This window comes from Solibacillus palustris, assembly GCF_022549215.1.
GTDB lineage: Bacteria > Bacillota > Bacilli > Bacillales_A > Planococcaceae > Solibacillus > Solibacillus daqui.
In genome coordinates, this window is record NZ_JAKZFC010000001.1 from 1,095,756 (window position 1) to 1,211,098 (window position 115,343).

The following is a 115,343-nucleotide window of genomic DNA, read 5'->3' on the forward strand; positions in this document are numbered from 1 at the left end:
GTTTGGACAGAGCAACAACAAATAACGGTTCCACAACTGTTTTTTAAACATTATAGTGAAATGAACATTCAAGATGATGAAGCGTTAATCGCCTTACATTTAATGAGCTTTGCACAAGAGGGTGTCGATTTTCCAACACCCAATGATTTACTAGCGCGTACAAGCTTTCAAATGATGACCATCAGTCAACTATTGCAGCGCCTAATGCAAAAAGGTTTTGTTGAAATTTCACAAAGCACCGACGAATCAGGCCGTATCGTTGAGAAATATTCGTTGCATCCACTTTGGGAGCGACTGCTTGATTTATTGCAATCAAAAGAAATGCAAAGCCAAGTGAAAACACAAAAGGTTGACGAGGCAAAGATTTTCCAATTGTTTGAGCAGGAATTAGGGCGCTTACTATCGCCAATTGAAATTGAAACAATTAGTATGTGGATGGATATTGACCATCATACGCCTGAAGTTATTAAAGCAGCGCTCAAAGAAGCAGTGCTTGCAAGTAAGGTAAGTCTACGCTATATTGACCGAATTTTAATTGAATGGAAAAAGAAAAATATTAAAACTCCATCGCAAATCGAGCAGCATAGCGAACAGTACCGAAAATTTACGATGCAGCCACCTACTCAAAAGCCATACAATCAACAACAGGCACCACAAACAAAAAAAGCGCCGTTCTATAACTGGTTAGAAGAACGCGAATAGAAGGGAGAAGCGCGCATGTTAACAAAAGCGAAATGGCTAGAATTTTTAGATACGATGGACGATATGTATCCAGACGCACACTGTGAACTTGTGCACGACAATCCGTTTGAATTAACGATTGCGACACTTCTTTCAGCGCAGTGTACAGATGTACTAGTCAATAAAGTAACAAAGGATTTGTTCCAAAAATATAAAACACCGCAAGACTATTTAAATGTGTCACTAGAAGAACTGCAAAATGACATTCGTTCGATAGGGCTTTATCGCAATAAGGCGAAAAACATTCAGCTGTTATGTGAACGAATATTGGCTGAATATGATGGTGAAATTCCTGCTTCGCGCGAGGAGCTTGTGACATTACCAGGTGTTGGACGAAAAACGGCTAACGTTGTATTGTCGGTAGCGTTTGATGTACCTGCAATGGCAGTGGACACGCATGTAGAGCGTGTGACAAAGCGCTTGGGCCTATGTCGATGGAAAGATAATGTGCTTGAAGTAGAAGAAACGATAATGAAGAAAACACCAATTGAACGTTGGAGTCGCGCACATCATCAAATCATTTTCTTTGGCCGATATCATTGTAAGGCACAAAATCCAGGCTGTGAAAAATGCCCGTTACTTGCTGATTGCCGAGAAGGTCAAAAACGCTTGAAAAAAGGTTTGGTGAAGGTATGATTGCCGTAAAAAAAGACATGATTTCTAAAGAGCGCGTTGATGCTTGGTTTAACGAATGGGAAGCGCTACGTGACGACATCCATGCCGCACATGACCGCCGTGATGGCTCGGCTCTAGAGGCAATGCTAAAGGGGATTGCGCATTACGAGCAGCTATTAATTAATAGCGCGGAATCCGATGCTGGCTTTTCGGTGCAGGTGGAGTATGAGTTGATGCCAATTAACGGTATGGAGCGTTTCCAATTCATCAAAATGCGACCAGCACAATATGCTTGCTATCGTCAGTTGGATGAGCTGTATAAGGAAACAAAAAAGCGCTGTGCAAGATTGCGAATGATATAAAGAAAAGGCTAAGCAAAGAATATTATGTTCTTCGCTTAGCCTTTTCTATTTTAATTGTTATTCTCCATCATCCGTAGTACCATCGTCTGTACCTGGTGTGGTAGGATCAGTTGGTTGTGTTGGTGGTGGAGTAGTTTCATCTGGAACTTCCGTGTTACCGTTGCCATTACCATTGTTACCGTTACCGTTACCGTTACCATTGCCATTGCCATTGCCATTGCCATTGCCATTGCCATTGTTACCGTTACCGTTACCGTTACCATTATTACCGTTATCGGTAGAATCATTTGGATTTTCTGGTTGGCTTGGTTTTTCGTTATTGTCGTCTGGTTCTTCGGGCTTTGTAGGTTCTTCCACGACTGGTTCACCTTCAACAAATAATGTTACAGATGCTGGATCACTGCGTAAATCACCTGAAATTGCAGTTACTGTAAAGTTATATGTTTTTCCTTTTTCAATACCTGGAATTTGAGCAGTAGTAGCACTTGATGTTGCTACGACACTAGAAGCCCCACCTTCAACGCTCATTTTCACTTCATATGTGACTGGATCTAAATTTTCACCGTTTTCATCCGTACCTTCTGTAAGTGAAGGGTGTGTCCATGATAAGTCTGCAAGCTGTGCCACTTCATTGAATGTTGCAGTTAGACCTGTTGGAGCATCCAACGTTTGTGGAACATATTCTTCTGAATATTCAGTTGGTTGTGTACCTTTAACAAAAAGTTCTTTGCTACGCATATTTGATGGTGTGTAGCTGGTTGCTAATTGTAAAGGTTTTGACCCAATCACAACATCTGCAGACACAACCGAGCTTGGCTGTTTAAATGAAGATGATGGATTGTTGCGATCTAAATCAGTCATAATTGATTTGAATAAATATTGAGGCATCCAGCGTTCGTCCCAAGTCGTGATGGCATCTTTTCGCTTTGAATACCCGCCCCAAATGGCAATCGAGTAGTTCGTTGAGTAGCCAGCAAACCATGAATCTGGTACAGAACCACGTTTTAAATTAAATTTACTAAATTCATCTGAAGAATAGTTAGTAGTTCCTGTTTTCCCAGCGATATCAACGCCAGAAACTGCAGCACGTGGTGCAGAGGCATTACGCTTGTTACTGACAACATCACGTAAAATATCTGTCACCATATAAGCTGTATAATCACTCATTGCAATTTTTGGTTCTGGTTTATAAGATTTTGATGTTTTACCATCACGGAATACGATTTTTGAAATCGAATGTGCGTCGTTATACGTGCCGTTATTACCAAATGCTGCATAAGATGCAGCCATTTGAATTGGTGACATTGTTACATGACCGCCACCGATTGCATCTGACTCTACTAGGCTATCCGTTTTAATCCCTAAGTTTGCAATAAATTGCTGTGCACGATCTGCGCCAACTTCTTTAAATGCCTTAACTGCTGGGATATTTCGAGATGCATACAATGCTTCACGTGCTGTCATCGGACCTAAGTACTTGCTATCCCAGTTTGTGATAACTTGTTTTGATCCTGTGTAATTCATAGGTTCATCGACCAATGTTTGACCTGTAGACCATTTTAAATGCTCGATTGCTGGACCGTAATCAATTAAAGGTTTAATTGTCGAACCTGGAGAGCGGGATGAGTTGTCATAGGCAAAGTTATAGTTAAAGCCTTTATAGTTACGACCACCACCAATGGCACGAAGTTCACCTGTTTGTGTATCGACAACTGCAACACCCGCTTCAATGTTTTCAGTAGGGAAGTTGCTGTCGTTATTCATGACATTTTCTACGATTGTTTGTGCTTGTGGATCAAGCGTTGTGTATACTTTAATCCCTTCAGCAATTAATTCACCATCGCCCTTTTCCTCTAGCTCTGATAATACAACGTCTAAAAACGCAGGGTATTTCGTTTCGAGATTGGCCACACGTTGTTCTTCAGGAATTAAGCCAGCTGTAATATCTACGGCTTTTGCTTCATCCGCTTGAGCTTGTGTAATTTTGTTGTGTTGTACCATTAAAGAAAGGACAATATTACGACGTTTTTCAGCATTTTCTGGTTTTTTGTATGGGTTAAAGTTATTTGGGCTTTGTGGCATACCCGCTAATTGAGCAGATTCTGCTAATGTTAATTCGCTTAATTCTTTGCCATAAAATTCTTTAGCCGCTGTTCCGAATCCATAAATTCGACCAGACATTAATATTTTATTGAAGTACATTTCAAAAATTTCTTCTTTTGAATATTGGCGTTCTAGCTGCACAGCAAGCCATGCCTCTTGTGCTTTACGCTCTAATTTTTTCTCATTTGTAAAGAATGAATTTTTGACAACTTGCTGTGTAATTGTACTCGCACCTTGCGCACCAAAGCCGTCTCGGAGGTTGGCAAATACCGCACCACCTAAACGCCATAAATCGACACCGAAATGTTCAAAGAAACGAGAATCTTCTGTTGCAATGATGGCATCGATCATTTGTTGTGGAATATCTTCATATTTGACATATTCACGATTTTCTGCCCCTATTTTTGCAAATAGCTCTCCATTCACATCGTAAAACTCAGAAGATATAGGGTCTTTTAATAATTCCTCGTCTAATTCTGGTGCTTTGCTTACGTAGTAGCCAAATAATGCGGCTCCACTCGCTAAACCTAACCCTCCGATTAAGACAATGGTTAACACGATGCGTTTAATCCATTTTCCAGCGGATGTTTTATTTTTAGTTTTTTTTGCTTTTTGTTGTGATTGACGTTCACGCTTAATATCTTCACGTGTTCTTCTTTTTTCCGTCACGTTATTTCTCCTCACTTTCACAAACTGCTTTGTCTGCGATTAATACATCCACTGCTTTTAAATAATCTAGCCGAGGTAAATAGCCTTCGTGAATTTCAATTGCCTCGGTTTCAAAAAAAGTGAATGGAATCGATTTTCTACCACCATTTTTCATATTCTCGTAGAATCGTTCCACAATTTCATATAATACGACAAAGTTGCGTTGAAGCGTACTAAAACGCACGATAAAAAACGAAATACCACGTTGATGTAGAACCGATTTCATATGTTCCATTTGGTGTGGATGGATATTTTTCAATGGAAAGGATGTTTTACTATCCGTTTCCTTTGCTTCAAAATCGATATAGTAGCCATTGTACACACCATTATAATCCGTCGTTGAAGGCGTGCGGAAATAAGCCTCACGAATAACTGCAGCACTTCTTGCCGGATAATCTACTTTGACGATTTGGATTGGAACAGGTTTCTTGTGTATAATTGCCAATTTTTGCTGTAAATAAAACACATTTGTTTCATTTAAATCATCTTCTAAGCTTTTTCCACGGTTACTATACGAAACTTCTTTTTTTTTTGTTCCTTTTGATGCCCTCACTTTTAACTGTTTTGGCTCGTCTTCTTTCGTACCGATGTAAAGTTTACCATTTGGGTAACGTATGACCATGGAATCACCATCCTTCTTGTTACGAAAACGTACGTCAACATTTTACCATAAAGATACTAATACAAAATAATTTTAATTGTCTTTAATCTTGTTGTAATTAATAAAAATATTGCAAAAAAGCACTACTTTTAGCGAATCAGCACCAGTTTTGTCTTAGACAAAGGAATAAATAAGACTTTAGCGAATCTATTCAAAAAAAAGGGGGGAACCGATTGAGTAAAATTGCATCTATCATTCGGCAAATCGACTTAGCACAAAATTTGCTTACACTACAATTTGAACAGCAACGCCTGCATCTTTCACAACACTATTTATTGCGTACCCTTGCCGTTTATCAAAAGGTTAGCTTAGCAGAAAATAGAGAGCAAGTAAAGAATACACGTTCGTATATGAGTAGTACAAATGATTAGAATTTGATACACTAAACGAAAAATGAGCTTTTAACGTTGAGGTGTATACAATGCAATTAATGGATCAAACTAAAATTTTAATACAAGAATGCGAGGCGTGTTTAACACGTTTTCAAAAAATGCGTGATGAGGATCGAGAGCCAGATTTTTTTAATGAAGTAAAGCCGCATGCAGATTCGATTCATGCCCAATTAAAAATCTGGCAACAGCTCGCGCAAATTTGGATTTCAAAAACAGCGCCCAAAAATTTATATGTACAACAAATTGACCATGCAGCTGATGCGATGGAGCAATTTGTTGTGCAGTCTTTTTATAAAGGCACAAGTAAAAAACGCTTCATCCAATCGATTCAATCTACGATGTATACGCTCCATTTAGTCGTACGAAAAATTGAGGAAGGTGATGCACATGTTGAGTAAAAAACGTACGGTAAGTGAGCTATTAGCAGAATGGCAATTCGATGAGGAAATGAAACACAATATCACGAGCATGCATACCATCGAAGCCACACCAGCTCATTATGCGGATTTCCCTGCTGAAATGCATCATTCTATTAAAAAGGCACTTCATGCACGAGATATCAAACAGCTATATACACATCAGCGTCAAGCGTTTGACTATGCACAGCAAGATAAGCACTTTACGGCAATTACACCAACAGCATCAGGGAAATCGTATTGCTATCATTTACCGGTGTTACAAAAAATTTTAGAAGATAAATCAAGTCGTGCAATTTATTTATTTCCAACAAAAGCGTTAGCTCAAGACCAAAAATCGGATTTAAATGAACTAATTGAGCTAATGGACGAGGATATTTTAAGCTATACATATGATGGTGACACAGCGCCTGGTATTCGCCAAAAAATTCGTAAGGCAGGTCATATCGTGATGACAAACCCGGATATGCTACATTCGGGCATTTTGCCGCACCATACGAAATGGGTATCGTTGTTTGAAAACTTAAAGTACATTGTGATCGATGAGTTACATTCGTATAAAGGGGTATTTGGTTCACATGTGGCACATGTCATTCGCCGATTACAGCGCATTTGTGAATTTTACGGAAGTAATCCTATTTTCATTTGTACAAGTGCGACCATTAAAAATCCAAAAGAGCTTGCCGAAAGTTTAACGAACGCGCAACATGAACTTATTTCAAAGTCAGGTGCGCCAGTAGGGAAGAAAACTTTTGTCTTTTACAATCCACCGATTATACATCCCACATTTGGTGTACGTCGGAGTGCGGTACTAGAAGTGCGTGATATTTCGAGACGTCTTTTTGAAACGGGCATTCAAACAATTATTTTTGCGAAATCCCGTGTACGTGTGGAAATGCTTGTGACGTACTTAAAATCATTAACAACGAAAAAAATTGCTGATGAATCCATTCAAGGTTACCGAGGTGGCTATTTACCGAGTGAGCGTCGAGAAATCGAAAAAGGTTTGCGCGATGGCAAAATTCAAATGGTCATAAGTACAAATGCGCTTGAACTAGGGGTTGATATTGGTCAATTACAAGCATGCATTATGACAGGCTACCCGGGGAATATAGCGAGTGCATGGCAACAAGCAGGGCGCGCGGGAAGACGTCAGGACGAGGCATTAATTGTTTATGTAGCTCAATCTACCGCGCTTGATCAATATGTTGTGCAGCATCCGAGCTTTATGTTAGGTAGCTCGCCTGAGGAAGCCCGTATTAATCCTGAAAACATGTTAATTTTAATGGAGCATTTAAAGTGTGCCGCTTTTGAATTGCCTTTTTCAAAGGCCGATTCATACGGTGAATATGAGGTACAGGAGTTGCTTGCTTATTTGGAGGAAGAGGGAGTACTTGTCAAAACATCGACCAAATGGCACTGGATGAGTGAACGTTTTCCAGCGCATGAAATTTCATTGCGTTCTGCTGCTCAGGAAAATGTCGTAATTATAGATATTTCAACGCCTAGCAATACAAAAGTAATCGGTGAAATGGATACTTACAGTGCAATGACGCTTTTACATGAAGAGGCCATTTATATTCATCAAGGGACACAATTCCAGGTGGAAAAGCTCGATTGGGATGAAAAGAAGGCATTTGTACGAGAGGTTGATGTTGATTATTTTACGGATGCCAATTTAGCGGTAGAATTAAAAGTATTAAGTGAAGACAAATCAGCAAGCTTCAGTGGTGCGACGGTTAGCTACGGAGATGTCAGTCTGCTTGCTATTCCAACGATTTTCAAAAAAATAAAACTGCATGAAAAAAACGAGAATATTGGCTCGGGCCCAATTAACTTACCACCGATGGAAATGCACACAAATGCAACATGGTTAAGCTTTGAAGTAGTCGAAGGTTGGAATGATGAAAGGTTGGCAGAAGCGCTTGAAGGTGCTGCACAAGCTCTAGGAAGTTTTATTCCATTATTCATTCATTGTGATCGTACCGATGTTTCAGTAGTCCCACAGGTTAAAGCTACGCACAATGAGAAGCCGACGCTGTTTATCTATGACAGCTATCCAGGTGGTATCGGGTTAAGTGAGAAGGTTTATGATATTATTTTAAGCCTTGTAGAAAGAACGTTAAAACATGTTCAATTATGTCCTTGCCCAAGTGGTTGCCCTTCATGTGTAGGACCACAAAACAGTTTAACTGACAGTCCAAAAAAAGATGCGATTAAACTATTGCAAAACTTAGCAAGTGAATTAAATAAATAAATGTAAAAGAGGTTGGACGCTATTGATGCATTCAACCTTTTAAATTTCCTTCTTTTATTAGATTGTAAATTAAAGGATTTCTAGACTTTTTTTGATTAAATTTTATTTGGAACGAACGGTAATCGTAAAAAAAGTGAAATTATTTCAAAAAAATATTTTGTATAAATATGGATTATTCCCCTCGATTCGCTTATAATCAACCGCGGGTATAAATTAGTTTCATTAAACAAGTGTATCTAGATAAGGAGCGAGAGAATAGCGGTTACGATGATAATAGCCCCACTGTAAGATAAGAAAGAAAAAGCGAGTATGCATAAGTTTTTAGAAAGCTAAAACCTGTTTATCGTAATATATTGAGTATTTTATTTTTTGATTCTTTAATGTTTATTGTTGAAAAGCTATTAAATTAAATAAATAGCCTATCATCGTAACAAGGGGTTGACGAATGGTGAAGGAAGTACTCAAGGCTCAAAGAGACAGTTGTTTTACTTATATTTTCACTTGGTAATCGTACTTCGAATGTGGCTAGAACGATTATCAATATGCAACTACTACATTTGGTGATGAACCAAATAAAATGAAATTATTAGGAAAGTGGTAAGGATATGAATAGCTTAAAAACAAAAATGGTAGCGGTGTTTTCTGTGTTAATTATACTAATGGGGGGTTCTATTGGTTTTCTGGTTATTCAATCCTCTTCTAAATTAGTCATTCAATCCATAAGTAAGCAAGCGACTAAAATAGGTGAATATACTCTTAGTCAAATGGATGCAGAAAAATATAGTGTGATTATAAAAGACAGAAAAGAAAACGATTATTTTAATCAATTACAAGACAAGTTTGAGGAAATAAGCGTAGCAAATGATTTGAATTATCTTTATACAATGAGCAGAGAGAAAACAGACAATGGATATGAATATTTTTATGTTATTACAGGGGATGCGGTTGCATTAGGTGATATTGAAGAAAACGGTGCAGAGTATGACAAGATGGTGCAAACTTTTGAGACAGGACAAACAAGTGAACCTGAAATATCCTCTGACGATTTCGGGAATTTACTTTCAATATACATACCAATTAAGGATAAATCCGGGGAAGTTATTAGTGTATTAGGCGTGGATTACAATGCAACAGATATTATCAATTTAGAGAAACAGAATGCTTTGGAAATGGTTCTACTTACAGGTGTTTTTCTGATTATTAGTATAATTATTATTTTTATATTTTCTAAAATAGTCACTAAACCTTTAGAAAGTTTAACGAAGCAAGCAAAGAAAATTTCTGAAGGAGACTTAAATTTCCAGGTTAAAACGGAAGGCAAGGATGAAATAAGTGCATTGTCACGTTCATTTGAAAAAATGGTTGTCGACCTAAGAGAAATTATTGCAGATATTAATTCAACAACAGTTACAATGAATGATACGACACAAGAGCTCAGCCAATTTGTGAAAACAACTGAAGAAGCTTCGGGTAATATTACACAATCAATGGAAGAAACAGCTATAGGAATTGAAAAGCAATCCGAAGAAGTGAATAATATTTTAGAAATGATGTCAAATATGATGACTTTTCTACATGAAGGAGTTGCCCAAGTAAAGAGAACTGTTGAAAATGCCAAAATTTCAACGGATACAGCACAAAAGGGTAAGGAATCAATGCGTGAGGCCACAGTTCAACTTCATGAGTTAATTAAAACTGTAGAATCTGCAACTGGAACGGTTCAAAGTTTAGCCAAGCGTTCCGATGAGGTCGGAGAAATTATTAATGTAATTTCTGACATTGCAAATCAAACGAATTTACTTGCTTTAAATGCAGCAATTGAGGCGGCAAGAGCAGGGGAAAATGGAAAAGGTTTTGCCGTTGTGGCAGATGAAGTTCGAAAACTGGCTGAGCAATCTCAATCAGCTGCCAATAAAATAATTGATTTAATTGAATCTATCCAAAAAGAGACGAATGAAACAGTGGTTAAGATGGAACAAAACTTGAAGGCTGTTCAGAAGCAAGAGCAATTGATTGACCAAGGAGACGAAGCCTTAAATGTGATTGTTAACATGGTAGGGCAAACGGAAAAAGATACGAGTCAGATTGAAGTTGTCTTTAATGATCTTCAAAAAGATTCTCAAAAAGTTTTGGAAGCCTTAGAAACTATCTCAGCTGTCATTGAAGAAAATACAGCGGTTACGGAGGAAGTAGCTTCAGCTTCAAAAGATCAATCAACCGTAATTAGCCGCATTGTCGAAAATGTGCATAAAGTTGAAGGAATATCTAAAGTTCTTAAAAATAAAGTAGATAAGTTTAAAATATAACGGACATACACCTTGTCCTTTTCTATGATTTCAATGGTTGGGGAATGCAAGTGGAAAACAATCAAATAAATCTAACTTTTCGTCGTAGTAGGTTTCAGACTTTAGTAAGAAATGAAAAGTTTTGATTTGGGAATGATAAGTTGGCGTGCAAGTAAATTTTAATATTTTACCTATAGATACATTCTTGGGTAGTATAGGGAGAGTACTGTTCAATTTGAGCAGTGCTTTTTTCCTTTTAGGTAAATAGATTGCAATGTTGTGTTTACCTCTAAAAACCATATTAGACATGTATTTATAGTAAACTGTAAACAATTTAAACGATAATAAAGTGTGAAGTGAAAATTTGTAAATTAGATAGGCATATATTGGATATGTAACCAAAATACGCCTATACACTTATAAATTATGGAACTCTTGTTCTTTGTGTTTACTTTGTTTACTGTTCAATTTATTGTTATTATAAAGGTGAGAATATCTAGTATTAAGATGAATAGAGATGTCCCTATATTTTGTGTTGAAACATGAATTGCAATAAAATTCGCTTCATCACGCATGATAATATTGGCTCCGGTCCCATTTCGATTCCAACAATGGAGCATACGAATGCCACTTGGATGAGCTTTGATTTACCTGAAAACTGGACAGAAGAACAACTGACGGATGCCTTAACAGGAGCTGCCTATGCAATCAGTAGCTTTGTGCCTCTATTTATTCATTGCGACCGTTCGGATATTTCGGTTGTGCCGCAAGTAAAGGCCATTCATAACGAAAAGCCGACGCTACTTATCTATGATAGTTATCCTGGTGAAATTGGCTTAAGTGAGCGAGTGTATGATGTACTGTTGCCATTATTAGAAAAAACAAAGCAGCATGTCTTTTATGTCCTTGTGAGCATGGCTGCCCGGCATGTATTGGTGCACAGGATACGTTAGGTGAAAGCAAAAAACAAGTCATCAAAGTATTAACAACATTAATCAACGAAATGATGTGAAGGCATGTCATATGAAAATAAAATCTTACAAATGAAAAAAATGCTTGGTAAAAAAACAGAAACGAAACAGGAAAAGGTATACTTTTTAAAGCCCGAAGCACCAAGTTATACCGAATCTTGGCGACAAGCTGGACTTGAGCTAGTAGAAAATGATTTTGGTGTACTCTTCAAGCGAGAGGTACATTACCCTTTCATGTACCAACACGGCAATTATCGTCTTGGGGAACTATTTACGGCGTTAAAACGTTGGAAATCACAGGGGGAGGATCATCCGTTTGCCATTTCGGAGGACGAGGCGATTGTTTTCTTTGATACTGAAACAACAGGTCTAAAAGGTGCGGGTACGCATATCTTTTTATTAGGTTTTTTAGAGTCAGATGATGAAGGCTTTACAATGACGCAATATGTATTAGCAGATCCATCGAATGAGGCTGCATTGCTTTTCGAATCGAAAATGTGGCAGCGTAATGTGACGATTGTTTCGTACAATGGCAAAAGTTTTGACTGGCCACAGCTACATGTGCGCTGGACATTGAATCAGCAACATATTCCTAAATTAAAAGAACAGCGCCAAGTCGATTTACTGCATAGCTCGAAGCGTTTATGGAAAGACGACTTGTCGCGCATGAAGCTAACGCAAGTAGAGCAGGATAAGCTCGGTTTTTATCGGAAAGGGGATATTCCTGGCCATTTAGCGCCGATTATTTATTTCGATGCAGTGAAAACTGGAAATGCAGAAACGTTAATGAAGGTGCTCGTTCATAATGAATGGGACTTATTATCGCTAATTACATTATATATTCATTCGACGAATTTATTGCTTGATACGATTACAACAGAATCGGCGACAACCTATACGAATATTGGGAAATGGTTCGGTGATTTAAAGCAACGTCAAACGAGCGCGGACATTTTAAAAGCTGTTACAGCACATTTTGACTCTACTGAAACAGGATTTGCGCATTTTTATTTAGCGTTTGAATTAAAGCGTGAAGGCGAGTATGAGCTTGCAATTGAAGCGTTTCAATCAGCATTGCCAACAATCCCTGACAAAAAACAATTGCAAGCTTATGAACAACTTGCGATGCTTTTTGAGCACAAAATGAAGGATTATGCCCAAGCCTTTATCTATTCAAAAAAGGGGCGTGAACTAATTGAACATATTGCTTTTGAGAAACAGACCCAATATAAAAAACAACAACAAAGCTGGCAAAAAAGATTACAACGTATAGCTACAAAAAATCAAAACAAATAACATCACCAAGACAACGAGTAGAAAAACAAATATTGCGTTACAATAATGTAAGTGGATGTCTTTTCTTGTATGGATTTCATTGCCATTTTATAATACCCAATCCAACAAAAAATTCGCAATGGCGACATATGTAATAGGTACGAATGGGTTGACCTATGATATAATACAATCAAGAAAGTTGCGTGATGGAAGGACGAGGTACAATGGATATTAAATTAACAGCTGACTATATATTAGAAAAAGATTTTAAAAAAAGTATGAAGGGCTATAATATAGATGAGGTCGACCAATTTTTAGATGCTATTCGCGAAGATTATGACGCCTTTACAGCGAAAATTGCGGCACTTGAAGAAGAAAATGCACGCTTAAAGCAGGAAGTGGCAACTTCAAGTCGTAAAACGGTGGCAACACCATCGCCAATTAGCACGAACAATACAAATTTTGACATTTTAAAACGACTGTCGAATTTAGAAAAACATGTATTTGGTAGTAAACTATACGAATAGTTAAACTATTTTTAAGTATGTTGTTTTTTTATAACATGTGCAGTATACTTTAGTCATACATCAATTATCGAGTAATCGCTGCACTCTTGAAGTGTAGAGGAAAGTCCATGCTCACACGCGGCTGCGATGCCCGTAGTGTTCGTGCTTACTGAAAAAATAAGGTAAGGCAAAGAGATTCTCTTTGACGGCGGAAGGAAGTCCTAAGTCTTTTGATATGGATGACACTTCCTGAAAGTGCCACAGTGACGGAGCTTATTAGGAAACTAATAAGGTGGAACGAGGTAAACCCCATGAGTGAGAAACCCAAATTATGGTAGGGGCACTCTCCAGAAGGAAATGAACGGATGGAGGGACGTAAGAATTTCTTACGTAGATAGATGATTACTACCTAGTCGTACGAGGCGAAAGCCGTTTGAGTACTTAGGAACAAAACATGGCTTATTGATTATTGATGCTTTTTTTTAATATTAAAAGGGCTCTCCATTATTTTTTGTGGAGAGCCTTTCTTAATAGAAAAAACAATCAATTAGATACATTAATACATAAAAGTAGTTTGTGAATAGAATATAAGGGGATATTTACGTGAACGGAATCATGTCAGATTTACCAGCTGTACAAGAGCTAACATTATCACAGTATCCGAAAAATCTTATTGAACAAGTATTTGCTAATATTGCGGATGGTATCATGATTACAGATCGCCATAAAAAAATCGTAACAGTAAATGCAGCATTTGAATTTGTAACGGGTTATACAAGTGAAGAGGTTCGAGGCAAAAAACCTTCAGTCATACAATCGGGCATACATGATCGAACGTTTTATGTGAACATGTGGAGCCGAATTGCCGAAGAGGGCATGTGGCAAGGTGAAATTTGGAACCGACGTAAAACTGGAGAGCTTTACCCGGAATGGTTGAAGATTTTAGCCATCAAGTCTGAAGAAGGCGAAATTACAAACTACTGTGCGATTTTTACGGATTTGTCGGAGCGTAAAGTCGTAGAGGATGAATTAGCAAAACGGTCGTTATATGATTCATTAACAGATGTTTGTAATCGCTTTGCTTTTATCGATCGTATGAAAACGCTATTAGAAGTTTCCGATAACAAAGTACAACGGATTCAGCATGCCGTATTTTTTTTAGATTTAGATCGATTCAAGCAAGTAAATGATACACTTGGTCATTCAATTGGTGATTTATTGCTAGTAGAAGTGTCAAAGCGTATAAAATGTTTATTAAAAAATAAAGATATTTTAGCTCGTTTTGGCGGCGATGAATTTGTTATTACGCTATCGAATATTAAGCATCCCCGTGAAGCAGCGCAGTTTGCCGAACGTTTAATTCGTGCATTTGAACAACCGATACGCATTCATGATCAAGATATTTATGTGTCTACGAGCATCGGGATTAGTATTTATCCTGAGGATGGCACATCAACGGAAATGTTAATTAATCGTGCTGTCAAGGCAATGACTTTCTCAAAAGAAAATGGGCGTAATTGTTTCTCGTTTTATTTTGAAGAATTAAAAACGGATTCAAATCGTGTGCTAGCGTTAGATGGTGAGCTTCGTAAGGCAATTGAAAATCGTGAATTTACATTAGCATTTCAGCCGAAAATTTGTGTAGAAACTCAAAATATTATTGGTTTAGAGGCGCTAGTACGATGGAAGAGTGAAAAATTGGGCTTTGTGTCACCGGCAGAATTTATTGAGTATGCGGAAGAATCAGGTTTAATCATTCCGCTTAGCGAAATTATTTTTGAATTGGCATGTGAAGGGTATCATAAGCTTGTAGCGGCAGGATATCCGAAAGTACCAATTGCAATTAATGTTTCGAGCATACATTTCCAGCAACAAAGTTTTTTAGAGTCGGTGCAAACCATACTAGAGCGTAATAATACATCGGCACAAAATTTCGAAATAGAAGTGACAGAGCGCACAGTGATGAATACTGCACAAGAAACGATTAGTAAACTCGTGAAGCTAAAGCAACTTGGGTTTAAATTATCAATTGATGACTTTGGGACAGGCTATTCTTCACTAAGTTATTTAGTACGATTCCCGCTAGATGTGTTGAAAATTGACCGCAGTTTTATTCAACATATTTGCTCGTTGGATGATAAGCAGGCAATTGTTGATGCTATTATTCAAATGGCGCATCGTTTACAAATAAAAGTTGTAGCAGAGGGCGTTGAAAATGTTCAACAAGTAGAGCTGCTAAGATCGATGGGCTGTGATTTTATTCAAGGTTACTATTATAGCAAACCGCTACCGATGGACGAATTAATCGACTTCATACATTTTTGGGAAGTTGAGCATCAAGGAAGGATTTAATTTATGACAAAATTTCAATTAGTTGCGACTGCAGCAATGGGGTTAGAGGCAATCGTTGCAGAAGAAGTGCGTGAATTAGGCTACGAAACACGTGTCGATAACGGCAAAGTTTATTTTGAAGGAGACGAGTTAGCAATTGCTCGTACGAATTTATGGTTACGTGTAGCAGACCGCGTGAAAATTGTAGTGGCAAAATTCCCAGCAAAAACATTTGATCAATTATTCGAAGGTGTCAAAGCCATTCAGTGGGAAAAATATTTACCGGTAGATGCGAATTTCCCGGTATCAGGCAAATCGGTAAAATCGAAATTATACAGTGTGCCAGACTGCCAAGCTATCACTAAAAAAGCGATTGTTGAGCGCATGAAGCTGGCGTATAAACGTTTAGGCTTTTTAGATGAATCCGGTCCATTATTTAAAATTGAAATTTCAATTTTAAAGGACGAGGCAACATTAACAATAGATACATCTGGGGCTGGACTCCATAAGCGTGGCTACCGTACAAGCCAAGGTGAAGCGCCATTAAAAGAAACATTAGCAGCGGCACTTATAAAAGTATCAAAATGGTCACCAAGTCGTCCATTCGTTGACCCGTTCTGTGGCTCAGGTACAATTGCACTTGAAGCAGCAATGATTGGTCAAAACATCGCACCAGGCTACAACCGTGAGTTCGTGTCAGAAGCTTGGCCATGGATGAAGCAAGCAATTTGGGATCAAGCGCGTGATGAAGCAGATGAAAAGGCAGATTATGATCAAGAACTATCAATTATTGGCACAGATATCGATCATCGCATGGTTTCTATTGCACAGGAAAACGCGATCGAAGCAGGCTTTGGTGATATGATTACATTTAAGCAAATGCAAGCAATCGATTTTACTACGAAATTAACAGACGGTGTTATTGTAACGAATCCACCATATGGGGAACGTATCGGTGAACTTGAAGAAATCGAAAAAATGCTACGCCAATTCGGAGATGTAATGAAAAACTATCCAACATGGTCAGTTTATATGCTGTCTTCAATGGAAGATTTAGAAGTACATTACGGCAAAAAGGCTACAAAAAAACGTAAGCTATTCAATGGTTTCATCCGCACAGATTACTATCAATTCTGGGGACAAAAATCAAAACGCGAGCAATAAAAGTAACCAAACTAACATTTATTTTAGAACTCCAGTTGCTATTTATGAGGCAATTGGAGTTTTTTTGTTTTATTTTAGGATGTTATGAGTAGGAATTTCTTTTGAAACATAGTATAATAATCAGTACTGAATTTTTTTGTATATGTAAAAATGACTTAATGCGGAAGGGATGAGTGAGCGTTCCTTCCGCTTCATATTGAGGGGGAACTTTGATTTGAGAAAATCATTACCGTTTGAATTATCACGGGAAAAAACGTTTTTCGATTCTCTTGGCGATTGGCTAGGAGACGTTCTGTATGATGAATTACCAGAGCGCGGCTTTGAATGTCGTGATGAGCAAATTTTCATGGCTTACCAAATCGAGCAAGCATTAAAAGAAAAGAATGTATTATTCGCAGAAGCAGGTGTAGGTACAGGGAAAACAATTGCTTATTTATTACCGGCTGTATCCTATGCGCGCTATACAGGAAAACCAGCGTTAATCGCATGTGCAGATGAAACATTAATCGACCAGCTTGTTAAAGAAGGTGGCGATATTCATAAATTACGTGACGTTCTTGGATTAGATATCGACGTACGTTTAGCAAAATCGCGTGACCAATATTTATGTTTAAAGCGCTTTGAAGAAGCCGAGAAAACAGAAACAGAAGAGTGGATTGATGATATCGCCTTTTCTATTCCTGATGGTGTGTATGCTCAGGGAAGTATGATTGCCGTGCAGCCATATGGTGATCGTTCAGATTACCCAGGCGTGAGCGATGAAGATTGGCAAAAAGTCAATTACAACTCAATTATGCAATGTGCAGTATGTGATTTACGTAACCGATGTGGGCAAACTTTGCACCGCGCACACTACCGTAAATCATCAGACTTAATCATCTGTTCTCAGGACTTTTTGATGGAGCACTTAGCGACAAAGGAATCACGTGAACGTGAAGGCCAATTGCCATTACTTCCGGATGTGTCAATGGTTGTACTTGATGAAGGTCACTTGTTAGAATATGCGGCGCAAAAAGCACTAACCTATAAAGTACAAGCATATACGATTGTTGAGCTACTTGAACGCTTAATGGTAGATGGTGTTCGTGAGCGTACGCTTTATGCGATGGAGCACTTACAAGATCACCATGAGCTATTTTTCGATCAATTACGTGATGATGTAGTGCCATCAGAGGAAGATCGCAAGCGCATTAGTAAATCAGAGCGCCTTATTCAATTAGGCCAACGTGTTATTGCAGATGTTGAACAACTATTAGAGGAATTTGTATTTGAGTCTGAATTATATATGATTCCAGAATATGAATTAAATATGGCCGAGGAGTTTTTAGAACATTACGCAGCTGCGATTCGCATTTTTGTAGCGCAAGGCGATGCAGTTGATTGGTTAGAGGATACAGACGGTGAGGAAACATTAGTCATTATGCCTCGACTGATTACGGATGTTCTATCAGAAACATTATTCTCGAAAAAAATGCCGATTGTTTTCTCATCAGCGACATTATCTGTTAATAAAGACTTCAGCTATATCGCGACAAGCCTAGGCATTGAAAAATTCCAAAGCTTCAGCGTACCGTCACCGTTTGACTATGAGGAAGTTATGAAAATTTACTTGCACGAACTATCACAAGTTGAAAAAGTAGCGCAAGTAGAAGCGTTATTGAAAGATAATAAAAAAACGCTAATATTATTTAAATCCAAACAAGCGATGAATGAGTTTAAATCAAAACTTAGTTTAATGACACGCTTGAATGTTGCGTTTGAAGGGGAACGTGAACTTTCTGCGATTGTACGCGACTTCCAAAATGGCGACATCCAGACATTATGTTCCTATCATTTATGGGAAGGGCTAGATTTACCAGAGGAAGCATTAACACGCGTGGTCATTTTTGATTTACCATTCCCACCGCAAGACCCATTATTTGATGCGAAGCGTTCATTTGCGACGAATCCGTTCGAAGAAGTGGAACTACCATTTATGCTATTACGTTTACAGCAAGGGATGGGCCGTTTAATTCGTACTTCGAATGACCATGGCGATATTCATATTCTATTAAATGAACATGAAGCACAGTCAAAAGACAAATTTTTCAATATTTTAGCGGTAGAGCCGCAATAATGATAAGCCCGTTCGAGTTCTTCGAGCGGGTTTTTGTTTGTGGATAGGAATGTACCAATAATTATAAAAAAGACATCATTTCGTGCTATTTGTCGCAAATTGAGTTTTTTGAATGGTAAAATTTATGTGGTATGAGATGAGTAAAATAAGTTGTTCAAACGTCTATATAAGTAAGGGGGTGGAAAAGCTGTGCCGATTGCTCGAATGTATGAGGAGTATAGTGAAGTGGTGTACCAATTTATCTATTTATTAGTTGGTGAAAAGGAGCTTGCTAAGGACTTAACTCAAGAAACGTTTAAACTTGCTTCAGCGGGGTTCAAACCCCGCTGAAGCAAGTAAATGCCCCCGGCGGATGTCACAGATTTTTTAGAGGAGTTTTTCGAGCGGGCTCGAAAAAATCTGGACGCAATTACGCCGGCGCGTAATTGATAGGCGATGAATAATTTCTCTAGTTTTCGTGGTGATGCAAGTGAAAAAACTTGGCTTATGAAAATAGCGCGGAATATCGTTTATGACCATTTCAGGCGTAAGAAAGTTTTGAAGTTTATCCCGTTTTTACAAGAACATGAGCAAATTGATTATACATATGCACCAGAGAAATGGTTGGAATCAAAGGATAGTCAACATCAGCTATATAAGGCACTCGGACAATTACCACATCAATACCGAGAAGCGATTGTACTACGAAAAATTGAAGGCTTTTCTATCAAAGAGAGTGCAGAAATTTTAGGCTGGAATGAAGCGAAAGTAAGAAATGCTACGGAGAGAGGAATAAAAAAATTGCAGCAGCTGTTAGGAGGAGATGAAGATGCTTGAAAAAAAATTGCAAAATATCACACGTCCAACACTGGATGCCTTGACGAAAGAAAAGCATTTAGAAAAGCTAATTAATAGACAGCAGCATGTTCGAAAAAAACAAACATGGCGTTATGTAACAACACTCATTGCATTTGTAGTGCTCTCCTTATTTTTTATTCAATCCCTGCAATTTACAGCGCCGAATGAACAGCAACAGGCACAAGAACTTAAGGTTGGCCCGATACAAAAGGCGAGCTATTTATATTCTACAAATGCTATACGTTCTTATAATTTCCCTTCAATCTTTATTACAGGTGAGGAAATTACAACGGACGTAAGTTATTTACAAAGCATTGAGCAATTATTAAACGGGCTTGAAAAAATACCATTTGAAGGGAGTTTGTCTGCAGGTCAAGGAGCCGCTCATTATATGTTGGAGCAAAAAAATGGTGATAATATCTACTTAAAAAAAGTGTATTTTGAGAATAGTACTATATTAATTGATATGAAAACAAACCAAGCAATACACCTTTCCGAGGAAACAGCCTCAGAACTCGAAAAAATTTGGATGAATGTCTATTTAGAAGATAATGACTTTCCGTTATGGAAAATTATTGTACTAACAGTTTTGGTTTGCTTTGTAGTATTTGTTTGGAAAAGAGAAAGAGTAGCGTTCAAGAAAAGAAAAACTGCTTCAATGGTAGTGAATATAGTATTGTTCGTCTTACTATTTTCAAGCTATAACTTGTTTTTTAAATGGTATGGTGTAGCAAATTTAGCGATATTTTCACTTTTTATGGCCTTTTATATGACGGTGGATTACATTGTGGATAGGAAATTTAATCAATCTAAGTTGTCATGGAACCAATACTTAATAGGATTAGTACTTACTTTAGGAATAGTATTTGTCTTATTCGTATAAAAAATCGCTCGCATGCTTCTATGCGAACGATTTTTTTGTTTTTAGTTTTCATCATCAATTGTGTATAAAATGCAAATGTCACCAATGCCTTCGATTGTAGCAGGTAACTTAAATGCTTGTTGGAAGCCAAATAGTTTCGTGTGGCCGACCATCACTGTTGGAGGGGTAATATCTAGCTCTAAATCATTCTGGCCGGTAAATGTACATAAATTACCTGCAATCATATTACCAAGCTCCCCCGTAAATGATTCAAGCATTGGACCCTCAAGTGGCATACCGAACATGCCTGAACCAACTGCACCGAAAATTTCAGGTGATCCATCGATAATAATACGTCCCTTTAAATCGCCAACTAAGCCGATTAAAACACCCATTTCCTTTTGCTCATATGGCTCATTAGCAATACTGGGTGATTTCACGTCTATATTCATAGGTAAAATAGTTTTTAATGAATGTATGGTCCCATTTAAAATCGTTTGAATATGTTTCGAAGCGTTCAAAAATTAACACGTCCTCCCATGAACCTTTACAATATTTTACCACTATTTTCGACAAAATGTATAGATAAAATGTCGAATAATTGAACTTGATTTAACCGAGGTGGAATTGATTATTGACGTATGATAATATAATCATTATAATGATATTGATAATTATTATCGATTGATAAAGGGCGGTGTAACAAATGCTTTATACATTGATTGGAGCAACGGTGCTAGCGTATTTAGCGATTGGCAATTATGTATTAAAAAATACAGTGAAATAATACCGCAATCTATAACTTTAAAAAATAAATCATTCCATCGCATTGTCACAATTGATAATGCGCTTTTTTTATAGCTATTTCTATAAAAACCTAATCGATAATAAGTAATAAATGAAGCTTGTTGATATGATTCAATTTACAGTTAGAAATCGTACAAAGCATTTAGAAAGATTTAACAGGAAATGATCATTTTCGATTTTGAAAATGGCCTTTTTTCTTAACTGTCAATTATCGGAAAATAGCAATTTAGATACATAAAGTTAAGTGAATTCAAGGAATTTATGGAAAAAAATGATTCTGACAATAATTTTTGCGAAAACGTGCCGATTTTCTCTAAAAATCATGGTACTATAGATTTGTGACAAAACTAAGGCAAAACCGTATAAAGGGGAAACAAGTATGACATTGTTTGATGATAAAATTCAAGGATTGTTACAACAATCTGCATTACAATACATAATTTATAAAGAAAACGAAGATACAGAGCGCATTGAAAAATTAAACCTTTTCGCGCGCAAATTATTACAAAAAGAATTCGTAATTGGTTTTGCGGGGCACTTCTCTGCTGGTAAATCAAGTATGATCAATGCATTATCTGGAGAGAACATTTTAGCAACAAGTCCAATTCCGACAAGTGCTAACATCGTAAAGGTGCATAAATCAGATGAGGACTTTGCAATTCTTTATTTACACAACGAAAAGCCAGTTAAATTTGAGGCTGGTTATGATATTAAGCAAGTAAAAGAACTAAGTAAAAATGGTGAGCTCGTTTCACAAATTGAAATTGGCCATAGTACATCAAGTTTGCCAGAAGGTGTAACCGTAATGGATACACCAGGGGTTGACTCAACAGATGATGCACACGCGATGAGTACAGAGTCTGCACTACATATTGCAGATATGGTGTTCTATACAATGGACTACAATCACGTCCAATCCGAGTTAAACTTTCAATTTACGAAGCAATTGATGAAATATAATCCAAACGTCTATTTAATTGTTAACCAAATTGATAAGCACCGTGATACAGAGCTATCTTTCGAAGATTTCAAACAATCAGTGCACAATTCATTCGCAGCGTGGGGCGTTTATCCGAAAGATATTTTCTTCACGTCTTTACGTGAAAAAGAATTACCAAATAACGATTTCGATAAAGTGAAAAAAATCGTTATGGATTCAATGAACGATTGGCAGGATCAATTAATTTTAACAGCGGAAAACACGCTAACAAAATTACAGCATGAGCATGAAACATACTTGGAAGAAGAGAAGCAAGATCGTTTCACAACGTATGCAGAAGTGGTGTCAGAAGATGATTGGCAGCACCGTGATGATATTTTAGAGCAATACGATAAATTAACGCGTCAAACGGAACTTTTCTCATTTGACGTATTTGATAAGCAATTTGATGAAAACCGTAAAGAACTTCTTGCAAACGCTGCCATTATGCCAGCTGATGTACGTGAAAAATTACGTGAGTATTTGGAAAGTCAGCAAGATGATTTTAAAGTGGGCGGTCTATTCACAGCCAAAAAGAAAACTGCAGAAGCGAAAGTACAGCGTCAAGAAGATGCGTATGTGGCATTTAACCACGTTGTACAATCACAAATTACGGGTCATATGAAGGCATTAATGAAAACAGCATTAAAGGATGTAGGTGCACTAAACGATGAGCGTGCAGCAGCCATTGATGCGAAGGAATTTAACTTCCCATTTTCAATTATAGAAGACCAAGTACAAAAAAGTGCGGTCATTACAGGGGATGCGGTACTGAACTTTGCTAACCGTGTGTCTGAAGCGGTAAAACGTTACTTCATTCAAATGACAGACGCTTGGAAGCTAGAGCAAAAAGCAACATTAGAACAAGTAGCAGCCGAAGCAGCAGCGCCAGTCAAATTAAAAATTAATGCGATGACAGAAAAAGTACAAGCATTAAAACACATCATTCAAGTTGAACAATTCCAAGCATTTAGCAATACGCTAATGAAGCAAGTATCAAACGAAATTCGCGCGGAATCAAAAATTCATTTAGAAAAATGGACGCGTGAGCATGAGCAGGCGTTAAAGGATATTCGTCCGTTTGATGAATCGATGTTACTAACGAATACAGCAGCAGAGGAAATCGTTGAAGACCAACAGCTTGAAAAAATCGGCTCAGGTTTAAATATTGAAAAAGTTACAGAGCGTGCATTAAAAACAGCTCATATTTTATCAGATGTGCAGGGCTTTAAAGAGGTTTCGAACTTCTTGACGAAAAAGGTCGAACGTTTGCAAAAACGTGATTTTACAATCGCTTTATTCGGTGCGTTCTCTGCAGGTAAATCAAGCTTCTCGAATGCATTAATGGGTGATAGAGTATTACCAGTTTCACCAAACCCAACAACTGCAGCGATTAACAAAATTCGCCCAGTAACACCAGACCATCCACATGAAACAGCGGATGTGCACTTAAAAACAGAAGGGCAATTATTAGAAGATATTAAAAGTTCATACGCGGCAATTGGCTTAACGGTTAATTCGTTACAAGAAGCGTTTGACCGTGCAGCGGAAGGTTTAGCGGTGCAATTGTCTGATGAGCGCTTAAATGTCCATAAATCATTTATTCGTGCCTATTCTGAAGGATACGAAACATTCTTGCCGAAATTAGGTACGACATTACGTGTAAACCGACATGATTTCGAAAAGTATGTAGCGCAAGAAAATCGTTCATGTTTCGTTGATAATATTGATTTCTATTTTGATTCTCCACTTACTCGTATGGGTGTTACATTAGTCGATACACCAGGTGCAGACTCAATTAACGCACGTCATACAGGGGTTGCGTTTGATTATATTCGTAATGCGGATGCGATTTTATTCATTACGTATTACAACCATGCCTTCGCAAAAGCTGATCGTGAATTCTTAATTCAATTAGGTCGTGTAAAGGATGCCTTCGAGTTAGATAAAATGTTCTTCATTGTCAATGCGATTGATTTAGCGTCAACAATGGAAGAAGAGGAAGAAGTAAAAGGCTATGTACGCACAGAGTTACAACGCTTCGGAATCCGTTTCCCAAGACTTTACGGCGTATCAAGCTTACTTGCATTAAAAGAAAAGCAAGAACAAAAAGAACATGAATCAGGTATGGCACCGTTTGAAGATGCATTCCATCACTTCTTAAACGACGAGTTAATGGGCATTGCGGTACAAGCCTTACAAGAAGAAATAGAGAAAACAGAGGACCGTCTGCATGATTTAATTACGCAAACCGAAGACAACTTAAAGCGTAAAGATGAGCGTTTAGGAGAACTTGCACACTTAGAGCAGCACGTGCGCGGAAAATACCAAACAACGCAAACATCGATGGTAGAAAGTGACTCAAAGCAAGAGCTAGATGAACTACTTTATTACGTATTACAGCGTGTGTACTACCGTTACCCTGATTTCTTCCGCGAAAGCTACAACCCGTCGACATTTGCACAAATGCCGGTACAGCAAGCGTTAGAAACAGCGCTAAAAGAAGTGTTACAAGCATTAAGCTTTGACTTTGCACAGGAATTACGTGTAACGAACTTCCGTTTAGCACAATTTGTTGAAAAGAAAATGAATGAACGCTACAAAGATGAAGCACGTGATTTAAAAGAGTTAAACCCAAGCTTTGCATTTATGGCTTATGAAACGGGCGAGCCAGAAATTTTGGATTACACAGGACCATTTAACGACCCAGCCCCATATGTAGGCGTGAAATCAAACTTCAAAAATGTTAAAGCCTTCTTCGAGAAAAACGAAAAAGAACTATTACGTGACGCGTTAGAGCAATTAACAAAGCCAGATGCACAAAAATATTTGGATACAGAAAAGGTCAAATTAATCGAATGGGCGAATCGTTTCATTGCAATTGAAGCAGAAGGGTTACGTCAACATATGCTAGAACAAGCCGTCGAGCAAATTGAGACAGAGCGCTTGTTATTACAAGAAGAAAGCCGTTTAGCAGTTTGGAAAGATATCTACGCACAATTAAAAGCGTAAAGGGGAATCGATATGCAATCAACGATTTTTGTATCAGCCAATAAAATGGAACGTAACGGACGAATCATTGACGTCCGTTACGATTTAACAAATGAACAATTTGGCAAACAATTATATAAGGAAGGGCATATTGAAGGCGCAATTTATTGGGATTTAAACGATGACCTTTCCGATATGACACGTGATGAAGGACGTCATCCACTTCCAAGTAAAGAGCAACTACAACAGCTTTTCGAGCAAAATGGATTATATGTTAATGATGCCATTTACATTTATGACCAAGGTGCATCACCATTCGCAACTCGTGCCTGGTGGATTCTACACTATGCTGGCTTTAATCATGCTTACGTTGTAAACGGTGGCTTTGAAGCAATGAAGGGGGCAGGATTTTCTATATCGAAGGAAGTTCCTATATTTGCTCCTACAATGTTGAATTTACAATGGAATGACGAGATATTATTGAAACGTTCGGACATGGTACGATTAATTAATGGCGAATCTAAGACAACCATACTGGATGCTCGTGCAAATGCGCGTTACCGTGGGGAGATAGAGCCACTAGATGCCATTGCAGGCCACATCCCAACAGCAAAAAACTACGATTGGGAACAGCTACGCGAAGGTAAAGACTTAGTTATAACGTCATCCTTATTAGCAAAAGTAAAAAAAGACGAGGATATTGTTGTGTACTGTGGTTCAGGTGTAACTGCTACTCCAGTTTATTCGATTTTAAAACAGGCGGGCTATGAAAAAGTAAAAATTTACATGGCTGGCTATAGTGACTGGGTAAAGCACGAAACAGTTGAACAAAGCGAGAATTTGTAAGCACAACGGAATTAGCTCAAAGAAAAAGATTTAGCGCAATTTTTCATAACTTGAAAAATTGCGCTTTTCATTTGTAAAATTTATGCAAAAATGAGTCGCTATTCATAAAATGTGATAAAGTATATATAAATGAGATTGCAGAATAAAGGAGTGAAAAGTTATGTTTTTTAAGAAAAAATCTGAACAGCATACACAATCTGGTGTAAATATGGTCAATGGATTTGTATCATTTCAGGCAATTAAGCTTAATGTACATTGCTTTGAAATTGACGGTGTATTAATCGATACTGGCTCGGCATCACTCTTACAGGAATTTAAGCCATTTTTCTCACAGCTTGATATCGATCAAATTGTGCTAACGCATTATCATGAAGATCATTCAGGAGGTGCGCATTATTTACAAACAAAATATAATGTACCTGTTTATATGAGTGACGTTCGTCGCCAAGAGTGTACATATAAAGCAAGATATCCGTTATACCGCAAGCTATTTTGGGGTAGTCGTGAGCCGTTTGAAGCAAATGGGATTGGTAACCGTTTTTCATCACGTACGGCAAACTGGCAAGTAATTAAAACACCTGGGCATTCAGATGATCATTTAGCATTTTTAAATGAACAAACGGGCCAGCTATTTACAGGAGATTTATATGTAACACCAAAAACAAAGGTTGTATTACGTGAGGAAAGTATTCCACAAATTATATCTTCCATAGAGCGTGTATTAACCTATGATTTTGGCGAGGTATTTTGTAACCATGCAGGCTATATAAAGGACGGAAAACAAGCGTTACGTACGAAGCTAGATTATTTACAAGATTTACGTGGCAAAATTGAAATGATGAATGACGAAGGGCTGTCTGTGAAGGAAATTACTGGGCAACTTTTCGAGAAAAAATATCCGATTATGAAACTGTCGTTAGGTGAATGGGACTCAGCGCATATTGTGTCATCGGTATTACGTAAAAGCTAAAAAATGGGGAGAATTTCTTATGCGAGTTATAGAAATTCTCTTTTTTGTTGATTGATAAATATGCAATAAAATCTTTACAATTCCTTTACAATTAAAATAATTGTAAAAAGGGTAAGATAATATTTAATAATTAATTAGATATTTTTTTTGTCGAAAATGTCGAATTTCGTCATATTATTATCTTTTTTTGTTGTTGTTCTGAAAATTCCGGCGAGTTTGTAGTGCCTACATGAAAAAGAAGTAACGAACCGATTGTTGCGCATTGTAAATATTTTGTTAAGAACAACTAGAAGTATTGAAGATATTGAAAAATAGATGTTATGATAGCAAAGGTTTTGATTTACAAACTTAACTTTAGGAGGATTCACATCCATGTTTAACTCAAAAAAACCAGATCCATTTTTCGAAGGATTATTAAATATTGCTAAAAATGTACAGCAAGGTGTTGACTTCGCAAAAGAAAGTACAATCACAAATGTTGCTGACTTAAAACAAATTCAAATTAAAATGAAATCATTTGAAACAGCAGGTGACAAATTAATTCACGAATTAATAGTTAAACTAAACGATTCATTCATGACGCCAATCGAGCGTGAAGATATTTTAGCTTTAGCCATTAAATTAGATGACATTTTAGATGGGATTGAAAACACAATCGCGCATTTCGAAATGTATGCTTTTACAGAAGTGAACCAACATATGCGTGATTTCGTAGACTATATTGCAAAATCTTCAGTTGAAGCAGTGAAAGCGATGGAGCTATTAAACAAAAAGGATTTAATTGGCATGCGACAACATGCGATTTTAATAAAGGATTACGAACGTGAATGTGACGAAATTTTCCGGAAATCGATTACAGAGTTATTCCAAGTGGAAAAAGATCCAATTCGTTTAATCATTTTTAAAGATTTATATGAGCAGTTAGAGGAAATTGCAGACTACTGCCAAAATGTAGCAAACACAATTGAATCTATTATTATGCGTAACGCGTAACAAAAAGGAGTAAACTATGGATACGTTATTAATTATTACCGTCCTTGTAGTCATCTTTGCGTTAGCATTCGATTTTATTAACGGCTTCCACGATACAGCGAATGCGATTGCGACTTCTGTTTCAACACGTGCGTTAAAACCTCGTGTGGCAGTTCTGATGGCGGCAGTTATGAACTTTATCGGTGCGATAACGTTTGTAGGTGTAGCAAAAGCGGTAGCGTCAGGCATCGTTGATCCGTTCTCGTTAAACGCATTTGAAGGTGATGTAACGGGCTCGGTTGTTATTTTAGCAGCACTTAGCTCAGCGATTACATGGAACTTATTAACATGGTATTTCGGGATTCCATCAAGTTCTTCACATACTTTAATTGGTTCAATCGCAGGTGCGGCAGTAGCATCAGCAGGCTTTGGCATTTTAAACTATGAAGGTTTCTTAAAGATTTTACAGGCGTTAATTATTTCACCAATTATCGCATTAGCGCTTGGTTACGTTGTGATGAAAATTTTCAAATTTATCTTCCAGCGTTCACCATTATATTCAACAACTAAAGCTTTCCGTTTAACGCAAATTGGTACAGCCGCATTACAATCATTCACGCACGGTACGAACGATGCGCAAAAAGCGATGGGTATCATTACAATGGCGTTAATCGCAGCAAACTGGCAATCGACAGATGAAGTACAAGGTTGGGTACGCTTCGCCTGTGCATTAGCAATGGGTCTTGGTACATCAATAGGTGGATACAAAATCATTAAAACAGTAGGCGGTAAAATTATGAAAATCCGTCCAATTAACGGGGTTGCAGCAGACTTGACTTCTGCATCGATTATTTTCGGTGCGACAGTGATCGCTTTACCAGTCTCGACAACGCACGTAATTTCTTCTGCAATTATGGGTGTAGGTGCTGCACAACGTGTGAAAGGTGTTAACTGGGGCATGGCGCGTAAGATTGTTATTACGTGGTTCATCACATTACCAATTTCAGCGGTTATGGCAGGTTTATTCTACTTCTTATTCAGTTTAATTTTCTAATACAAAACGGCGCTCACTAATGACTGTGAGACGCCGTTTTTTTAATGAAACTCATTTATCAATTACGCCTCTGCGTAATTGCGTCCAGATTTTTTTCGAGCTTGATCGAAAAACTCCTTTAAAAAATCTGTGACATCCGCCGGGGCATTAACTTGATTCAGCCAGGCTTTGAACCTCGTTAAACGCAGGATATACTTAGATTCATTCCCCTCTTTTAGAAGTGGAGGATTTTTGCTGAAGCAAGTTAAATTGACTATGCACATTTTCAATTGGGATAAATAAACCGACTTTTCCATAATTTTCACGGCTACCTGTTGCGAACACGACACCAATAACCTCGCCCGCCTCATTAATTACAGGACTTCCACTATTTCCTCTGTAAACGGGTGCATTCATCATAATAATATCTGGTGTAACACCAATTGCATTAGTGTAGCCTAGTATTTCGCCTTCATTAGCAATGCCGCTAAACGCAAGTGGATTGCCAATGAAATAAACATGCTCGTTTTGCTTGAAGGAACTAGAATCTGCTAATTTTAAATAAGGGATATCGGTAGCTTCGATTTTTAATAGCGCTAAATCAAAATCCTCATAGCTTTCAATGATTTGTGCCTTGTATAGTGTGTCATCAGGAAAGACTACAGTGATCGTTAAGGCATTGTCAATGACGTGCTCATTGGTAATTATGTAGCCATCCTCTGAAACCGCAAAGCCCGTCCCTTTCCCTGAATCAGTATTAATCGTAACGACTGCTTTTTTATATAGCTGTACATCTTCTTGATTTGATAATTTTGCTGATACTTTTAAAAATTCAATAGCAGGAATGGAGTATATATTAAAAATAACCGCAAATGTATTAAAAATTAATGTTAGTGCCATGAGCCAAACGACGATGAGCACAACTGGCTTTTGGCGCCTTGGTTTGTTAGGGACAGGATTTAACCGGCGTTCGCGTTCTTTAGCGAGCGCTTTTTCTTGTTCATCTAACACAAGTTCTAAAAATTCTTCTTCTGTGAGCTCTTCGGTTGTTTTGTTTTCAGCCATGTCATTCCCTCCGATATGTATTATTCTAACAAATTGCGAGAAATTTTTGACGATATCTTTTTGAATAAATATTTTTTTTATGAAGTTTGTGAATTTCTTCATATTACACGAGCAAAAATACTTCGTGCAAACAATCACACACTTTAGCCCTTTAATGCGCTAGTTTGAAAATTATAGCACTTGCATTTATTATTTTAATATAATTGATTGTGTAAAAATGAGCAAACTTTTAAGAAGTGATAAAAATGACTTAAGTATTGGTGTTAAAGGGTTTTGTGTGTGTTTTAATGGTTTTTCTTGGGTTTTAAATGTTATCGTTGACAAAATAATAAAAACACCATAACATACGTAATTATAAATAAAATTCAAATAATAAAAAAAGGGTGATGAAGATGGATTTAATGAAAAAGTCATTAGAGATGCATGAAAATTTTGGTGGTAAGATGGAAATTCGCGCAAAGGTTCCTGTTCAAGACAAATACGATTTAAGTTTAGCGTATTCGCCAGGCGTAGCAGCACCTTGCTTGGAAATTGAAAAAAATCCATCAAAAGTGTATGACTACACAATGAAGGGCAATTTAGTAGCAGTTATTACGGATGGGACAGCAGTGTTGGGATTAGGGGATATTGGGCCAGAAGCAGCATTACCGGTTATGGAAGGGAAGGCACTACTATTAAAACGTTTTGCCAATGTTGATGCCGTTCCAGTTTGTTTAAATACAAAAGATGTTGATGAAATTGTGCAAGTAGTAAAAGCGATCGCGCCAACTTACGGGGGCATTAATTTGGAGGATATTTCAGCACCGCGTTGTTTTGAAATTGAAGACCGTTTACGTGCTGAATGTAACATTCCCGTATTCCATGACGATCAGCATGGTACAGCAATTGTCGTAGGGGCAGCGTTGATCAATGCATTAAAAATTGTTAAAAAGCAGCCAGAAAATATGAAGGTTGTCATTAATGGTGCTGGTGCAGCGGGCATCGCGATTTTACGCATTTTAATTCAGATGGGTTATGTAAATGTACTAATGTGTGATACGAAAGGGATCATTTACGAAGGCCGACAAGAGGGGATGAACCCGATTAAAGAGCAAGTCGCAAGTTTAACGAACCCATACCAATTACGAGGAACGTTAGAGGAAGCGCTAGTTGATGCAGATGTATTCATTGGCGTATCTGCTGCTGACTTGTTGAAGGAGCACCATATTAAATCAATGGCAGCAGAACCAATCGTTTTTGCCTTAGCCAATCCAAATCCTGAGGTGACCCCTGAAAATGCAAAAAAATGGGGAGTAAAAATTATCGGTACAGGACGCTCAGATTATGCTAATCAAATTAACAATATGCTTGCATTCCCTGGTATTTTCCGTGGTGCATTAGATGTACGGGCAACAGATATTAATGAGGACATGAAATTAGCTGCGGTTGAAGCAATTGCCTCTTTGGTGACAGATGAAGAGTTAAACGAAGACTTTATCGTGCCAAGCTCAATGGATGAGCGTGTGGCAGGTGTTGTTGCAAAAGCTGTAGGTTCTGCGGCTATTGGATCAGGCGTGTCAGATTTGTTCCAACAAACATCAGTTGTACAAGATATAATTGCAATTTAACTTGCTTCGATGCGTAATAGATTAAAAGCGATGGGAACATTTTTTTAATGTCCCATCGCTTATTATTATATTTTAGTTTCGATTTCTGCTGTTAGTTCTTCAAGCTGTGTTATTAACTCACCAATAAATGCAATTGTATCGTGTAAAGGCTGTTCCGTTGAAATATCTACACCGGCCAATTGTGCTAACTCTAGCGGGGTTTTTGTACCACCAGCTTTTAATACTTCAATCCAGTCTGCAACCGCTGACTCATCACCACTAGAAATACGACGATATACTTGTGTAGAAATTGTTAAACCTGCTGAATACGTATATGGATATAAGCCCATGTAGTAGTGTGGTTGGCGCATCCAAGTAAGCTCAGCACCTTCGTTAATTTCTACTGTATCACCCCAGAATGCTTCTAATACTTCGCGTTTTAATTCGTTAAGCTTTGGTGCGTTTACTGTACCACCAGTGTCTACGATTTCATACACTTTACGTTGATAAGCTGCTTCTAGCAAATGTGTGACAAAGTTGTGGTAATAAGTACGGCTAATAATTGTTGAAATGACCCAACGTTTGAAGCGTGCATCTGTTGAGTTTTTCAGCAAATAGTTGGCCATTAACATTTCATTCATTGTTGATGGTGCCTCGATAAAATAAAGTGATGAGCGTGCATTGAAAATGTTCTGTGCGTCGTTTGCTAAATAGAAGTGGCCAGCGTGACCAAGCTCATGCGCAAGAACGAATACTTCATTCATACGGCTTGTCCAAGAAATTAAAATATATGGGTGTACACCATATGGGCTTGAGCAAAATGCCCCTGTTGATTTTCCGGCATTTTGTGCGAAATCAATCCAGCGCTCATCAAATGAACGATCCAGCATGTAGGCATAATCTTCGCCCATAATTGCTAAGCCGTCTTTCATGTATTTGCGCGACTCTTCGATTGTAATCTTGGGCTCATATGTTGGGTCTAATGAAATTTTAAGATCGGCAAATGTCATACTGTCTAAGTTATGTGATTTTTGAATAAGTTTTGCATAACGGCGCATATGTGGTGCTAGCTCCGATGTGATAAGGTCGATTTGACGGTCATACATTGTGCGGTCTACTTCCTGGTCTTGTAATAATGAATCGAAAATGGACTCGTAGCCGCGTAAATCTGCCTCTGTTTTTTCCATTTGAATATGTGTGTTGTATGTTTTTGCAGTTGTGTGTTGATAGTCGCGTAATTTGCTAGAGAATGCATCAAAAGCAGCGCGGCGTTTTTCTGTATCCGTTTCTAGCTCCCAATCACCTTCGAATAAGTTGTAGCTCATTGGGTAAGATTCGCCATCTACCTCGAAGTTAGGGAATTGCATATCCACTAATTTTGTCGTGTTATAAAGCTCGTATGGTGCGTTAAATGTTGCGCCAAATGCAGCTAATGCTTTTTCGGCCTGTGGGTGTAATTGGTGCGGTTTTTGTACTAATAATTTATCAATAAAGTTTTTGTATTCAGGCTTTACGTTTTGAGCTTCTTTTAATACGGCTTCATCTAATGCTAGTAAATCACTTGTAACAAATGAAAGCTTTGTCGCGATTGCAGCTGCTAAAGAGCCAAAGCCTGCTGAACGCAATTGATTTTCTGTATTCGTTTGCTCTACACTAATAGCAAGGTTTGCATATGTTCCGATTGGGATCATTTTCTCACGGATTTTTTCAGTTGCTTCAATTGCCTTAATGGCACCATCCGCATCCGTAATAATACCTGCTAAGCTTGTTGCGGCTTCATCTACAATTGCTTTTAGGTCTGCAATAGCAGCCGTATAAGCCTCTTCTGTTGTGAATAAATCTTGTAAATTCCATGTTTCTTGCAAAGTTACATCGCTACGCTTTACTGTTGACATCGTATTACCTCCTATTTGTTACGAGTTTCGAAATAAATAATAACATATTTCAGAATATTTAGGAAGTAAATGCGAATAATAAATACTTTGTTGTAATTTTGGGATAACCTTATAATGGAGTTAAGTATTTTCATAATAATGAAAGAGTGTGATGTCAGTGAATGAAGTTAGGGATTGCAGTTTAATTTTAGAAGGGGGTACATTCCGAACGGTATATACAGCGGGAGTGCTTGATGCGTTAATGGAGGAAAAAATCATTATGCCGTATATTGCAGCGATTTCGGCTGGTGCGATTAATGCGGTATCATATATGTCGAATCAACCAGAGCGTACGATGCGTGTATTAACGACATACCGAAATGATCCACGCTACATGGGAACGCGCAACTTTTTAAAGGAAAAGAGTATTTTCGGGCTCGATTTTGCTTACAATGTCGTGCCAAATGAGCTCGATTTATTTGATTGGGATGCATATTATAATTACCCAGGTGAAGTGGAATTTGGCGTAACGAATGCTTATACCGGAAAGGTGGAGTACAAGCAAGCACATACGATGACAAAGACATGTGATATTTTACAAGCAACATGCGCGATTCCACTATTATTCCCAGAAATTAAAATCGGCAACGCGCCTTATTATGATGGTGGATTAGCTGATTCTATTCCGGTGAAGCGTGCAATTGAAAAGGGCTTTGAAAAACATTTACTCATCTTAACACGTGAACCAGGCTATTTAAAAGCGGCATCAAAATCTTCAAGTTGGGCGACAAAGCTATTTAAAAAACGCTACCCACGTTTAGCGGCTGCAATGAATCAAAGACCAGACATGTATAATGAAACTATGCAGTTTATTAGTGAACTTGAACAAGACGGGAACGCGTTCATTTTCAAACCTGAACGCGCACTAAAAAGCTTTGAAAGTAAGGTAGATCAAATGAAGGCGAACTATCATATGGGCTACGAGCAAGCAACAAAGCAAATGCAGGAGTTGAAGCAATTTTTAGGGATTTAAAATATGAAAAACGCACTCGCAAAAATGCTAGTGCGTTTCTTTTGTAATGGTGATATTCAGCCAGCCAAATAAAATCGTCATGACTGGACTAAGTAAGCAGAAAAATGCGAACGGTAAGTAATCAAGTACGGAAACATTCAGAGTAGATGCGATAAATAAACCACATACACTCCAAGGAACAAGCGGGTTTATGACCGTTCCTGCATCTTCAATTGTGCGTGCTAAGTTTTTTGGGTGAAGCTTTAGTTGCTTGAACTTATCTTTAAATGCTTCTCCGGTTAATAGTAGCGATAAATATTGCTCGCCAATTGTTAAGTTAATAGCGATAGCAGTAAACGCCGCACCTGTAATAACAGAACCAACTGATTTTAATTGGTTTTGTAATGCTTCCAGAAGTGCTTGAATAATGCCGAGTGCAAATAATAGACCACCCATCGAGAGTGACAGCACAATTAAAATAATGGTAAACAGCATGCTATTCATGCCACCACGTGATAACAGCGAATCAATTGCGGCTACACCTGTTTCCATAGAAAAACCGTTATATAAAATCGAAAATAGTTCATTTAAAGGAATCGTGCTATGGAAATATGCAAGTACAATTCCGCTGATTGCACTAATTGCAAGTGTGACAAGACTCGGCGCTTTAAATAATGTACAAACGATCAACACAATGAGCGGTAACACAGAATACCAATGAATTAAATTTGTCGCAAGCAGTGTTTCCTTGTAGTTACTAATAAGCGCGGTATCAATTTCCTGGACACTTGGCGAAAGCAATGCGTAACCAATGAGCGAAAGTATAAATGCTGGAATCGTTGTGTACATCATATTTTTGATATGTGTAAAAAGGTCAACACGAACGACACTTGCTGCAAGATTGGTTGTATCAGATAGCGGTGACATTTTATCCCCGAAAAAAGCCCCCGATACAATCGCACCGGCCGTAATAACAAGAGAGGCTTCAATAGAGCTTGCGACACCAAGCATTGCGACACCAATTGTAGCTACAGTCGTAAGTGAGCTGCCGATCGCAGTTCCGATAATACTTGTAATGATAAAAACAATCGCATAAAAGAAACTCGCAGAAACAATAGACAAACCAATATATAGTAGCGTCGGAATCGTCCCCCCAATGAGCCAGCTACTAATTAAAACACCGATTAATAGAAAAATATAAATCGCGCCAATGCTTGAGGAAACAGAATGAACCATACTTTGTTCCATTGTTTTATAGGGCACTTTTTTAAGGGTACCGTAGACAATTAACAATGTAATCGAAATTAATATTGGGATATGGGGCACGCTTTCAAGCTTGATAATTGAATAAGAAATAATCGCAATAATGCTAAGCATAAGGAGCAATGCCTCGATTACATGAGGTTTTACGTGCTGAGATTGATTCATGAATTCAAAACCTTTCAGAATAATAATTTCGCGCTTCAACGCGTCGAAGTACGAAAGTAAGTGTAACATTATTTGTTGTAAAAGGGAAGGGGAAAAAAGAAAGACAACGCAATTCCTTTCGAATCACGTGATTTTCTTGTTGGTTTAATAATATATTAAGCTGATTTCCTTACAAATAATTTCATGTAATCAAATATTAAAACAACAGAAGCACTTAGGTTATTTCCAAAATGGAATGGCACAACGATTGATAAATAGATACATTAAAAAAGCGCAAACCGATTTTCGGTTTGCGCTAAAGTTAACCAATTACTTCGCTAACATAATTTGTTCTAATTCTAATGGCTCGATATAAGTAGCACCTTTGTATGCGCGCATATTTCCGCCAGAAATTTCATCTATTAATATTATTTCGTTTGTTTTTGCATCGCGACCAAATTCTAATTTAATATCGTAAAGTGTTAAGTCTTTTTTCGCTAGCTCTGCACCAACGAATTTTGCGATTTCAATTGTACGTTCTTTTAAGATTGCATATTCTTCGTGTGTTAAAAGATTTAACATTGCTAATGCATCTTCTGAAATTGGAGGATCTTGTCGGTCATCGTCTTTAATAGTTACTTCCACAAACGCATCTAAATCTTGGCCTTCCGTAGCGTAAGCTCCGTAACGACGTAAGAATGAGCCAACTGCTTTGAAGCGGCAAATAACTTCTAAACCTTTTCCAAATACTGTTGCAGGTTTTACAGTCATAGTTTGCTCTTCGAAGTTTGCATCTACATAGTGTGTAGGTACTTCAAGCTCGTTTAATTTAGAGTAGAAGAACGATGTTAATTTTAAGCCAGCTAAACCAGCGCCGTCGATTGTTAAACCAACTGTGTTAGCACCTGGATCGAACACACCGTTTTCACCTGTTACATCATCTTTGAATTTTAATAAGTAAAGTTCGTTTTCTAATTTAAATACATCTTTTGTTTTACCAGTATAAATTAATTCCACGCTAAAAAACCTCCAATTTGAATTCATTTATATTGTAACACGAATGTTATTTGGTTGTGAACACAAAAATGTTCGTTTTTATAAGAAAGATATATATCGACAGTTGCATAAAGTGGAAATTGCACTGCCAATCATTAAGTACATTTGGTATACTACAAATAAGGAAAGGAGTGGTAATTATGGTAGAAATCTATCGCAATGTTGTCGTAGCAGTTGACTTTTCAGAAAAAGCGAAAATTGCATTTGAACGCGGTGTACACATTGCAAAATTAACTGGAGCATCACTTCACCTAGTTTGTGTAATTGATACACATTCGTTTGGTTCAGTTGAAGCATATGATTTAAAATATGCGAAAGAGTTAAAAGAAAAAGCTGCAGTACATTTAGATGAATACAAAGCAAAAGCTGTTGAAGCAGGTGTTGAGAATATCCGAACAATCGTTGAAGAAGGCTCACCCAAAGTTATTTTAACAAGCTTAACCGAATCGGATTTAATCATTGTTGGTGCAACAGGGCTAAACCGTGCAGAACGTTTCTTACTTGGCTCTGTATCAGAAAATGTAGTACGTAATGCGAAATGTGACGTATTAGTCGTACGTTAAGCGAATTTGAAAACCGCAATCTCCTATACGGAGTTGCGGTTTTAATTTTATTAAATATTTTAATACACGCCTTCAACAAGCATTCCGTTTGCTACTTTAACAAAGCCTGCAATGTTAGAGCCTACTACTAGGTTACCTTCATAGCCATATTTTTTCGCTGCTTCTGAACTTTCAGTGAAAATTGATTTCATAATATTGTGTAATTTTGAATCAACTTCTTGGAATGACCAGTACGTACGGCTAGAGTTTTGTGCCATTTCTAATGCCGATACTGCTACGCCACCAGCATTTGCAGCTTTTGCGGGTCCAAATAATACACCGTTATCTAAGAATTCATTAATTGCTTCTAAGTTCGAAGGCATGTTTGCACCTTCTGCAACGACTTTTACACCGTTTGCGATTAATGTACGTGCTTGCTCGCCGTTAATTTCGTTTTGAGTTGCGCAAGGTAGGGCAATATCACATGGAATTGTCCAAATACCATCGCAGCCTGCTGTAAATACAGCTTTAGGACGGTATGTTACATATTCACTAATACGATTGCCTTCTACTTCTTTTAATCGTTTTACAATTTTTAAATCAATGCCTTCAGCATCGTAAATATAACCTGAAGAGTCAGAGCAAGCGACTACTTTAGCACCAAAATGTTGTGCTTTTTCGATTGCATAAATTGCAACGTTACCTGAACCAGAAACAACTACTTTTTTGTTTAAAATTGTGTCATTTGCCTCACGTAGCATTTCGCTTACGAAGTATATTAAACCATAGCCAGTTGCTTCTGTACGAGCTAATGAACCACCGTAACCCGGTTTTTTACCAGTTAACACACCTGCTTCGTATGCACCGCGAATACGCTTGTATTGACCCCATAAGTAACCAACCTCACGAGCACCTACACCGATATCACCTGCTGGAACATCGACATCTGGACCAACATAACGGTATAATTCTGTCATGAATGCTTGGCAGAAGCGCATAATTTCTGCATCTGATTTCCCTTTTGGATCGAAGTCAGAACCACCTTTACCACCACCAATAGATTGACCAGTTAATGCATTTTTGAAAATTTGTTCAAACGCTAAAAACTTCATAATTGATTCATTTACAGTAGGGTGGAAGCGTAGGCCTCCTTTGTATGGCCCGATTACATTATTGTATTGTACACGGTAACCACGGTTTACTTGTACATCGTTGTTATCATCTTGCCAAGCAACGCGGAACGAAACGATGCGGTCAGGTTCTACGATACGTTCTAAAATATTATGTTTGATATATTCAGGATGTTGTTCGAATACAGGAACTAATGAAAGGAAAATTTCTTCCGCAGCTTGTAAGAATTCTGGTTGGTGTGCGTTCTTTGTTTGTAATTTTGAGAATACGTTATCAACGTATTGTTTTGCATTATTAAGCAATGCTGTTGTCATTTTGTAACCCCCAAATTTGTTAATAGCTATACATTAGTATGAATTATCTCGCAATTCAATTTAATTTTATATGACATAGGCTTGTAAAATTGATGTGAGAAAGGGAAAACGTTTTCATAAAATTATATCGAAATAATAAAAATTACTTAATTTCAGAAGGGGTTGATATTTATTTTAAAGCTTTTAATTGATGCGGATTCCTGTCCGGTTGTTGATTTGGCGCTGTTTGTTTCATCTCAATTTGAGATAATACCCATCTTATTCTGCGATACGTCTCATCGCATTGAGCGAGAAAATGTAAAAACTATTATTGTTGACAAAGGACCAGATTCGGTCGACTTTAAGCTCGTGAGTGAGCTTAAACGAGGAGATATTGTCATTACAGGAGATTATGGACTTGCTGCTATGTGTTTGGCAAAAGGTGGAATTGTCCTCACACATAACGGAAAAGAACTGACGTCTGACAATATAGATCAGCTGTTGGCATCTCGTTATGAAAATGCGAAAATAAGACGTGCAGGAGGTCGCACAAAGGGGCCTAAAAAGCGTACTGAAGAAAACAATTTGGCGTTTGAAATGAAATTTCGACAAATTTGTGAACGTGCGATTTTGCAGAAGGAGGAGAACAACCATGGGTGAACAGAAAATCGATGTAAACGCTTTAACAGCAAGCTTTCCATTAATTGAGAAGCTGCAAATGCAACAATATGTATTTTGGATAAATGAGCAATTAAATAAAGAAAAGCAAACGATTTCATCTATTTCTATGGAAATGATTCGGGAAGCAGAGCAAAAATTGCAACGCTTTTCTTCATATATAAAGGAAGCGTTTCCGATTACAAAGTTTTCTAACGGTCTGATTGAATCGGAATTAAAGGAAATTCCAAATATGAAAAAGTTAATCGAAGGTCGCCGTGGATTTGCAATTCCAGGGACACTCATGTTGAAATGTGACCATGCTTTACCTATTGCTGGTTCTATTAAAGCACGTGGGGGCATTTATGAGGTATTAAGTCACGCCGAAAAGCTAGCACTTGATGCTGGACTTATCTCAAAAACAGATGATTATGCCAAATTTACAACAGATAATATGCGTGCGTTTTTCAACCAATACAAAATTGCTGTTGGATCGACAGGGAATTTAGGGTTAAGTATTGGGATGATCAGTGCTAGATTAGGCTTTCAAGTAACGGTGCATATGAGTGTAGAGGCTAAACAATGGAAAAAGGATTTATTGCGTAAAAACGGTGTAGAAGTTATTGAACATAAAACAGATTATACAGAGGCAGTGCGTCAAGGTCGAATTGCAGCTGAAAAGGATAACACATGCCACTTTATCGATGATGAAAATTCAGTTGATTTGTTTTTAGGCTACGCAGTTGCTGGACTTCGTTTACAGGAACAGTTAAAGCAAGCGAAAGTAAAGGTTGATGCAGATCATCCATTATTTGTGTATTTACCTTGTGGTGTTGGTGGTGGCCCTGGTGGTGTCGCATACAGTTTGAAGCAAATTTACGGTAAGGATGTGCATATTTTCTTTGGTGAGCCAATGCAGTCACCTTGTATGCTATTAGGGATGATGACAGGCTTACATGATGAAATTAGTGTTGGGGATATTGGTTTAACCAATCAAACAGAGGCTGACGGATTAGCAGTTGGTCGCCCATCACGCTTTGTAGGGACAGTAATGGAATCCGTAATTAGTGGATGCTATACTGTGGACGATAGCTTTTTGTTTAGAAGTTTAAAAGGGATGTTCGAAACGGAAAATATTTTTATGGAGCCATCTGCACATGCGGGGGTTTATGGACCAATCGAATTAATGATGCAAGGTGTTACGTATTTAGAGAAACACAATTTACAACAAAAGCTAGATAGCGCAACGCACATTATTTGGTCTACTGGTGGTGACTTGGTGCCAGAAGAACTACGCCAGCAGTATTTACAGACAGAGATTTAGAGGGGAAGACAGCTGTGTTAATATTTATTGTCATTGTAGCGTTATTTGCGGCAGGGATGCTAGATTTAAAGCTACGCAAGAAATTTAATATCGAAAAGAACCAAAAATTCATGGATCAGTATGTGGGCATTTGGCATTTGTTTTTAGAAGTGTTCCTATGCTTTATGTTCCTATCATTTGTAACTGTAAATCTATTTGATCAGAAAACAGTCTACGCATTGTTGATGGCATTCATCATGCTGTTATTTATGATTCGTGGATTCTTTGAATTTTTATTTAGACGTGATAAGCGTCGTCATATTATCTCATTTACATACGTTGCGCTTTGTGCGGTATGTAGTGTAGCGATTGCGTTGTTTATGTAATGAAAACAAGGTATGCCACTTACGAAATCACGTAAGCGACACACCTTGTTTTTTTAATCCTGTTGTACTTCTTCCACAGTTGCTTCTACTTCGGCACGGGACATTTTTTCACGGCCATCACGCATTGCTTGTAGCGTTTTATGGGCTAATGCGAGTGGGAGTTTGCAGAACAACTTAATGGAACGTTTGTCTAAATCTTTCATGTAAAGGTCGGCTTTTTCTAAGTTTTCCTCGGCGTAAGCAAACAGCTCGGCGCGTGTCCAGTTATCAGGTACGAAGCTTACACCACGATCATCTAAATCTTCTTGCTCATTACGTAAAATATTCACTGCCTGTAAGCCACGACCATAACCAATTGCAAGCTCGCGGTCTGTTTTTGTGCCTGCGCTCCATTCCCAAAGGTCAGAAAGCATGACACCTACTAAGCCGGCTACGTAATATGTATAGTCGTCTAAATCTTCCTTCGTATGCACTTGCCAGTTTGCGAGTGCCCATTTAGCCATACCCTCAGCCATTTCGCTCGTTGCTGACATGACGATTGTACGCGCATCTTGTGGACATACTTCTAGCCAGTCTGCTAAACGTGTTGTTACCTCAGGCATTTTATCTGCTACAGGCGCTAATGCCTCGATGTAAGCAGCGTTATCGAATGTAGGGGCTTTTAAAATCGCTGCTACTCTTAATAAGGTTGTGTTTTTTATTTCATTTGAAACGTCTTCGTGGTCTTCAATTTCATCAATAGCACGCATAGCTAAATAGGCGGCTGCGACCGTTAGTTTTAATTCTTTATCTAAAAAGGTAATTGGGATATAAAATGTACGGCTCGTTTCTTTTAATACGCGCATCGCATCTTTTTGTAATTGTTTGATTGTCATACGAAGCATCCTCCAATATCTATTGCATCCATCTATTATCGTAACGCAAATTGACAAAAAGTGAAAATAAAAGTTCTGTTAATGTTTTTGCTAGTGGTGAAATGTGGATATTTATCTGTATTTGACTGTCTAAATTTTTAAAATCATATGGAATTTTGTTAAAGAATATAGAAAATTATTGTAATATAAATGGGAGGAGTGAGGAAATTGAAATTTTTACAATTTATTGTGGTTGGCGCAATTATTGGACTGATTGTTGGGATGTTGAACTTAACGTCATATACCATCGCAATCGCAGCAGTAGTACTTTTTATTGGGATTATGGGGAACTTTTTTTACGTTACCATGTATACGAAAAATCTAAAGAAGATTGAAAAGGTTATAAAGAGCAATCGAAAAAATCCAATATATCGTAGTTTGCAGCTATTAGCTGAAGGTACAGATGAGGAACTTGAGGAAAGCTTAGAGGCCATATTAAAAAAATATAGAAATACAAAATACGAGGGGACATATGGTGCACTGCTTGCGATGATGCAGGGAGATTTTGAGCAAGCACATCGTTACAATGAACGCCTATTACATAAAGAAGTTGGGCAATATACTAATTATATTATTGATATTGTAGCAGGAAAAGAAATTGAAGACGTTCCTGCATTTAAACAGAGCTGGATGAATTCGAGTATTGAAGCACATAAAGCGTTTATGGAGCAAGACGTACATGCCTTTGAAGATTTCTCAAAACAAGCAACAGAGCAAGCTAAAGGTATTCAATATTATGGGAATTATTATACGTTTAAGCGGATGCGGAATAAACTATCAGAAGATATTTAAACTTTATAGAAAAAGTGGCGTATTTGTTTAAAAATGGCTAAAATAGCTAATGAACACCAAGCAAGTGTATGAAAACTTCTTCTTATGGGAGAGGGCTTTCATACACTTTTTTATTAACAAGCTTCACATACTCGAAATAATTTTTGCGAACATATAAAAACTGCCATTAATTAAGCAAATGATTAATGCTGAAAATGCATATGATTTACTGTTTTTAAATTCGTAAATAAAGGTGATTACACCGAGAATAAATAAACCAATCCAGCTACTATCCCACAAAATACTTGCTAATTTATCAGGGAAAAGCGTGTAAACGCCAGTTAAAAAACAGGTCCAAATAACAGCAGTTGAACTGAAAAAAATGTAACTTAATTTAGATGCCTTTACTGTATTGCCTTTTACTAAATAAAGCGTGGCAACAATACAAATGCTTATGAAAACAACGATTAGAAGTATAAGTGACAAAACGTTATCCTCCAATATTTAGCCAATGAATTTGGCGAACCATGCAACATAATGTGAAGCAGGAATAAAGATTATTTGGGCAAATAGTGTACCTAAAAATCTTGAGCTCATCATCATAATGGAAGCCCTTTTTAAATGTACATAGCTTCCTTGATTATTAATGACTGCATCTGCAAGTAGAGATATTTTTGGATCAATGAAAACAATTAATAACATCGTTCCAATACCGTTTATAAGTCCGGAAGCCATAATGGCTGTTGTTTTATATTCAGGTACTAATAAGCTTGCATATAATGCGGAAAACACACCGGTTGTATAAACTGCTGTCACGATAACGTTAATTAGAAATAACCTTTTTGGTACATCTTTTAATCCGATGCCTCGTAAATATGAAAAACGAGGCTTACGAATATGTCCTACTGCACGACGTAAATATTCGAATGATATCCCTTTTTTGAATAAGGCGGGAATAGACCCACGTTCTGCGACTAAATGAATAATGGCTCTAGAAAAGATTGCGACAAATGTAGGGAGTAATAGCATTCCAATTAATGTGCCTAATGAGGCAGAACCCAGAATAAAACGAAATTGATTTTCTACAAATTGAAGTGTGTTTTCAGGAGGGGCGTTATCGATTAAACTCCCTGTAAAAGGTTGCTGCATCATGTTTGATAATCTTGAAAACATCACCATAATATTGAAAAGTGATAATGCAGAGGCTAATAAACGTGCACGCGCTCCAGATAATCGAACAGCATAAGCCAGTGTTTCGATTGAATGGATAATCAAAATAAATAAAGCAATAATAATAACCTTTCCTGTTATCAGTTCCATTTTACACAAACTCCCAAATGTTATTTTGTGGTTTGACGTTTTGTTTGGAAAATAGTTTCTAGTGGTTTTATAGGAATGTTAGAACTTTTATTTTGAAATGAACGGTTTGGAGTATTTTTTCACGATCTTAGGAACATTGTTTTATTAGCTTATTAGCTCAAATTTATACTGTTAAATAATACAATTTTATAAAATTATTGAAACTGACAACCTTGTCACTTTATAATAGTGACAAGGTTGTCAGTTTTTTGCTTTATATTATGAAAAGGGGGACATTATGATGACTAGTGTTACTTATTCAACGCATCTGTATAAAAATAAGTCTTTTTTATTTTTAATTGCCTCTCAAATTGTTTCGGCTATTGGTAATTGGTTGGATATTTTAGCCATTATGACTTTGGTTGCTGTAAAATGGAATGCTTCACCATTGGCGGTGTCTGGTGTCATGCTAGTGTTTGTTGGTCCTATGGTTTTGTTTGGTCCGATTAGTGGGGTTCTAAGTGATCGTATTGAAAGACGATTCATCATGGTACTATCTGATTTAGTGTGCTTGGTTCTCGTTCTAGGGGTAGCTTTTTCAACAGAGTTATGGCAAGTATATGTTTTGTTGTTTTTGAAAAGTTCATTTGTTGCATTATTTATTCCCGCAAAAAATGGTAAATTAAAAGAAATCGTAGAAGAAGACCAAATTCAAACTGCAATGGGAATTAGCGCAATGATTGATAATGGGGCAAAAATTATTGGCCCCGTACTTAGTGGAATGGTTGTTGCTACGTTAGGCATTCAATTGGCATTTTATATTGATGCGTTTACGTTTGCTTTGTCAGCCCTATTACTACTTGGAGTCCCAAAGTATGATCGTAAAGTTGTAGCAAAGGAAATCGAACAAAAGAAGTTGATGATATTTTCAAATTTACTAGTAGAGATGAAAGAAGGTTTTACTTTCCTTAAAGGGATTCCTGTTATTTTAGTTAGTTTGATTATTAGTACATTACTGCTTCTCGTTTTACAAATTGCCGATACACAATTTATGGTCCTTTTAAGGGAGATCTTTAAAGATCCAGTAACCGTTGCGGGTTATAGCATGGCAGCTAGTGGTGGAGGAATGTTTATAGCATCCGCTATCTTTACAAAAAAACAAATTCATTCGACGCTAAATTGTATGTTTTTTGGAGCTTTTGGCCTTGGAATTTCATTGATAGCAGTTGCTGCTATGTCACATCTTTCCACTACATTTCTTACAATTGCCTATCCTATGTTATTTTTTTTAGCTGGCTTTTCATTTGGTTCAGCGATTATTCCTTTAAATATCCTTGCACAAAAAATTACTCCAGTAGATAAAACTGGGCGTGTGTTCGGAATAATCAACAGTATGACGACACTTGGGACATTAATTGGAATGGTTTTAGGGGGAATTCTATCCGAAGTGTTTGGTGTTGTAATGACATTCATTGTATCAGGTACATCCTTGGTTGTGGTGAGCTTGTTAACCATTATTATTAAATCTCTATCGAAAGTAGGTATCGAAATGTCACCTAAAGTATCGCAACAATATAAAGAAAATCGCAAACATGAGCTATTGAAGGCTGCAGAATCGGCATTCTGTCAAAAGGGGTTCGAACCAACAACAATGAAAGATGTTGTTGAATTGTCAGGGATGAGCCGAGGCGGAGTATATCAATATTTTTCTAGTACAGAAGAAATGTTGAAGAGCATTCTGGCAGAAAGAGACGAACAGTTTGAAAAGAAAATTCATGATTTTATCAAAAGTAATCAACCTGTTTGGGAAACGATAGAGACTATATTAGATGCGTATAATAAAGAATCATTCCATAAAATTAGCGCCGTTACTTATGAATATTTTGTTACGGGGTGGCGAAGTGAAGGAATGGAGCGTATTCCTTATTTATTAACACGCTTTAATCGTGCAAGGGAGAACTATATTAAACTGCTTGAAAAAGGAGTGGAAACAGGTGAATTTGATCCGATACAGCCACTTCATACGATTGCTACCTTTTTAATCAATGTTACTGATGGCATCTTATTACAAACACATCTCGCTGGAAATAAGGAAGTTGACACAGAAGGACAGTTAGAAGCTTTGAAACTATACCTTAGAACGGTGTTACAAATAAACTAGTTATTTATAAATGTTTCCTTTATTAAATATTTTTAAATTACCCTTAAGACCAATCTGTATTGAACTCCACCTTAATTGTTAGGGCATCTAATTTTAAGGTTAAATCATTCACGGAAATTGGTCTTTTTGTATTTCGGAATATCTAATGAATAGATCTAAAAAACTTCTTACTACTATCTTACAATTTATGTAATTATGGTGTATATTTTACTAATCAAATTAAAAGGAGAGAGGAATATGTTAGCCATTACTTTAACAATCAAAAACGAATCGGAGGATATGTTGGTTTAATTTAATATTGTCACTTATTCTCCGATTTGAGTTTCATATTCGACTCAAAAAATTCGGAGGGCAAAAAATTGGACATTAAAAACATTTATTATTTTTTATCGAGTTCACGTTCGTTTTGTATTCATATCGTATTTACATTAAATGCGATTTATTATGTTTCTCAAGCAGGTTTGAACCCGTTACAGTTGGTTTTAATTGGAACGATTATGGAATTGGCCATCTTATTCTTTGAAATACCGACTGGATTAGTTGCTGATTTTTGGGGACGAAAAAAATCATTTGTTATTGGGACTTTCATTATAGGTGTTGCGCATCTATTAGAAGGAAGTTTCCCCGAATTTTGGGCAATTGCAATAGGTGCTGCTTTATGGGGCATTGGATGGACATTCATTAGTGGTGCAGAAACGGCATGGATTGCGGACGAGTTAGAAAATAATGAATTAGATTCTGTTTTTCTAAAAGGCGCTAGGTATGGCTCAATTGGTAGTTTCTTGGGGATTATTGTTAGCGTCCTTTTAGCTACTGCTTTTTCGGTGCAAATTGCAATCTTAATAGCGGGTGGATTGCTCGTTGTCATTGCAATGATTTCTTTAAGAATCGTACCTGAAACAAAATTTGTGCGGATGGCCAATGATGAGACGACAGGTTTTCATCAAATGCAGCAAGCAATCAAGGGCGGATTTGCTCAAATAAAAGGTAATTCAATTTTACTTGGTCTTGCTGCTATTACGTTATTTGTGGGATTGGCTAGCGAAGGTTTTGATAGACTTTGGGGTGCTCATTTTATAGAAGGTTTTCAATTGAAGGCAGAAGAAGCAGTTTACTGGTTTGGTGCATTTTACGCAATTGCCTTTTTATTAAATATAGGTATTTTAAAAGTTGTCGAAACGTATGTGAAAAAACGTTTTACGTGCCTTTTACTAGTACTTAATGGATTGCTCGTCATGGCTATGCTGTTCTTCGCAATGAGTGAGGAGTTTATACTGGCAATATTACTATACTGGGTAATTGCTTCGCTACGAGCAGTAAATTCACCATTAATAACTGTTGTAACGAATAAACAATTACAATCACAAGGTCGTGCAACTGCGCTTTCCATGTATGGTCAGCTTGATGCATTTGGTCAAGTAGCTGGCGGACCATTAGTAGGGATGGTTGCTCTTTATACATCGGTTCAAGGTGGAATTATTATGTCTGCTATTTTAATCATTCCTACAGTGTACTTTTTATGGAGAATGCGGAAAATAGCTTAAAGAAACAGTTTGTAATAAGGAATGATTGTATACTGGGTTTCTCGAATTGGAAATTTGTTGAAAATAAAAAGGAAACGTTGACTTTACAGCGTTTCCTTTTTTGTGGATAGGAAAGTATAAATTCTCAAGGAAGTCTACAAAGATGCGACGACATTTGGCGCGAAATGTATATCTTTAAATTAGGTCTCACTTTTTAAAAAGGATTGTATTTGTTTCATATGGTGAATATCATGTTCCATTAAACCTTTTAAATAAGTATAAAGGGATAATGTAGATTGGTTAATGTTCAATTCAGCTAACCAATTTTCTTCAGGGAGCTCGTTTAATGTTTCAATTAATTCAGTCCGAATACGAATGCATTTTTCAAATGTGTGTTGAGCAGGTTCCTTCCTTGCTAGATGAGCTGAACGTAAATTTAAATCGTCAGCGTTTGGACTTGGTGGGAAACTGCTATTAGTTAATAAGTAAGGAAGCCTATTTTGCAAGACAAATTCATCCCAAGGGTAAAAGTGACCAATTATTTCGATGGCCGACCATTTTCCATCACATATCGGTGTTAGTATAACATTTTCATTAATTTGTTCTAAGCTTTGTATGAAATTAAGAAAGTTACGTTGATGTGCTAGTATTTCGGATTTTTCTATAAGCAAGTTAATCACCTCCTAAAGACCTTTTCTTTTAAGAGCAAATAGATATGTAATGCGAACAATTTACAGATTCAGTTACAAGGTTTTATAAAGCACTGGAGTTTGGGTATGAAAAAGGGTTGTTAGGCTTGTTGAATATCGTAATAAAAAAAGAGCCAGTTGCTTGTTTTAAAAAAGTTATTCAATCAATTAGACAATTGAATAACTTTAGGTAAGGTATAAATTAGATTTTAAACATGAAAAATTACTAATATCCCACATTATAGTTAAGCCATCTAGTTACTTCTTTCGCTATTTTATCTGGATGAACACGATGTAAATAATGATGACCTTCCAACAAAATATAAGTAGTGTTATTTCCAGCATATTCAGAGCAACGGTATTCCTTTTCGCGAAAAGGTTGTAAAAATATTAGTACAGGTAAATTCTTATTTTTAGGTAATTGCGAAATACTTTGTAAATTTTTTTGTCCCATTAAATATTCATTAAATAATGTACTGCCTTCAGTGATATGTTTTGCAGTTCGTTCTTCCTCTAGCTTTTCATTTTCTGTCCATTCCGAGTCGATGAAAATCTGATTACGCTCCTCAGGGGAAAGCTTATCCATCCAGGAAATCGCTTCTTTATATGCCTTTGTTTGAAACAAAAATTCGCCATCTTTTGTGGTAGGCTCAATACCGATTATGCCAAGTACGTCCTCTGGATATGCATGCTGATAGGCGAGAGCAAGAGGACCATTTGCTGAATGGGCAAAAAATAAAATAGGATTTTGTTCAACATGTTTGATTAACTCATGAATTTCAAATACGATGTTTTCCCAAGTTCTCTCAACATCTGTTTCATCACTTTCACAAACACCTAAGCGATCAATAAATAATTTTGGATAACGAGTATCTATTCTCTTTGCTATATTTTTTAAGCCTAAATAATTGCTTGCTCCTCCAAATCCGTCCATAAAAATAATTGTTGGAAAATCTTTTTTTCCTTCAATTTTTACATATGACATTTTACCGTGACAACCGTTAAAAAATTGTTTTGCAACCAACAAAAGTCTCCTTTCATTATTAATCTTCGAAATTATCGGAAAAACCCTCAATTGCATTTAAATCGTTGCGAGTGTTTTATTTAGCGCTTAAGAAAATTTTCTTCCTTTTATTTGTAGTATATCTTTTTTGATTGAAATATGGTAATATTAAAATAATTTAAATGAACGGAGGTGAACAGAATGAATAAGTTAGCTATGGAGACAGGTGTAAAAGTAGATACTGCTATGTATTTTGCACGTGTCATTACGTTTAAATTTACGTCTAACGGGATAGGTATGCCCTTTTTTAGACAATTTAAAAATCATGCGTAGCTAATTAACCTCATTCTTTTCACCATAACAATGGAAAGACTGTTTCGTTAAGGAGCAGTCTTTTTTTCGTGGAGAAAATAAGAAATTTAATTCTAAGCTACGCTGTGGAGGCGTAGAAATATGCAGTTAAAAGCAGAAAATATAACGAAAACAATGGGTGGTAACACCATTTTTAAAGATCTTTCATTTGAAGTGAATACGGGAGAACGCGTGGCGATAGTAGGTCGGAATGGTAGTGGAAAAACGACACTCTTTAAAGTGCTAGCAGGAATCGAACAACCTGATCAAGGTCGCATTATTAAAGCGAAGGGGCAAACAATTGGCTATTTGCATCAAATTCCGAGCTACACAAATGCAACCGTTTTTGAGGTATTATCTGAAGCGTTTGCCGAATTACATGCAATGAAAGCAAGACTTATGGATTTAGAGCAGCGTATGCAGACGGATATGTCGGAGAAAATTCTTAATCAATATGGTGAAATACAGGAGCAATATCTTGCCAATGGCGGATATGAAATAGAGGCGAAAATTGCTTCCATTGCGAATGGATTAAAGGTTACTAAGTTATTAGAGCAACCATTTGATGCGTTAAGTGGTGGAGAAAAAACGAAGGTCATGCTTGCACAAATATTATTGCAACAGCCGAGTATCCTTCTTTTGGATGAACCAACAAATCATTTAGATTTAGCTGCAACGGAATGGCTGGAAGACTATTTACATTATTTCAAAGGGACGGTCATTGTGATTTCACATGACCGAATGTTTTTAAACAACATTGTGCAGTATGTTGCTGAAATTGAAGACGATGAAATTTGGGTGAGCAAGGGGAATTACGATCAATACCTTCAAAATAAAGAGGCAAAAATAGCTCAACAATTTGCAGACTATGAAGAACAGCAGAAAAAAATTCAAAAAATAAAAGAGGCGATTCGTCGACTACGTCAATGGGCGAATGAAGCGTCGCCACCGAATCCAGATTTATACCGAAAAGCAAAAACGATGGAAAAAATGCTTGCTCGCATGGAACTAGTAAAAAAGCCAAAAAAAGAACGCCAAATGAATTTACAACTAAAAACAGAGGATCGAACAGGGAAAGAAGTGTTTATGTTAACCGATGTTTCGCATGGTTTTGCCCAAGATTTTTTATTTATGGATATTCAGTTGTCCGTTTATTTTCAAGATCGTTTAGCAATCGTCGGAAATAATGGGACAGGGAAATCGACGCTTATGAAAATCATGCTTGGACAATTGCAGCCACTAGATGGGCACATAAAGCAAGGGAGCAATTTGAAAATTGGCTACCTCGCTCAGCAATTTGACCAATTCGATGGTAAGCAACGATTAATCGATGCGTTTCGCGAACAAGTGTCATTAACGGAATATGATGCGCGGCATATGTTGGCACAGTTTTTATTTTATGGTCATGATGTATTTAAAAAAGTCGAGCAGCTTAGCGGTGGAGAAAAAATGCGACTTCGTTTAGCGCAACTTATGGTTCAGAAATGCAATGTTCTTGTGTTGGATGAACCAACGAATCATTTAGATATTGAATCAAGAGAAGCACTAGAAGAAGCGCTTGAAAAATTTGAAGGAACCATAATTACGATTAGCCATGACCGCTACTTTTTACAAAAATTATTTACGAGAACGGCATGGCTAGAAAATCAGCAACTAACCGTCCATGAAGGTCCATTTGAATGGGCGAAATCGAAACAAAAGGAGTTAAACAGATGAATAAGATTGAAGCATATTGGAAGCGTTTTTGTGAACTAGAAGGATTAATAAATATTCAATATACAGAGGCGTTCCAGTTTGGGGAGAAAGCAGATTGGTTAGCAAGCCTAGTAGTGGATGGAACAAAAACAGCGACTTGTTCAAGCTATCCTTTATATGAAATTGAGGGAGAAGCTTTACCTGCAGTAGGTGATTATCAAATTGTCTTAAACAGTCAAGGTGAACCTGTTGCAATTATTAAATCGTATTCAATAGAAATTTATCCATTTAATGAAGTGCCCGTTGATTTTGCATTAGCAGAAGGTGAAGGAACTTATGAACAATGGAAAGAGGCTCACATCGCATTCTTTGGTAATATTTTACTTGAATACAATATGGAATTTTCAGAAAAAATGCTAACAGTTTGTGATCGATTTGAAAAAGTGTATCCGAAATAGTTAACGTCTCATTAAAATAGACGCAACGCTGCTCGTAAATGACATCATTAGCGTATAAAATGTGGTTTAGTGAAAACGAATTCTCAAAATTTAAAATTATATTATTTTTCTTTTTGAATCTAAATCCGCTCAAATTCCGCAACCTTTGTAACTGCAAATCGTTTCATAATAGTTGCATAAAACATAGATTTTTTGATATAGTGATTAATGTTTTTCAAACAATATTGAAAAGCTTTTGAACAAAGAAAGAGTGATCAAAGAGATGAAAGATTTAGTAGGAAAAAAAGGAGTTCAATTGAACGGCTTTTTAGGGATTTATCTATTAGCTGTCTTTATGATTTGGATAAAAACCTATATAACGCAATTGACACAATTTGATTTAAGCGTTGAGGGAACGCTTCAGCATTTTTTATTATTAATTAACCCACTAGGTTCAGCACTATTATTTTTATCAGTAGCCTTTTTATTTAGAGGCAAAAGAAAAATGAGCATTTTGGTAGTCGTCTATACACTAATGACGATTTTATTATATTCAAATGTCGTGTATTACCGATTCTTTAGCGACTTTATTACGTTACCAACGATTTATCAACCGCAAAACTTTGGGGATTTAACCGGTAGTGTGTTTGCGCTGATTCGCCCATTGGATTTATTGTATTTCATTGATGTTGCCTTACTTATCTACTTACGTATTGCAAAAAAAGAGCAGTTTAAGCAAGTAAAAACGGGCTTCAAAATGCCAGTCATCGCGGTTGCCTTGGCATTGATCGTTTCTTCGATGAATTTATTATTAGCAGAAAAAGATCGTCCAGATTTACTAGCACGTGGTTTTGACCGTAGTTATATTGTGAAGTATTTAGGGATGTACAATTATGCGATTTACGACACAGTAAAAACGGCAGAAGCATCTTCAGAACGTGCACTTGCGGATAGTAGTGACATCACGGAAATTATCAACTATACAAAATCAAATTATGCTGAACCAAATCCTGAATATTTTGGCAAAGCAAAAGATATGAACGTTATTTATTTACATTTAGAATCTATGCAATCATTTTTAATTGATTATGAGTTAAATGGTCAGCAAGTAACACCGTTTTTAAATTCATTAGCGAAAAATGAAAATACAATGTTTTTTGATAATTTCTATCATCAAACAGCACAAGGGAAAACATCTGATGCTGAGTTTATGCTAGAAAATTCATTGTACGGCTTGCCACAAGGTTCGGCCTTTATTACGAAAGGGCAAAATAAGTACGAAGCAGCACCGACGATCTTAAAAGACTACGGTTATACATCTGCAGTATTCCACGGCAACAGTGGTACGTTCTGGAATCGTAACATTATTTATGATCAATTTGGATATGATGAGTTTTTCAGTGCAGATAGCTATGACACAAGCGATCCTAAAAACATGGCGGAATACGGCCTATTAGATAAACCATTTTTCGAGCAGTCACAGAGTTTATTAGAAACATTGCCACAGCCGTTTTATACAAAATTTATTACGGTTGCGAACCATTTCCCATTTAAAATGGATCAAGATTTAGTGACAATTGACAAAGCGACAACGGGTGATACAAGTGTCGATAATTACTTCCAAACAGCGCGCTATGCGGATGAAGCAATCGAGGAGTTCTTTACGTATTTAAAAGAATCAGGTCTTTATGACAACACGATGATTGTTATGTATGGCGACCATTATGGTATTTCCGATAATCATAACCGTGCTATGTCGGAGATTATCGGTGAAGAAGTAACACCTGTTGTAAACGCCGATTTACAACGTGTTCCGTTACTAATTTATGTGCCGGGCATGGAGGGTGGCATTAACCACACGTATGCTGGACAAATGGACCTTTTACCAACCGTGCTACATTTATTAGGTGTGGAGACACAAAACAATATTCACTTTGGTTCAGATATTTTATCTGCAGATCATAGCGAAGTTATTCCATTTAGAAATGGTAACTTTGTCAGCCCAACGATTTATTCGTTAGACGGCAAATATTATGATCGTAAAACGGGATTAGAATTAGATCCTTCACAATATGAACAGGCTGAGAAATTACATGCTATGGTTCAAGAAAAACTAAATTATTCTGATAAAGTTGTAAACGGAGACTTATTACGTTTTTATTCAAAAGACGGAAAAGTTCTTTCGGAATAACTAAAATGGAGACACTGCCTAATTTTATTAAATTTCGCAGTGTCTTTTTTATTGTTTCTTTTACAAAAGGCACCTTTTGATATATGTTAAGTTAAGATCTTTTTAATAGAGACAGTAGGTGATCTAAATCAAACAAAACATAGACATACGCGTAATGAAGACAAGGAAAAAGCTGTTTGCTGCGTATTTATCGTTGCTTAAACAACAAACACCAGAGAGAATGACAATTCAAATGTTAACGACGAAAGCTAATATCAATCGCGTGACATTTTATAAGCATTTTCACAATTTAGTGGAATTTCATGAACAATTTATTGAACATTATATTTTAGAGCTTTACGAATTTATGAAGCCGCTTAATTATAAAACGTATACGAAAGGCTTTGAGTATGACGCGTTATTGCAGCTATTAGAGCATATCAAAGCAAATCAAAAAACCTATAAAATTTTGTTAACATCGCAAAATATTACAGGTTTTAATAAGGCATTATTAGCGCATTTTCAACAGCGTATTTCAAAGCATACGACAGATCTTGCGAAATTTGATTTTCCGGGGACAGGTGTCGATCAAATTATTGTATCGTGGTACGGGGTTTCGGCATTATTCGGTACTATCATAATGTGGGCGGAGTCTGATTATAAATATTCTCCTGAGCAATTAGTGAATGCGATTGTCAGATTATCTCCGCATTCAGATTAGTTTGGCTACATTTTAATAGAATTTGTTTATTATTTATCTGTTAATTTGTCTTATACTGAATGCAAATAAACAAGGGGGTTAATAAAATGACAAACTATCAAGCTGGAATTTATAAAGGTGCTAATTTAGTAGAAGTAGATGAGCGCCCAATGCCAAAAGTTGGTCCAAATGATGTCTTATTGCGTAATTTACGTGGAGGTATTTGCGGTACGGATATTAATATCGTGAAATACGGTTCTGAAATGGGCATTCGTTTTGAGCAGGAATTCGGCCATGAATTTGCGGGCATTATTGAAGCGAAAGGGGAAAATGTAGCAGATTTAGAAGTAGGGATGTTTGTTGCTGTTAACCCGATTACAGCAAAACGCGCGGGTCGTCGTTATTCTTTGGAAGCGGGCGGGTTTTCACAATATATTTTAATAGAAGATGCAAAAAAGCATCATAATTTATATCCGTTAAACGACGATGTATCACCTGAAGAGGGGGCATTAGTGGAGCCGATGAGTGTAGGCTGTCACGGTGCATTTTCTGTGAAGCCACAAACAGGTGAAAATATTGTTATTTTAGGTGCGGGTCCAATTGGTTTATCGGCTGCAGCGATGTTAATCGGTGAAGGTATTACAAATGTTGCAGTTGTAGATATGGTAGACTGGCGTTTAGAAAAGGCAAAAGAAATTGGCGCAACCGTTGTGGATACATCAAAGGTGTCGTTAGTAGAAGGTCTTTCTGACATTTTTGGGACAGTAAATGTATACGGTGTAGATGTACCAAATGTAGATGCTTTTGTTGATGCTGCAGGTGCGGCACCATTATTTACACAAGTGATGGAAATTGTTAAACCAAATGCACGAATTGCAGTTATTGCGGTGTATAAAAATGAAGTACCTTTAAGCTTAGCGCAAGTAATGAGTAAAGAGGTGCAAATTGTTGGGGCGTCAGGTTATACGAACGAGGATATTATAAAAGTAATTAATCACTTAAACAACAAGAAAACAAATATTGCAACAATGGTAACGCAAGTGTATCCGCTAAGCGAAATTCAAACAGCGTTTGATACAGCAATTGCTGGGAAGGATTCAATCAAAGTAATTGTTGATGTAACGAACTAATTAAGAAAGTAAGCGCCTGCTTCGTAATAGAAGCAGGCGCTTACTTTGTTATTCTACCGCATTTTCTAAAATCGAAAACGTCTTATTGTCACAATCAATTTCAGCAAGTACACCGTATGGCAAAATAAACTTCGGCTCTGTATGGCCGAAATTCATGTTATATAGTACTGGTAAATGTTCAAGGTTATATTCTTTTAGTACTTTTAAAATTTCGGTTTTATATTCTTCGTAATACTTCTCGTTTTGGGGTTTACCGAATATGATGCCGTTTGCTTGCTGTAAAATACCTTGTAAAGCATAGTTTCGTAGCCAGTAGCGTAAATTATTTGGCTTGGGCAGTTCTTCAGACGTTTCGAAAAAGAGAATGCTATCTTGCCAATGACCTTTGTTTGGCCAAAGTGAAGTGCCATTCACGAAATTTAACACTTCAATACAGCCACCGATTAAGCGTCCTTGTACTGTACCGAATCCTTGTAGTAACTCATAGCCTCTGTTATTATTGCGCATTGTACGGCGTGTATATTTGTTTGATTGACTCCAATCTAAAAATTCACTCGTCCATTTAGGAGCGGGTAAGATTTCACCAATTACCTCACTTGAAAACAATGTGCGCTCAATTGATTCAATTGTATAAGGGTCCATTTCAACATTTTCCGCAAAATCAGTTAAAATAGATGGTCCATAGAATGACGATATGCCTGCATTTAAGCAAAATAAGTGCGAAATTGTTGTATCAGAATACCCCATAAAAATCTTTGGATTGTCACGAATCACATCAAAATCTATATATGGTAGTAGCCGAACACTATCCTCACCACCGATATTTGCGATGATGGCTTTAATATTGGAATCCTGAAACGCCGCCATTAAATCTGCGGCGCGTGCTTCTGGATGCTCGTATAAATACTGTGCACCTTTCAAACTGTTTGGCATGGCAATAACGTTCAAGCCAAATACTTCCTCAAGCCTTCTTACCCCTTGTTCATAGCGCCAGCGTAAATCGATTTCACCTGCTCCACCCCATGAAGGGCTAATTGTGGCAACGGTATCACCACGCTTAAGTTTTGTTGGTTTCTTTAGCATCCTCATCACCTCATATGGATTAGTAAGTAAAAATATGTAAATGCTATTGTAGCGGATTCTGAGACAATTTGCTAGAGAAAATTGCATTACTTGTTTTTCTAACTTTTCTTTTCGCTTAAAGATACGGTATGATACAGGTTATACATAGTTTCAGCATGAAAGGACGATAACAATGGGGAGTGAATTTGATTTATTCGAACATACGAATGAGCAGGTAATGGTTTCGTCAGCACCAGTTGTTGAAGCGATGGCATTATTAATAGCTTATGAAGTATCCAATAAAGCAGCTATTTTTAAAGAATATCAACAGCTAATACAACTTGTTGAACAGCATCCATTTACGGCATTTTTGAAACCGATGCCGGTCAATCAACGTTATCAGTTATTGAACTATTTACTTCCAGTACCGCAACTCACATCAACACAATTATTTGCAAATAAATTGCGCGAATTGAAAAATGAATATGTACTGTACTATTTTTGGGATGAAGCTATTCCACTTAAAACAATTCAAGAACTGATAGAAAATCCTTCACAAATTACACAAATAGAGCGTACCTATTATTGGCAAGATGATGAAGCAATAGCTTTCGCTCAACTTTTATTAGAAAATGTTACAATTTTTAAGCAACAGTTAGCTGAATTATTGATGAAAATTGGAGACCATTCAGTCTTCTTAGCGTTATTAAATAAAAAAAAGGATTCGATAAATCAAGCAATCTCGACAGTTGAAAACTTAAAATTAGAACCGTTAGCACGTGCGCAATATGTTATGGGAAAAACGTTTAGACGTGTGCACGATTATAAACTGTATCATTTTATTCCGAGCTACTGCATGTCACCGTATCGTGTTCGCATTTTTAATGATGATGTGTGTTATATCATTTTCGGAACGACAACACCTGTTGAAGATAAGCGTGAAAAAAGTGAGCACCTAGCAAAGCAGCTAAAGGCAATCGGTGACCCTAATCGCTTGTTAATGTTAAATATGCTGGCATCAAATAAAGAATACGGGGCAAAGCTTGCAGAATATTTAGGGATTACAACAGCTACTGTATCGCACCATATTGAAATATTGAAAAAAGTTAATCTTATTACGGAAGAAAAAATCGGGACAATAAAATATTTTACTGCAAACAAAGAACAGCTAAACGAGCTACTTCAAGCAATGCAGCACTTTTTAAAAGCTTAATCGAGATGATTAAGCTTTTTCATTTTTCTAATAACTGTTGCAATTTATATATTAGATGACTATCATATTAGATATCAATCTAATATTGGGGGTCAATCAGATGAAGAGTGCAGTAATTGAAGTGGAAAATGTCCAAAGAACATATCAAATCAAATCTGGATTTTGGAAAAAGTCGACGAATCAGGTTGAAGCGGTAAAGGGGATTTCATTTGAAGTCAACAAAGGAGAAATTTTTGGGCTACTCGGTCCGAACGGTGCTGGAAAAACAACAACAATCAAAATGCTCACGACAATGCTTATTCCGAGTGCTGGTACTATCAAAATTTTTGGATTAGACCCGGTGAGTGAATATAAAGCGCTTCGACCACGTATTAATTTCATTTTAGGTGGAGAGCGTAATTTATATTGGCGCTTGTCAGCCTATGACAATTTAGCGTATTTCGCAGATTTATATAAAATTCCGCGAGCGGTACAACAAAACAAAATTCCAGAGTTACTAAGGCTTGTAGAGCTAGAAGAAGCTGCACATCGCAAAGTGGAAACATTTTCAAAAGGCATGAAGCAGCGTTTACAAATTGCACGTGGCTTATTAAATAATCCAGAAATCTTATTTTTAGATGAACCATCAATCGGTTTAGATCCGATAAGTGCGCGTAAATTACGTGATTTAATCAAAAATTTAAATGCACAAGGTACAACGATTGTATTAACAACGCACTACATGTTTGAGGCAGATGAACTTTGCGACCGTATTGCGTTTATAAACAATGGTGAAATTATTGCCATTGATACGCCGAAAAATTTGAAACAACATACGAATCAGCAATCGATTGTCGAATGTACAATTGTCGGTTCTCCTGAACAGGAGCTACGCGATTCATTAGCGGAAAAACAAATTAACGTAATGGAAATGCAGCCATTACAAAATGGTGTGAAGGTAAGAATAGCAACAGAGCAGCCTCAGCAAATTGTAATGGTGTTATATAGTTCGGCACAATTTCATGTTGTCGATTTAGCTATCACAAAGCCGACACTTGAAGATGCATATATTGCGATGATTGGAGGGAACTAATATGCACGCCTTTTTACATAGTATTGTACTGCAAATGAAGCTTTCAATGGCGCGCCCGATGTTTCAATTTACGATTTGGATATCGCCACTTTTTTATGCAACGATCACCTATTTTATTTATGGTAATCAATCACCTGAACGCATTTTCCAATATGTTGTATTAGGGGCGGGCTTTATGGGATTATGGACCTCGATTGTTTATTCTTCTGCAAGTGATATTAATAGGGAGCGCATGTATGGCACATTAGAAAATATATTTGTGGCGCCTGCATCATTCGCAGTAATTTTAATGGGAAAAATTGTTGGGAATACGATTTGGGGTTTTATTTCGATGGTGCTAGCATTTTTCTATTTAGCCGTTGTGTTTCAAATAAAAATGCCAGCTGTAAATATTGCATTTGTTGTGTTAGCACTACTCGTAGTGATGATGGCAATTTCAGTTTTTGCATTTGTCATGGCACTTATTTTTACATTATCTCAACAGGCTGAAGCGTTAATGAATTTTATTGAATACCCGATTTTTTTAATTTGTGGGTTTTTATTTCCAATCTCCATTTTACCGTTTTGGATACAGCCGATTTCTTATCTATTGCCGCCAACTTTTGCGATTGAGCTATTACGCGCTGTGACGAATGGAAATTCTACCATAAATGATATAACTGAGGCCTTTTTACACCTTGGTGCAGTGACGCTAGTTTACTTCATTATTGGGGTTGTTACGTATAAAGCAGTGGATCATAAAGCTAGAATTGATGGAAAGCTAGGTGTTTATTAATATGGAAAATTTACTAAGATTTACTCGGCATGCAAAGCTTTCTTACACAGCACTATTCGGTTTTTTAAATCCGAGAACCTATATACTCGTGATGCTATTAAACCCGTTAACGCAAATTTTGTTTTTCGGGATGCTTGTAAATTACGTGTATGAGGGAGAAGGGCTAGCTGGCTATATTGCTGCCAATGCACTGCTGTTATGTGTGATGAGCGCGGTATTTGGCATGATGTCTGTTGTAACATCTGATCGTGGAATGGGGACATTACCAATAGTAATGGCTTCACCTGCTTCTAAAAGTGTGCTATTTTTCGCAAGGTCCGTGCCGCATATTTTAAATGGTGTTTTCACAGCTTGCTTAGGACTTGGATTTGGGCTGTTATTATTTAATATTTCGATTCCTGTTTCAGCTGTATTACCACTAATCGTTGTTTGGTTTGTTTCGATTTTTTCTGCATGCTGTCTAGGTCTCATATTAGCATCATGCAGCTTTTGGACGCCCTCGATGCATTTGTTGTCAAATCTATTAGGCAGTGTCTTACTTCTATTAAGTGGGGCCAATTATTCGTTATCTGTCATGCCAAGCTGGTTAAGTGAGCTGGCAAAGTATTTTCCATTAACGCGTGGAGTAGAGTTAACAAAAGCACTTGTAACGGAAGGGCATGCGCCGCAATTTTTTCAACTCATGACACAGGAATTATTACTTGGTTGTCTCTATTTTATCATTAGCCTTGTTGCCATTCGATATGCTGAGTATTTGGCAAGGGTAAAGGGGACAATGGAGTTAAGTTAATAGCGATAAATGAAAAGACTTGCATCCGGTTATAGTACCGAATGTGGGTCTTATTTACTTTTTCAATACATGTCAGTGATAGAAATACGTTAATGGATATGCTTGTCATAATGTGAATATTCAAGGGAAAAGCGCGAGTCCACAAAGGATGTGTAAGTAGTAATAGTTTTAGATAACGATTTTATATTACGCGAATTTTTGTAGAAAAGTAATGGTGAAAACAAATGCATTTGAAGTAATTTTGTATATATAGTACCGTGTAAAAAATTTAGTTAGGTAAAATAATACTATTGGGTATAAAGGTTTAGCTCTAATTTGTTAGTTATTTATAAATTTTACTAAAGAAATGTGCATAAAGAATGATGTCGGTACAAAGTTGATATGATATATTGGGGAAATAATTAATATATTAGGAAAATATATGCGATTTTTTGTGATAGAGAGGGGTATCTTTATAATGAAACAATTTAGTTTCAAATCAGTTAGGGCAAAAATATTAAGTGCTTTTTTTGTAGTAATCATTTTCATTTTCGGGTTTAGTACATACAGTTATTTTGCAAATGCTCGAGTTATTACGACCGCTGAAAATATCATTGAAAAAGAGCTACAACTGTTAACAGCGAGTGAAAAATTGTCGTCATCGATAAGCAATCGTACATCAGCAGCGAAAAGCTATGTATTGTTAGGAAATTCTGGCGCTAAAGACTCGTTTGATGAGTATGTAAAAATTGCAGAAGAAAATGTTGCAATTATAAATGAATTGGAAAAAAATGAAAAGTTAACTAACCTTGTGGATAAGGCAAGAGAATGGCGAGAAAGTGTCAAAACTGAAGTATTTGATGTTTACGATCAGGGGAATAAGGAGCTTGCCATTCAAAATTTAGCAAAGACCGATTTACTCGCAAGGGAAGTAATGACCGGTTATGAGGAATTCGCAAATTCAAAAAAAGAGTCTATCAATAAACTTGGTAAAGAGATGGTTGAACAGTCGAAGGTAACAATGTACTTAGGTGCATCCATTGGCACGCTAATTATTATACTATCAGTTATCGTGGCCATCATTACAGCGCGCATTATTACTACACCGATTAAGGAAGTTGTAAAGAAAATTACAGCGATGGCAGACGGCGATATGAGCCTACCACCATTAAAACAAAAAACGCAAGATGAGATTGGATTACTTGTCCAATCAACGAACACAATGAATGGTAAGCTACATGACTTATTAAGCACAATTCATGGAGTTTCTGCAAATGTAGCGGCAAGTAGTGAGGAACTGGCACAATCAGCTGCTGGTGTAAAAGACGGCTCACAGCAAATTGCAATGACAATGACAGACTTGGCGGAAGGTTCCGAGTCGCAGGCTAGCAGTGCAAGTGATTTAGCCAATATGATGGAAAGCTTTAAAGTAAATGTGCAGCAAGCTACAGAACAAGGAACGACAATGGCCAATGGTTCTCAAACGGTATTACGATTAACAGAAACAGGTCAAGGGTTGATGAATGCCTCTACAGAGCAAATGTATACAATTGACCGCATCGTACAAGAAGCAGTATCAAAGGTAGAGGGATTAAATAGTCAATCACAAGAAATTTCAAAATTAGTAGAAGTAATTGACGGCATTGCAAATCAAACAAACTTACTCGCACTGAATGCGGCGATTGAAGCGGCAAGAGCGGGAGAACAGGGGAAAGGCTTTGCGGTAGTAGCAGATGAAGTACGTAAATTAGCAGAGCAAGTATCCCTTTCTGTCACAGATATTTCTTCGATTGTAACACGTATTCAAAGCGAAACAACGAATGTCACAATGTCTCTACAAACAGGCTATGACGAAGTGAAAAAAGGTACCGCACAAATAACTGAAACTGGTGAAACGTTTGGTACAATTTCGACAGCTGTGAATCGTATGTCGACGAATATTCAAAATATCACGGAAAATCTACAAGGAATTTCTGCGACGACAGAGCAAATTAACCACTCAATTGACGAAATTGCAGCAATTACCCAGGAATCGGCTGCCGGTGTAGAACAAACAACGGCTACGATTGATGAGACAGTAGGTACCATGGAAGAAATCGTTACTAGCTCGGAACGACTAGCTACAATGGCTGAAGACTTAAATACACAAATGCAACGATTTAAGCTATAAAAGTAAAGTAGTCTTCATATGTATGTGGATATGCATACTATGAAGGCTTTTTCTTTTGACGATTGTTGCTTAGATTCCATTGCGTAAAATTTTGATTTATTTGTAGAGTAGAATTATTTAAACACATCTTTTCTGAAAACGCTACAAATGTACAAGCAGAACAAAGTGTATTCGCCTCTTATCCAGAACTATGCAAATTTAGGTGATTTGGGATTTATTTAAAGATAAAACAAAAATTGAATTCTTATAATTATTCATATACAATAATATTTATAAACGGACGTAAGAGGGGATCAATTTTTGGAAGAAGTGTTTCAATGAGTTTATATTTTGGTTATGTTTTAATAGGGCTTGCAATTGCAATGCCTGTAGGGGCAATTACTGTTGAAATGACAAAACAAGGTTTAAAAAATGGTTTTATTTATGGATGGGCTGTTGGAATTGGAGGCATGACGATTGATGTGCTATTAATCGTTGCCTTGTACTTTGGGCTTGCGAAGTTTTTAGCTTTGCCGTATATTCAAATGCCGCTTTGGATTATAGGAGCACTCTTTTTATTTATGCTTGCTTATGATTCTATTAAAAATGCCGATAAGGACATTACACTAGCCGGTGAAAAAGTGGATAAATCTTTTTTTACGACGTATCGAAATGGTTTGTTAGTTGCTGTTTCTCCAGGGAATTTAGTGTTTTGGATTTCCGTTTTTGGAGCAGTACTGGCAGATTCCTATAATGTAAGTGGTACAAATCAGTTTATTATCGTAGCATTAGGGATATTATCGGGAATTCTATTACATGATATCGGCTTATTAACAATTGTTGCATTAACAAGAAAAGTAATGAATCGTCAAATGATTAAGTGGGCATCAATCATTGCTGGCGTGTTATTATTTGGATTTGGGTGTTATTTTATTTATGAATTTATTATTGATTTAAAAAGCTATCTTTAAAATTTAATTGTGTGACAATAAAAAACCTACATCCTTTGAATTATATTTTCAAAGTGTGTAGGTTCATTTTTTGATGCTTTATAATATGAATTTTAAAAATCTTTAGGTGAATATGTATTTTCTTGGGGAATAACAATATTTTTAACGCCAATTGGAGGTAATTCATTTTCTGCATGGGCAGAACTAGTAAATTGCAATAAAGATAAGCCTATTCCAAAAACAAATAGTAAGTTAAATAAAATTCTTTTTTTCTTCATTATAAATCCTCCCAGTAGCCGACAGTTTGATTTTTAGAGAAAGTCGCGCGTTCATAATAGTGTGTTGCTAACTTATACTTTTGCTGTTGTTTTAATATTTCAGCCACTTTAATACCATATTTATAGACATGGCGAGCATCTTTTATATTTTCAAAGTGACTTATAGCTTCATGAATAAACTTCAAATCATCAAGTTGAATAAATAATTGATAGTACAATTTGAAATGGTAATTGTAAGATCTGTATCGTTCACGATTTTCTACTAGCGATATCCCTTTATCAATCCACGTTTCCATAGTAACATAATTTTCTAATTTTGAATATATTTGTATAATAGAAAAAATCGTAATTAGTTGTTTTTCTAAAGTGACTTTCATTTCATAGCTTTTAAAATAATAATCAAGTGCCTCTTCTAAATTACCTAAGGAAGAATTCACAGATCCAAGGTTTTGATAAATCGCAGGAATGGTATTGTTGTATTGCAGGTTTTCAGCTAAATTAAGAGCCTTACTATAAATTTCCTGCGCTTTTTCTAAGCTTTTTAATTTTTGATGGGCTATACCTTCGATTAGTAGGCATTCGATAAGGCGAGAAAAATTAACTTTATTCATAAAATATTGAGTAGGGTAGGTTAAATATTCAATACACTGCAAATATTGATTGTTTGCTAACAATGCTAAAGACCTTATATAAGATAAGTCTGCTTTTTCAATTTCCCCAAAATGCTCAAAAGGTAGTTTTTGAGCTGCTCGATCAAAGGCATCACATGCACGGCTAAATTGATTGTTATTATAACAATGAATACCGAGGCACTTTTCAAACAGATAGCCCTGTTTGTGGTCGAAACTTTGGACATTACTTGAAAGCACAGCAATTTGTGAATCGATTTCATCACAATTTGTTCCTATATTAAGTAACAAATAAAGTTGCAGTATTTTAAAATCAAAAAATGTTTCTTTAGAAAAATAATTAGATCGTTTATCACTTAAATATGAAAGCATCTCTTTTGTATACGATGCAGAACGTTTTTGAATAACCTCCTTATAAATGGAGAAAAATTCTTCATGATATACATGATGATTTTCTATATCGGATTTCGTCAAATCCAGATTTAAATTAAGTCGATTAGCTAGCAATTGTAAGATTTCAGAATTTGGCGCAACTTGATTATTTTCTATTTTACTTAAATATGAAGCAGAACAAATTCCTTTTGCTAATACATTTTGTTTCTTACCTTGCTTAATTCGTTCTGATTTTATAAGTTTGCCTATCAAATTACTCTCTCCTAACGAAAAATTTCATGAAATATGAAATTTTATTCTCAATAGTTCTATTTAATTGTGCAATTTTATGAGGAATTTCCCAACTTAATTACGTTTATTACCATATAGATAGTGTATATAATATTAATATATTATAAGCCAATTGTAATGAAAAGTTGTTTTATTAATCACTTTACCATTTGTACTCTCTAGAAAACTGATCTTACTTGTTAATACATAATGTGCTAGTTTGAAGGTGATTTGATGAAGAAACATATTTATATTTTATTGGGATCCGCATCTGATCTTGGCGAAATGAATAATGCATAAGGGTTACTTGTAGTTTAGTCTATCTTGATTAATATGGTAACAATTAATATAGTTTGAAATAGTTTTGGGATTAATGAAGTAGTATTTTTTTAATTGGAAAAAGTGTACATACTGAGTTTACATGAGGCTAACAGGAGGCAAACATAATGACTTATTTAAAATTTGAGGTGATTGGCCATTTACAAGAACATTTTACAGACCGTGAAACGACGATTCTTCAAATGGCAATTTTAAATATAGCTGCGGTGACAAACGTTCTAATTTTTGAAACAGGGATAATGTTAAATCCACCTGATGAAGGGGCAATTGGAATTACACTTTCTTGTGAATGGGAAGTTGAAAGGGCAAAAGAAAAAGAATTTTGTGAAGCATTTATATGCAAAATAAATACTTTCTTTCAAATGTCAAATTTAAATTTACATATGGACCTTGTTAATAATAGATACATATCATAAATAGTAAAAATCAAATTTTAATTTTATCATTCACATATGATAAAATGTAAGTATTTGTCGAATAGCGCCCCCTGAAAAACAGGTGGGCGCTATTTGACGTTTACGTAAAATCAGTTAAAATTGAAACCCTAAATCTTCATGAAAGTAACTAAAAAGTCATGCTTTCAGCTTTGCATATAAAATTAACCCAGTCCAATTTATTAAATATGGAGGAGGAATAATTACGCAAAAGGTATAGAAATCCTAGAAGACAGGTTATTACTAGGCGTTTATGGTTCAATATGTGTTGGCCTATTTTGATAAATTTTAAAAGCTGTACCAATAAAATGTATAAAGCTTAAATATGCTTTACTTTTTAAATAAGCAAACAACAAAATCCTCTAAACCAAATTCATCGTGCGTTAAATTGTCGTAATGCATATCTCGTATTTCAATTTCTTCAAATCTTTTAAAAATTTTTTTTAATTTTTCCTTCGAGTAGCCAATACCACCATGTAAGCTTCGATCGATATAATATTGCTCATCTGCAAGAGCGGAGCCACCGTATTTACCATTTTCTTTAAAGGTACTAATTGAAAAATAGCCATCATGTTTTAAATGGTGATGAAGAAATTGTATGTAAGTAATTCTTCGGTGTGGTGGTAAGTGATGAAAACAGCCGGAATCATAAATGAAATCAAATGACTCATTTGGAAATTTTAAATTGAAAATATTTTCACAGTAAAATTCTATATCCACATTTTGCAAGCTAGCCTGTTGTGTCGCCCAATTTATAGCCTCCTGTGATAAATCAACTGCTGTTACCGAGAAGCCTTTTTTTGCTAAATAAATTGCATTTCGTCCATTGCCGCAGCCAATTTCAAGTACGCGACCACGTTGAATCATATTGTTTTTAACATACTTCTTTAAATGCTCGTCAACGCGGTTACAAAAAAATGGAATTTCCTTATCTTTACGATCCTTATAAAACGAATCCCAAAATTGTGTGGGCTCTCTTAATAAAGAGTCTAATAAGTCATATACATCCTGTTCATCCTTCACTAACATCGAATCCCTCCTTTAATAGTAAAAATTGTAATATAATATGAATTGAGGAATGTTACATATAGTTTATAAACATATTAAATCGATTGTTTTTTAGGTGTTAATACGCGGTGGAAATGCATTTTAACATGGTTAGTTTTATTGATTTGGAGTTTTTATCCATTAATTGAGGGAAAGTAAGTGAAATGATGACAAATTGACTGGGTGGAAATGGGAGATATTCACGGTACCTTATTAATATTGGAGTATGACATTTGTTACAAATATTACTATTAAGATAAATGAAAGGATGGTATTTTATGAAAATTCGTCAATTCAAAAACGAAGATATTCTTGAACTAACACAATTAATGACACAGCTCGGTTATCCTACGACCTCTTCGACACTGCAAAATCGTTTTGAAAAGCTAATAAATTCACCAAACTATCACATCTTTATTGCTGAGCTTGAAGGGGAAGTAGTTGGGTTTGCCGGATTTATGAAACAATGGGCATTTGAATTTGATGAGCCATATGTAAGGGTTTTAGCGTTAGTTGTAGATGAAAAGCATCGTCGAAAGAATATCGGGCAGTGCTTAATGCAGGAAGTAGATAATTGGGCAGGTAACAACGATTGTGTGGCAGTTACATTAAATAGTGGAAATCGAGAAGAACGTAAGGCAGCACATCAATTTTATGAGCGATTAGGATACGCTGCGAAAAGTACAGGATTTTTGAAAAAATTGAGGAGCTAAAGTATGAAATTTATCGAATTTGGCATCGGTAATAGATGGCTTTTACGAACAGAAACGGAATTAGCGGATGGCACAGAATACGAAGAGAAAGGTATTGTTGGTCCAATTCAATTTCAGTCTGCCTATATACGAGTTTGGATTTGGAGAACGGTGCTTATTATTGATTTAAAGGAAGGCATAAAGTTTAAAGAGAAGAATCGAAATGAATTTAAGTTGATTTTTGGTATTGTAAGTAATGATTAAAACGTCTTCGAAATTCCTATGAAGACGTTTTTTTATTACCTTATCACACATTATCTACACTAATAGAATACATGTTTCGAATTAAGAAGTACGAAGCTGTTGAAATAACCGCTAATATTAAAAAAATATAGTTCGTTCCAATAACAGAGGCAATGACACCTAAGAGTGGACTAATACAAACAACACTTCCTTGATTGATAATCATTCGAAAGCTCGCCATTTTACCATTAAAACCCGTAGCAGTATGCATTTGTTGAACTGCTTGAAAGTGGCTTCGAATCCATGTTGTTAACAAACCTATTAAAAATAAGCTAATACCAATAACAATATAACTTTTACTAAATACACAAAGTATCAAAGCTAGGCTAAGTAGCGAAAATGCAATGTGTGAGAGAATATTGTTTAATTTTGTTATGAATTTCTTTGAACATAATCCGATTGAGATGCCACCTATCGTTAATATTACTTGTAAATAGCCATAAACAGTCGCATTATTTGCAAACGTTTCATACGTATAGGCAGCTAAAAATCCTGTTGTGCAATGAGTAATAACTTGACCAGAGCCAAGTATAACGAAGAGTTTCCAAAATATCGGCTTAGATTTAATGTAACGAAAGCCATCTTTCAAATCTTGATGAATTGTAGTTTGAATCTGTGTTTTTGCTTGAACTGTATTAGGTAATGTGTAAGTAATTGCTAAAGTAATTGCTATGCAACAAAGCATGAGTAGTAAAATAGATATATTCGAGTAATCTATAAGTTGACTGGCGATAAATGTACCAACTACTCCGCCAAAAATTGAAATAGAGGCGGACTTTGTATATAGGTAAGGTAATTGGTCGTGTTCAAACAGCTGTGTCATATACACTTGTACGGATGGTCTAAAAATACTACCACCTAGTTGTAAAAGCATTTGTGATATATACAGCACATAAATTGTATCCATTTGAAAACTAAATAGCGTATTTAAAAGTGCGATTGCTATAACAATTATGGCAATTTGAATCATCTTTTTGCTATCTCGTCGATCGACAATCGCTCCAACATAAAGATTGGCAACTAGGCTTGGAACAAATCCTAAGCTAACGTAAAGCCCAGTTAAAAGCAAGCTTCCGGTCGTTGCAAAAATAGTCCAAGAGCTTAACACTAAAAATGCACCGCTTATTAAATCAAGCGAAAATTGAATATAAAATATTTTTTTAACATAGGGCATCCCATTCACCAGCCTTTTCTATATAATGAAACTATAAAGTAGACATAGGGAATTAAAAATGGACAATTACATTGAAAATGTCCCCTTTTAAATGGTGATGTAAATGATCAATTTATTGAAATTATGGGCTTTAAATTCAGAATCATTAGCAATTCATGACATAGCTGAGTGTTTACAATTAAGTGTGAAACAAGCGGCTCGTAATTTAAAAAAGTATGAGCACCAAGGTTGGCTAACATATATACCTGGTAAAGGGAGAGGCAACAAATCGAAAATTATTTGGCATAAAAATGTTGAAAAAATGATAGAGGTAAGTTTAAACGACCCTAAATTAACAAGTGCAATCTTAAAAAGCATAGATGTTGAACCTTTTCCTGAAGCACTCGTTACAACTATCTTTTCATCATTGTTTTTCGCGAAAAATCAATTGCCAAGCCAATTAACAATACCGATTTATAATGCACAACTTATCATAAATCCACTTACGGTCAATGATACAGAATCAGCTTGGATTGTCTATCATTTATTTAGCAGACTAGTTGATGAACATGGTGAAGGGGATTTGGCTTATCACTGGGAACAAAAACAAGGAAAATTTATTTTTTATATAAGGTCCAATCTATATTGGCATACAGGACAACCAATGAAGATGCAGCAAATTGTCAATTCGTTGTTAAAGTCCTTTAATCATGGAAGCTATATGCAATATCGAGCGAAATTAAAGGGCATTCACTATTCAAATCAATGTCTAATTATTGATTACAATGGCCCATTACAAGAGCTTTTGTTAGTACTTGCTCAATTCGAATTTTCGATACAATACGATGGAGTTTTTTCGGGTGCATTTGTAATAAAACAAACTGAGGTAAATCAATATGTATTAACTGCAAACCCAAATTATCATTTAGTAAAACCAATTATATGTAATGTTATGCTACAGACAATTCCTTCTCAAATGGCAAGGAAAATATCGTCATCGAATGTAGATGTATTGAATTGGATGGAGAAGCGAGAATATGGGGGGACTTTTTATCTTTATTATAAAAGTGAAGTTTCAAAACAGCACGAGCAGCATTTACAACAATTTTTCTTTCATTTTGCCAATGAGGTATCTATATTAGATGAATCAAAAATTGCCCTGCAAAGTAACACAAATGATATTGAAACTCCTTTAGCGTCATTAAAAGTAGGCTATATCGTTAATAAAGAAAAGTTTGTTGATCTATTAAGATTAATGGGTAGTCCACTTATACTAGTGGATCATTTAACAGTGAAGGATGCTCAAAATGCAGAGAAACTTGTAGATTATGATTGCTTAATTGTTCCAATATATCCGAACTTGTTGGAGTATTCTAGGGATAGCTTTGAAACGATTTTTACTAATAGATTTGCTTTATATGACTCTTATCGTAAAATGTATTATCCAAAAAATTTTATTCGAAAGGGGCATGATTTGTTCGGCTATCCGAATTTGAAGGAAAGCTATATAGTTGAAGAAATTACATAGAAGGAAATAAAGGGGCTGCGCGAAAAGTAAATACTTCACGCGCAGTGCTTCGTTCGTGTATTAATTATCCGCTGCAGGCGGTGCTTCTGCGGTGGTCGAAATAGGAACGAATGCTAAAATCGTCACATCGTGTGACAACGCATTCATGACCAGCTTCGTGCTGGCCTCCATCCTCGGCGCAAAGGAGGTGTCTCAGAATCACTTCTCGGACACCACCTTTGTTTAGAAGTGGTGAATGATAGGATTTTGGTAAATAGCCATTGCTAAGTTAGAGTTTTGGTAGTTGTAATTCATTCAACGCCTGCATAAAATTCGCTTTTGAAATCGGTCCTAGTGAATCGATATTTCCGTTGAAAAATTGATTTACCATATAGTTTTTCAGCGTCTCAATTTCAACAATTTCTGCTTGTATCAATAACTGCATATAAGCAATGAAAAAATGTGTCGACTTATTTCCTGAATGGTGTATGCGCATTATTTTGGCCCTGCAAAATCTTTAATGCGTGCTTCAATCGCATTGCGAACCTGTTGGAACACGAGCCACTTTTCTTCGTCTGTCCCTATAACTTTAGCAGGGTCATCAAAGCCCCAGTGTTCGCGGCGTATATGTGGTGGTGTCATCGGACATTTATCCGCTGCATCACCGCAAAGTGTTACGATAAGCGTTGAGTTATTTAAAATGGTTTCGTCAATGATATCTGAAGTGTGATTAGATATATCAACTCCGACTTCTGCCATCGCTTTGATTGCAGTTGGATTTAAGCCATGCGCTTCAATACCCGCGCTTTGTACTTTCCAATCAGGTAAATATTTTTTCGCAAAACCTTCTGCCATCTGTGAGCGACACGAATTGCCTGTACATAAAAAGTAAATCGTTTTCTTCATAATAAGCTCCTAATATAGTATTAGTGATACATATAGCCCGAGTAATGTAATGAATAAAATGGGAATCGTTAAGATGATTCCTGTTTTAAAGTAAGTGCCCCAAGAAATTTTGATGCCTTTTTCACTTAACACATAGAGCCAAACGAGTGTTGCAAGTGAGCCGATGGGTGTAATTTTTGGTCCCAAATCAGAGCCGATAACATTTGCGTAAATTAGTGCATCTTTTATTGCACCGTTCGTAGTAGTTTCGGCGATTGCTAACGCATTGATCATCACAGTTGGCATATTATTCATAATGCTCGATAAAAAGGCAGCTAAAAAGCCCATTCCGATTGTGGAAAATAATAATCCTTGATTGGCTGTCCATTCAATTAGTTTGGCTAAATAGTTTGTTAAGCCGGCGTTACCGAGGCCGTACACAACGACATACATACCGATTGAGAAAAAGACAATATTCCAAGGTGCGCCTATTATCACCTTTTTTGTATCTACCGCTGGACGATTTCGAGCAAGTAATAGTGTAATCACGGTAATAAATCCTGCAATGAAGGAAACCGGCACACCTAAGGATTCACTTGAAAAGTAACCAATAACAAGTAACAAAAGGATCGGCCAAGACCATTTGAACAGAAAAGGGTCTTTAATTGCGTGCTTTGGTTCTTTTAATAGCGCTTGTGAAAACTGCTTTGGTATGGATTTACGGAAATAAATCAGGAGTACTGAAATGGTGGCGATAATCGAGAATAGGTTTGGTATCACCATGCGTAGCGCATATTCAACAAAGCCGATTTCAAAATAGTCTGCAGAAACAATATTCACTAAATTACTAACGACAAAAGGCAAACTTGTCGTATCGGCAATAAAGCCACTGGCGATAACGAACGGGAAAATAATTTGCTCTTTAAATTGTAAATGGCGCACCATTGCAAGAACAATCGGCGTTAAAATAAGTGCAGCCCCATCATTGGCAAAAAGCGCGGCAACGATTGCTCCAAGTAAACTTATGTAAATAAAGAGCTTTAAGCCGCTACCTTTTGCGATTCTTGCCATATGTAGAGCAGCCCATTCAAATAAGCCGATCTCATCTAATATGAGTGAAATAATAATGATGGCGATAAACGATAGTGTTGCATTCCACGTAATATCAATAACGGTTGCAACATCTGACAAATTAACGACTCCACATAAAAGGGCAATGGTAGCCCCCGCCATCGCAGACCAACCGATATTTAGGTTCTTGGGTTGCCAAATAACAAAAATAAGTGTCACGATAAAAATAACAGCAGCTATGATGAACATGACGTACCCTCACAACGGCATGTTGTAGTCGGAAGTTCATTTAACACAACATTCACTACTTCGGGTAATTGCTCTGCTAAACGATAATATGTCCAAATGCCCTTTTTTCTTTCTAAAATAATGCCAGCTTCCTTTAACTTTTTAAGCTGTTGACTTACTGCTGGCTGTGAGATTTGAAGCACCTCAACCAAATCACAAACACAGACCTCGCCATTTTTCAAGCAAGAAAGTAGTGTTAATCGGTTTTTATCTGCTAATGCTTTCAACTGTTTTTCAAGTAAATGTACGTCCATTGCTTCCTCCTAAATAAGTAATTGCTTATATAAGGTAGCATAGCTTTTTATATAAGTAAATGCTTATATTGGTTATTAGAACCATTCGAGCGGATATTAGAAGAAAGGTCGGGGATATTAGAAGAAACTTGGATTATATTAGAACATTTCGAGCACTTATTAGAACAATTGACAAGGATATTAGAAACTCCATTTATTTGAAGCAGCTCAGCATTTTATGCCACATCATTTTTGTCGTAGTAGGACATAAGTATAGGCTAAGATTATTGAAATCACATGGTTATCCGCATCAAAATTGATTTATAATAAAAATATAACAATTTAGGAGGGTAAGTTATTATGAGGAAAATTACGCCATTTTTAATGTTCCAAGATGGAAAAGCAGAAGAGGCAATGAATTTTTATACATCCATTATTGAAGATTCAGCAATTACTCATATTATTCGATACGGAGCAAATGAAGCTGGCGGAGACGAAGGAACGGTGATGCAGGCTACTTTTAAATTAAAAGGGCAAGAATTTATGTGCATTGACAGTAATATTAAACATCAGTTTACTTTTACTCCTTCGTTCTCGATTTATATTACATGTGATTCCGAGGAGGAGCTGGACAATCTGTACGAGCAGCTAAGCGAAGGCGGCCAAGCACTCATGCCATTAAACAATTACGGCTTTAGTAAAAAATTCGGCTGGATAAATGACCGTTTTGGTGTTTCGTGGCAAATTAATCTTCCTTAAATCAAATTCATAAACCGCATTTTTTTTTGTGAAATATGCGGTTTATGCAAAATGACAGTTTACCCGAAAAGACTGAGGCGATATTTACACAAGAATACTGTCAGTACCTCGGAATTGTATGTTACTAAAAAATCTGGATATAATGCTTATTTATTTGAAATTCAAGCTCTATAATACTAGTATTTGATTCTGCATCGAGATTGTTTATTTCAATTGTAACCTTGTTCCACTCTTCTAAATAAGCACGCTTTACACACTTTTGAAACCCCCTGACCCCAGAATGCTTCTCAAAATAAAGAGGCTCTTCATGAGATAAATTATAAATGCTTTCATCAATTTTCCATTGCCCGAATTGAATAATAATATTTCAATCAAATTTATTTTGTGTATTAAAACCAAAAAACATTTCTTCTGCTACTTCGTTAAAGGTAACGCCCATTATTTTTAAATAAAAATCGTTATCATTCATCAGTAATAATTGAATGCCTACATGATCTTTTTCTTCTCCAACAAATTTTTGCCACTGTTCTTGAGTCCATGTATCCATTTTAGTTGTATCAAATGCTTTCATCGGTAAGGCTACTTTAATAATTTCTTTTGTCATTTTCTAAACTCCTTTTACGCTCATTAATAGTAGTTGTCATGAATCAAATGGTTTTGGTTAATTGCACCAAAATATTCTAAAGGTATTATGGAAGAATTTACATAATAAGAAATGGATTATGTTACGCTATGAATAAAATTATTTGATTGTTTTTTGCAACTTTTTGGAGCGTTTATTCGAGGATAAGGTGAAAGGTGGGAAGTAATGGAACTGGAACGACTTTACTCGACCTATGTAAATGATATTTATCGCTACTTATTTTCACTTTGTCGACACCCCGAGACAGCTGAAGATTTGTTACAAGATACGTTTTATAAAGTGCATGTGACATTGCTTGCTCAACCCATTTACGAACTAAAACCCTGGCTTTTTAAAGTGGCCTATTATTCATACATTGACCATTGCCGCAAAGAAAAGCGGAGTGAGTCGTATGAGCTTTTGGAGCTGGTTGACTATACAACACCGGAAATGATTTTTATACAGAAAGATAGTTTTACAACGCTGTTAAATTTATTGGATCAATTAAATTCACTTGAAAAGCAGGCCATTTTATTATGCGATATTCAAAATTGTACAAATGAACAGGCAGCACAAATATTGGATTTAAAGCTAAACACATTGAAAAGCCATTTGCTAAGAGGGCGTAAAAAAATGAGAAGTTTAATTGAAAAAGGAGGTTTGTAGGATGGATGAGTACGAAAAATTAATCGCCGCGAGTAGAGAGCATCAGATTGAACAGGAAGAGCAGCAGAAGCTTACGAAACAAATGAAACGTACCGTGTCACTGTCAAAAATTAAGCTTGTGTTAGGGATGCTCACGGTGCTACTAATGATTTTACCGGTAAGCTATATGTTTACATTTTTTTATTATGCATTTGTGACGAAATCGACTACATTAATGGATGTGACAAGTCAAACATTGTACGTGACAGAGCCGAATACATCATTGGAAGAAATGGAGTTTGATATGGAATTCACGCCATTTTCGATGCAACTGAAGTTTGACCAATATAAGCGAATTGGGAAAGAGGATTTTAAAGTGAACGCCTATGATATGCGCTATACACTTGGTGGTTTGACGAAAAAAGAGGTGAATTCATCGTTAGAACGTGTTTCAAGAAAATATCCAACGGAAACAAGTCCTTGGCTTACACATCCGGATAATCAATCAGAAATTAATTCGTCAAAAGAATGGAAGATATTAAGCGGACTTCCAGCTGAAACTGTTGTTGAAGCATATATTTCACTAAATGACCTCTCTACAGTTGATGAAATCCGCCGCAGTTTTCAAAATGTGGATGTCGTTTGGGCGGCAGTAGATACTGGTGTGGAGCATTCGAATTTAAGTGCGGATGGTAAAGTTGTATCACCAATCGGTTATCCAGTGCAAGTTGACAATACGTACTGGTCTCCATTTAGAAACGCAGAAAGTAACGAGCAAGCATTTAAAGACATTTTAAATTTTATCGTTCAATATGAAGAGCTGGCAACTGAGGTATCGAGCGCTAAAAACTTAGAACTAAACGAACGCATTGCTTATATAAATGAACATGGTATTAAAACATATGCGGTCGTTGTGACTGGACCAAAAAAAGAAATCGAAAAGCTACGTGAAACAAATTTAATTCGCACAATGAAAATAGGTGAGGTGAAATTATGGAACTGGGCAATTTAAAGCAAGCAATATTTCCAACAATCGCTGCATGGATATCGATTGTTAGTGGTTTATTTATCTTACTATTGTTTAATATAGATATGTTGACGAATTACTCGATGGTGCTGTTAGATTATTTTATTATTTTTATTGGCATTGGATTTATTTTCGCATGGCCCGCCATTTTTTCGAAAAACACTCGTTTTTTAGGTTTTTGGGGGCTTGGGATATCGTTATTTTTATTGTTATTTATCTTTGTTTCATTTGTATTAGGATGGATGATCTTTCCGTTTCCGTAATAATAGGGAGTAATATTGAAATTTACTGATCGAAGTAAACGCATATTAAAAAGGCTGAACATTTCGCACAACAAACATCGTTTATCCGAATCCAATTAATAAGTGTTGTACACAATTATGGGTTCACAAATGTTTCCGAACGACTTTAATAATTCTTTTGACATCCTCATTTCGAAGTGAAGGGTAGATTGGTAATGAAACCGTATTGTGAATCCAATAAGAAGCATTTGGATAGTTGTCTTTTGATCCAACTAATTCTGACTGTTGCATGGGGATGGCTGCTGTAATATTATTTTTTGCTAGTGCGGTGATAATTTCAGCTTGTTTCGGTGTTTGTAAAATAGCTCGGAATCGAACGGGTTGTATACCACTTTCATTATTGAGTAAGGGGAGATTTGCGTCTTGATATCGAAGGTAAATCTCTTCTCTTCTTTTCATGAATTTTGTAAATTGTCGTAATTGTGCACTCCCAATGGCGGCCTGTAAATCCGTCATTTGAAAATTAAACAAGTGTTTTTGAACGTCCAATTGATTGAATGTTCGATAGTTTATTAGTTCTTCAATAAAGGCAGAATCTCTAGATACAATCATACCGCCTTGACCACCAGAAGTGATTAATTTTGTCGCATAAAATGAAAATATACCGACATCACCTTGCAATCCAATAGGAACATCATCTACATAGGCACCTAATGACTGCGCACAATCTTCAATAATAAAGGTTTTGGAAAGACCTTTGGATATTTTTTGTGGTATTCCAAAAAGATGTGGAATGATGGCAATGTCCATAGAAGGAACAATGGTCTCCATATTAATATTGGGAGAATCCATTTTACTGTCCACTAAAATTGGGTTCCCGCCAGCTAATGTTACGGCATTTCTTAACGACGAACAACAGTAATATGGAATGGCGATATTTTTTTCTTTTGCATTGTAAATAGCGAGTGTCATATAAAGAGCAGCAGTGCCGCTTGAAACGGCAACTGCTGAACCTGGAGGTAAACCTAAATACTGACATATATCGTTTTCGAAATTTTCTACAGCATTACCTTGGGCTATCCAGCCTGATCGAATTACTTCTACTGCAACTTTTTCCTCTTGCTTCCCTAAAGTTGGTCGATTATGTGGAATAAATTTTTTTTTTATATTTTTTTTAGTCATGGAAAAGTCTCCTCTCCATTATTTTATGAGAAGGTCGTTAAAGAATATGAGAACGTAATATATAATACTTTTCTGCATATGGAATGCCGATTTCAAACCCTCTCATTTCTGCCCATTTCAAGACACTTTCAGGTGAAAGAAGGTTTCTAGGAGGGCGTCTTTGGGAGGCGTGTTTTAAAAAGGCATCGATTTTCTTCTGATATGTTTGAGAAATATCTAAATATAATTCGCCCGTATTCCAAAATTTTTGGTATTGCCATGAAATAAGCGGATATTCATACATAGCAATTAATTTTATATTTTGGTTTGTACGCGGTCTAAGTGCAGCAAAACAGGTTTCAAATAAAACGTTATGGTCTTGGTGATAGCTAGGGAGGGGAATAAATACCATAGTAGGTTGATAACTACTGATAATTTTATCTATTTTAGCAACCAGTTCATTTTTAGGGATGGTGTCAAGTAAGGAATCTTTATCATTATAGATCACTTCGAAATCGTAACAACCCAGAACTTCCAAAGCATCTTGCAGTTCTTTAATACGGGTTGAAGCCAATACAAGTTGATTGTTATGGGTGTGAATAATATCCCCAACAGCAACAACAATGACTTTGACTTGATTATTATGTCGGCAAGCTTTTTCAATAAGTCCACCACAGCCAAGCACTTCATCATCAGCATGTGGAGCAATGATTAATATTCTTTCAGCTCCTAATGTAATCATCGATTCACCTCCTGTTATTGTCTTTATTCAATCGAAATTAAAGTCGATTATGACGAATGATGTTAATTGTTTCAGGTCCGCAATTAAAGAGCATATCGATTATGGAAAGATTAGGCTGGAAATTCCCAAAACGTTGAGGGTAAATAGGATGTTTGAAATTTTGATAGACAAGTTGGATTTGCTGAGCATGGAATTCGCTAGGATCGTTATAAACTTGTGCACCCGTACCGGATACATAAACATCACCATTTAAATAAGATGTGATGTTTACATTTCGTGAATTTCTTTGACCAAAATCTATTTCGAAATCAGATTCGAGCAGTAGTTCAGTTTTAATCGTTAATAGCGATTTAAAGTGCTCGATGAGTGCAATATTTAACGTTGCGATTTTATCCCATTTAATGCTGTAAATTTGTTCAAATCCATTCCGATAATCGCTCCAGTACGGGCATTTTTTATAGTTAGTTTCAATTATTTTCCAATGAATTTCTTGCCATTTACTATTGTTCGCAATGTGAATTTCATTTATGGGTATTTGCTTCGTTTTTAATGGTACAGTTAGCATGAATTCGCCTTCTGGAGTTTTGATTTTATTTCGGTTAAGAAATCCACTTTTTGAATGGTGTGCTTTATCTATTAATACAAATTTATCTACTTGATCTATTTTGTCGAAGAAGCCAATCCAAGGAATATAGTTTGGTTGGTGAATAGCAATTTTCACAGTATCACTCCCTCGGAATAGGATATTCAACATATCTAATTACATATAGGTATTTACTCTATTTTTAAGAGAACTTACTTGTAATTGTTATTTCCTGTCCGTTTTAATGGATCCCAGCGTACATGATTTCCACGTATAGCCGCGATTAACGCTTTCCATGTGACATAACCTAGCAAATAACGATAGCCGAATCTTTGTAAAAAAATCCATAGCAGCGGTTTCATTTTTTCTTTTTCAATCTTAAATGCTATAAACGAATTTAAGGTGTCTGTAAAATAAAATAGTAACGCAAACAAATATATGCTCGTTGACCCTGTTAAAATGGCAAGGATAAAAAGGATATCGATAATTGGAGCGGTTAAAAAAAGTAAATAGGAAAATAACAAGCTTGGTATAGCAAAATATTTTAGTGGTTTGTTACGAGATATATGGATGGATTTTTTATGTTTCCATGCGGCTTGTAAGATACCATAAGACCACCGATAGCGCTGCTTTACGAATTCCTTAATCGTTTCAGGACTTTCCTCGTAAGAAATGGCACGATCATCATACATAATTTTGTGACCAGCATTCAAAATTCTAATTGTAAGTTCCGTATCTTCTGCTAGAGTATCATGATGAAAATACCCAAGTTGCTCGATGACGCTTTTACGCCATGCACTATTTGAACCGGATACAACTGTTATACAATCTAGTTCCTCAAAGGCCCTTTTGTCTAAATTTTGTGTCGTAACAAACTCGATATGTTGCCAAATTAGCAATTGATTATGCATATTCCCGATTTTGCAATTTCCTGTAACGGCGGCGACACGCGAATCGGAAAAGTTTTTAACTAATTCCGAAATAGCAGTGGGCGTAAAAATTGTATCTGCATCACTGGTAATAATAATATCTCCTAGCGCTTTTTGAAAACCAAGGTTCAATGCGGAAGCCTTTCCCCCATTCTCTTTTTGAACTAATTTGACTTTTGGAGTGTGAAAAAAATATTTTTTGATGATGTAGGCTGTTCGATCCTTCGATCCATCATCAATAACAAGAATTTCTGTTAATGGGTAGTCACTTTTTAATAGTGCTTTAATCGTTCGTCTAATGATCACTTCTTCGTTATATACAGGTACAATCACACTAACTCGCGGTCTAAACAGTTTTAGATAAGGCTTATTTATGGCATAATACTCCTGTAAAATTTTCTTTCTTCTCTGTTGTCTAAAACAAAAAAAGATGATGATTAGCATTCGTAGGAAGCTTAGTATGATTGTAATAAATAAATAGTATATAAAAATTTTTTTTATAACAGTAACAAAATTTGTAGTGATAACATTGATTAATGGTAAATGAATAATTTTGAAATGATTTAATCCATAGAGTGACAGTGCAATAAGAAAGGTAAATAGGGCCATTGATAAAAAAATTTTTATTTTTAACCAACGCTGACCGGTAGTATCTTCAAAAATCATGTAATTTCCACCAACCTTTTGAAGTATTAATATGTCTGTTTAATCCATTGGTTTGTACATCTGTTTACTTTTTAGGGAAAATTTTGTGGATAAATAAATAAAAACAAAGCTGCTTGAAATCGGCATGATTACAACGATTTCAAGCAGCTTTTTATGATTAAGAATAAACGAGGTAGAAGTAATTTATCGTATTTTGCACAAATGGATACTTTCATTTAGTGCTGTGTTCAATGCAGGATAATTTCTACGAATATTAGAAGCTAAAAAAAATTGAAATTCCGTAATTATTGTCCAGCTTCTTCAAAAGAATTTTAAATAAAATACAACAGGTTACATTTCAAAAATTTTAAGAAAAGAAGGTTGGTATTATGAAAAAATTTAAAAATGGTGGTCTGACTATTTTATTTTTACTCGTAGCGCAATTCATTTTACTTACTTTTCATAGTCAGTTTCATTTTCAAGATGTCTGGGAAAATACGGTCTATTATTGGCAGCGTTATCTGTTTGGGGTTTTGGTGTTATTTGTGTTTTATCTATGTGGTCTTGTTGTATTTAATCGTCAAAAGTATGCTTGGTTTTCGTTTTTTAGCATGGTCATGTTATTCGCATTCGCAGATTATTTGAAGATAAGCTATCGAAGCGAACCACTATTACCAAGTGATTTTACTCAAATTTTTGAGATAACTTCTATTATTAAAATGCTGAACGAAATTCATGTGATGATTTTATTCGTTATTTTTGGATTACTAGTAGGAGCTTTTCTACTCGTTACAAAAATCAAATCAAATGTGATTTTTACGACGAAACAGAGAATAGGAAGTGCATTCATTTTAATGTTAATTATTATGAGTATGTATTATAGTAATCACCCATTTAGTCCATTTCGAGTAATGGCATCAGCTTTCGGTATTACTGATGTTTATTGGGATTTGACGGAAGATTACAGTTCAAATGGTCCAATTGTAGGTTTTATAAAAAATCTAGATATTCAAGTGATGGGGGAGCAGCCTGAAAACTATTCCTATGAAGCTGTGAGAAAAATTGTTAACGAATATAAAGAAAAGGCTAAAGCAGGGAATGACGGAAAGGATAGTTTAAAAAATCACATTGTTATTTTTATTTTAAGTGAAAGTTTTGTTGACCCTTTGAGAATTCCTTCACTGCAACTTTCTGATGATCCGATTCCGTACATTAGGTCGTTAAAGTATGAAACAACTTCAGGGGTAATGTTGGGTTCCGGTTACGGTGGTGGGACAGCCAATGTTGAATATGAAGTTTTAACAGGGTTTAGCACAACTTATTTCGATTCATCACTAACGATTCCTTACACATTGCTTGTACCTAACTTAAAAGAAGCGCCGAATCTAACCAATGTATTTTCTCAAAAAACGGCCGTGCACACTTATAATGCAGGCCTATATAGGAGGAAAGAGGTTTTTGAAAAGTTTGGATTTGATCGCTTTTATTATGATGGAGGCGATCTAGATCTATCCTATAAGGAAATGGTCGATAATAGTGAGTATATAAGCGACAAATCAGCTTATCAAGAAGTGTTAGATATTGTAAAAGATCAAGAAGATAATAATTTATTTATGTTGTTAACAACGATGCAAAATCATCTTCCTTATAAAGAGGGGCAGTATTCTAATCAATTTCAAGTATTGAATGAGTTAGATGAACAAAAGAAATCTGCAATCGAAACATATGTTCAAGGTATTCATTATACAGATGTGGAGACTGAGAATTTTATAGAGGAAATTAATCAAATCGATAAGCCTATAACAGTGTTCTTTTTCGGGGATCATTTGCCATCAGATATATTTGAAAGTTTTGATGAGAGTAAACACGAGAATTTAGCCTTTTATCAAACGGATTATTTTGTTTATAGCAATTTTGAAACGCCTGCCTTAGATTATTCCATTGTTAGCCCGAATGTCATGAGTTCGATTGTTTTGGAGCAGTTGAATGTAACGTTAACACCCTATTATGTCATGCTGGATGAAGTCAAAAAAACAGTACCAGTTATTCGTTGGGGAGAGTATTTAGTACAATCAGACGGGGAATTTGTTACGGAAGATGAATTGTCAGAAGATGCACAGAAGCTGGTAAATATGTATCGAATGATTCAATATGACATTAATGAAGGCGAACAATATTCAATTGAGCTGGGGATGTTTGAATTTGAGCAATAAGCCGAGGGATAAATCAAATAGAAGGGAATATTTTAGGTAATGAAGAATAATAAGAAAATTAGAAAATGAGTTGTATGGGTAGGGGGAATTTGGTTGAAATTTACGGATCGAAGTAAACGTATCTTAACAAAAGCTGAGGATATTGCGCGAGTAACAACAGGGCTTTTGTATCCAGTGCATATTTTACTTGCGATGTCAGAAGAGCAAACAGGAGTTTGTGCGGAATTAAATAGGAGTTATCCGCAGTTGAAGGATGTATTACATGAGAAAATCAATGAGCTATATCGAGTAGATTCTGTTGAAGGAACAAATATTGAACCGTTTATGATGAAAGTATCAGAGGCAACAAGGCAAGTGCTTGAAATCGCCGAGCAGCGTATGCATCGTTATGGTCAGCTTGTCATCAACGAAGGGCATTTGGCAGATGGAATTTTTAGAAGTGATGATCCAAAAACGCTAGAAATTTTAAAAGGGCTCGATGTCCCGGGGATGCACGATATTGTTTGTAAAGCACGTGATATGATTGTGCATTTACGAAACTATATATTTCCGAGTAATCTTAATAAGCAAACGACATTTCGCCGAGCACATCCAACAGATCAAATAGCGATTGTTGACTTTGTCGAGACGCAGTTTGGTGTTGGATGGGTAGAATCAATTGAAAACGGTTTTGCACAGGAGCAAATTCCAATTTTTCTTGCACTAGAAGATGAGCATATTATCGGCTTCGCTTGCTATGATGTGTCCCGTAACAGGAAAGGAATATTTGGGCCAATGGGAACGTTAAAGACAAACCGTTCTCGCAAGGTAGGCTTCACTCTGCTACACTTGGCGTTAAATGAAATGAACGAAATTGGCTATGAATATGCGGTACTTGGTGAGGCAGGTCCACTTGAATTTTATGAAAAGGCTTGTAGCGCGGTGGTTATTCCAAGGAAGTGAATTTTATAAAAGTGAACCGAGAACAAAATTGATTTTTTACTTTTGTTCTCGGTTTTAATTATTTCACTTCAATATTAATATGCTCAAACGCTTCAACATCAAATAACCCAGTATCCGTTAATTTAAGTGAAGGGATAACCGGTAATGCTAGGAAGGATAGCGTTAAAAATAGATGGAAAGATAAGGTCGGGTGCAGTATATGCAATGCTTCATGAACTGCGTGTAGCTCCTTTGTTGCTATAGATGCATCAACATTGGTCATAATGCCACCAATAGGTAGTGCCATTTGTGCTAACACTTTTCCATCTTTTACGACGATAAGTCCACCTTGCATTTCTTGGAGTGCATTGAGTGCTGTCGCCATATCTTCATCATTAGTTCCTACAACAATTGCGTTGTGCGAATCATGCGAAATCGTAGTCGCAACAGCACCGGCCTGTAAACCAAGTCCATGGACGATGGCAACGCTCTTTGTGCCGCGCTGTAAATGACGTTCGAAAACGGCGATTTTCAAGTAATCCTTGTCAATACTTGGGACGAATTCACCGTCAACTACATCGACATGTGCGGTTAATTTTTTTGTGATAATTTGATGCGGAATAATTTCGATTATATTTACTAATGATTGCGTTAAAGGCAGTTTGAAATCTTCTACTGTAATGTTAGGTAATTGTACAGACTGTAAAATACTTGCTGGTACTTCAGTTAAAGTAGCGGCAGACGATAGCATAACTCCGTTTTCAGCCACTTTTTCACCGCGTTTCCATACCGCAGCAATTTGCATTGTTTCAAGATCATCAAGTAAAACAAAATCTGCTTGGAAACCAGCTGCTAGAGCTCCGACATTGTGCAGGCGATAGCATTCCGCTGCATTCAGTGAGGCGATTTGAATCGCCTGTAATGGCTCCATGCCTTCTTTTATGGCTATTGCAATTGAGGCGTTAATTGTCCCTTCTTCTATAATTTCATCTAAATGCTTATCATCCGTGCAAAAGGCAAAGCGACGTGCATTTTGTGCAGAAACAGCTGGTAAAATTGCACGGACGTTTTTTGCAGCGGAGCCTTCGCGCATAAGGACAAACATACCTTGTGTAACACGCTCGATGGCTTCTTCGGCATTTACACATTCATGGTCGGTATGAATGTTTGCAGCGCGGTAGCCAGTAATTTGCTTAGCGTTAAGTCCAGCGGCATGGCCATCGATAATCATATCATTGTCTAAACCGAGTTGAATTTTTTCTAACATATCATCATCACCATTTAAAACAGCTGCAAAATCCATTACTTCTGCTAAGCCGAGTACTTGTTCATCTTTAGTAAATTGCGCTAAATCAGCTGCTTTTAGTATTGCACCTGCATGCTCAAAACTTGTCGCAGGGACACTTGAAGGTAACATATAATAAATGTCCATCAATGCATGACGTGCCTCGTCGATCATATATGAAAGCCCTTTAGTACCCGCAACATTCGCAATTTCATGTGGATCGGTAATAGCTGTTGTCACACCATGTGGCAGTAAAATTCGGCTGAAATGCTCTGGTGTTAACATTGACGATTCAATATGAATATGCGCATCAATGAGTCCAGGAATACAGTAACGTCCGTTTGCATTTTCTTCATGCTTTGCTTTATAGTTTCCTTCCGAATCCACCGCAATAATTCGTCCATTAGCAACGACTAAGTCAGCTTTTTTCCATTGTAGTAAAAACACATCTGCAACCATCGCATTACGTAATATAAAATCCGCTTCGATTTGGTGCTGTGAAATCGCGATTAATTTTTTCATTGAATATTTCCTCCAGTAGTTTTTGAAATTATAACGTATCTGCCAGTGAAGAGCGAATAATGTGATAAATCTATTGGAAAAATTTCAGAAGTTTACTATGAATTATTTAATTTTTTGAATAGTGAATCTAATCGAGTTGGGTTTCAAGTATAATATAGGAAAAACAGATGATGGGGATACTAAAATGCCGAATATAAAACAACAAATTTTACTAGAACAGGCGCAGCAAAGTTTTTCGGAGATGATCGAAATAATCGAAAGTGTGCCTGCACGAAAAAGGACAATGACTGTGGAATCGGATTTTCTAGAAAAGAATTTCCGTGATGTACTCATGCATTTATATGAATGGCATGTGATGCTTGAACGGTGGTATGGTGAAGGAATGGATGGTGATACCCCATTTATGCCGGCCCCTGGTTACAAGTGGAGAAATTTGCTGCAGCTGAATACGAAAATTATTGAAAACTATCAGGACATCACATTAAACGCTGCGCAAAAGAAGGTAACATTAAGTCATCACCGAGTATTGAAATTAATCGAAGCACATACCGACGAAGAAATTTTTACGAAAAACTATTATAAATGGACGAAGACAAGTAATTTGTATAGCTATTTTGCAGCGAATACAGTCAATCATTACGAATGGGCAAAGAAGCGTTGTACGTTGATTAAGCAGAGAGTAATGATTCCTGAAAAACAATCCCATTGTGATAATGCTGAAGTTACGGAGGGAACGGAAGAGTATATCATATAGTTTAATTCAAAATACTAGTGAACAGTATAAATTGGAAGTATTGGATGATTATGATAATTCTGGAGAAAACAAATTAAAGTAGAAATAAAACTGGTACTCAACCATAGCGCAAACTAGTCAGCTATTTTTAATAGCTGGCTATTTGTTGTGAATGTTGAAAAGATACGTTTTTTTATTATCTACTTTTACAATAAATAGATTCATTACCTAATTTTTTAATAGTAAAGTTTTCTGCACAAGTCTTTATTATAAGTTAATATTTAAGTTTTTTTGTAGAAAAAAGTCCTATCATCGACAAAGAATGTTGGTTCATTTATAATGTTTTATGGTTGTGTTTGGTGTTTTTTGCTGTTTATTGGAATTGTAAATACTACTTTTTTCTTTGTTTAAGAAATGAAAAATTTACATATCATTATTTCACAATTTAATAATACTAAAAGGAGAGTCAATATGATTGTTGTTGATAAAAAAAGCTTCAAGATGGCCATTGATGAAACGAAGCACATACTAAGTGTGCAAGTGCTTGGCCTTTTGAGAGAGGCAGATACAGAGGAATATTTGCAAGATTTACAGGAGACGATTAATAAAGTGAGTCGTTCAAATTATACGTTTATGGTGGATGCTACTTATCAGACACCATTGCCATCGAAGGTTGCAGCAGGATTAGATAATATTATGTTATTTTATTCTTCATTTGGTTTTAAAGATATTATTATTGTGAAGCCAAAATCGAAAATTGCGCAAGTTCAAATTCGAAATGCGCTAGAGCGAATTGAGTTTAATGGTACGTTTATTGATAGTAAGTAATTCACTCTTCGATAGACCTAGCAAACAAGAACTTTGATTATTATCGGTGAAAAAAAGGAGTAGCAATAATGGAAATTATATTGTTGGGTATCATATTCATTTTATTAGGCATAACTATTTATTTTGCCTATCGTTTTGTAACACTAAAAAAACAGGTAGCTATCTATAAGCAAATGATGGTGAATATAAATGGCGATCAGGCAGAAATAGTATTGGATGACCTATATGAAAGTGGTCAAAGAAATCAATTTGTATCGAATTTAATTCGTTTGCGTGACGGACTTGCATTATTTGCTACTAATGTCCAAGACAAAAGTAATACTTTAACAGAGCATGGTGAATATGCGGCTGAAAAGGCGGATATTGTGCGCGCTGCAATTGATGAGGTAGGGCGCGGACTTGATAAGCAATTAACTGCAACAGAAGAAAGCTCGGTAGCGATGGAGGATATTTCTCAAGCAATTGAAGAATTATCAGTACGTTCACATGATATTTCAGAGAAATCGAATATGACATTAGAATTAACAGAGGCTGGAAATGATAAATTGCAAATGTCATTAACGAAGATGACACAGTTTAATGACACGATACATACAACTTTTGATGCGATTCATCATCTTGGTAAGAAGTCGCATGAAATTGGCAATATCGTAAAAGTAATTACAGGTATTTCAGATCAAATCAATTTATTAGCCTTGAACGCAGCTATTGAAGCGGCCCGTGCAGGTGAACATGGAAAAGGCTTTGCGGTAGTAGCGGATGAGGTACGTAAACTAGCAGAGCAATCTCGCCAATCTTCTTCAGAAGTTTCAAATATTGTGAAAAATATTCAAATGGAAACAGATAAAGTTGTTATTTCAATGAAGCAAGGTACAGAAGAATTTGCTGATGCTAATACAACAATTGGAGAAGTTGGCTCGATGTTTGCGCAAATTTTAGAAACTACAAAAATTATTGCGGAAAATAATGCAAGCTCTTCTGCAAGCACTGAGGAATTATCTTCTAGCTCGATTCAAATTATGACATCGATAAAAGAAATTGCGGAAATTTCAAAGGAATCGGTCGAAATGTTTGAGGAACTTATGGAAATTAGTGATGACGAGCTAAATACGATGACCAAGCTATTAACGGAAGTGGGAGCATTAGTCGAAATTAAAAAACAAACAGATCAGTTATTGCAATCGTTTAAGATTGATTCACAGCAGTCGGCATAATTATTTGGGTAGGGCACATATCGCCTTTTCTCTTTTATTTGACGAAAGTATGGAAGGTCCGTTAAGTTTATAGGTAAAGATGGAGGTTTTATAGATGGCATTAACGGCAGAACAACAACAGCAATTATTAGTAACGCTACAGCAGCGCTTTGAAAAAAATCCACAGCGCCATGAAGGGATTCAATGGACGCAAGTTGAAGACAAGCTTGGCAATGCGCCGGATAAGCTATGGTCTTTAGCACAAATGGAAGAAACAGCAGGGGAGCCAGATGTTGTCGGCACAACGGAAGACGGAGCTTTTATTTTCATGGACTGTGCAAAGGAAAGCCCAAAAGGTCGTCGAAGTGTGTGTTATGATCGCGCAGCATTAGAGGCACGTAAAAATCACCCGCCCGCAACAAGTGCGATGGATCTCGTAAAGGAAATGGGCATTGAGATGGCGACAGAGGAGCAATACCGTTCCTTACAGCAATTAGGTGAATTTGATTTAAAATCGTCTAGTTGGGTGGCAACACCTGATGAAATTCGTCAGCTCGGTGGCGCAATATTTTGCGACCGACGCTATAATACTGTGTTCGTTTATCATAATGGAGCAGATTCCTATTATGCAGCACGTGGTTTCCGCGGCGTATTAACAATATAAAAGGAAGGTAGCAGCGTCATTGCGTTGCTACCTTTTTTGGGGGTTAGGGAACAAGCTATTTGTTTTAACCAGACTTTATTCAAAAAGCTAGTGAACAGTATAGATTGAAAAAAACATTGTTTATAAAGATTCCAAAAAATATGTCCAACCACGATTTTAAAGCTATGTGTTCCAAATTATTTATGGTGAAACGAAAATGCTAAATTTAGGAAGATGAAAAAATGCTATGTTATACTAGAATTGCTAAGTTTTGTTTATTCTGAAAATTAATCAGAAAATTTAAGTGAACCAGTTTTTATCTTAAAAAATCCAAATTTGAAGGGATTTAAGATGAAAATGTCAACAGTTAATGGAAATGTAAAAGTAATTATGAAAGAAATTGATTTTTCTGGAACAATTTTAGTGAAGCAACATGACCAGTTATTGCAACAATTTAGTTATGGCTATGCTAACCGCACACATGAAGTATTGAATAATGCCCAAACACGCTTTGGGATAGCATCGGGCTGCAAGTTATTCACAGCGATTGCTATATGTCAGCTTGTTGAAAAAGGGCAACTTTCGTTTGAAACGAAGCTAACGGAAATGTTAACGGGTCCATTTCCATATTTTGATCCAACAATAACAATTCATCACCTATTAACACATACTGCCGGTATACCAGATTACTTTGATGAAGAAATAATGGACGACTTTGAAGAGCTTTGGATCAAGCAGCCGATGTATTTAATGCGTCGTTTACGGGATTTCTTACCACTCTTTCAAAATGAACCGATGAAGCTACCGGTTGGGGAAAGGTTCCATTATAATAATGCAGGCTATATTTTATTAGGTCTTGTTGTAGAAACAATTAGCAAGATGGAATTTGCTGATTATATTGCGAAACATATTTTTAGAAAGGCAGGTAATACTCATTCTGGCTATTTTGAATTGGACGCATTGCCTGTAAATACAGCGATTGGCTATATTGATGCTGCCGATGGAAATTGGAGAACCAACAGTTATTCATTGCCTGTAAAAGGTGGCTCTGATGGTGGAGCTTTTGTAACGGTAGAAGATATGAGCCGAATATGGAATGCGCTTATGAATTTTAAGTTATTAAGTGAGCCGTACACAAAAAGATTACTGAAACCCTATATCAATACCGATGAGGAATATGACCGTTTTTATGGCTATGGGATATGGATTGACCAAATGAATGATGAAATTACGAAGTATCATGTTATGGGTTATGACCCGGGTGTAAGCTTTCATTCTGCCTATTATCCGAAAAACCAAGTAGAAACCGTCGTTTGTTCCAATAAAAGTGAAGGGGCTTTTCGTGTCTTTAAGGTACTTGAGCAAACGATTTTAAATGATTAAATAAGGCTTATAAAAGGGAATGTCCGAGAAGTGATTCTGGGACATTCCCTTTGCGCGGAGGATGAGGGCCAGCACGATGTTGGTCATGAATGCGTTGTCACATGATATGACGTTTTTTGCATTCGTTCTTATTCTGACCACCAATAAAAGCAGCCTACAGCGGATTGATAATAAATGAGACGGACGCTGCCCAAAAAGTAAATACTTTTTGGACAAGCGCTTCATTCCCCAAGCTTCTTCGTAAAACAAATAATACGATTGGCTTCAGTAAAACCAAGCTTTATATGCATGCTGTCGGTATTGTCTAATTCACAATCACTCGCAAATTCTGTACAGCCCTTTGTAAGCGCCCACTTTTCGCATGCTTCAACAAGCGTTCGAGCAATTCCTTGCTGACGATAATTGTCCAAAACAAAGAGCCCTTCTAAATAACCAACTGGACTTGAATCTGTACCTTCAACGTAATCTGTTCTCAGCTGACATTGCGCAAAGCCAATTGCTTGATCGGCATCAACTGCTAAAAAAATTACGCTATTTTCACCTGTAATAAAACTTTTCATATTCAAAATGAAATCTTTTAATTCATTGTCTGGCCACAGTAATAATGCGAGCTCCGCGGCTATTTTTGCGTCAGAAATTTGAGCCTGTTTAATCATATATACCTCCAAATAAATGTGTTTAAATTTTATAAATCCTTACTTAAAAACATTATACGTTCAATTTCCTCAAATCCATTTTTCTTGTAAAAGGCTTCAGCAGGGATGCCGCGGTCTGTTAGTAATGTGATGTTTTGAATAGAAAATGGTTTTAGCTCGTTTACTAGCTGATTTAATAATGCTGTTCCAATTCCAGTGTGTTGTTTTTGTGACTTTACGCACATTTCATGAATGAAAAATTCCTCTCCACTCCACCACATACGTCGAACACCGAAAATAAATCCGACTAATTCATTTTGCTCCATCGCTAATAACCCTAGAAAGCCAGGTGTACGAGAAAAATCCTGTAAATAGCGGGTAGCATTTTCTGTTGTCCATTCATCGTTCCATGGCGCACGGTTGAATACCTCAATAAAGGATTTCGTGCAGGCTCCTAAATCTTGCGCTACAAATGTTTTGAATTCCATTTTACTAATTCTCCTTTGTTTATTGACTTAAGTATAAGAGAAAGTAGCTACTTTCTGTAGAGAATTTCCAAACCATTAATTTATTTACAATTTTACCCTTTTTCGTTACTGTTATGTTATACGATATATCGTGAGGCATAATAGTGAGGTGAAGAGCATGTCTTATAGTGGGGGGCCAATGACCGAGGCGATGTATTATGTGCTGCTTGCGCTGATGCGTCCGAATCATGGCTATCAACTGATGCATGCCATCGGGGAAGTTTCGCGCGGACGAATGCAAATGGGACCAGGCACACTATATGGGGTGCTGTCACGTATGCAAAAAGATGGACTCATTACATTAACGAATAATGATGGACGTCGAAAAACATATGAAATTACAGTGGACGGGAAAGCAGCGCTACTTAATGAATACCATCGATTGCAGGCGGTTTTAGAAGATAGTCAGTTACTGGAGGAGGGAACGGATAATGACTAAGCTTGTACGAAAGCTTCGGTTAAATAATTATTGGAACTTGGTGGAGCACGAAAGCTGGTATACCCATATGGCGCAGCAAGGACTTTTCTTGAAAAAGAATGGCGTTTTCTTTACGTACTTTGAAGAAAGACCAGAGCAGCAGATGAAGTATCGGATTGAAGTTTCTAAAAAGGGGTTAGATATTGCACAAATTGATTTTTATGAAGCGGCGGGCTGGGATTATGTGACGAGCGATAAGTATTTTCATGTATTTAGCTCACCGGCTGAATTAAATGCACCGGAAATTCATACCGATCCGACACAACAGGCGCATATGTTAAAAGAGCTCAATCGAATGTTGATGTTTAATTGGATTTTAACGATTTTTGGAGCTGTTTTCAGTAGTGCGTTTTTTTGGGCGATTTTCTTTTTAGATGGCACGCCAATTCGTCAACTGGTGCAAGGAATGACGACGAGTCAGTTATTACTTCCATTATTTATGTTTTTTCTGATGATACAAGTGGCACAAGCAGCTTTATCAATACGTCGCTTAAAAAAGAACTTACAAAGGGGAATACCGCTACAGCATGATATTCCTTGGCGGAAAAAGACGTTAAAACAACATGTATGGGCGTATTTGTATTTAGGTGTTGGGTTATTACACTTGTTTTTTTCAAGTATGCAACTTTATATGATGGAGCGGGGTACGTTGACTGCTGATCATCATGAATTTTCTGCTGTGCCTTTAGTGTCGATTGAAAACAATGACGCATTTATTCACGAGGAACATTTAGGTAATGGAATTGACTATGGCAATATGTACGAAAAATCGTGGAATCCATTAGCGCCAACACAATATACGGTGGATGAATCAGGCATCGTCCCAAATAAACTGTGGGAAGATGGCAGTGGAGAATATTCACCATCAATTATGACGGAATACTATGAGGTAAGCTTTGAATTTTTAGCTCGACCATTAGCACGCGATTTAATGAAATGGTACGATTTTGGTGATGGCAGACTGTATTCGAAAGTAGCTGATTCGAGATTTGATGTGCTATATACACGTGAGGATTTTCCAAAGCTTGAAATTGCGGCAAAAAAAGGCAAAAAGGTTGTCTATGTTCGCTATTATGGCGATGCACGGAAGAGTCAAGTTATTGAGCAAGTGGCGATATTCCTTAATTTAGGTAGCAAGTAGTGTAATTTTTATAAAAATTTACAAAAAATCCACATTCGTATAATAATTCACCTTCATAATGTAATCTAAATAGATAGTAGGAGAAGGTGTGACTTTGAAAGCTCTAGCCGCAACAAAACCGACTTCATTTTTTATTTTTAACCAATTGCTTTATTGGCAGCGATTGTACGCACTCAAAAAAATTATGGCGAAAGATAAAATGAAGACTTATTTTCAACCGATTTATGATGTACAGGCAAATAAAACGATGGGCTTTGAAGCATTAAACCGTCCAGAAGATGTTAATTGCTTTGACAATACCGATGATTTTTATGAGTTTGTTGGGCAAACAAAAAATGTTTATTTATTTGAGCGTTTTTGCCGCAATTTATCCATTCGTCGATACTGTGAACAATTAAATAAAGAAATGGATAATAAAGATTTTACGATATTTATTAATATCCATCCGAATATTTTACTTGATAAAAATTATCACAGTGGTGAAACGCTCGCTTTATTAAAATCATTTGGCATTTCCCCGCAACAAGTTGTTTTTGAATTGACTGAACGCAGTGCCGTGACAGACTTTCACGAGTTTTCTCGCGTGTTATCACATTATCGTAAGCAAGGGTATCGAATTGCGGTGGATGATGTGGGCTCAGGCTATAACAGTTTAAAAACGCTCATTTACTTAAAGCCAGAATTTATTAAAATCGATCGGTCGTTAATTCAAAATATTGATACAGAAATTCCGCAGCAGCAACTCCTATCGGTATTATTAAATTATGCTTTCCAATCAGAAACAAAAGTGATTGCAGAAGGTATTGAACGCATGGAAGAATTCGAATACATACGCGAGGCCGGTGTTCATTTTGCACAGGGCTATGCCATTGGACGTCCAAATGAACAACTTTGTGAGGCAAATGTACCGCTTATGCGTAAATAGATTTGAAAGTTAGGTGGACAATCTATGTTTACTATTGGTCATATTGTGGAGGAAGCCGAATGGATTGATGAGCAGGTAAAAAACAAAGAGGTGAATCAAAAATTCGTTCAGCAACCTACACTTCGAGGGATTGTGATCGTAAAGGACCAAACGCCTGTCGGTCATATCCCTCGGTCTCATTTCTATCAAAAAATTGGGACACTTTATGGCTATAACTTATATATGGGGCGTGCCAATACCCTTTTAGCAAAAGCAAATCCTTTAGTTGTTGATGTTACTATTAGTCTTGCAGATGCGAGTAAGCTGGCGATGGCACGTAACGAAGAAGATTTGTATGATGACCTAATCGTAACAGAAAATAATTGCTTTGTAGGGATCGTCAGTGTACGAACATTATTATTAAAATTGGCTGAAGCGGAAATTACGCGGGCGAGTGCACTCAATCCGCTTAGTAGTTTACCTGGCAATCAGATGATTAATCATAAAATCAATGACTTATTAAGCGCCGAACGTTTTTCACTAATTTACATTGATGTTGACCGCTTTAAAATTTTTAATGATTTATACGGATTTAATCGTGGCGATAAAGTTTTGCTGTACTTAACAACTATTTTGAAGAAATGTGTGCTGTCACAGGATGATTTTCTTGGACATATTGGTGGAGATGATTTTGTAATAGTTGTCCCTCATTTTGACGTTACTCTTCTTTGTGAAAACATTATTACGCACTTCCAAAAAAGTATTCATCAATTTTATGATGCGGAACATTTAGAGCACCCTCCGATTGTAAAAGATCGTAATGGCAATGAAATTTTGTTAGAGCCGATGACGTTATCCATTGCGGTTGTTTCCAATGAACATCAAATCTTTGCAGATGAACATGAGTTATCTCATACAGTAGCTCAAGTGAAAAAGCGATGTAAAATGCAGGAAGACAACAGTATTATATTCCACAACCCAGCGCTCGCTATCCATTAATAGTGAGCGTTTATTTGTATCAAAATGAATTTTATGGAAATTGATTGACATTATTTGTGTATTAAGTACATAATACACATTAACAGGTGTATGAAGGTCTTAATACATTTTTTTGTGCATACTGTATTAATGGGTTAATACACTTTTTAAGCGTATTGTTTATTTATAGTGTATGAAGTGCCTAATACACGAAAAGGGCGGTGAGGTCATTGGAAGTGAAATTTAATAATCGGGATCCGGTGTATGTGCAGGTCATGCGCCATTTTAAGGAGCAAATTGCGAAAGGTGTCTATGCACCAGGGCAGGAAATCCCATCACGTCGCGAGCTGGCAAATCAGCTCAAAATAAATCCGAATACGGTGCAACGTGCCTATAAAGAAATGGAGGAGCAAAAATTGATTTATACAGAAGGAAATTTGCCAAGTTGTATTTCGAAAGATGAGGATGTATTAAAAGGTGTACGTCACGAATTAATTAGTGAAGCGGTGCATATTTTTGTAAATTCTATTAAGTCAATTAATGCGCCATTGTCAGAAGTAATCGAGCTCGTGCAGCAGAAATATGAGGAGGGTGAGCAGCGTGATTGAGGTAAATCATGTTTATAAAAAATTTAAGCGTAAACAGGTACTCAAAGATATGAGCTTCACCGCTGAAAAAGGGCAAATTACTTGTTTGATTGGTATAAATGGTGCGGGTAAAACAACAATTATGAAGTCCATCATGGCATTAACGCCAATCGACAGCGGTAAGATTTTAATTGATGGGCAAAAAATTGATAAAAATGCATACGAAAAAATTACGTATATTCCAGACCGTCTAACGATGCTACCAAGCTATACCATTGCCCAGGCGTTTTCCTTTATGTCGGACTTTTATAAAACGTGGAATGAACAGCGTGCAACGGAGCTTTTAGCGTTTTTCAAGCTTGAGAAGACCGAGAAAATCTCGAGCTTATCAAAAGGGAATGCGGCTAAAGTAAATTTATTGCTCGGTTTAGCACTTGATGTGGATTATATTTTAATGGATGAGCCGTTTTCAGGGATAGATATTTTCTCACGTGAGCAAATTGCCGAGGTATTTACAAGCCATTTAATCGAAAATCGTGGTGTTATTATTACAACACACGAAATAAACGACATTGAGCATTTGATTGATAAGGCAGTTTTAATAGGCAATGGTACGGTTTTAAAACAAATCGATGTGGAAAAAACACGTGAAGTGGAAGGAAAGTCTGTTGTAGATGTCATGAGGGAGGTGTATGTCGGATGAGTTACATAAAACTCGTTAACTTTGAAGTGCAGCGATTTTTTAAATTCTTGGTAGCACTAGTTGTAGTTGTTGCGACTACACAAGTAATCGCGGCGTTTTTATCGGCTAGCAATTACAAGGACCAAGCGGAAACCGTTATGCAGCGAGAAAAGCTGTTAGCACAAGACTATGTCACAGACTACGGGAGTTATTCAATTTTTAATTTTTTCAATAACAGTTTATTCCTGCTATCGATTATGTTTGCAGCAGCGATGTTAATGATTTATATATTTTTTATTTGGTATCGTGATTGGCTAGGGAAATCTTCGTTTATTTATCGTTTATTAATGCTACCAACTGAACGACGCAATGTGTACTTTGCCAAGCTAACAGCTATTTTATTATTTGTTTTTTGTATCGTTGGGGTACAGGTACTATTAATCGAAGTTGCGCAGCTTATCATGAAACAGATCATTCCAGCAGAGCTGCTTATCGAGAGCGGAGCTATTATTACGTATTCTTATGAATTAATGTCGATTTTATATCCTAAAACAATGGTTCATTTTTTAGTGAGCTATGGCGTAGGTACAGCATTTGTCGCGATGATATTTACTGCGATTTTAGTAGAACGAAGCTATCATTTGAAAGGGATTTTCATTGCAGGAGTTTATATAACACTTTCGTTAGCTTTGTTACTAGTACCAGTATTCATTGGTTATAATACGGACTACTTTTATGTGAAAGAGCTATTAATGATGGATGTGTTGATGGCACTGATTGTCTTTGTAAGTGCAGTAATCATTGCCAATTATTTATTGAAACGAAAAATTAATGTGTAGGGAGGGGAAACGATGAAAAAATATTGGTCATTAATTGTTATTGTAACCGTCATTGTTGCGACACTTGCCACGCATTACATACAAGTAGCAAGTGCTTCAAACAATAATTATCGTGTAACTTTTGAAAAAATTACCGGTGATGAACGTTATGTAAATAATCTTGCCATCGAGGGTAATATCCAAAGAGCGTCGAACTATCATTATAGCCCGTTTTTAATTACAAATGGGGAAATGAAAGCCCAACGTTATTCGTTTTATGAGCGTCCTACATCACTTATGTATAAGCAAATGATTGATGAGCATAAAAGCTTCATGCGCGGTAAAGTGCTTGATGCCAATCGTTTTTATGAGGATGAGGAACAGCTCATTTACGTGAGTGTACCTGAAAATGTTTGGGAATTAGCTGTAGGGGATAATTTAACTTATAAGGTAGACATTTTAAATAAGACGGATGACAGCGTACAATCGTTTACCGTTGAAAGTATACTTAAATCACCTGCAAATTGGATTATTCTACAGCACATAGAAATCCTCGGCAATGATCTAAAGCTTGTAATGAATCACGCGAGCGAAATGAGCAATGAAGAAGTTCACCTCACAACGATTGATTTGAAGAGCAAGCAAGTAACGAGTGATACAATAATTGAAAAGATTCATAGTGATGAAGCAATTCGAACGGGCATTAACTTTTATTATGAATATAATAATTTAGCATCTGAAAAATATTTAGTATATGGCATAAGTGAATATGATGCAAACCTGAATCAATACAAAGTGCTTTCTCAGCGTTTTAAAGTATTAAATTTAGAGACAAATGAAGTCCAGGCATTTGATGTACCAAAAGAGATGTTAGCTGACGAATCGCGTATGGTTGTACGAGATCATCAATTTATTCGCGCGGGCATTAATGATGGCAAAATTATTGTGAATCGTTATAATCTAGGGCACAAGGAATGGGGGGAACCGTTCACATTAGATGCACCATATGAAGTACTGCCCCTTGCGTTATTTAATATGCAATGGACGAATGATAAGCTATATATTTCAGCGCAGGCAGCTGAGGGCCAGCTATTGTTTATTATTGATGCAGAATCAGGAGAAACTTTATACAGTGGGATAATCAAGCCTGTCTCAGAACAACATAACTTTGAGTTGGCAATATCGCAGGTATATGAAGAGCTAGATTAATAGGGAATGATAATAGCATCGGAGTTGTTTTTTCTCCGATGTCTTTTTTTGTTGCAATTTCCATGTACGGAATCTCTGAAAATGCGTTATAGCTACTATTATTTGTGTAATCGATACATACTCATTTCAAATCATGAATGACACAAGAATGTATTGCATTAATACCCAAAATATGACAAAGTTTTAATAGCATATTAAAAAAACTTTTGGGGCGGTGTTTTAATGTGGGAGCAGCAACTAATTGAAACAGAAAATGGTGTATTTGAAGTGTTTATATCGGGGGAAGGTGAGCCAATTTGTGTCACGCATTTATATAGTGAATTTAACGCAAATGGCAATCGTTTTGCGGAGATGTTTCAGCCGTTTTATAAGGTTTATTTAGTGAACTTACGTGGCTGTGGTAATTCAACTGATGATACAAGTATATATAATTATAGTATGCAAGATAGTGTGAAAGATTTAGAAGCAATTCGTCATGCGTTACATATTGAAACATGGGGATTTGCTGGGCATTCGACAGGTGGCATGCTGGCACTAAAATATGCGATCATGCATCCTGAAAGCTTGGAATTTATCGTAGCGGGCGGTCTATGTGCATCTTCGGATTATATGCGTCATGTAGGCAGCATGTACTGCAAGGAAAACCCCAACAACAAACGAATTTTAGAAATCATGGCAATGCTGAAAAATCCAGCTTCGAAGATTGAAGATCGACGTGCGGGTTCAAAGGAATGGGCGCTCATGTCACTTTATAAAGAAAAAAGCTATGACAATATGGTGAGTCGTCCGAACAGTGGGAAAACAGTTTCGAAAAGACTGGATTATTTTTCATATGAGGAGCTACCGACCTATGATTTACGCCCACAATTACCAGATGTAAAAACGAAAGCCTATATTTACGGAGGGTTATTCGATGCCCAATGCCCTTATGAGTATGCAGAGGAAGCGGCAAAACTCCTTGGAAATGCCACGCTCATGACTTTTAGTGAAAGTAATCACCATCCATGCATTGAGGAAGAAGAAGCATTTGCACAGTTTGTTGAAACAATCTTTAATGAACAGTTAACAATTGAGGGAAAGCATGCTTAACGCTTAAGAGCATATGCTGGCTCGCAATAATGGGGGTAATACATGGATAAGGTTGTATTGGAAAATGAAGGTGTACGATTAAGACCGGTTGATCTAACAGATATAGAGGCGATCACTGTTGCTGCAAATGATGTGCGAATTTGGGGGCATATGTCGGTCACTTTACTAGATCGAACTGCGGTTGAAAATTATGTTCAAAAAGCGATTCAAGAACGCAAACAGGGTATTTCATATTTATTTGTTGTAATTGATAAGCAAACAAACACACTTGTAGGCTGTACATCGTTCTTAGATATTTCACTGCCACATCAGCGTTTAGAAATTGGGGCAACTTGGTACAATCCGAGCGTCTGGCGTACTGCAATTAATACCAATTGTAAGTTTTTATTATTGCAGCATTGCTTTGAAAGCATGCAGTTAAACCGAGTTCAAATTAAAACAGGTCATGAAAATTTACGCTCACAGCAAGCGATTGAGCGAATTGGAGCTCAAAAAGAAGGTATTCTACGCAATCATATGATTAAAAAAGACGGCACGGTTCGTCATACCGTTATGTATAGCATCGTAATGGATGATTGGCAGCAGGTGAAAGCTAGATTTCTTGACCAGTTATTATAATCTCAATCAGTCCATTATACTCTAACCCGTTACATTTCGACGTAACGGGTATTTGGTTTCTCTATAAAATTTTTAAAATACTATAAAGAACAAAAATTCAACATTTACGTTTTTGATAATCACATTATTTCATGCCTTTTCTCACAAATTGTGATGTAAATAAGAATATTGTCGTGTTTTTGGAAGTGAATTCCGCTACAATAGGAAAAGATACTTTTTTAAGATACTATCGGTAAAATTATAGTAGGTGAAAATTTTGGGACGAACAAAAACATATATAAGTGTAGATATTGAGGCAGCGCTTATCCGAGGAAAGCAATATATTATTGAAATCGGAGCGGTCAAATGGCTACCAGACGGCACTACGGAGACATTTACACAGTTGATCCAGCCGTATAAATTCAAAAAATTAAATGCACATATACAACAGCTAACGGGCATAACAACTGAGCAATTAATTGATGCACCATCATTTAAAGAGGCATTTTATAAATTTAAGCGTTGGTGTAAACAAGATTATGTATTTTTAACATTCGGAGAGTTTGATCGTAAAGTGTTAGAAGAAGAGTTAACACGCAATTACATAAACAAAGATTGTCTCTATCCGATTATCGACTTCCAGCAGAAATATATGATAGCACAAGGGATTAAGGAGCAGCCTTCATTAGGTGGATTAATGGAGCAGCTAGGACTAGAAATTGAAACGCAACACCGAGCTTTGGCAGATGCTGTTAGTCTACTAGCAATATTTAAAGAGGTAAACGGCGATGCAATCATACAGCAACAACAAACAAATGAATTCACATTATTTTTAACGAATTTCCGCATGCTTGAAACAACATTTGATCTTGTAATGTCCGTGACAAACTGTTCGGTTATCAATGGGCAAGTGCAAGTGCATGCCATGAATACCTTCCGTGAAGAGTTACCATATACAGTACAGTCAATTGAACGTACTCAAGAGGATGGCGAAGTCCAAGTAAGCGAAAAAATTACGATTAAATCAAGCCCTGATGCGAAGCAATTTTTACAGCAGCTTGCAGAGGATGTGCCAGGGAAGATATTAATTTCACGCTCGGCATTGCGTTCAGTGTCAAAAATATTAAAATTACATCATGTTACATTGCCAAAAACAGAAGTGATGACTTTAACAAATATTATCGAATCGGAAGAAATTGTTTCGAAGTTTAATTTGGTAGATGAGTCTATGCATTCATTTGAAGCAAAATTAATGAGATTAATTCATAAATTTGAACAAGCATTCGTAGATGAGTTTTATAAACGTGCGTTAATTGAGAAACAACCGGTAGAAGTATAAGGGGATTTCGTATATTTTTCACTTTATCCCGCATAAAGGGACAGTAAGATGCCCACTTTAAGTTGGCAATCCACTGTCCCTAAAAGCCCGATTGGTGAAGACTAATGCTCGTTGGGAGATGAGGAAAATCCCCACCGAGCAAAGTTTCACTTTATCCCCTTCATACGTTACGCTATTATAGTTAAGTAGGGAATTACAAGCGGGAAGTACAAAGGAGAATAGTTTTATGTCAACATGGATTGGAATCGACACAGGGGGTACGTTGACAAAGCTTGCGTATTTAAATGAACAACAAGAGCTTACATTAACAGTCTTTCCATCAAATGAAATGGATTTAGTAAAACAATGGTTAGAGCAGCATCCCCAAGTAGAAGAAATCGGGTTAACAGGTGGACGTACAGAGCAGTTACGAGACGTGTTAAAAACGATGAAATCGATTGAATATATTGTAGAATTTGAAGCTACATTAAAAGGTGTGCGCTACTTATTGGAAAAAGAGGGCCATACAATCGAACAAAGTATTATTACAAATATCGGAACAGGTACGTCGATTCACTATATGGACGGTAATCAGCATATGCGTGTTGGTGGTACAGGTATTGGTGGTGGTACATTAATCGGTCTAGCTACAATTATGACGGGAATTTCAGACTTTGAAGAAATTAAATCGCATGCTTCCCTTGGACAGCGTGGAGGAATTGATTTACTCGTCAAAGATATTTATCAAGGTATGGATACGCCGATTGATGGCAATTTAACGGCAAGTAATTTCGGTAAAGTGGGTATTACAGAACAACTTGATTTTGCTCAAAATGACATACTTGCGACAACACAAGGACTAGTTGGTGAAGTCATTACAACGTTAAGTATTCAATTAGCCGATCAGCATAATGCCGAGCACATTGTTTACATAGGCTCCACATTAACTAACAATGAGCAGCTCAAACAAGTCATTGAACATTACACCGTATTAAAAAAGCATACACCGATTTTCTTATCAGATTGCGGGTTTTCAGGCGCTATTGGGGCACTTCAAAATATTCGCGAGCATAATAAACAATAAATTCGAAAGCATTTAAACTTTTTCAATTAGTTTAAATGCTTTTTTGTACTTTACAAAAAACTTCGAGAGGCGTAATATTAACTAAGTAATTATTTAACTAGGTAAACAATTAGGGGTGATTACGATGAATCCACTATTTCATATGTTTTTCCAAAAAAACCGGCAGTTAGTCAATCATTTAAATGAAGCATTAAAGGAACACGGACTTTTTCATTCACAGTGGTCGATTCTGTTTTTGCTACATAAAAATGGACCGATGTCGCTAACGGAAATCTGGAAGTATTTAAACGTTGAAGCACCGACGATTACACGTACGGCAACACGCTTACAAACGCTAGGCTGGATTGTACGTGTAGAGGGAGCGGATAAACGAGAGAAAATTATTGCATTATCTGATTTTGCAAAGGAACAATTTCCGCATGTAGAGGCATCCGTTTTAGCGTTCGAAGCCAAAATCACACAGCAGCTTTCACAGCAAGAAGAGCTGCAGTTAATTGAACTATTAAAAAAGTTAGAAGGTTAATGAAATGGAACAAAAAATATTTACAAAACGATTTATAAGCCTATTCTTTACGAATATGGCTGTATTTTTCGTGTTTTATGGTCTCGTGACGACATTGCCACTATATGCAATGGGCGTATTAGGGAAGTCTGATGACGCATCAGGATTACTGGTAACAGCCTTTCTACTATCTGCGATTTTCATGCGCCCATTCAGTGGTAAATTACTCGATATGTTTGGGAAAAAACGATTATTAGTAGTGAGTATCGTGTTTTATTTGCTAAGTACGGTGCTGTATGTATTTTTTAAACCGTATGCGCTACTGCTTGCGTTACGTTTTTTCCAAGGGATTTGGTTTAGTATTGCTACAACAGCGGCTGGTTCGCTTGCTGCGGATATTATACCTGCAAACCGAAAAGGGGCGGGGCTAGGCTATTTTACAATGTCAACAAATTTAGCGGTTGTATTAGGACCGTTTGTCGGATTACTCATTGTACAATATGCGAATTTTGATGTGTTATTTATTGTGCTGTCTGTTATTGTCATAATTGGAGCGCTGCTTGCCATTACTGTACAAACAAATGATTTACCGAAGCCAGCACATGTTGAGCGAAATTTTAAATTTGGTTTTCATGATTTGTTTGAGAAAAAAGCGTTGCCTCTTGCGGCTCTTGCTAGTTTAATTGCCATTGCTTATGCGAGTGTACTGTCGTTTTTATCGTTATATGCAGAGCAACAAAATTTACTCGCCGCAGCAAGTTATTTTTATGCGGTATTTGCGGCAGCGATGATTTCGATTCGACCACTTACGGGTAAGATATACGATACGCTCGGCGCAAAATTTGTTATCATTCCATCTTTCGTTTTATTTGCGATTGGGCTCGTGATTTTAGCTAATGCTAGTAATACGTGGATCTTTTTAATTTCGGCAGTATTTATTGGTGCGGGCTACGGCACACTAACGACAAGTTTTCAGTCATTATGTATTCAGTCGACATCCCCCGAGCGCACTGGCTACGCGACGGCTACTTATTTCACGCTATTTGATACAGGTATTGCGCTCGGCTCCTATGTGTTTGGGATTATCGCGGTTTCATTAAGCTATGCAATGGTGTATTATTTATCGGCCTTGTTATTAGTAATTGTTTTTGTCGTGTATATGCTGTTTTTTGTACGTAGTAAAAGAATTGGATAATGTAAAAACGGGCAACGATTTGTTTGCCCGTTTAGTTTTTCGTGGATAGGAAAGTATAACTTTTTTCAGGGAAATCCACATAAGAAAGACATCATTTCGCGCTATTTGGCTCGAAATGTGTTTTTCTAATTTTTTAAAATGGCTTCCCGTGCAAGTGCATCAGCAGCCTTGTTTTCTTTGTCTGGAATCCATTTAATGAAAAAAAGTTCGAATTCGTCGATGAGTTGTAAGGCTTGTTCTAAAAACGGCTTAAACTCTTCGTTTTTTACGTAGCGTTTATCGACTGAGCTCACGACAATTTTAGAATCTGAGTGTAGCCAGACAAAATTCGTTTTGAGCTTTTTCGCTTCCTCTAAACCACGAACGAGCGCGGAAAATTCGGCGATATGATTGCTCGTCATGCCGATTGCTTCATTTAATTTAATAAGATGACCTTCGCCTTTAATAAAGATGCCAATACCACTCGGTCCAGGATTACCGGCACTCGCACCATCAATATATACCTCTAACATGAAAAAAGCTCCTTTACGTTACTGTTTTTAGTATAGCAAATGGGCGGCAGTTGGAGAAATCAAAAAAATAGCGTACAATAGGGAAACAGCTTTAAGGAGGTTCGATACGTGAATAAAATAAACGTAATGAAAGATATAGATGAATTGACAGATACGTATTGTGTCGATTGCCTTGTGATTCGTGATTTACGAAAAAAGCGGGGAAAGCAGGGTGCTCACCTCTTTTGTATAGAAAGCTGTACAGTGGGGGAGCAACTACAATTTTTAGGCCAAGAAATAATGAAGTTTAGTGATAAATAATAATATTGTAACGTTAATAAGACTATTGAAAATAGTTTTTAATATATTAAAGGGAAACAGTCCATCAAATTGCTGCCAATAGCAGCTGCTGGTGGGCTGTTTTTTTAGAGGGTAGGGGTAAGTATTAACTTTTCAAAAGAACATAAATGAAAAAACCAACACTTCGCACTATTTTGGCGCGATTTTTCATTGAAAAAGCATAAAAACCGTTTTTAGAAAACAAGTAGCTTTCCAAAAACGGTTTTAATTCGGGAACTATTAGTTAGCCCCTACTTTTACTAACTGCTTGTCTTGGTGGAAAGCAGTTAGTTCTTGGTGGTATTTGTTTAATGATGATGCTGAAATGCCAAAGCTTTCAGCAATGTCTTTTACCGTGAATTTTTGACCTAATAAGTCGTGGTCTTGACCGAAGCGGATGGCACCTGCAGCAATAGCACCAGCTTTACGAGCAGCTGGCTCTTTTTCCACTAGGTAATCTTCAACAATTGCAACAAAGCTGTCATTGTCGATACCTTTGTCAGCCATGAAAGCTTTTAATTGCTCAACAACCTCTTGTTCGAATGGCGTGAATTCTTCGCCCTCGTAGCCATTTTCCACTAAACCTTCCCATAGTAATAGGTGGTTTTCTTTTGTGAATTGCTCTACGCTTAGGCCACTCTTCTTGTAAGCAGCTGTAAACTCTTCAAATGAAATCGCATGCTCTTTGTGGAAGAAAATTAATGTAGAAACCGCTAATACATGGTTTTCCTTGTTTGTACCATCTGGCAATAGGAATGCAAATACACGCATGCCAAGAGGGATTGGTTTAGGGCTTTCCTTTTGGATGTGGTACACTGTGCCATCCATTGCTGAAACCGCTGTGAAATATTCATTTTCTGCCGTTTCAACTGTGCCGATAAAGAATGTTGGTTTTTCCCACGTTTTTAAAAGCTCGATCATAGATGGGCGAACCGTTTTCTTCGACATTTTTGCTAAGTAATTTGTCCAAATTTCAGGGCGCTTATGGAAGAAAAATTCATCTAATGCAACAGCTTCTACTAATTCTTTTTGTAACTTTGACTCTAGTTTTGGTGCCCAAGCTTGTACTAGCTCGATAAACTCACGAATGTCTTTTCTCTCTGGATAGCTCGTATAGAAAGTTTGTAGTACGTTTTCAATTTCTTCTTGGAAAATTGTCATAGAAGTTGTTTGAGCTTTACCTTCACAACACTTCTTATATTTTTTTCCACTATTGCATGGGCATGGGTCATTTCGTCCAACCATTGTAACACTTCCTTTAATACAACTTGTTAAATACTTGTGGTGCAAGCATTGCTATTCTTAATAATACCGTCAGAATGTTATTAAGAAAACTGATTATCTATTGCAAACAATCAGAAAATAGCGCTTTTTTAATTATAGTAAATAATGAATAGAAATAGAACTAAAAAGTAAAAAAAATAGGACATAGCTAGATTTTGCTATGCCCATACTATTTTAGATAGTAGATTGTGACTCCAATTGCGCCAATTTTTTGGCTGCCGAAAATTGTTCAAGCTGTGCAACCAAGTTTCCGATTAAAATGAATGCGCCACCGATGATTAGTTGGGTTGTTAATCCTTCACCAAGGAAAATCACTGCAAACATAGCGGCGAAAATTGGTTCTAATGAGAAAATTAGTCCAGTATGAGTAGGGGATGTATACTGTTGTACTACAGCTTGTGCAACGAAACAAAATGCTGTACAAATGACACCTAATCCTAAAATTGCTACCCAACCAAGTGATGTTGTCGGTAATTTTGGTGTTTCCAGTGCCAGAGTAAAAATTGCGCCAAGTACACCTGCCACACCTAATTGATAAACGCCGTAAGAAATGGATTCAACATCCTTCGTGAATTTGCTATTTAAAATTAAATAAATTGAATACCCAACCGCTGCAATTGCAACTAAAATATCACCAGTTTGGAAAGCTAATGAATCGTTATATGTTAAAATAGTAATCCCAATCATCGTTGCTACAATAGCGAAACTTACAGCGCGTGATGGCAAGCGCTTATCTAAAAAACTAGTGAAGATTGGCACTAATACTACAGTTAAGCTTAATATAAAGCCTGCATTTCCAGCAGATGTTGTTTTTAAGCCGAATAATGAAAGTGCGAAAACTATGAATAATAAAATGCCCTGAATGGATGCATAATAAATTGTTTTTTTCGTTACGCGCAACATCTTTGGTAAAAAGATTAGCCCTGCAATAATAAATGCGATGATGCATCGGAGTGCAATTACATTATACGCTTCTAATACTTCTAAACCAATCACCATGAACGTATAGGAAAGACCCCAAAACAATGTCACGATCACCATCAAAATATTTGCTTTACCTTGTAAACTCAAAGATGTCACCACATTTCGTTAAAATAATGTTTTTTGTTAGCTAAACCAATTATTTAGCTCTGTTATAATACACTATAAACTGCAAGTTGTGATTAGTAAAACGAATGTTTATAATGATTAATATGAAAAAAATTCATGTCTAAAAGATTATATTGGGGTAAATTGAAATGAGTATAGTGAAATATGAAATTTTAAATAAAGTTGCAGAAGTACAAAGTTTTACAAAAGCTGCGGAACTACTTGGTTTGACGCAATCTGCAATTAGTCATGCGATTTCTAGCCTTGAAAAAGAGTTTGGTTTTAATTTAATTCACCGCAATCGAAATGGTGTCAAGTTGACAGAGGATGGGCAAGAAATGTTAATTGAAATGCGAAAAGTTTTAACCGCACAAGAGCATCTTCAGCAGGCAGCCTCAAATATTTTAGGGGTAAATAAAGGGACTGTAAGAATTGGCTTAATTTCGACCATTTCAACCCATTGGATGCCGAATATTATTCCGATTATGGATTCACTTTATCCTGGGATAAGAATTGAGCTACGTGAAGGGGATTATTACGAAATTGAGCAGTGGCTTTTGAATGGTGAAGTGGATTGTGGCTTTTTAAACCGTACAAGCTCGAAGCAATTTGATTTTTTACCATTAAAGCGCGATCCACTTTTATGTATTGTCTCAAATGAAAGTCCGCTATATGATAATACTGCAATTGATTTATTAGAAATTGAAAATCTGCCATTTATTATGCCGTCCTATAAAGGAACAAACGATGTCATAGCGAATTTTGAAAAGTATGGGATTCGTCCGAATATTCGTTTTGAATTATTCGATGAAAAGGCGATTGTAGCAATGGTAGAGCATAATTTGGGAATTAGTATTTTGCCGCAAATGGCCGTTGCAATGTTGCCGCAAAATGTGAAAGCGGTACCATTGTTGCAGGAAAGCTTTCGTACAATAGGATTATCAACAAAGCAAAAATTATCACCGGCGTCGAAAAAATTTGTTGAAGTATTAGAGCAATGGCTGGCGTCAGTTAAACAATAGTGGGGGATACGAATGTTATCAGGGAAAAAGATATTAATTACTAGTGGGGGCACATTTGAAAAGTGGGATAATGTGCGTGGCCATACGAATTTATCGAAAGGAACTATGGGCTGCTATTTAGCAGAGGAGGCTTATGCAAAAAATGCAGAAGTCATCTATATGCACGGGATTTTCACACAATTGCCAGAGCATAAGGACCAAATGCGACTTGTAAAGTATGAAGGAATTGAGGAGTTAGGGCAAACATTAAAGCAAATTGTCGAAACGGAGCACATTGACTATGTCATTATGGCAGTCGCTGGCTCTGATTGGATAATCGACAAAGTGTTTGACCAATCAGGGAATGAGCTGACGGAAAAAGGAAAAATGCCATCTGATGAGCCACCGATTATTCACTTTAAAAAGGCGCCGAAAATTTTAGCGCAAGTGAAAAATTGGGCACCGAATACTGCACTAATCGGCTTTAAATTAGAAGCGACGGAAGATGAACAATTTTTAATCGACCGTGCTACAACGCGAATGCAAGTAGCTAACGCAGATTATATGGTTGCGAACAGTTCAAAATCATTATACGGTGCGACGGAACCACATTTGATTATTTCTAAAACTGGAGCTGTTATAAAAAGAGACGGCAAAGAGGACGCTGCTAAGGCACTAATGGGCTTATTAAAATAAGAGAGCTAAATTTGACGCGAGTTTATGGTATAATTGGAATATTCTTTTTATTTCAATGAGGTGTTAGACATGTCGATTCAGTCAGTAAAGGCGTATTTTGATACGCAAGGACGATTACAGGACGTACTTGAATTTACCGAAAGTAGCGCAACCGTAGAGCAAGCGGCTAATGTGCTAAATGTTATACCTGCTCGTATTGCCAAAACATTATCCTTCCATAGTTCTGATGATAAGGGATTACTTGTTGTTGCGGCAGGTGATGCGAAAATTGATAATAGTAAATTTAAACAACAATTTGGCTTAAAGGCGAAAATGCTCGATTTTGAAACAGTAGCAGTCTTAACGGGGCATCCTGTAGGTGGTGTTTGTCCATTTGCGTTAGCGAATGATTTATCAGTATTTTTAGACGTGTCGTTAAAGCGTTTCACGACCGTTTTTCCGGCTTGTGGCAGTGCCAATTCTGCGATAGAGCTAACATGTGATGAATTAGAGCGTTATACAGTTGCTAGCACTTGGGTTGACGTTTGTAAAGCTTGGCATGAGACGGAGGACTAGGAAATGTATCTATTTGATCACGTTGTCCATTTTGTAGAAAAGCCAGAGTTTGCAGTTGAATGTTTGCAAAATGAAGGCATTCACACCGTTATGGGCGGTAAACACGAAATGTGGGGTACATATAACGCACTAAGCTATTTTGATTTAAGCTACATAGAGTGTATAGGCATTTTTGATGAAGCCTTATTTGAACAGGCAGCGAGCGAGAAATATTCTTTACATGCAAGCTTTGCCAATCGTCGCCAAGTTGGGCTAAAACGCTTTGCGATTCGAACTACAACTATTGAACAAGATGCAAAAAAATTTACAGAAGCAGGTCTAGAAGTATATGGACCAACTCATTATTCAAGAACACGTGAAGATGGTTCGGTAGTTCGTTGGCAATTATTATATGTGGGTTATCCAAAATCAACTATCGAATTTCCATTTTTCATTCAGTGGGACGAGTATGATGAACAGCGCCGTAGCTTACTTACTGAGCATGGGGTACTGGCAACACATCAATCTGGGGACTTACAATTAGCAGAACTCCATTTTGTCGTACCAAATTTTGTCGCGGTCACGCAAATGGCAACTCTTTGCGAGGCAACTGTAGTAAAACATACTAAAATTGAAGACAATGTTCAAAGTATGACGGTGAGATTACCGAATATTGAACTCGTATTCCATTGTCCTACAGGTGTTGGACGCGTATGGAATTATATGCTTGACCATGGTTATGGCATACAAAAGCTTGTGTTGACAGGGGCAAAAGTCAGCGAAACGATTGAGTATGACGGCGCTACCTATGAAATGACAACACGATAATACATATTAAAGGAGCATATTTATGGCAAATTTAACGAAGCAAGAGGCATTACAAGCATTAAACAACAGCCAATTTGTAGGTTTTACTACGGCAACAGGAAACGTAATTGTAAAGAAATCGAATCGCACAAATTACGATATTTTTGTCTATGAGGATGGTAATGATGAGCCTTCCCACTATATTGGTAAAATTACAAATGTATTAGCAACTTTTAATGATAAAAAAAGTAACAAGGACTTTGTGATAGTAGAAAAATAAAAAAAAGCTGTAAACGGCCATTGTGCGCGTTTACGGCTTGATTTATTTTTTCATGACATTCGCAGCTTGTGCACCGCGTACGCCGTCAATAACTTCAAATTCTACGGCCTGTCCTTCATCTAACGTGCGGAAGCCTTCCTCTTTTATGCCAGTAAAGTGTACGAATACATCTTCGCCATTGTCACATTCTATAAATCCATACCCTTTCTCATTGTCGAACCATTTTACAGTGCCTTGGTGCATTCGCCATCTCCTCCGATACTGTCAAAATTCAATTGAAAACGAAAAGTTACAGAATATTACGAATAAACTATATAATAAATATGCGATTGATGTCAATAATTTGTCGATTTAACATAGGATTTTTGTTTATCAACATAGACAAAACAGACTATAATAAGAAGCAACTATGATAGAAAGTAGGGCAAATCATGACAACTACGACAAAACCTTTAACTGATATTGAAATTGCTAACGAAGCGACAATGAAACCGATAGTGGAAATTGCAGAAAAAGCGGGCATTCCGTTAGATGCAGTGGAGCAATACGGACGCTTTAAAGCAAAAATTGACACTAGCAAAGTAGTAGGCGATGCAAATGCCAAAGTCATTTTAGTTACAGCAATTAGCCCGACTCCAGCGGGCGAGGGAAAATCAACTGTAACAGTTGGCTTAGCAGATGCCTTATATCAATTAGATAAAAGTGTAATGGTAGCTTTACGTGAACCATCATTAGGTCCTGTAATGGGTGTAAAAGGTGGCGCAACAGGTGGTGGTTACGCTCAAGTATTGCCAATGGAGCAAATTAATCTTCATTTCAATGGGGACTTCCATGCGATCACAACAGCGAACAATGCGCTATCAGCATTAATTGACAACCATCTTCATCAAGGTAATGTGCTAAACATCGACCCACGCCGTATTATTTGGAAGCGTGTATTAGATTTAAACGACCGCGCATTACGTCATGTGACAGTTGGTTTAGGTGGCCCATTACAAGGTGTTCCACGTGAAGATGGCTTCGATATTACGGTTGCGTCTGAAATCATGGCGATTTTCTGTTTAGCGACAAGCATTCAGGACTTAAAGGAACGCTTAAAACGTATTTTAATTGGCTATACATATGATCGCCAGCCAGTAACAGTTGGCGATTTGCAAGTAGAAGGTGCGTTAACGTTAATTTTAAAGGAAGCATTAAATCCTAACTTAGTACAAACAATCGAAGGTACGCCGGCATTAATTCATGGTGGCCCATTTGCAAACATCGCACACGGCTGTAACTCCATTATCGCAACACAAACTGCGCGTAAATTGGCAGATATCGTCATTACAGAGGCAGGTTTTGGTTCAGATTTAGGGGCAGAAAAATTCCTAAATATTAAAGCACGTGAAGCAGGCTTTAAACCGAGCGCTGTTGTTATTGTTGCGACAATTCGTGCACTTAAAATGCACGGCGGCGTAGCAAAAACAGAATTAGTTGCTCAAAATGTAGAGGCATTGAGAGTTGGGATTGCCAACTTAGCGCAGCATGTTGCAAACGTACGTAATTTTGGTTTGGAGCCTGTCATCGCATTAAATCGTTTTATTACAGATACTGAAGCTGAGATAGCCTTCGTATTAGAATGGGCTCAGGCAAATGAAGTTCGTATCGCGCGTACAAATGTGTGGGAAGAGGGCGGAAAAGGCGGAATTGAGCTAGCAAAACAAGTGCTAGAAGTAATTGAGCAGCCTAACGATTTCCATCAATTATATGAGCTACAAGAAACGGTTGAACAAAAGTTAACAAAAATTGTACAACAGGTGTATGGTGGCGCAGGCGTAATATTAACAGACGCGGCGAAAAAACAATTAACAACGATTGAAAAAAATGGCTGGGATAACTTGCCGATTTGTATGGCAAAAACGCAATATTCATTATCGGATCAACCAAGTTTACTTGGTCGCCCAACAGATTTTGTTGTAACAATTCGCGAAATTATTCCAAAACTTGGTGCAGGATTCTTAGTGTGCTTAACTGGCGACATAATGACAATGCCAGGTTTACCAAAACAACCAGCAGCTTTACGTATGGACGTAGCTGAAGACGGTAGCGCAGTTGGGTTATTCTAGTAAATAAAAAAAACGTATTCGTGTAAATATCGCGAATACGTTTTTTTATGCTTTACCATTAGTCAATTTATTCAAATCCTTTTTAGAACATTAAACCGAAGAAGTGTGTAACTACCGCATATGCACAACTTGCTCCATAAACAGCTGAACCGATTATTATTGGAGAGATTACTAATAATCCTTTACGTTCTTTTTCACTCATAACATGTGATTGTTGTATTTGAATAGCTTTCATAATAAACACTCCCTTTTTCTACTTTATGTCTTCTTATTGCTATTATATGTCTTGATTTTATAAAAATCAATATAAATGTTCACAATTCCGACAAAAAAGTTATTTATAATACAAAAATGATTATTTGGCGAGTATTTTATTGTTGACGAATGGATTTGTAACAAATTCGAATTTATTATCCAACTGAGTAAGCTGCATGATCAATCGAAATTGTTATGACTAATGATAAAGACATACATTAATTATTATGTTTAATCAGTTACACAAAAATGCATATTGGATGTTTTACTTATGAAAAAATGAAATCCGTTAAATATGGTGATAAATCCCTAAATTCAAATATCGCTAATGGGAAAATTTAAATATGGATGTTATTCGGTGCAGCTGCATACCTTTAAATAATAAGAAGGACAGTAGATAAAATGATGATTATTAATGATAAATATCTGATGTTCACATAATTAATTGTTTTTTAATCCGGTAAATAAAGACCATTTAAAAAAATGAAAGATGGATATTGATAAAAATCCTCAAATATTGCAATGATTTTTCAAGTTTTCGAGATGTTGATCTTTGTTTTTTCAAGTAGCTAAAGAATTTCAATGGTGGATTAATTAAGCGGATTTAAAAAAAGGGGGATTTTTTTGCAACGTGAATTATTGGAGAAAGATGCGATTTTGCTCCAGCAAGATGCAGCTAGTTGGGAAGATGCAATAAAAAAAGCGGGGCAACTTTTGATAGATACAGGAAAAATTCAGGAAAGTTATATCGAGGCAACGATTCGCAATATTCATGAATTAGGACCATATATTTTAATTGCACCAAATGTAGCATTACCTCATTCGCGACCTGAAGATGGGGTGCTTGAACAGGGGATTTCAGTATTAACGCTAAGAAAAAGTGTGGAATTTGATTCTGAAAAACCATTTAAACTTGTAATTTGTTTAGCAGCAGTTGATGAAAACTTACACATTGAGATGCTTCAAAAAATTGCAGAAGTTATTGCAGACGAAGCATTAGTGAACAAATTATTATCATCTACTTCTGTGGATGAAGTATACAAAATGTTCAACGGGGAGGTGAGTTAAATTAAGATTTTAGCAGTATGCGGTATGGGCTTTGGCTCTTCAATGATGTTAAAAATGACAATCGAAAAAGTATTAAGGGAAAAAGGCATCAAAGCAGATGTTCAAACGTCTGATTTTAGTACTGCTGGTAGTGAAAAAGCAGATTTCATTTTCACAAATGAAGAATTTGGGCGACAACTAGCTGGTGGGACTGTTCCGGTAGTAGCGATTAAAAACATCGCTGACACAAAAGAAGTGCGTGAAAAGTTAGAAGCGGCATTACAATAATCTAATTTGTTTGGAGGATTTAAAATGGCGTTTATTGAGTTTTTAATGAATGAGATATTAAGTATTCCGGCTGTATTAGTAGGTCTTATTGTTTTCATTGGTTTAGTTACTCAACGCGCTGATTTTTCTAAAGTTACATCTGGAACATTGAAAAGTATTATTGGTTTCTTAATTCTTGGCGCAGGTGCAAGTGTCATTGTCGGCTCTTTAGAGTCTTTAGGAGGAATCATTGAAGATCGCTTTAATATTCAAGGCGTTATTCCAAATAATGAAGCGGTAGTAGCTTTAGCGCAAAAATTATTTGGAACAGAAACAGCATTAATCATGGGATTTGGTTTTGTTATGAATATTATTTTTGCTCGTTTCACCCCGATGAAGTATATATTCTTAACAGGACACCATACATTTTTCATGGCAGCATTATTGTCCGCAGTTCT

115 protein-coding genes, 1 other RNA gene and 1 pseudogene (2 of these 117 cut by a window edge) are annotated in these 115,343 nt (G+C 36.6%); 82 read left to right on the forward strand and 35 right to left on the reverse strand.

Features of this window, described 5'->3' with window-relative positions; translation table 11 throughout:
• The 3 genes in view from LZ480_RS05185 to LZ480_RS05195 are tightly spaced (at most 15 nt apart) and all read left to right on the forward strand, a layout consistent with a single transcriptional unit that may run on beyond the window.
• Positions 1-702, forward strand: partial view of a DnaD domain-containing protein gene (locus LZ480_RS05185; RefSeq protein ID WP_241368312.1) — the 3' portion only. 27 nt of this gene lie to the left of the window's left edge; the window shows 702 of its 729 coding nt (coding positions 28-729); the start codon falls outside the window, past its left edge; the stop codon is at positions 700-702.
• Positions 703-717: 15 nt separating this feature from the next.
• Complete coding sequence (gene nth / locus LZ480_RS05190) at positions 718-1,377, forward strand: endonuclease III (RefSeq protein WP_241368313.1); 660 nt, start codon at positions 718-720, stop codon at positions 1,375-1,377.
• On the forward strand, positions 1,374-1,718 hold the full coding sequence (locus LZ480_RS05195; RefSeq protein ID WP_241368314.1) for a YpoC family protein: 345 nt from the start codon (positions 1,374-1,376) through the stop codon (positions 1,716-1,718). The genes nth and LZ480_RS05195 overlap by 4 nt, the downstream gene beginning before the upstream one ends.
• A 57-nt stretch (positions 1,719-1,775) precedes the next feature.
• Here LZ480_RS05195 and LZ480_RS05200 read toward each other — a convergent pair whose 3' ends face one another.
• Both LZ480_RS05200 and recU read right to left on the reverse strand, forming a co-directional pair.
• Positions 1,776-4,490: a PBP1A family penicillin-binding protein gene (locus tag LZ480_RS05200; RefSeq protein ID WP_241368315.1), complete on the reverse strand. Its 2,715-nt coding sequence runs from the start codon at positions 4,488-4,490 to the stop codon at positions 1,776-1,778.
• A gap of 1 nt (position 4,491) precedes the next feature.
• Positions 4,492-5,151 (reverse strand): Holliday junction resolvase RecU, encoded by a 660-nt coding sequence (gene recU, locus LZ480_RS05205; RefSeq protein ID WP_241368316.1) that lies wholly within the window; start codon positions 5,149-5,151, stop codon positions 4,492-4,494.
• 212 nt (positions 5,152-5,363) lie between these two features.
• On the opposite strand from recU, the gene LZ480_RS05210 reads away from it, so the two are divergent.
• The 14 genes and pseudogenes from LZ480_RS05210 to LZ480_RS05275 all read left to right on the forward strand — a co-directional run bounded on the left by LZ480_RS05210 (position 5,364) and on the right by LZ480_RS05275 (position 20,623).
• Positions 5,364-5,561 (forward strand): molecular chaperone, encoded by a 198-nt coding sequence (locus LZ480_RS05210; protein WP_241368317.1) that lies wholly within the window; start codon positions 5,364-5,366, stop codon positions 5,559-5,561.
• A 50-nt stretch (positions 5,562-5,611) separates the two neighbouring features.
• Complete coding sequence (locus LZ480_RS05215) at positions 5,612-5,980, forward strand: YppE family protein (protein ID WP_241368318.1); 369 nt, start codon at positions 5,612-5,614, stop codon at positions 5,978-5,980.
• Positions 5,970-8,255 carry a DEAD/DEAH box helicase gene (locus LZ480_RS05220; RefSeq protein ID WP_241368319.1) on the forward strand — a complete coding sequence of 762 codons (2,286 nt, stop codon included), beginning with the start codon at positions 5,970-5,972 and terminating at the stop codon, positions 8,253-8,255. The genes LZ480_RS05215 and LZ480_RS05220 overlap by 11 nt, the downstream gene beginning before the upstream one ends.
• Positions 8,256-8,860: 605 nt before the next feature.
• Positions 8,861-10,561 (forward strand): methyl-accepting chemotaxis protein, encoded by a 1,701-nt coding sequence (locus LZ480_RS05225; RefSeq protein WP_241368320.1) that lies wholly within the window; start codon positions 8,861-8,863, stop codon positions 10,559-10,561.
• Between the two features lie 533 nt (positions 10,562-11,094).
• Positions 11,095-11,552, forward strand: a pseudogene (locus LZ480_RS05230) (Zn-binding domain-containing protein); the annotation flags it as partial.
• A 4-nt stretch (positions 11,553-11,556) separates the two neighbouring features.
• The gene (locus tag LZ480_RS05235; protein WP_241368321.1) at positions 11,557-12,807 is read left to right on the forward strand and encodes a ribonuclease H-like domain-containing protein; all 1,251 of its coding nucleotides are present in this window, start codon (positions 11,557-11,559) and stop codon (positions 12,805-12,807) included.
• Positions 12,808-13,010: 203 nt separating this feature from the next.
• Entirely contained in the window at positions 13,011-13,313 is a 303-nt protein-coding gene (gene gpsB, locus LZ480_RS05240) for a cell division regulator GpsB (RefSeq protein WP_241368322.1), read from the forward strand.
• A gap of 63 nt (positions 13,314-13,376) precedes the next feature.
• Positions 13,377-13,759: RNase P RNA component class B (rnpB, locus tag LZ480_RS05245), an RNA gene on the forward strand.
• A gap of 148 nt (positions 13,760-13,907) precedes the next feature.
• Positions 13,908-15,644 (forward strand): putative bifunctional diguanylate cyclase/phosphodiesterase, encoded by a 1,737-nt coding sequence (locus LZ480_RS05250; RefSeq protein ID WP_255731294.1) that lies wholly within the window; start codon positions 13,908-13,910, stop codon positions 15,642-15,644.
• Between the two features lie 3 nt (positions 15,645-15,647).
• Positions 15,648-16,787 (forward strand): THUMP domain-containing class I SAM-dependent RNA methyltransferase, encoded by a 1,140-nt coding sequence (locus LZ480_RS05255; protein ID WP_241368324.1) that lies wholly within the window; start codon positions 15,648-15,650, stop codon positions 16,785-16,787.
• Between the two features lie 214 nt (positions 16,788-17,001).
• Complete coding sequence (locus LZ480_RS05260) at positions 17,002-18,903, forward strand: ATP-dependent DNA helicase (RefSeq protein ID WP_241368325.1); 1,902 nt, start codon at positions 17,002-17,004, stop codon at positions 18,901-18,903.
• Between the two features lie 189 nt (positions 18,904-19,092).
• Positions 19,093-19,233 carry a hypothetical protein gene (locus LZ480_RS05265; protein ID WP_241368326.1) on the forward strand — a complete coding sequence of 47 codons (141 nt, stop codon included), beginning with the start codon at positions 19,093-19,095 and terminating at the stop codon, positions 19,231-19,233.
• A 105-nt stretch (positions 19,234-19,338) separates the two neighbouring features.
• Complete coding sequence (locus tag LZ480_RS05270; protein ID WP_255731200.1) at positions 19,339-19,719, forward strand: RNA polymerase sigma factor; 381 nt, start codon at positions 19,339-19,341, stop codon at positions 19,717-19,719.
• Entirely contained in the window at positions 19,712-20,623 is a 912-nt protein-coding gene (locus tag LZ480_RS05275) for a hypothetical protein (RefSeq protein WP_241368328.1), read from the forward strand. Before LZ480_RS05270 ends, LZ480_RS05275 begins: the two co-directional genes overlap by 8 nt.
• Before the next feature lie 41 nt (positions 20,624-20,664).
• Here the strand turns inward: LZ480_RS05275 and LZ480_RS05280 are convergent, their stop codons facing one another.
• Positions 20,665-21,123, reverse strand: coding sequence for a chemotaxis protein CheX (locus LZ480_RS05280; protein WP_241368329.1), 459 nt, complete (start codon positions 21,121-21,123; stop codon positions 20,665-20,667).
• 665 nt (positions 21,124-21,788) lie between these two features.
• Here LZ480_RS05280 and LZ480_RS05285 point away from each other — a divergent pair.
• The 5 genes from LZ480_RS05285 to LZ480_RS05305 all read left to right on the forward strand — a co-directional run bounded on the left by LZ480_RS05285 (position 21,789) and on the right by LZ480_RS05305 (position 29,221).
• Positions 21,789-25,400: a dynamin family protein gene (locus LZ480_RS05285; RefSeq protein ID WP_241368330.1), complete on the forward strand. Its 3,612-nt coding sequence runs from the start codon at positions 21,789-21,791 to the stop codon at positions 25,398-25,400.
• Positions 25,401-25,412: 12 nt separating this feature from the next.
• On the forward strand, positions 25,413-26,225 hold the full coding sequence (locus LZ480_RS05290) for a sulfurtransferase (RefSeq protein WP_241368331.1): 813 nt from the start codon (positions 25,413-25,415) through the stop codon (positions 26,223-26,225).
• Positions 26,226-26,385: 160 nt separating this feature from the next.
• Positions 26,386-27,195: an MBL fold metallo-hydrolase gene (locus LZ480_RS05295; protein ID WP_241368332.1), complete on the forward strand. Its 810-nt coding sequence runs from the start codon at positions 26,386-26,388 to the stop codon at positions 27,193-27,195.
• A gap of 372 nt (positions 27,196-27,567) precedes the next feature.
• The gene (locus LZ480_RS05300) at positions 27,568-28,188 is read left to right on the forward strand and encodes a DUF47 domain-containing protein (protein ID WP_241368333.1); all 621 of its coding nucleotides are present in this window, start codon (positions 27,568-27,570) and stop codon (positions 28,186-28,188) included.
• Positions 28,189-28,204: 16 nt separating this feature from the next.
• Positions 28,205-29,221 (forward strand): inorganic phosphate transporter, encoded by a 1,017-nt coding sequence (locus LZ480_RS05305; protein WP_241368334.1) that lies wholly within the window; start codon positions 28,205-28,207, stop codon positions 29,219-29,221.
• A 201-nt stretch (positions 29,222-29,422) separates the two neighbouring features.
• Here LZ480_RS05305 and LZ480_RS05310 read toward each other — a convergent pair whose 3' ends face one another.
• Positions 29,423-30,265, reverse strand: a complete 843-nt coding sequence (locus tag LZ480_RS05310; protein WP_241368335.1) for a S1C family serine protease — start codon at positions 30,263-30,265, stop codon at positions 29,423-29,425.
• 392 nt (positions 30,266-30,657) lie between these two features.
• On the opposite strand from LZ480_RS05310, the gene LZ480_RS05315 reads away from it, so the two are divergent.
• Positions 30,658-31,872 carry an NAD(P)-dependent malic enzyme gene (locus LZ480_RS05315; protein WP_241368336.1) on the forward strand — a complete coding sequence of 405 codons (1,215 nt, stop codon included), beginning with the start codon at positions 30,658-30,660 and terminating at the stop codon, positions 31,870-31,872.
• A gap of 65 nt (positions 31,873-31,937) precedes the next feature.
• On the opposite strand, the gene pepF is transcribed toward LZ480_RS05315, so the two are convergent.
• Positions 31,938-33,746 (reverse strand): oligoendopeptidase F, encoded by a 1,809-nt coding sequence (gene pepF, locus LZ480_RS05320; protein WP_241368337.1) that lies wholly within the window; start codon positions 33,744-33,746, stop codon positions 31,938-31,940.
• 151 nt (positions 33,747-33,897) lie between these two features.
• Between pepF and LZ480_RS05325 the strand changes: the two genes are divergently transcribed.
• Complete coding sequence (locus LZ480_RS05325) at positions 33,898-34,758, forward strand: patatin-like phospholipase family protein (protein ID WP_241368338.1); 861 nt, start codon at positions 33,898-33,900, stop codon at positions 34,756-34,758.
• Between the two features lie 27 nt (positions 34,759-34,785).
• Here the strand turns inward: LZ480_RS05325 and nhaC are convergent, their stop codons facing one another.
• Positions 34,786-36,165 carry a Na+/H+ antiporter NhaC gene (gene nhaC, locus LZ480_RS05330; protein WP_241368339.1) on the reverse strand — a complete coding sequence of 460 codons (1,380 nt, stop codon included), beginning with the start codon at positions 36,163-36,165 and terminating at the stop codon, positions 34,786-34,788.
• 309 nt (positions 36,166-36,474) lie between these two features.
• A complete protein-coding gene (locus LZ480_RS05335; protein WP_241368340.1) occupies positions 36,475-37,161 on the reverse strand; it encodes a phosphoribosylaminoimidazolesuccinocarboxamide synthase in 687 nt (228 codons plus the stop codon).
• A 179-nt stretch (positions 37,162-37,340) separates the two neighbouring features.
• On the opposite strand from LZ480_RS05335, the gene LZ480_RS05340 reads away from it, so the two are divergent.
• Positions 37,341-37,763 carry a universal stress protein gene (locus LZ480_RS05340; RefSeq protein WP_241368341.1) on the forward strand — a complete coding sequence of 141 codons (423 nt, stop codon included), beginning with the start codon at positions 37,341-37,343 and terminating at the stop codon, positions 37,761-37,763.
• A 59-nt stretch (positions 37,764-37,822) separates the two neighbouring features.
• Here LZ480_RS05340 and gdhA read toward each other — a convergent pair whose 3' ends face one another.
• Positions 37,823-39,187 carry an NADP-specific glutamate dehydrogenase gene (gene gdhA, locus LZ480_RS05345; protein ID WP_241368342.1) on the reverse strand — a complete coding sequence of 455 codons (1,365 nt, stop codon included), beginning with the start codon at positions 39,185-39,187 and terminating at the stop codon, positions 37,823-37,825.
• 171 nt (positions 39,188-39,358) lie between these two features.
• Here gdhA and LZ480_RS05350 point away from each other — a divergent pair, with 171 nt between their 5' ends.
• Genes LZ480_RS05350 through LZ480_RS05360 form a run of 3 tightly spaced genes read left to right on the forward strand, consistent with a single transcriptional unit; the run spans position 39,359 to position 41,512 of the window.
• Positions 39,359-39,826, forward strand: coding sequence for a YaiI/YqxD family protein (locus LZ480_RS05350; protein WP_241368664.1), 468 nt, complete (start codon positions 39,359-39,361; stop codon positions 39,824-39,826).
• Entirely contained in the window at positions 39,819-41,147 is a 1,329-nt protein-coding gene (locus tag LZ480_RS05355; RefSeq protein ID WP_241368343.1) for a D-serine ammonia-lyase, read from the forward strand. Before LZ480_RS05350 ends, LZ480_RS05355 begins: the two co-directional genes overlap by 8 nt.
• A gap of 14 nt (positions 41,148-41,161) precedes the next feature.
• On the forward strand, positions 41,162-41,512 hold the full coding sequence (locus LZ480_RS05360; protein ID WP_241368344.1) for a DUF4181 domain-containing protein: 351 nt from the start codon (positions 41,162-41,164) through the stop codon (positions 41,510-41,512).
• Between the two features lie 53 nt (positions 41,513-41,565).
• Here LZ480_RS05360 and LZ480_RS05365 read toward each other — a convergent pair whose 3' ends face one another.
• Complete coding sequence (locus LZ480_RS05365; RefSeq protein ID WP_241368345.1) at positions 41,566-42,387, reverse strand: squalene/phytoene synthase family protein; 822 nt, start codon at positions 42,385-42,387, stop codon at positions 41,566-41,568.
• Positions 42,388-42,594: 207 nt separating this feature from the next.
• Between LZ480_RS05365 and LZ480_RS05370 the strand changes: the two genes are divergently transcribed.
• Entirely contained in the window at positions 42,595-43,218 is a 624-nt protein-coding gene (locus LZ480_RS05370) for a hypothetical protein (protein ID WP_241368346.1), read from the forward strand.
• A 123-nt stretch (positions 43,219-43,341) separates the two neighbouring features.
• Here the strand turns inward: LZ480_RS05370 and LZ480_RS05375 are convergent, their stop codons facing one another.
• Both LZ480_RS05375 and LZ480_RS05380 read right to left on the reverse strand, forming a co-directional pair.
• Positions 43,342-43,683, reverse strand: a complete 342-nt coding sequence (locus tag LZ480_RS05375; RefSeq protein ID WP_241368347.1) for a hypothetical protein — start codon at positions 43,681-43,683, stop codon at positions 43,342-43,344.
• 18 nt (positions 43,684-43,701) lie between these two features.
• Positions 43,702-44,517, reverse strand: coding sequence for a lipid II flippase Amj family protein (locus LZ480_RS05380; RefSeq protein WP_241368348.1), 816 nt, complete (start codon positions 44,515-44,517; stop codon positions 43,702-43,704).
• 277 nt (positions 44,518-44,794) lie between these two features.
• Here LZ480_RS05380 and LZ480_RS05385 point away from each other — a divergent pair, with 277 nt between their 5' ends.
• Together LZ480_RS05385 and LZ480_RS05390 are read left to right on the forward strand one after the other, a co-directional pair.
• Complete coding sequence (locus LZ480_RS05385) at positions 44,795-46,657, forward strand: MFS transporter (RefSeq protein ID WP_241368349.1); 1,863 nt, start codon at positions 44,795-44,797, stop codon at positions 46,655-46,657.
• 359 nt (positions 46,658-47,016) lie between these two features.
• On the forward strand, positions 47,017-48,201 hold the full coding sequence (locus tag LZ480_RS05390; RefSeq protein ID WP_241368350.1) for an MFS transporter: 1,185 nt from the start codon (positions 47,017-47,019) through the stop codon (positions 48,199-48,201).
• 179 nt (positions 48,202-48,380) lie between these two features.
• Here the strand turns inward: LZ480_RS05390 and LZ480_RS05395 are convergent, their stop codons facing one another.
• Both LZ480_RS05395 and LZ480_RS05400 read right to left on the reverse strand, forming a co-directional pair.
• On the reverse strand, positions 48,381-48,851 hold the full coding sequence (locus LZ480_RS05395) for a DinB family protein (protein WP_241368351.1): 471 nt from the start codon (positions 48,849-48,851) through the stop codon (positions 48,381-48,383).
• 244 nt (positions 48,852-49,095) lie between these two features.
• A complete protein-coding gene (locus LZ480_RS05400) occupies positions 49,096-49,893 on the reverse strand; it encodes an alpha/beta fold hydrolase (RefSeq protein WP_241368352.1) in 798 nt (265 codons plus the stop codon).
• A gap of 180 nt (positions 49,894-50,073) precedes the next feature.
• Between LZ480_RS05400 and LZ480_RS19850 the strand changes: the two genes are divergently transcribed.
• The 6 genes from LZ480_RS19850 (at position 50,074) to LZ480_RS05425 (ending at position 56,355) form a co-directional block, all read left to right on the forward strand.
• Positions 50,074-50,205, forward strand: a complete 132-nt coding sequence (locus LZ480_RS19850) for an RAxF-45 family protein (RefSeq protein WP_255731203.1) — start codon at positions 50,074-50,076, stop codon at positions 50,203-50,205.
• A gap of 120 nt (positions 50,206-50,325) precedes the next feature.
• Entirely contained in the window at positions 50,326-51,939 is a 1,614-nt protein-coding gene (abc-f, locus tag LZ480_RS05405) for a ribosomal protection-like ABC-F family protein (protein WP_241368353.1), read from the forward strand.
• On the forward strand, positions 51,936-52,376 hold the full coding sequence (locus LZ480_RS05410; RefSeq protein WP_241368354.1) for an ASCH domain-containing protein: 441 nt from the start codon (positions 51,936-51,938) through the stop codon (positions 52,374-52,376). Before abc-f ends, LZ480_RS05410 begins: the two co-directional genes overlap by 4 nt.
• Positions 52,377-52,638: 262 nt before the next feature.
• Positions 52,639-54,546 (forward strand): LTA synthase family protein, encoded by a 1,908-nt coding sequence (locus LZ480_RS05415; protein WP_241368355.1) that lies wholly within the window; start codon positions 52,639-52,641, stop codon positions 54,544-54,546.
• Positions 54,547-54,700: 154 nt separating this feature from the next.
• Positions 54,701-55,246: a TetR/AcrR family transcriptional regulator gene (locus LZ480_RS05420; RefSeq protein ID WP_241368356.1), complete on the forward strand. Its 546-nt coding sequence runs from the start codon at positions 54,701-54,703 to the stop codon at positions 55,244-55,246.
• A gap of 86 nt (positions 55,247-55,332) precedes the next feature.
• Positions 55,333-56,355, forward strand: a complete 1,023-nt coding sequence (locus LZ480_RS05425) for a zinc-dependent alcohol dehydrogenase (RefSeq protein ID WP_241368357.1) — start codon at positions 55,333-55,335, stop codon at positions 56,353-56,355.
• A gap of 48 nt (positions 56,356-56,403) precedes the next feature.
• On the opposite strand, the gene LZ480_RS05430 is transcribed toward LZ480_RS05425, so the two are convergent.
• A complete protein-coding gene (locus LZ480_RS05430; RefSeq protein ID WP_241368358.1) occupies positions 56,404-57,438 on the reverse strand; it encodes a S66 family peptidase in 1,035 nt (344 codons plus the stop codon).
• A 172-nt stretch (positions 57,439-57,610) separates the two neighbouring features.
• On the opposite strand from LZ480_RS05430, the gene LZ480_RS05435 reads away from it, so the two are divergent.
• From LZ480_RS05435 to LZ480_RS05460, 6 genes are all read left to right on the forward strand, one after another.
• Positions 57,611-58,630, forward strand: a complete 1,020-nt coding sequence (locus LZ480_RS05435) for an ArsR/SmtB family transcription factor (RefSeq protein ID WP_241368359.1) — start codon at positions 57,611-57,613, stop codon at positions 58,628-58,630.
• Positions 58,631-58,730: 100 nt separating this feature from the next.
• Complete coding sequence (locus LZ480_RS05440) at positions 58,731-59,702, forward strand: ABC transporter ATP-binding protein (protein ID WP_241368360.1); 972 nt, start codon at positions 58,731-58,733, stop codon at positions 59,700-59,702.
• A 1-nt stretch (position 59,703) separates the two neighbouring features.
• Complete coding sequence (locus tag LZ480_RS05445; protein WP_241368361.1) at positions 59,704-60,477, forward strand: ABC transporter permease; 774 nt, start codon at positions 59,704-59,706, stop codon at positions 60,475-60,477.
• Between the two features lies 1 nt (position 60,478).
• A complete protein-coding gene (locus LZ480_RS05450) occupies positions 60,479-61,267 on the forward strand; it encodes an ABC transporter permease (protein WP_241368362.1) in 789 nt (262 codons plus the stop codon).
• A 457-nt stretch (positions 61,268-61,724) separates the two neighbouring features.
• Positions 61,725-63,416 carry a methyl-accepting chemotaxis protein gene (locus LZ480_RS05455; RefSeq protein WP_241368363.1) on the forward strand — a complete coding sequence of 564 codons (1,692 nt, stop codon included), beginning with the start codon at positions 61,725-61,727 and terminating at the stop codon, positions 63,414-63,416.
• 317 nt (positions 63,417-63,733) lie between these two features.
• Positions 63,734-64,366, forward strand: coding sequence for a LysE family transporter (locus LZ480_RS05460; RefSeq protein WP_241368364.1), 633 nt, complete (start codon positions 63,734-63,736; stop codon positions 64,364-64,366).
• A gap of 92 nt (positions 64,367-64,458) precedes the next feature.
• Here the strand turns inward: LZ480_RS05460 and LZ480_RS05465 are convergent, their stop codons facing one another.
• Positions 64,459-64,623 (reverse strand): hypothetical protein, encoded by a 165-nt coding sequence (locus LZ480_RS05465; RefSeq protein WP_241368365.1) that lies wholly within the window; start codon positions 64,621-64,623, stop codon positions 64,459-64,461.
• Complete coding sequence (locus LZ480_RS05470; protein ID WP_241368366.1) at positions 64,623-65,897, reverse strand: helix-turn-helix domain-containing protein; 1,275 nt, start codon at positions 65,895-65,897, stop codon at positions 64,623-64,625. Before LZ480_RS05470 ends, LZ480_RS05465 begins: the two co-directional genes overlap by 1 nt.
• A gap of 464 nt (positions 65,898-66,361) precedes the next feature.
• Here LZ480_RS05470 and LZ480_RS05475 point away from each other — a divergent pair, with 464 nt between their 5' ends.
• The gene (locus LZ480_RS05475) at positions 66,362-66,670 is read left to right on the forward strand and encodes a hypothetical protein (RefSeq protein WP_241368367.1); all 309 of its coding nucleotides are present in this window, start codon (positions 66,362-66,364) and stop codon (positions 66,668-66,670) included.
• Between the two features lie 348 nt (positions 66,671-67,018).
• Here LZ480_RS05475 and LZ480_RS05480 read toward each other — a convergent pair whose 3' ends face one another.
• The gene (locus tag LZ480_RS05480; protein WP_241368368.1) at positions 67,019-67,717 is read right to left on the reverse strand and encodes a class I SAM-dependent methyltransferase; all 699 of its coding nucleotides are present in this window, start codon (positions 67,715-67,717) and stop codon (positions 67,019-67,021) included.
• Positions 67,718-68,013: 296 nt separating this feature from the next.
• Here LZ480_RS05480 and LZ480_RS05485 point away from each other — a divergent pair, with 296 nt between their 5' ends.
• Together LZ480_RS05485 and LZ480_RS05490 are read left to right on the forward strand one after the other, a co-directional pair.
• Positions 68,014-68,448 carry a GNAT family N-acetyltransferase gene (locus LZ480_RS05485; protein ID WP_241368369.1) on the forward strand — a complete coding sequence of 145 codons (435 nt, stop codon included), beginning with the start codon at positions 68,014-68,016 and terminating at the stop codon, positions 68,446-68,448.
• Between the two features lie 3 nt (positions 68,449-68,451).
• Positions 68,452-68,691 carry a DUF3977 family protein gene (locus LZ480_RS05490; protein ID WP_241368370.1) on the forward strand — a complete coding sequence of 80 codons (240 nt, stop codon included), beginning with the start codon at positions 68,452-68,454 and terminating at the stop codon, positions 68,689-68,691.
• Between the two features lie 43 nt (positions 68,692-68,734).
• Here LZ480_RS05490 and LZ480_RS05495 read toward each other — a convergent pair whose 3' ends face one another.
• The gene (locus LZ480_RS05495) at positions 68,735-69,904 is read right to left on the reverse strand and encodes an MFS transporter (RefSeq protein WP_241368371.1); all 1,170 of its coding nucleotides are present in this window, start codon (positions 69,902-69,904) and stop codon (positions 68,735-68,737) included.
• A gap of 103 nt (positions 69,905-70,007) precedes the next feature.
• Here LZ480_RS05495 and LZ480_RS05500 point away from each other — a divergent pair, with 103 nt between their 5' ends.
• Complete coding sequence (locus LZ480_RS05500; protein ID WP_241368372.1) at positions 70,008-71,411, forward strand: SgrR family transcriptional regulator; 1,404 nt, start codon at positions 70,008-70,010, stop codon at positions 71,409-71,411.
• A 268-nt stretch (positions 71,412-71,679) separates the two neighbouring features.
• On the opposite strand, the gene LZ480_RS05505 is transcribed toward LZ480_RS05500, so the two are convergent.
• From LZ480_RS05505 to LZ480_RS05520, 4 genes are read right to left on the reverse strand one after another with little or no spacing between them, the layout of a single operon-like run.
• The gene (locus LZ480_RS05505) at positions 71,680-71,886 is read right to left on the reverse strand and encodes a hypothetical protein (RefSeq protein ID WP_241368373.1); all 207 of its coding nucleotides are present in this window, start codon (positions 71,884-71,886) and stop codon (positions 71,680-71,682) included.
• The gene (gene arsC / locus LZ480_RS05510) at positions 71,886-72,299 is read right to left on the reverse strand and encodes an arsenate reductase (thioredoxin) (protein ID WP_241368665.1); all 414 of its coding nucleotides are present in this window, start codon (positions 72,297-72,299) and stop codon (positions 71,886-71,888) included. The genes LZ480_RS05505 and arsC overlap by 1 nt, the downstream gene beginning before the upstream one ends.
• Positions 72,300-72,305: 6 nt before the next feature.
• A complete protein-coding gene (locus tag LZ480_RS05515) occupies positions 72,306-73,595 on the reverse strand; it encodes an arsenic transporter (RefSeq protein ID WP_241368374.1) in 1,290 nt (429 codons plus the stop codon).
• Positions 73,583-73,888 carry an ArsR/SmtB family transcription factor gene (locus LZ480_RS05520; RefSeq protein ID WP_241368375.1) on the reverse strand — a complete coding sequence of 102 codons (306 nt, stop codon included), beginning with the start codon at positions 73,886-73,888 and terminating at the stop codon, positions 73,583-73,585. Before LZ480_RS05520 ends, LZ480_RS05515 begins: the two co-directional genes overlap by 13 nt.
• A gap of 339 nt (positions 73,889-74,227) precedes the next feature.
• Here LZ480_RS05520 and LZ480_RS05525 point away from each other — a divergent pair, with 339 nt between their 5' ends.
• Positions 74,228-74,626 (forward strand): VOC family protein, encoded by a 399-nt coding sequence (locus LZ480_RS05525; RefSeq protein ID WP_241368376.1) that lies wholly within the window; start codon positions 74,228-74,230, stop codon positions 74,624-74,626.
• A 367-nt stretch (positions 74,627-74,993) separates the two neighbouring features.
• Here the strand turns inward: LZ480_RS05525 and LZ480_RS05530 are convergent, their stop codons facing one another.
• On the reverse strand, positions 74,994-75,230 hold the full coding sequence (locus LZ480_RS05530; RefSeq protein ID WP_241368377.1) for a hypothetical protein: 237 nt from the start codon (positions 75,228-75,230) through the stop codon (positions 74,994-74,996).
• 204 nt (positions 75,231-75,434) lie between these two features.
• Here LZ480_RS05530 and LZ480_RS05535 point away from each other — a divergent pair, with 204 nt between their 5' ends.
• From LZ480_RS05535 to LZ480_RS05545, 3 genes are read left to right on the forward strand one after another with little or no spacing between them, the layout of a single operon-like run.
• On the forward strand, positions 75,435-75,914 hold the full coding sequence (locus tag LZ480_RS05535; RefSeq protein WP_241368378.1) for a sigma-70 family RNA polymerase sigma factor: 480 nt from the start codon (positions 75,435-75,437) through the stop codon (positions 75,912-75,914).
• A gap of 1 nt (position 75,915) precedes the next feature.
• Entirely contained in the window at positions 75,916-76,905 is a 990-nt protein-coding gene (locus tag LZ480_RS05540; RefSeq protein WP_241368379.1) for an anti-sigma factor, read from the forward strand.
• Positions 76,887-77,183: a hypothetical protein gene (locus LZ480_RS05545; protein WP_241368380.1), complete on the forward strand. Its 297-nt coding sequence runs from the start codon at positions 76,887-76,889 to the stop codon at positions 77,181-77,183. The genes LZ480_RS05540 and LZ480_RS05545 overlap by 19 nt, the downstream gene beginning before the upstream one ends.
• Before the next feature lie 123 nt (positions 77,184-77,306).
• Here the strand turns inward: LZ480_RS05545 and LZ480_RS05550 are convergent, their stop codons facing one another.
• The 4 genes from LZ480_RS05550 to LZ480_RS05565 form a co-directional block, all read right to left on the reverse strand.
• Positions 77,307-78,344: a DegT/DnrJ/EryC1/StrS family aminotransferase gene (locus LZ480_RS05550; protein WP_241368381.1), complete on the reverse strand. Its 1,038-nt coding sequence runs from the start codon at positions 78,342-78,344 to the stop codon at positions 77,307-77,309.
• Positions 78,345-78,381: 37 nt separating this feature from the next.
• Positions 78,382-79,065 carry a PIG-L deacetylase family protein gene (locus LZ480_RS05555; RefSeq protein ID WP_241368382.1) on the reverse strand — a complete coding sequence of 228 codons (684 nt, stop codon included), beginning with the start codon at positions 79,063-79,065 and terminating at the stop codon, positions 78,382-78,384.
• 37 nt (positions 79,066-79,102) lie between these two features.
• Positions 79,103-79,786, reverse strand: a complete 684-nt coding sequence (locus LZ480_RS05560; protein WP_241368383.1) for a WbqC family protein — start codon at positions 79,784-79,786, stop codon at positions 79,103-79,105.
• A 74-nt stretch (positions 79,787-79,860) separates the two neighbouring features.
• Positions 79,861-81,243, reverse strand: a complete 1,383-nt coding sequence (locus LZ480_RS05565) for a glycosyltransferase (RefSeq protein WP_241368384.1) — start codon at positions 81,241-81,243, stop codon at positions 79,861-79,863.
• A 368-nt stretch (positions 81,244-81,611) separates the two neighbouring features.
• Between LZ480_RS05565 and LZ480_RS05570 the strand changes: the two genes are divergently transcribed.
• Together LZ480_RS05570 and LZ480_RS05575 are read left to right on the forward strand one after the other, a co-directional pair.
• Complete coding sequence (locus tag LZ480_RS05570; protein WP_241368385.1) at positions 81,612-83,435, forward strand: LTA synthase family protein; 1,824 nt, start codon at positions 81,612-81,614, stop codon at positions 83,433-83,435.
• A 93-nt stretch (positions 83,436-83,528) separates the two neighbouring features.
• Entirely contained in the window at positions 83,529-84,377 is an 849-nt protein-coding gene (locus LZ480_RS05575) for a GNAT family N-acetyltransferase (protein WP_241368386.1), read from the forward strand.
• 58 nt (positions 84,378-84,435) lie between these two features.
• Here LZ480_RS05575 and ade read toward each other — a convergent pair whose 3' ends face one another.
• Entirely contained in the window at positions 84,436-86,163 is a 1,728-nt protein-coding gene (ade, locus tag LZ480_RS05580; protein WP_241368387.1) for an adenine deaminase, read from the reverse strand.
• Positions 86,164-86,347: 184 nt separating this feature from the next.
• Between ade and LZ480_RS05585 the strand changes: the two genes are divergently transcribed.
• From LZ480_RS05585 to LZ480_RS05605, 5 genes are all read left to right on the forward strand, one after another.
• The gene (locus LZ480_RS05585) at positions 86,348-86,917 is read left to right on the forward strand and encodes a ClbS/DfsB family four-helix bundle protein (RefSeq protein WP_241368388.1); all 570 of its coding nucleotides are present in this window, start codon (positions 86,348-86,350) and stop codon (positions 86,915-86,917) included.
• A gap of 450 nt (positions 86,918-87,367) precedes the next feature.
• Positions 87,368-87,724: a hypothetical protein gene (locus tag LZ480_RS05590; RefSeq protein ID WP_241368389.1), complete on the forward strand. Its 357-nt coding sequence runs from the start codon at positions 87,368-87,370 to the stop codon at positions 87,722-87,724.
• A 68-nt stretch (positions 87,725-87,792) separates the two neighbouring features.
• Positions 87,793-88,938: a methyl-accepting chemotaxis protein gene (locus LZ480_RS05595; RefSeq protein ID WP_241368390.1), complete on the forward strand. Its 1,146-nt coding sequence runs from the start codon at positions 87,793-87,795 to the stop codon at positions 88,936-88,938.
• Positions 88,939-89,032: 94 nt separating this feature from the next.
• Positions 89,033-89,581, forward strand: coding sequence for a DUF4256 domain-containing protein (locus LZ480_RS05600; RefSeq protein WP_241368391.1), 549 nt, complete (start codon positions 89,033-89,035; stop codon positions 89,579-89,581).
• 330 nt (positions 89,582-89,911) lie between these two features.
• Positions 89,912-90,943, forward strand: a complete 1,032-nt coding sequence (locus LZ480_RS05605; RefSeq protein ID WP_241368392.1) for a serine hydrolase domain-containing protein — start codon at positions 89,912-89,914, stop codon at positions 90,941-90,943.
• 221 nt (positions 90,944-91,164) lie between these two features.
• On the opposite strand, the gene aac(6') is transcribed toward LZ480_RS05605, so the two are convergent.
• Positions 91,165-91,599, reverse strand: a complete 435-nt coding sequence (aac(6'), locus tag LZ480_RS05610) for an aminoglycoside 6'-N-acetyltransferase (RefSeq protein ID WP_241368393.1) — start codon at positions 91,597-91,599, stop codon at positions 91,165-91,167.
• A gap of 29 nt (positions 91,600-91,628) precedes the next feature.
• The gene (locus LZ480_RS05615; protein WP_241368394.1) at positions 91,629-92,066 is read right to left on the reverse strand and encodes a GNAT family N-acetyltransferase; all 438 of its coding nucleotides are present in this window, start codon (positions 92,064-92,066) and stop codon (positions 91,629-91,631) included.
• Positions 92,067-92,223: 157 nt separating this feature from the next.
• Between LZ480_RS05615 and LZ480_RS05620 the strand changes: the two genes are divergently transcribed.
• The 14 genes from LZ480_RS05620 (at position 92,224) to LZ480_RS05685 (ending at position 104,687) form a co-directional block, all read left to right on the forward strand.
• Positions 92,224-92,544 (forward strand): PadR family transcriptional regulator, encoded by a 321-nt coding sequence (locus tag LZ480_RS05620; RefSeq protein ID WP_241368395.1) that lies wholly within the window; start codon positions 92,224-92,226, stop codon positions 92,542-92,544.
• Positions 92,537-93,724, forward strand: coding sequence for a DUF2812 domain-containing protein (locus tag LZ480_RS05625; protein ID WP_241368396.1), 1,188 nt, complete (start codon positions 92,537-92,539; stop codon positions 93,722-93,724). Before LZ480_RS05620 ends, LZ480_RS05625 begins: the two co-directional genes overlap by 8 nt.
• A gap of 88 nt (positions 93,725-93,812) precedes the next feature.
• Positions 93,813-94,649: an EAL domain-containing protein gene (locus LZ480_RS05630; protein ID WP_241368397.1), complete on the forward strand. Its 837-nt coding sequence runs from the start codon at positions 93,813-93,815 to the stop codon at positions 94,647-94,649.
• 24 nt (positions 94,650-94,673) lie between these two features.
• Complete coding sequence (locus LZ480_RS05635; protein ID WP_241368398.1) at positions 94,674-95,627, forward strand: GGDEF domain-containing protein; 954 nt, start codon at positions 94,674-94,676, stop codon at positions 95,625-95,627.
• 209 nt (positions 95,628-95,836) lie between these two features.
• Complete coding sequence (locus LZ480_RS05640; RefSeq protein WP_241368399.1) at positions 95,837-96,214, forward strand: GntR family transcriptional regulator; 378 nt, start codon at positions 95,837-95,839, stop codon at positions 96,212-96,214.
• Positions 96,207-96,896, forward strand: coding sequence for an ABC transporter ATP-binding protein (locus LZ480_RS05645; protein WP_241368400.1), 690 nt, complete (start codon positions 96,207-96,209; stop codon positions 96,894-96,896). The genes LZ480_RS05640 and LZ480_RS05645 overlap by 8 nt, the downstream gene beginning before the upstream one ends.
• Positions 96,893-97,714, forward strand: coding sequence for a hypothetical protein (locus tag LZ480_RS05650; protein WP_241368401.1), 822 nt, complete (start codon positions 96,893-96,895; stop codon positions 97,712-97,714). Before LZ480_RS05645 ends, LZ480_RS05650 begins: the two co-directional genes overlap by 4 nt.
• Before the next feature lie 12 nt (positions 97,715-97,726).
• A complete protein-coding gene (locus tag LZ480_RS05655; RefSeq protein ID WP_241368402.1) occupies positions 97,727-98,902 on the forward strand; it encodes a hypothetical protein in 1,176 nt (391 codons plus the stop codon).
• 222 nt (positions 98,903-99,124) lie between these two features.
• Positions 99,125-99,991 (forward strand): alpha/beta fold hydrolase, encoded by an 867-nt coding sequence (locus LZ480_RS05660; RefSeq protein WP_241368403.1) that lies wholly within the window; start codon positions 99,125-99,127, stop codon positions 99,989-99,991.
• Positions 99,992-100,033: 42 nt separating this feature from the next.
• Positions 100,034-100,609 (forward strand): GNAT family N-acetyltransferase, encoded by a 576-nt coding sequence (locus tag LZ480_RS05665; protein ID WP_241368404.1) that lies wholly within the window; start codon positions 100,034-100,036, stop codon positions 100,607-100,609.
• Between the two features lie 247 nt (positions 100,610-100,856).
• Positions 100,857-101,927 carry an exonuclease domain-containing protein gene (locus tag LZ480_RS05670; protein WP_241368405.1) on the forward strand — a complete coding sequence of 357 codons (1,071 nt, stop codon included), beginning with the start codon at positions 100,857-100,859 and terminating at the stop codon, positions 101,925-101,927.
• A gap of 226 nt (positions 101,928-102,153) precedes the next feature.
• Complete coding sequence (gene coaW / locus LZ480_RS05675) at positions 102,154-102,990, forward strand: type II pantothenate kinase (protein WP_241368406.1); 837 nt, start codon at positions 102,154-102,156, stop codon at positions 102,988-102,990.
• A gap of 124 nt (positions 102,991-103,114) precedes the next feature.
• Complete coding sequence (locus LZ480_RS05680) at positions 103,115-103,513, forward strand: MarR family winged helix-turn-helix transcriptional regulator (protein WP_241368407.1); 399 nt, start codon at positions 103,115-103,117, stop codon at positions 103,511-103,513.
• 4 nt (positions 103,514-103,517) lie between these two features.
• Positions 103,518-104,687: an MFS transporter gene (locus LZ480_RS05685; RefSeq protein WP_241368408.1), complete on the forward strand. Its 1,170-nt coding sequence runs from the start codon at positions 103,518-103,520 to the stop codon at positions 104,685-104,687.
• 125 nt (positions 104,688-104,812) lie between these two features.
• Here LZ480_RS05685 and LZ480_RS05690 read toward each other — a convergent pair whose 3' ends face one another.
• Complete coding sequence (locus LZ480_RS05690) at positions 104,813-105,199, reverse strand: reverse transcriptase-like protein (protein WP_241368409.1); 387 nt, start codon at positions 105,197-105,199, stop codon at positions 104,813-104,815.
• Between the two features lie 108 nt (positions 105,200-105,307).
• Between LZ480_RS05690 and LZ480_RS05695 the strand changes: the two genes are divergently transcribed.
• The gene (locus tag LZ480_RS05695) at positions 105,308-105,499 is read left to right on the forward strand and encodes a zinc-finger domain-containing protein (RefSeq protein WP_241368410.1); all 192 of its coding nucleotides are present in this window, start codon (positions 105,308-105,310) and stop codon (positions 105,497-105,499) included.
• 258 nt (positions 105,500-105,757) lie between these two features.
• Here LZ480_RS05695 and LZ480_RS05700 read toward each other — a convergent pair whose 3' ends face one another.
• Positions 105,758-106,762 carry a YecA family protein gene (locus LZ480_RS05700; RefSeq protein WP_241368411.1) on the reverse strand — a complete coding sequence of 335 codons (1,005 nt, stop codon included), beginning with the start codon at positions 106,760-106,762 and terminating at the stop codon, positions 105,758-105,760.
• 213 nt (positions 106,763-106,975) lie between these two features.
• On the reverse strand, positions 106,976-107,872 hold the full coding sequence (locus tag LZ480_RS05705) for a DMT family transporter (protein ID WP_241368412.1): 897 nt from the start codon (positions 107,870-107,872) through the stop codon (positions 106,976-106,978).
• Positions 107,873-108,039: 167 nt separating this feature from the next.
• Here LZ480_RS05705 and LZ480_RS05710 point away from each other — a divergent pair, with 167 nt between their 5' ends.
• The 5 genes from LZ480_RS05710 to LZ480_RS05730 all read left to right on the forward strand — a co-directional run bounded on the left by LZ480_RS05710 (position 108,040) and on the right by LZ480_RS05730 (position 111,208).
• A complete protein-coding gene (locus LZ480_RS05710; RefSeq protein WP_241368413.1) occupies positions 108,040-108,912 on the forward strand; it encodes a LysR family transcriptional regulator in 873 nt (290 codons plus the stop codon).
• 12 nt (positions 108,913-108,924) lie between these two features.
• Positions 108,925-109,587 (forward strand): phosphopantothenoylcysteine decarboxylase domain-containing protein, encoded by a 663-nt coding sequence (locus tag LZ480_RS05715; protein WP_241368414.1) that lies wholly within the window; start codon positions 108,925-108,927, stop codon positions 109,585-109,587.
• 69 nt (positions 109,588-109,656) lie between these two features.
• The gene (locus LZ480_RS05720; RefSeq protein ID WP_241368415.1) at positions 109,657-110,142 is read left to right on the forward strand and encodes a YbaK/EbsC family protein; all 486 of its coding nucleotides are present in this window, start codon (positions 109,657-109,659) and stop codon (positions 110,140-110,142) included.
• Between the two features lie 3 nt (positions 110,143-110,145).
• Positions 110,146-110,949, forward strand: a complete 804-nt coding sequence (locus tag LZ480_RS05725) for a VOC family protein (protein ID WP_241368416.1) — start codon at positions 110,146-110,148, stop codon at positions 110,947-110,949.
• A 22-nt stretch (positions 110,950-110,971) separates the two neighbouring features.
• Positions 110,972-111,208 (forward strand): hypothetical protein, encoded by a 237-nt coding sequence (locus tag LZ480_RS05730; RefSeq protein WP_241368417.1) that lies wholly within the window; start codon positions 110,972-110,974, stop codon positions 111,206-111,208.
• Positions 111,209-111,250: 42 nt separating this feature from the next.
• On the opposite strand, the gene LZ480_RS05735 is transcribed toward LZ480_RS05730, so the two are convergent.
• On the reverse strand, positions 111,251-111,451 hold the full coding sequence (locus LZ480_RS05735; RefSeq protein WP_241368418.1) for a cold-shock protein: 201 nt from the start codon (positions 111,449-111,451) through the stop codon (positions 111,251-111,253).
• A gap of 188 nt (positions 111,452-111,639) precedes the next feature.
• Here LZ480_RS05735 and LZ480_RS05740 point away from each other — a divergent pair, with 188 nt between their 5' ends.
• Positions 111,640-113,316, forward strand: coding sequence for a formate--tetrahydrofolate ligase (locus LZ480_RS05740; RefSeq protein ID WP_241368419.1), 1,677 nt, complete (start codon positions 111,640-111,642; stop codon positions 113,314-113,316).
• Between the two features lie 82 nt (positions 113,317-113,398).
• On the opposite strand, the gene LZ480_RS05745 is transcribed toward LZ480_RS05740, so the two are convergent.
• Positions 113,399-113,551, reverse strand: a complete 153-nt coding sequence (locus LZ480_RS05745; protein ID WP_241368420.1) for a hypothetical protein — start codon at positions 113,549-113,551, stop codon at positions 113,399-113,401.
• Positions 113,552-114,195: 644 nt separating this feature from the next.
• Here LZ480_RS05745 and LZ480_RS05750 point away from each other — a divergent pair.
• The 3 genes in view from LZ480_RS05750 to LZ480_RS05760 are tightly spaced (at most 24 nt apart) and all read left to right on the forward strand, a layout consistent with a single transcriptional unit that may run on beyond the window.
• Entirely contained in the window at positions 114,196-114,639 is a 444-nt protein-coding gene (locus LZ480_RS05750) for a PTS sugar transporter subunit IIA (RefSeq protein WP_241368421.1), read from the forward strand.
• Between the two features lie 6 nt (positions 114,640-114,645).
• On the forward strand, positions 114,646-114,906 hold the full coding sequence (locus tag LZ480_RS05755) for a PTS sugar transporter subunit IIB (protein ID WP_332844020.1): 261 nt from the start codon (positions 114,646-114,648) through the stop codon (positions 114,904-114,906).
• A 24-nt stretch (positions 114,907-114,930) separates the two neighbouring features.
• Positions 114,931-115,343: the beginning of a PTS ascorbate transporter subunit IIC gene (locus LZ480_RS05760; protein ID WP_241368423.1), read on the forward strand. Its footprint extends 853 nt past the window's final position; the window shows 413 of its 1,266 coding nt (coding positions 1-413); its start codon is at positions 114,931-114,933; its stop codon lies off the right edge, out of view.

Coding starts and splice junctions, on each gene's coding strand:
- nth (WP_241368313.1), top strand. CDS start 718: ATGTTAACAAAAGCGAAATGGCTAGAATTTTTAGATACGATGGACGAT.
- LZ480_RS05195 (WP_241368314.1), top strand. CDS start 1,374: ATGATTGCCGTAAAAAAAGACATGATTTCTAAAGAGCGCGTTGATGCT.
- recU (WP_241368316.1), bottom strand. CDS start 5,151: ATGGTCATACGTTACCCAAATGGTAAACTTTACATCGGTACGAAAGAA.
- LZ480_RS05215 (WP_241368318.1), top strand. CDS start 5,612: ATGCAATTAATGGATCAAACTAAAATTTTAATACAAGAATGCGAGGCG.
- LZ480_RS05220 (WP_241368319.1), top strand. CDS start 5,970: ATGTTGAGTAAAAAACGTACGGTAAGTGAGCTATTAGCAGAATGGCAA.
- LZ480_RS05225 (WP_241368320.1), top strand. CDS start 8,861: ATGAATAGCTTAAAAACAAAAATGGTAGCGGTGTTTTCTGTGTTAATT.
- LZ480_RS05235 (WP_241368321.1), top strand. CDS start 11,557: ATGTCATATGAAAATAAAATCTTACAAATGAAAAAAATGCTTGGTAAA.
- gpsB (WP_241368322.1), top strand. CDS start 13,011: ATGGATATTAAATTAACAGCTGACTATATATTAGAAAAAGATTTTAAA.
- LZ480_RS05250 (WP_255731294.1), top strand. CDS start 13,908: ATGTCAGATTTACCAGCTGTACAAGAGCTAACATTATCACAGTATCCG.
- LZ480_RS05255 (WP_241368324.1), top strand. CDS start 15,648: ATGACAAAATTTCAATTAGTTGCGACTGCAGCAATGGGGTTAGAGGCA.
- LZ480_RS05270 (WP_255731200.1), top strand. CDS start 19,339: ATGAATAATTTCTCTAGTTTTCGTGGTGATGCAAGTGAAAAAACTTGG.
- LZ480_RS05275 (WP_241368328.1), top strand. CDS start 19,712: ATGCTTGAAAAAAAATTGCAAAATATCACACGTCCAACACTGGATGCC.
- LZ480_RS05285 (WP_241368330.1), top strand. CDS start 21,789: ATGACATTGTTTGATGATAAAATTCAAGGATTGTTACAACAATCTGCA.
- LZ480_RS05290 (WP_241368331.1), top strand. CDS start 25,413: ATGCAATCAACGATTTTTGTATCAGCCAATAAAATGGAACGTAACGGA.
- LZ480_RS05295 (WP_241368332.1), top strand. CDS start 26,386: ATGTTTTTTAAGAAAAAATCTGAACAGCATACACAATCTGGTGTAAAT.
- LZ480_RS05300 (WP_241368333.1), top strand. CDS start 27,568: ATGTTTAACTCAAAAAAACCAGATCCATTTTTCGAAGGATTATTAAAT.
- LZ480_RS05305 (WP_241368334.1), top strand. CDS start 28,205: ATGGATACGTTATTAATTATTACCGTCCTTGTAGTCATCTTTGCGTTA.
- LZ480_RS05310 (WP_241368335.1), bottom strand. CDS start 30,265: ATGGCTGAAAACAAAACAACCGAAGAGCTCACAGAAGAAGAATTTTTA.
- LZ480_RS05315 (WP_241368336.1), top strand. CDS start 30,658: ATGGATTTAATGAAAAAGTCATTAGAGATGCATGAAAATTTTGGTGGT.
- pepF (WP_241368337.1), bottom strand. CDS start 33,746: ATGTCAACAGTAAAGCGTAGCGATGTAACTTTGCAAGAAACATGGAAT.
- LZ480_RS05325 (WP_241368338.1), top strand. CDS start 33,898: ATGTCAGTGAATGAAGTTAGGGATTGCAGTTTAATTTTAGAAGGGGGT.
- nhaC (WP_241368339.1), bottom strand. CDS start 36,165: ATGAATCAATCTCAGCACGTAAAACCTCATGTAATCGAGGCATTGCTC.
- LZ480_RS05340 (WP_241368341.1), top strand. CDS start 37,341: ATGGTAGAAATCTATCGCAATGTTGTCGTAGCAGTTGACTTTTCAGAA.
- gdhA (WP_241368342.1), bottom strand. CDS start 39,187: ATGACAACAGCATTGCTTAATAATGCAAAACAATACGTTGATAACGTA.
- LZ480_RS05355 (WP_241368343.1), top strand. CDS start 39,819: ATGGGTGAACAGAAAATCGATGTAAACGCTTTAACAGCAAGCTTTCCA.
- LZ480_RS05365 (WP_241368345.1), bottom strand. CDS start 42,387: ATGACAATCAAACAATTACAAAAAGATGCGATGCGCGTATTAAAAGAA.
- LZ480_RS05380 (WP_241368348.1), bottom strand. CDS start 44,517: ATGGAACTGATAACAGGAAAGGTTATTATTATTGCTTTATTTATTTTG.
- LZ480_RS05385 (WP_241368349.1), top strand. CDS start 44,795: ATGATGACTAGTGTTACTTATTCAACGCATCTGTATAAAAATAAGTCT.
- LZ480_RS19850 (WP_255731203.1), top strand. CDS start 50,074: ATGAATAAGTTAGCTATGGAGACAGGTGTAAAAGTAGATACTGCTATG.
- abc-f (WP_241368353.1), top strand. CDS start 50,326: ATGCAGTTAAAAGCAGAAAATATAACGAAAACAATGGGTGGTAACACC.
- LZ480_RS05410 (WP_241368354.1), top strand. CDS start 51,936: ATGAATAAGATTGAAGCATATTGGAAGCGTTTTTGTGAACTAGAAGGA.
- LZ480_RS05415 (WP_241368355.1), top strand. CDS start 52,639: ATGAAAGATTTAGTAGGAAAAAAAGGAGTTCAATTGAACGGCTTTTTA.
- LZ480_RS05420 (WP_241368356.1), top strand. CDS start 54,701: ATGAAGACAAGGAAAAAGCTGTTTGCTGCGTATTTATCGTTGCTTAAA.
- LZ480_RS05425 (WP_241368357.1), top strand. CDS start 55,333: ATGACAAACTATCAAGCTGGAATTTATAAAGGTGCTAATTTAGTAGAA.
- LZ480_RS05430 (WP_241368358.1), bottom strand. CDS start 57,438: ATGCTAAAGAAACCAACAAAACTTAAGCGTGGTGATACCGTTGCCACA.
- LZ480_RS05435 (WP_241368359.1), top strand. CDS start 57,611: ATGGGGAGTGAATTTGATTTATTCGAACATACGAATGAGCAGGTAATG.
- LZ480_RS05440 (WP_241368360.1), top strand. CDS start 58,731: ATGAAGAGTGCAGTAATTGAAGTGGAAAATGTCCAAAGAACATATCAA.
- LZ480_RS05445 (WP_241368361.1), top strand. CDS start 59,704: ATGCACGCCTTTTTACATAGTATTGTACTGCAAATGAAGCTTTCAATG.
- LZ480_RS05450 (WP_241368362.1), top strand. CDS start 60,479: ATGGAAAATTTACTAAGATTTACTCGGCATGCAAAGCTTTCTTACACA.
- LZ480_RS05455 (WP_241368363.1), top strand. CDS start 61,725: ATGAAACAATTTAGTTTCAAATCAGTTAGGGCAAAAATATTAAGTGCT.
- LZ480_RS05460 (WP_241368364.1), top strand. CDS start 63,734: ATGAGTTTATATTTTGGTTATGTTTTAATAGGGCTTGCAATTGCAATG.
- LZ480_RS05465 (WP_241368365.1), bottom strand. CDS start 64,623: ATGAAGAAAAAAAGAATTTTATTTAACTTACTATTTGTTTTTGGAATA.
- LZ480_RS05475 (WP_241368367.1), top strand. CDS start 66,362: ATGACTTATTTAAAATTTGAGGTGATTGGCCATTTACAAGAACATTTT.
- LZ480_RS05480 (WP_241368368.1), bottom strand. CDS start 67,717: ATGTTAGTGAAGGATGAACAGGATGTATATGACTTATTAGACTCTTTA.
- LZ480_RS05485 (WP_241368369.1), top strand. CDS start 68,014: ATGAAAATTCGTCAATTCAAAAACGAAGATATTCTTGAACTAACACAA.
- LZ480_RS05490 (WP_241368370.1), top strand. CDS start 68,452: ATGAAATTTATCGAATTTGGCATCGGTAATAGATGGCTTTTACGAACA.
- LZ480_RS05495 (WP_241368371.1), bottom strand. CDS start 69,904: ATGCCCTATGTTAAAAAAATATTTTATATTCAATTTTCGCTTGATTTA.
- LZ480_RS05500 (WP_241368372.1), top strand. CDS start 70,008: ATGATCAATTTATTGAAATTATGGGCTTTAAATTCAGAATCATTAGCA.
- LZ480_RS05505 (WP_241368373.1), bottom strand. CDS start 71,886: ATGCGCATACACCATTCAGGAAATAAGTCGACACATTTTTTCATTGCT.
- LZ480_RS05515 (WP_241368374.1), bottom strand. CDS start 73,595: ATGTTCATCATAGCTGCTGTTATTTTTATCGTGACACTTATTTTTGTT.
- LZ480_RS05520 (WP_241368375.1), bottom strand. CDS start 73,888: ATGGACGTACATTTACTTGAAAAACAGTTGAAAGCATTAGCAGATAAA.
- LZ480_RS05525 (WP_241368376.1), top strand. CDS start 74,228: ATGAGGAAAATTACGCCATTTTTAATGTTCCAAGATGGAAAAGCAGAA.
- LZ480_RS05530 (WP_241368377.1), bottom strand. CDS start 75,230: ATGACAAAAGAAATTATTAAAGTAGCCTTACCGATGAAAGCATTTGAT.
- LZ480_RS05535 (WP_241368378.1), top strand. CDS start 75,435: ATGGAACTGGAACGACTTTACTCGACCTATGTAAATGATATTTATCGC.
- LZ480_RS05540 (WP_241368379.1), top strand. CDS start 75,916: ATGGATGAGTACGAAAAATTAATCGCCGCGAGTAGAGAGCATCAGATT.
- LZ480_RS05545 (WP_241368380.1), top strand. CDS start 76,887: ATGGAACTGGGCAATTTAAAGCAAGCAATATTTCCAACAATCGCTGCA.
- LZ480_RS05550 (WP_241368381.1), bottom strand. CDS start 78,344: ATGACTAAAAAAAATATAAAAAAAAAATTTATTCCACATAATCGACCA.
- LZ480_RS05555 (WP_241368382.1), bottom strand. CDS start 79,065: ATGATTACATTAGGAGCTGAAAGAATATTAATCATTGCTCCACATGCT.
- LZ480_RS05565 (WP_241368384.1), bottom strand. CDS start 81,243: ATGATTTTTGAAGATACTACCGGTCAGCGTTGGTTAAAAATAAAAATT.
- LZ480_RS05570 (WP_241368385.1), top strand. CDS start 81,612: ATGAAAAAATTTAAAAATGGTGGTCTGACTATTTTATTTTTACTCGTA.
- ade (WP_241368387.1), bottom strand. CDS start 86,163: ATGAAAAAATTAATCGCGATTTCACAGCACCAAATCGAAGCGGATTTT.
- LZ480_RS05585 (WP_241368388.1), top strand. CDS start 86,348: ATGCCGAATATAAAACAACAAATTTTACTAGAACAGGCGCAGCAAAGT.
- LZ480_RS05590 (WP_241368389.1), top strand. CDS start 87,368: ATGATTGTTGTTGATAAAAAAAGCTTCAAGATGGCCATTGATGAAACG.
- LZ480_RS05595 (WP_241368390.1), top strand. CDS start 87,793: ATGGAAATTATATTGTTGGGTATCATATTCATTTTATTAGGCATAACT.
- LZ480_RS05600 (WP_241368391.1), top strand. CDS start 89,033: ATGGCATTAACGGCAGAACAACAACAGCAATTATTAGTAACGCTACAG.
- LZ480_RS05605 (WP_241368392.1), top strand. CDS start 89,912: ATGAAAATGTCAACAGTTAATGGAAATGTAAAAGTAATTATGAAAGAA.
- LZ480_RS05615 (WP_241368394.1), bottom strand. CDS start 92,066: ATGGAATTCAAAACATTTGTAGCGCAAGATTTAGGAGCCTGCACGAAA.
- LZ480_RS05620 (WP_241368395.1), top strand. CDS start 92,224: ATGTCTTATAGTGGGGGGCCAATGACCGAGGCGATGTATTATGTGCTG.
- LZ480_RS05625 (WP_241368396.1), top strand. CDS start 92,537: ATGACTAAGCTTGTACGAAAGCTTCGGTTAAATAATTATTGGAACTTG.
- LZ480_RS05635 (WP_241368398.1), top strand. CDS start 94,674: ATGTTTACTATTGGTCATATTGTGGAGGAAGCCGAATGGATTGATGAG.
- LZ480_RS05650 (WP_241368401.1), top strand. CDS start 96,893: ATGAGTTACATAAAACTCGTTAACTTTGAAGTGCAGCGATTTTTTAAA.
- LZ480_RS05655 (WP_241368402.1), top strand. CDS start 97,727: ATGAAAAAATATTGGTCATTAATTGTTATTGTAACCGTCATTGTTGCG.
- LZ480_RS05660 (WP_241368403.1), top strand. CDS start 99,125: ATGTGGGAGCAGCAACTAATTGAAACAGAAAATGGTGTATTTGAAGTG.
- LZ480_RS05665 (WP_241368404.1), top strand. CDS start 100,034: ATGGATAAGGTTGTATTGGAAAATGAAGGTGTACGATTAAGACCGGTT.
- coaW (WP_241368406.1), top strand. CDS start 102,154: ATGTCAACATGGATTGGAATCGACACAGGGGGTACGTTGACAAAGCTT.
- LZ480_RS05680 (WP_241368407.1), top strand. CDS start 103,115: ATGAATCCACTATTTCATATGTTTTTCCAAAAAAACCGGCAGTTAGTC.
- LZ480_RS05685 (WP_241368408.1), top strand. CDS start 103,518: ATGGAACAAAAAATATTTACAAAACGATTTATAAGCCTATTCTTTACG.
- LZ480_RS05690 (WP_241368409.1), bottom strand. CDS start 105,199: ATGTTAGAGGTATATATTGATGGTGCGAGTGCCGGTAATCCTGGACCG.
- LZ480_RS05700 (WP_241368411.1), bottom strand. CDS start 106,762: ATGGTTGGACGAAATGACCCATGCCCATGCAATAGTGGAAAAAAATAT.
- LZ480_RS05710 (WP_241368413.1), top strand. CDS start 108,040: ATGAGTATAGTGAAATATGAAATTTTAAATAAAGTTGCAGAAGTACAA.
- LZ480_RS05715 (WP_241368414.1), top strand. CDS start 108,925: ATGTTATCAGGGAAAAAGATATTAATTACTAGTGGGGGCACATTTGAA.
- LZ480_RS05720 (WP_241368415.1), top strand. CDS start 109,657: ATGTCGATTCAGTCAGTAAAGGCGTATTTTGATACGCAAGGACGATTA.
- LZ480_RS05725 (WP_241368416.1), top strand. CDS start 110,146: ATGTATCTATTTGATCACGTTGTCCATTTTGTAGAAAAGCCAGAGTTT.
- LZ480_RS05730 (WP_241368417.1), top strand. CDS start 110,972: ATGGCAAATTTAACGAAGCAAGAGGCATTACAAGCATTAAACAACAGC.
- LZ480_RS05735 (WP_241368418.1), bottom strand. CDS start 111,451: ATGCACCAAGGCACTGTAAAATGGTTCGACAATGAGAAAGGGTATGGA.
- LZ480_RS05740 (WP_241368419.1), top strand. CDS start 111,640: ATGACAACTACGACAAAACCTTTAACTGATATTGAAATTGCTAACGAA.
- LZ480_RS05745 (WP_241368420.1), bottom strand. CDS start 113,551: ATGAAAGCTATTCAAATACAACAATCACATGTTATGAGTGAAAAAGAA.